Source organism: Curvibacter gracilis ATCC BAA-807 (assembly GCF_000518645.1).
Classification (GTDB): domain Bacteria; phylum Pseudomonadota; class Gammaproteobacteria; order Burkholderiales; family Burkholderiaceae_C; genus Curvibacter; species Curvibacter gracilis.
In genome coordinates this window covers 225,192-339,553 of record NZ_JADZ01000004.1, presented here as the reverse complement: position 1 = coordinate 339,553, position 114,362 = coordinate 225,192, and the positions used below count along the sequence as shown (strand labels likewise).

At 67.0% G+C, this 114,362-nt stretch carries 97 protein-coding genes and 1 pseudogene (2 of these 98 cut by a window edge); 56 read left to right on the top strand and 42 right to left on the bottom strand.

Annotation, left to right across the window (positions count from 1 at the left end):
- The 3 genes from L880_RS0101560 to L880_RS34115 form a co-directional block, all read left to right on the top strand.
- Nucleotides 1-1,305, top strand: the final stretch of a protein-coding gene (locus L880_RS0101560) for a multidrug efflux RND transporter permease subunit (RefSeq protein WP_027474162.1). It extends 1,851 nt beyond the left edge of the window; 1,305 of the gene's 3,156 nt are visible here — the last part of the coding sequence; its start codon lies beyond the left edge, outside the window; its stop codon occupies nt 1,303-1,305.
- A gap of 197 nt (nt 1,306-1,502) precedes the next feature.
- Nucleotides 1,503-2,327, top strand: a complete 825-nt coding sequence (locus L880_RS0101555) for an ABC transporter substrate-binding protein (protein WP_027474161.1) — start codon at nt 1,503-1,505, stop codon at nt 2,325-2,327.
- Between the two features lie 82 nt (nt 2,328-2,409).
- Nucleotides 2,410-5,436 (top strand): bifunctional diguanylate cyclase/phosphodiesterase, encoded by a 3,027-nt coding sequence (locus L880_RS34115; RefSeq protein WP_051442949.1) that lies wholly within the window; start codon nt 2,410-2,412, stop codon nt 5,434-5,436.
- Between the two features lie 166 nt (nt 5,437-5,602).
- On the opposite strand, the gene pdxR is transcribed toward L880_RS34115, so the two are convergent.
- Entirely contained in the window at nt 5,603-7,120 is a 1,518-nt protein-coding gene (gene pdxR / locus L880_RS31260) for a MocR-like pyridoxine biosynthesis transcription factor PdxR (RefSeq protein ID WP_043328069.1), read from the bottom strand.
- A 117-nt stretch (nt 7,121-7,237) separates the two neighbouring features.
- On the opposite strand from pdxR, the gene L880_RS0101540 reads away from it, so the two are divergent.
- Nucleotides 7,238-7,879, top strand: coding sequence for an FMN-binding negative transcriptional regulator (locus L880_RS0101540; RefSeq protein ID WP_027474160.1), 642 nt, complete (start codon nt 7,238-7,240; stop codon nt 7,877-7,879).
- Between the two features lie 129 nt (nt 7,880-8,008).
- Here L880_RS0101540 and L880_RS31255 read toward each other — a convergent pair whose 3' ends face one another.
- Nucleotides 8,009-9,262 (bottom strand): D-alanyl-D-alanine carboxypeptidase family protein, encoded by a 1,254-nt coding sequence (locus L880_RS31255; RefSeq protein ID WP_157462531.1) that lies wholly within the window; start codon nt 9,260-9,262, stop codon nt 8,009-8,011.
- 392 nt (nt 9,263-9,654) lie between these two features.
- On the opposite strand from L880_RS31255, the gene L880_RS0101530 reads away from it, so the two are divergent.
- The 4 genes from L880_RS0101530 (at nt 9,655) to L880_RS0101515 (ending at nt 11,996) form a co-directional block, all read left to right on the top strand.
- Entirely contained in the window at nt 9,655-10,206 is a 552-nt protein-coding gene (locus tag L880_RS0101530) for a Crp/Fnr family transcriptional regulator (RefSeq protein ID WP_043328067.1), read from the top strand.
- 71 nt (nt 10,207-10,277) lie between these two features.
- The gene (locus L880_RS0101525; protein WP_027474158.1) at nt 10,278-10,856 is read left to right on the top strand and encodes an NAD(P)H-dependent oxidoreductase; all 579 of its coding nucleotides are present in this window, start codon (nt 10,278-10,280) and stop codon (nt 10,854-10,856) included.
- 99 nt (nt 10,857-10,955) lie between these two features.
- A complete protein-coding gene (locus L880_RS0101520) occupies nt 10,956-11,150 on the top strand; it encodes a hypothetical protein (RefSeq protein ID WP_157462530.1) in 195 nt (64 codons plus the stop codon).
- Between the two features lie 144 nt (nt 11,151-11,294).
- Complete coding sequence (locus L880_RS0101515) at nt 11,295-11,996, top strand: enoyl-CoA hydratase/isomerase family protein (protein WP_027474156.1); 702 nt, start codon at nt 11,295-11,297, stop codon at nt 11,994-11,996.
- A gap of 70 nt (nt 11,997-12,066) precedes the next feature.
- On the opposite strand, the gene L880_RS0101510 is transcribed toward L880_RS0101515, so the two are convergent.
- Complete coding sequence (locus tag L880_RS0101510) at nt 12,067-12,819, bottom strand: IclR family transcriptional regulator (protein ID WP_027474155.1); 753 nt, start codon at nt 12,817-12,819, stop codon at nt 12,067-12,069.
- A gap of 145 nt (nt 12,820-12,964) precedes the next feature.
- Between L880_RS0101510 and L880_RS31250 the strand changes: the two genes are divergently transcribed.
- The 4 genes from L880_RS31250 (at nt 12,965) to L880_RS34110 (ending at nt 15,719) form a co-directional block, all read left to right on the top strand.
- The gene (locus L880_RS31250; RefSeq protein WP_051442948.1) at nt 12,965-13,939 is read left to right on the top strand and encodes an N-formylglutamate amidohydrolase; all 975 of its coding nucleotides are present in this window, start codon (nt 12,965-12,967) and stop codon (nt 13,937-13,939) included.
- A 95-nt stretch (nt 13,940-14,034) separates the two neighbouring features.
- A complete protein-coding gene (locus tag L880_RS0101500; protein WP_027474154.1) occupies nt 14,035-14,805 on the top strand; it encodes a flagellar filament capping protein FliD in 771 nt (256 codons plus the stop codon).
- Nucleotides 14,806-14,958: 153 nt separating this feature from the next.
- On the top strand, nt 14,959-15,219 hold the full coding sequence (locus L880_RS0101495) for a hypothetical protein (protein ID WP_157462529.1): 261 nt from the start codon (nt 14,959-14,961) through the stop codon (nt 15,217-15,219).
- A 59-nt stretch (nt 15,220-15,278) separates the two neighbouring features.
- Nucleotides 15,279-15,719: an antirestriction protein gene (locus tag L880_RS34110; protein ID WP_051442947.1), complete on the top strand. Its 441-nt coding sequence runs from the start codon at nt 15,279-15,281 to the stop codon at nt 15,717-15,719.
- 16 nt (nt 15,720-15,735) lie between these two features.
- On the opposite strand, the gene L880_RS31240 is transcribed toward L880_RS34110, so the two are convergent.
- A complete protein-coding gene (locus L880_RS31240; protein ID WP_051442946.1) occupies nt 15,736-16,530 on the bottom strand; it encodes an IclR family transcriptional regulator in 795 nt (264 codons plus the stop codon).
- A 155-nt stretch (nt 16,531-16,685) separates the two neighbouring features.
- Here L880_RS31240 and L880_RS0101480 point away from each other — a divergent pair, with 155 nt between their 5' ends.
- The 8 genes from L880_RS0101480 (at nt 16,686) to L880_RS0101445 (ending at nt 25,132) form a co-directional block, all read left to right on the top strand.
- The gene (locus tag L880_RS0101480) at nt 16,686-17,798 is read left to right on the top strand and encodes a porin (protein ID WP_051442945.1); all 1,113 of its coding nucleotides are present in this window, start codon (nt 16,686-16,688) and stop codon (nt 17,796-17,798) included.
- 14 nt (nt 17,799-17,812) lie between these two features.
- On the top strand, nt 17,813-18,730 hold the full coding sequence (locus L880_RS31235; protein WP_245614863.1) for an N-formylglutamate amidohydrolase: 918 nt from the start codon (nt 17,813-17,815) through the stop codon (nt 18,728-18,730).
- The gene (locus L880_RS0101470) at nt 18,727-19,707 is read left to right on the top strand and encodes a Bug family tripartite tricarboxylate transporter substrate binding protein (protein WP_043328066.1); all 981 of its coding nucleotides are present in this window, start codon (nt 18,727-18,729) and stop codon (nt 19,705-19,707) included. Before L880_RS31235 ends, L880_RS0101470 begins: the two co-directional genes overlap by 4 nt.
- A gap of 126 nt (nt 19,708-19,833) precedes the next feature.
- Nucleotides 19,834-21,147 carry an adenosylmethionine--8-amino-7-oxononanoate transaminase gene (gene bioA / locus L880_RS0101465; protein WP_027474150.1) on the top strand — a complete coding sequence of 438 codons (1,314 nt, stop codon included), beginning with the start codon at nt 19,834-19,836 and terminating at the stop codon, nt 21,145-21,147.
- The gene (locus tag L880_RS0101460; protein WP_027474149.1) at nt 21,137-22,360 is read left to right on the top strand and encodes an aminotransferase class I/II-fold pyridoxal phosphate-dependent enzyme; all 1,224 of its coding nucleotides are present in this window, start codon (nt 21,137-21,139) and stop codon (nt 22,358-22,360) included. Before bioA ends, L880_RS0101460 begins: the two co-directional genes overlap by 11 nt.
- Nucleotides 22,357-23,049: a dethiobiotin synthase gene (bioD, locus tag L880_RS0101455; protein WP_027474148.1), complete on the top strand. Its 693-nt coding sequence runs from the start codon at nt 22,357-22,359 to the stop codon at nt 23,047-23,049. The genes L880_RS0101460 and bioD overlap by 4 nt, the downstream gene beginning before the upstream one ends.
- Entirely contained in the window at nt 23,046-24,077 is a 1,032-nt protein-coding gene (gene bioB / locus L880_RS31230) for a biotin synthase BioB (protein ID WP_051442944.1), read from the top strand. Before bioD ends, bioB begins: the two co-directional genes overlap by 4 nt.
- Nucleotides 24,078-24,124: 47 nt before the next feature.
- The gene (locus L880_RS0101445) at nt 24,125-25,132 is read left to right on the top strand and encodes a LacI family DNA-binding transcriptional regulator (protein WP_027474147.1); all 1,008 of its coding nucleotides are present in this window, start codon (nt 24,125-24,127) and stop codon (nt 25,130-25,132) included.
- Nucleotides 25,133-25,148: 16 nt separating this feature from the next.
- On the opposite strand, the gene L880_RS0101440 is transcribed toward L880_RS0101445, so the two are convergent.
- Nucleotides 25,149-26,246, bottom strand: a complete 1,098-nt coding sequence (locus L880_RS0101440; RefSeq protein WP_027474146.1) for an NAD(P)-dependent alcohol dehydrogenase — start codon at nt 26,244-26,246, stop codon at nt 25,149-25,151.
- Nucleotides 26,247-26,536: 290 nt separating this feature from the next.
- Here L880_RS0101440 and L880_RS0101435 point away from each other — a divergent pair, with 290 nt between their 5' ends.
- The 5 genes from L880_RS0101435 to L880_RS0101415 all read left to right on the top strand — a co-directional run bounded on the left by L880_RS0101435 (nt 26,537) and on the right by L880_RS0101415 (nt 32,496).
- Nucleotides 26,537-26,752, top strand: a complete 216-nt coding sequence (locus tag L880_RS0101435; RefSeq protein WP_027474145.1) for a hypothetical protein — start codon at nt 26,537-26,539, stop codon at nt 26,750-26,752.
- Nucleotides 26,753-26,762: 10 nt separating this feature from the next.
- Nucleotides 26,763-27,746, top strand: a complete 984-nt coding sequence (locus tag L880_RS0101430) for a DUF6976 family protein (RefSeq protein ID WP_027474144.1) — start codon at nt 26,763-26,765, stop codon at nt 27,744-27,746.
- Nucleotides 27,747-27,871: 125 nt separating this feature from the next.
- Nucleotides 27,872-29,485: an acyl-CoA synthetase gene (locus tag L880_RS0101425; protein WP_245614861.1), complete on the top strand. Its 1,614-nt coding sequence runs from the start codon at nt 27,872-27,874 to the stop codon at nt 29,483-29,485.
- A gap of 40 nt (nt 29,486-29,525) precedes the next feature.
- Nucleotides 29,526-30,671, top strand: a complete 1,146-nt coding sequence (locus L880_RS0101420; protein WP_211245262.1) for a S1C family serine protease — start codon at nt 29,526-29,528, stop codon at nt 30,669-30,671.
- 286 nt (nt 30,672-30,957) lie between these two features.
- Nucleotides 30,958-32,496: a Fic family protein gene (locus L880_RS0101415; RefSeq protein ID WP_027474141.1), complete on the top strand. Its 1,539-nt coding sequence runs from the start codon at nt 30,958-30,960 to the stop codon at nt 32,494-32,496.
- Here L880_RS0101415 and L880_RS0101410 read toward each other — a convergent pair.
- The 4 genes from L880_RS0101410 to L880_RS0101395 form a co-directional block, all read right to left on the bottom strand.
- Nucleotides 32,472-33,215: a response regulator gene (locus L880_RS0101410; protein ID WP_157462528.1), complete on the bottom strand. Its 744-nt coding sequence runs from the start codon at nt 33,213-33,215 to the stop codon at nt 32,472-32,474. The genes L880_RS0101415 and L880_RS0101410 overlap by 25 nt on opposite strands.
- A gap of 15 nt (nt 33,216-33,230) precedes the next feature.
- Entirely contained in the window at nt 33,231-35,069 is a 1,839-nt protein-coding gene (locus tag L880_RS34105) for an ATP-binding protein (protein ID WP_051442943.1), read from the bottom strand.
- Nucleotides 35,070-35,115: 46 nt separating this feature from the next.
- Nucleotides 35,116-36,390 (bottom strand): cytochrome-c peroxidase, encoded by a 1,275-nt coding sequence (locus L880_RS31220; RefSeq protein ID WP_084460889.1) that lies wholly within the window; start codon nt 36,388-36,390, stop codon nt 35,116-35,118.
- Nucleotides 36,391-36,545: 155 nt separating this feature from the next.
- Entirely contained in the window at nt 36,546-37,259 is a 714-nt protein-coding gene (locus L880_RS0101395) for a GntR family transcriptional regulator (RefSeq protein ID WP_051442941.1), read from the bottom strand.
- An 84-nt stretch (nt 37,260-37,343) separates the two neighbouring features.
- Between L880_RS0101395 and L880_RS0101390 the strand changes: the two genes are divergently transcribed.
- Both L880_RS0101390 and L880_RS31215 read left to right on the top strand, forming a co-directional pair.
- Nucleotides 37,344-38,402, top strand: coding sequence for an aromatic ring-hydroxylating oxygenase subunit alpha (locus L880_RS0101390; protein WP_027474138.1), 1,059 nt, complete (start codon nt 37,344-37,346; stop codon nt 38,400-38,402).
- Nucleotides 38,399-39,379, top strand: a pseudogene (locus tag L880_RS31215) (PDR/VanB family oxidoreductase). Before L880_RS0101390 ends, L880_RS31215 begins: the two are co-directional and overlap by 4 nt.
- Before the next feature lie 61 nt (nt 39,380-39,440).
- On the opposite strand, the gene L880_RS0101380 reads toward L880_RS31215, so the two are convergent.
- Entirely contained in the window at nt 39,441-41,306 is a 1,866-nt protein-coding gene (locus L880_RS0101380) for a sigma-54-dependent Fis family transcriptional regulator (protein WP_027474137.1), read from the bottom strand.
- Between the two features lie 295 nt (nt 41,307-41,601).
- Between L880_RS0101380 and L880_RS0101375 the strand changes: the two genes are divergently transcribed.
- The 8 genes from L880_RS0101375 (at nt 41,602) to L880_RS31210 (ending at nt 52,363) form a co-directional block, all read left to right on the top strand.
- The gene (locus L880_RS0101375) at nt 41,602-43,056 is read left to right on the top strand and encodes a benzaldehyde dehydrogenase (RefSeq protein ID WP_027474136.1); all 1,455 of its coding nucleotides are present in this window, start codon (nt 41,602-41,604) and stop codon (nt 43,054-43,056) included.
- Nucleotides 43,057-43,132: 76 nt separating this feature from the next.
- The gene (locus L880_RS0101370) at nt 43,133-43,900 is read left to right on the top strand and encodes a coniferyl-alcohol dehydrogenase (protein ID WP_027474135.1); all 768 of its coding nucleotides are present in this window, start codon (nt 43,133-43,135) and stop codon (nt 43,898-43,900) included.
- Between the two features lie 89 nt (nt 43,901-43,989).
- Complete coding sequence (locus tag L880_RS0101365) at nt 43,990-45,642, top strand: DUF1302 domain-containing protein (RefSeq protein ID WP_027474134.1); 1,653 nt, start codon at nt 43,990-43,992, stop codon at nt 45,640-45,642.
- Between the two features lie 23 nt (nt 45,643-45,665).
- Nucleotides 45,666-47,063: a DUF1329 domain-containing protein gene (locus tag L880_RS0101360; RefSeq protein ID WP_084460887.1), complete on the top strand. Its 1,398-nt coding sequence runs from the start codon at nt 45,666-45,668 to the stop codon at nt 47,061-47,063.
- Nucleotides 47,064-47,074: 11 nt separating this feature from the next.
- Nucleotides 47,075-48,178: a YCF48-related protein gene (locus tag L880_RS0101355; RefSeq protein ID WP_245614859.1), complete on the top strand. Its 1,104-nt coding sequence runs from the start codon at nt 47,075-47,077 to the stop codon at nt 48,176-48,178.
- A 54-nt stretch (nt 48,179-48,232) separates the two neighbouring features.
- A complete protein-coding gene (locus L880_RS0101350) occupies nt 48,233-50,707 on the top strand; it encodes an efflux RND transporter permease subunit (protein WP_027474131.1) in 2,475 nt (824 codons plus the stop codon).
- 21 nt (nt 50,708-50,728) lie between these two features.
- The gene (locus L880_RS0101345; RefSeq protein WP_027474130.1) at nt 50,729-51,742 is read left to right on the top strand and encodes an alpha/beta hydrolase; all 1,014 of its coding nucleotides are present in this window, start codon (nt 50,729-50,731) and stop codon (nt 51,740-51,742) included.
- 222 nt (nt 51,743-51,964) lie between these two features.
- Nucleotides 51,965-52,363, top strand: a complete 399-nt coding sequence (locus L880_RS31210) for a hypothetical protein (protein WP_051442940.1) — start codon at nt 51,965-51,967, stop codon at nt 52,361-52,363.
- A gap of 31 nt (nt 52,364-52,394) precedes the next feature.
- On the opposite strand, the gene L880_RS0101335 is transcribed toward L880_RS31210, so the two are convergent.
- The 11 genes from L880_RS0101335 to L880_RS0101285 all read right to left on the bottom strand — a co-directional run bounded on the left by L880_RS0101335 (nt 52,395) and on the right by L880_RS0101285 (nt 65,583).
- Nucleotides 52,395-53,027 carry a flavin reductase family protein gene (locus tag L880_RS0101335; protein ID WP_027474129.1) on the bottom strand — a complete coding sequence of 211 codons (633 nt, stop codon included), beginning with the start codon at nt 53,025-53,027 and terminating at the stop codon, nt 52,395-52,397.
- Between the two features lie 154 nt (nt 53,028-53,181).
- Entirely contained in the window at nt 53,182-53,652 is a 471-nt protein-coding gene (locus tag L880_RS0101330; protein WP_425389155.1) for a MarR family winged helix-turn-helix transcriptional regulator, read from the bottom strand.
- Nucleotides 53,653-53,742: 90 nt separating this feature from the next.
- Nucleotides 53,743-54,501, bottom strand: a complete 759-nt coding sequence (locus tag L880_RS0101325) for a maleate cis-trans isomerase family protein (protein ID WP_027474127.1) — start codon at nt 54,499-54,501, stop codon at nt 53,743-53,745.
- Nucleotides 54,498-55,526 (bottom strand): carbon-nitrogen hydrolase family protein, encoded by a 1,029-nt coding sequence (locus L880_RS0101320; protein WP_027474126.1) that lies wholly within the window; start codon nt 55,524-55,526, stop codon nt 54,498-54,500. The genes L880_RS0101325 and L880_RS0101320 overlap by 4 nt, the downstream gene beginning before the upstream one ends.
- A gap of 26 nt (nt 55,527-55,552) precedes the next feature.
- Entirely contained in the window at nt 55,553-56,491 is a 939-nt protein-coding gene (locus L880_RS0101315; protein WP_027474125.1) for a fumarylacetoacetate hydrolase family protein, read from the bottom strand.
- A 52-nt stretch (nt 56,492-56,543) separates the two neighbouring features.
- Nucleotides 56,544-57,677 (bottom strand): cupin domain-containing protein, encoded by a 1,134-nt coding sequence (locus L880_RS0101310; RefSeq protein ID WP_027474124.1) that lies wholly within the window; start codon nt 57,675-57,677, stop codon nt 56,544-56,546.
- A 17-nt stretch (nt 57,678-57,694) separates the two neighbouring features.
- Nucleotides 57,695-60,022 carry a bifunctional salicylyl-CoA 5-hydroxylase/oxidoreductase gene (locus L880_RS0101305; RefSeq protein ID WP_027474123.1) on the bottom strand — a complete coding sequence of 776 codons (2,328 nt, stop codon included), beginning with the start codon at nt 60,020-60,022 and terminating at the stop codon, nt 57,695-57,697.
- A 14-nt stretch (nt 60,023-60,036) separates the two neighbouring features.
- Entirely contained in the window at nt 60,037-60,462 is a 426-nt protein-coding gene (locus L880_RS0101300) for an acyl-CoA thioesterase (RefSeq protein WP_027474122.1), read from the bottom strand.
- Nucleotides 60,459-61,976 carry an indolepyruvate oxidoreductase subunit beta family protein gene (locus L880_RS0101295; RefSeq protein ID WP_027474121.1) on the bottom strand — a complete coding sequence of 506 codons (1,518 nt, stop codon included), beginning with the start codon at nt 61,974-61,976 and terminating at the stop codon, nt 60,459-60,461. The genes L880_RS0101300 and L880_RS0101295 overlap by 4 nt, the downstream gene beginning before the upstream one ends.
- Nucleotides 61,977-62,016: 40 nt before the next feature.
- The gene (locus tag L880_RS0101290) at nt 62,017-63,327 is read right to left on the bottom strand and encodes an MFS transporter (RefSeq protein WP_051442939.1); all 1,311 of its coding nucleotides are present in this window, start codon (nt 63,325-63,327) and stop codon (nt 62,017-62,019) included.
- 45 nt (nt 63,328-63,372) lie between these two features.
- Complete coding sequence (locus L880_RS0101285; RefSeq protein WP_027474119.1) at nt 63,373-65,583, bottom strand: thiamine pyrophosphate-dependent enzyme; 2,211 nt, start codon at nt 65,581-65,583, stop codon at nt 63,373-63,375.
- Between the two features lie 507 nt (nt 65,584-66,090).
- Between L880_RS0101285 and L880_RS0101280 the strand changes: the two genes are divergently transcribed.
- Nucleotides 66,091-67,140 (top strand): AraC family transcriptional regulator, encoded by a 1,050-nt coding sequence (locus L880_RS0101280; protein WP_157462527.1) that lies wholly within the window; start codon nt 66,091-66,093, stop codon nt 67,138-67,140.
- A 75-nt stretch (nt 67,141-67,215) separates the two neighbouring features.
- Here the strand turns inward: L880_RS0101280 and L880_RS0101275 are convergent, their stop codons facing one another.
- The 11 genes from L880_RS0101275 to L880_RS31205 form a co-directional block, all read right to left on the bottom strand.
- On the bottom strand, nt 67,216-68,109 hold the full coding sequence (locus tag L880_RS0101275) for a SphA family protein (RefSeq protein ID WP_027474117.1): 894 nt from the start codon (nt 68,107-68,109) through the stop codon (nt 67,216-67,218).
- A 95-nt stretch (nt 68,110-68,204) separates the two neighbouring features.
- Complete coding sequence (locus tag L880_RS0101270; protein ID WP_027474116.1) at nt 68,205-69,809, bottom strand: phytoene desaturase family protein; 1,605 nt, start codon at nt 69,807-69,809, stop codon at nt 68,205-68,207.
- Nucleotides 69,810-69,823: 14 nt separating this feature from the next.
- The gene (locus L880_RS0101265) at nt 69,824-70,606 is read right to left on the bottom strand and encodes a cyclase family protein (RefSeq protein WP_027474115.1); all 783 of its coding nucleotides are present in this window, start codon (nt 70,604-70,606) and stop codon (nt 69,824-69,826) included.
- Nucleotides 70,607-70,663: 57 nt separating this feature from the next.
- Nucleotides 70,664-71,227, bottom strand: a complete 564-nt coding sequence (locus L880_RS0101260) for a flavin reductase family protein (RefSeq protein WP_027474114.1) — start codon at nt 71,225-71,227, stop codon at nt 70,664-70,666.
- Between the two features lie 10 nt (nt 71,228-71,237).
- Nucleotides 71,238-72,482, bottom strand: coding sequence for a styrene monooxygenase/indole monooxygenase family protein (locus L880_RS0101255; RefSeq protein WP_027474113.1), 1,245 nt, complete (start codon nt 72,480-72,482; stop codon nt 71,238-71,240).
- A gap of 38 nt (nt 72,483-72,520) precedes the next feature.
- Entirely contained in the window at nt 72,521-73,312 is a 792-nt protein-coding gene (locus L880_RS0101250) for an SDR family oxidoreductase (protein WP_043328062.1), read from the bottom strand.
- Nucleotides 73,313-73,978: 666 nt separating this feature from the next.
- On the bottom strand, nt 73,979-74,284 hold the full coding sequence (locus L880_RS0101240; protein WP_027474110.1) for an NIPSNAP family protein: 306 nt from the start codon (nt 74,282-74,284) through the stop codon (nt 73,979-73,981).
- Between the two features lie 87 nt (nt 74,285-74,371).
- Nucleotides 74,372-75,748: a 3-oxo-isoapionate kinase OiaK gene (gene oiaK / locus L880_RS0101235; protein WP_084460885.1), complete on the bottom strand. Its 1,377-nt coding sequence runs from the start codon at nt 75,746-75,748 to the stop codon at nt 74,372-74,374.
- Nucleotides 75,745-76,992 carry a ribulose-bisphosphate carboxylase large subunit family protein gene (locus tag L880_RS0101230; protein WP_027474108.1) on the bottom strand — a complete coding sequence of 416 codons (1,248 nt, stop codon included), beginning with the start codon at nt 76,990-76,992 and terminating at the stop codon, nt 75,745-75,747. Before L880_RS0101230 ends, oiaK begins: the two co-directional genes overlap by 4 nt.
- A gap of 14 nt (nt 76,993-77,006) precedes the next feature.
- Nucleotides 77,007-77,837: a phosphogluconate dehydrogenase C-terminal domain-containing protein gene (locus L880_RS0101225; protein WP_027474107.1), complete on the bottom strand. Its 831-nt coding sequence runs from the start codon at nt 77,835-77,837 to the stop codon at nt 77,007-77,009.
- Between the two features lie 80 nt (nt 77,838-77,917).
- Nucleotides 77,918-79,237: an MFS transporter gene (locus tag L880_RS31205; protein ID WP_043328059.1), complete on the bottom strand. Its 1,320-nt coding sequence runs from the start codon at nt 79,235-79,237 to the stop codon at nt 77,918-77,920.
- 238 nt (nt 79,238-79,475) lie between these two features.
- Here L880_RS31205 and L880_RS0101215 point away from each other — a divergent pair, with 238 nt between their 5' ends.
- From L880_RS0101215 to L880_RS0101205, 3 genes are all read left to right on the top strand, one after another.
- Nucleotides 79,476-80,189 (top strand): transcriptional regulator NanR, encoded by a 714-nt coding sequence (locus L880_RS0101215; RefSeq protein WP_027474106.1) that lies wholly within the window; start codon nt 79,476-79,478, stop codon nt 80,187-80,189.
- 435 nt (nt 80,190-80,624) lie between these two features.
- Complete coding sequence (locus tag L880_RS0101210; RefSeq protein WP_027474105.1) at nt 80,625-81,065, top strand: (2Fe-2S)-binding protein; 441 nt, start codon at nt 80,625-80,627, stop codon at nt 81,063-81,065.
- A 13-nt stretch (nt 81,066-81,078) separates the two neighbouring features.
- On the top strand, nt 81,079-83,325 hold the full coding sequence (locus L880_RS0101205; RefSeq protein WP_027474104.1) for a xanthine dehydrogenase family protein molybdopterin-binding subunit: 2,247 nt from the start codon (nt 81,079-81,081) through the stop codon (nt 83,323-83,325).
- A gap of 23 nt (nt 83,326-83,348) precedes the next feature.
- Here L880_RS0101205 and L880_RS0101200 read toward each other — a convergent pair whose 3' ends face one another.
- A complete protein-coding gene (locus L880_RS0101200) occupies nt 83,349-84,314 on the bottom strand; it encodes a LysR family transcriptional regulator (protein ID WP_027474103.1) in 966 nt (321 codons plus the stop codon).
- 199 nt (nt 84,315-84,513) lie between these two features.
- On the opposite strand from L880_RS0101200, the gene L880_RS0101195 reads away from it, so the two are divergent.
- From L880_RS0101195 to L880_RS0101180, 4 genes are all read left to right on the top strand, one after another.
- The gene (locus L880_RS0101195) at nt 84,514-85,506 is read left to right on the top strand and encodes an MBL fold metallo-hydrolase (protein ID WP_027474102.1); all 993 of its coding nucleotides are present in this window, start codon (nt 84,514-84,516) and stop codon (nt 85,504-85,506) included.
- A 136-nt stretch (nt 85,507-85,642) separates the two neighbouring features.
- Nucleotides 85,643-86,248 carry a TetR/AcrR family transcriptional regulator gene (locus L880_RS0101190; RefSeq protein WP_027474101.1) on the top strand — a complete coding sequence of 202 codons (606 nt, stop codon included), beginning with the start codon at nt 85,643-85,645 and terminating at the stop codon, nt 86,246-86,248.
- Nucleotides 86,249-86,328: 80 nt separating this feature from the next.
- On the top strand, nt 86,329-87,465 hold the full coding sequence (locus L880_RS0101185) for a thiolase family protein (protein WP_027474100.1): 1,137 nt from the start codon (nt 86,329-86,331) through the stop codon (nt 87,463-87,465).
- 106 nt (nt 87,466-87,571) lie between these two features.
- On the top strand, nt 87,572-87,862 hold the full coding sequence (locus tag L880_RS0101180; RefSeq protein ID WP_027474099.1) for a DUF1330 domain-containing protein: 291 nt from the start codon (nt 87,572-87,574) through the stop codon (nt 87,860-87,862).
- A gap of 226 nt (nt 87,863-88,088) precedes the next feature.
- Here the strand turns inward: L880_RS0101180 and L880_RS0101175 are convergent, their stop codons facing one another.
- Nucleotides 88,089-88,697, bottom strand: coding sequence for a class I SAM-dependent methyltransferase (locus L880_RS0101175; RefSeq protein ID WP_027474098.1), 609 nt, complete (start codon nt 88,695-88,697; stop codon nt 88,089-88,091).
- A 170-nt stretch (nt 88,698-88,867) separates the two neighbouring features.
- Between L880_RS0101175 and L880_RS0101170 the strand changes: the two genes are divergently transcribed.
- The gene (locus L880_RS0101170; RefSeq protein WP_051442938.1) at nt 88,868-91,003 is read left to right on the top strand and encodes a TonB-dependent siderophore receptor; all 2,136 of its coding nucleotides are present in this window, start codon (nt 88,868-88,870) and stop codon (nt 91,001-91,003) included.
- A 33-nt stretch (nt 91,004-91,036) separates the two neighbouring features.
- On the opposite strand, the gene arsC is transcribed toward L880_RS0101170, so the two are convergent.
- The 5 genes from arsC to L880_RS0101145 are packed head-to-tail and all read right to left on the bottom strand — an operon-like array spanning nt 91,037 to nt 93,970.
- The gene (arsC, locus tag L880_RS0101165) at nt 91,037-91,459 is read right to left on the bottom strand and encodes an arsenate reductase (glutaredoxin) (RefSeq protein WP_027474096.1); all 423 of its coding nucleotides are present in this window, start codon (nt 91,457-91,459) and stop codon (nt 91,037-91,039) included.
- 59 nt (nt 91,460-91,518) lie between these two features.
- Nucleotides 91,519-92,574, bottom strand: coding sequence for an ACR3 family arsenite efflux transporter (gene arsB, locus L880_RS0101160; RefSeq protein ID WP_211245261.1), 1,056 nt, complete (start codon nt 92,572-92,574; stop codon nt 91,519-91,521).
- Complete coding sequence (locus L880_RS0101155) at nt 92,571-93,122, bottom strand: arsenate reductase ArsC (protein ID WP_051442991.1); 552 nt, start codon at nt 93,120-93,122, stop codon at nt 92,571-92,573. The genes arsB and L880_RS0101155 overlap by 4 nt, the downstream gene beginning before the upstream one ends.
- 11 nt (nt 93,123-93,133) lie before the next feature.
- Nucleotides 93,134-93,628, bottom strand: coding sequence for an ArsI/CadI family heavy metal resistance metalloenzyme (locus tag L880_RS0101150; protein ID WP_027474093.1), 495 nt, complete (start codon nt 93,626-93,628; stop codon nt 93,134-93,136).
- A 15-nt stretch (nt 93,629-93,643) separates the two neighbouring features.
- A complete protein-coding gene (locus L880_RS0101145) occupies nt 93,644-93,970 on the bottom strand; it encodes an ArsR/SmtB family transcription factor (protein WP_027474092.1) in 327 nt (108 codons plus the stop codon).
- A gap of 87 nt (nt 93,971-94,057) precedes the next feature.
- Here L880_RS0101145 and L880_RS0101140 point away from each other — a divergent pair, with 87 nt between their 5' ends.
- From L880_RS0101140 to L880_RS0101120, 5 genes are all read left to right on the top strand, one after another.
- The gene (locus L880_RS0101140; protein ID WP_019572265.1) at nt 94,058-94,978 is read left to right on the top strand and encodes a LysR family transcriptional regulator; all 921 of its coding nucleotides are present in this window, start codon (nt 94,058-94,060) and stop codon (nt 94,976-94,978) included.
- Between the two features lie 221 nt (nt 94,979-95,199).
- Nucleotides 95,200-96,087 carry a putative hydro-lyase gene (locus tag L880_RS0101135; RefSeq protein ID WP_027474091.1) on the top strand — a complete coding sequence of 296 codons (888 nt, stop codon included), beginning with the start codon at nt 95,200-95,202 and terminating at the stop codon, nt 96,085-96,087.
- 128 nt (nt 96,088-96,215) lie between these two features.
- A complete protein-coding gene (locus L880_RS0101130; protein ID WP_027474090.1) occupies nt 96,216-97,463 on the top strand; it encodes an MFS transporter in 1,248 nt (415 codons plus the stop codon).
- A gap of 32 nt (nt 97,464-97,495) precedes the next feature.
- Nucleotides 97,496-101,236: a hydantoinase B/oxoprolinase family protein gene (locus tag L880_RS0101125; protein WP_027474089.1), complete on the top strand. Its 3,741-nt coding sequence runs from the start codon at nt 97,496-97,498 to the stop codon at nt 101,234-101,236.
- Between the two features lie 89 nt (nt 101,237-101,325).
- Entirely contained in the window at nt 101,326-102,909 is a 1,584-nt protein-coding gene (locus L880_RS0101120) for a methyl-accepting chemotaxis protein (RefSeq protein ID WP_027474088.1), read from the top strand.
- Between the two features lie 34 nt (nt 102,910-102,943).
- Here the strand turns inward: L880_RS0101120 and L880_RS0101115 are convergent, their stop codons facing one another.
- Entirely contained in the window at nt 102,944-103,669 is a 726-nt protein-coding gene (locus tag L880_RS0101115; protein ID WP_027474087.1) for a GntR family transcriptional regulator, read from the bottom strand.
- A gap of 139 nt (nt 103,670-103,808) precedes the next feature.
- Between L880_RS0101115 and pcaB the strand changes: the two genes are divergently transcribed.
- From pcaB to L880_RS0101100, 3 genes are read left to right on the top strand one after another with little or no spacing between them, the layout of a single operon-like run.
- A complete protein-coding gene (gene pcaB, locus L880_RS0101110; protein WP_043328057.1) occupies nt 103,809-105,206 on the top strand; it encodes a 3-carboxy-cis,cis-muconate cycloisomerase in 1,398 nt (465 codons plus the stop codon).
- Nucleotides 105,207-105,260: 54 nt separating this feature from the next.
- Nucleotides 105,261-106,241, top strand: a complete 981-nt coding sequence (locus L880_RS0101105) for a tripartite tricarboxylate transporter substrate-binding protein (protein WP_027474085.1) — start codon at nt 105,261-105,263, stop codon at nt 106,239-106,241.
- A 19-nt stretch (nt 106,242-106,260) separates the two neighbouring features.
- Complete coding sequence (locus tag L880_RS0101100) at nt 106,261-107,760, top strand: fumarate hydratase (RefSeq protein WP_027474084.1); 1,500 nt, start codon at nt 106,261-106,263, stop codon at nt 107,758-107,760.
- A 113-nt stretch (nt 107,761-107,873) separates the two neighbouring features.
- Here L880_RS0101100 and L880_RS0101095 read toward each other — a convergent pair whose 3' ends face one another.
- Entirely contained in the window at nt 107,874-108,770 is an 897-nt protein-coding gene (locus tag L880_RS0101095) for an MBL fold metallo-hydrolase (RefSeq protein ID WP_027474083.1), read from the bottom strand.
- Nucleotides 108,767-109,840, bottom strand: coding sequence for a Bug family tripartite tricarboxylate transporter substrate binding protein (locus L880_RS0101090; RefSeq protein ID WP_051442937.1), 1,074 nt, complete (start codon nt 109,838-109,840; stop codon nt 108,767-108,769). The genes L880_RS0101095 and L880_RS0101090 overlap by 4 nt, the downstream gene beginning before the upstream one ends.
- A 121-nt stretch (nt 109,841-109,961) precedes the next feature.
- Between L880_RS0101090 and L880_RS0101085 the strand changes: the two genes are divergently transcribed.
- The 4 genes from L880_RS0101085 to L880_RS0101060 all read left to right on the top strand — a co-directional run.
- Complete coding sequence (locus tag L880_RS0101085; protein ID WP_027474081.1) at nt 109,962-110,858, top strand: LysR family transcriptional regulator; 897 nt, start codon at nt 109,962-109,964, stop codon at nt 110,856-110,858.
- Between the two features lie 138 nt (nt 110,859-110,996).
- On the top strand, nt 110,997-112,046 hold the full coding sequence (locus tag L880_RS0101080; RefSeq protein WP_027474080.1) for a succinylglutamate desuccinylase/aspartoacylase family protein: 1,050 nt from the start codon (nt 110,997-110,999) through the stop codon (nt 112,044-112,046).
- Between the two features lie 438 nt (nt 112,047-112,484).
- A complete protein-coding gene (locus tag L880_RS0101065) occupies nt 112,485-114,239 on the top strand; it encodes a methyl-accepting chemotaxis protein (protein WP_027474079.1) in 1,755 nt (584 codons plus the stop codon).
- Between the two features lie 119 nt (nt 114,240-114,358).
- Nucleotides 114,359-114,362, top strand: partial view of a DUF2267 domain-containing protein gene (locus L880_RS0101060; protein ID WP_027474078.1) — the 5' portion only. Its footprint extends 428 nt past the window's final position; 4 of the gene's 432 nt are visible here — the first part of the coding sequence; it begins with the start codon at nt 114,359-114,361; the stop codon falls past the right edge of the window.

Here is a 114,362-nt window from a genome sequence, read left to right as displayed (position 1 = left end):
ATGGGGCAGAACGCGGCCTTGGGCTTCCCCAGCCTCAAGGACTGGTCGCAACGCAGCAAAGGCCAGACCGTCGAGAGCGAGGTGACGGCCTTCAATCAACGCTTTGGACAGCTGCCCGACGGAACCGCCATGGCGGTGATGCCGCCACCGATCGACGGGCTGGGCAATGCCGGCGGATTTGCCTTGCGCCTGCAAGATCGGGGCGGGCTGGGTCGTGCCGCGCTGACCCAGGCCCGCGACACCTTGCTGCAGCAAGCCAGTGCCTCCCCGGTGCTGGCCTACGCCATGATGGAAGGCCTGCAGGACGCGCCCCAGCTGCGCCTGGACGTCGACCGCGCCAAGGCGGAGGCCCTGGGCGTCGGCTTCGAGAGCATTGCCACCACCCTCTCCACCGCGTTCGGCTCGGCGCTGGTGAATGACTTTGCCAACGCCGGGCGCCTGCAGCGCGTGGTGGTGCAAGCCGACGCCCAGGAGCGCATGACCCCTGAGAGCCTCCTGGCCTTGCATGTGCCAGGCCGGGCCGGCGCACAGGTGCCGCTGAGCGCCTTTGTGAGGGCAGAGTGGGAAACCGGGCCCGTGCAGATCTCGCGCTACAACGGCTACCCGGCCTACCGCATCATGGGCGACGCCGCCCCAGGGCACAGCACCGGCGAGGCCATGGCCGCCATCGAGCGCATCCTGTCGACCCTGCCCAAGGGCATCGGCTATGAGTGGACAGGGCTGTCCTACCAAGAGCGCTTTGCGGGGCAGCAAGCGCCATTTCTGTTTGCGCTGGCCATCGTGGTGGTCTTCCTGTTGCTGGTCGCCTTGTATGAGAGCTGGGCCTTGCCTGCCTCGGTGATGCTGATCGTGCCGCTGGGTGCCTTGGGATCGGTGTTGGCGGTGTCCGCTTTGGGCCTGGCCAACGATGTCTACTTCAAGGTGGGCCTGATCACCATCATCGGACTGGCCGCCAAGAACGCCATCCTGATCGTCGAGTTTGCCAAGGCCTTGCACGAGCAAGGGCACACGCTGGTGGACGCTGCCAGGCTGGCCGCCCGGCTGCGCTTTCGGCCCATTGTCATGACGTCGCTGGCCTTCATTCTGGGCGTGTTGCCGCTGGCATTGGCCCACGGCGCGGGCGCCGCCAGCCAGCGCTCGCTCGGTACCGGGGTGGTCGGAGGCATGCTCAGCGCCACCTTGCTGGGCGTGGTGTTTGCACCGATCTTCTTTGTCTGGGTGCAGACGCTGTTCAAGCGCAACGCCCCAGCCGACAGCAAGGAGCCCGTCATGACAGCCCCTCAAGACCACGGAAAGTCCTCATGAACACCCGAGCATGACGATCCACAGCCCGCGCAGGGGGCAGGTTCAGCGGCTCTTTTGATGCGAGTCAATGCGGCCAGCAGCAGCTGTGGCTAAGCTCAAGACTGCTGGATGGGTCGGCATTGGGGCGGCATGCTGCGACCCGAACAAGGCATGAACCCGCAGGGGAATCTGGCGTATTTTCTTTGCCAGGGTCTCTCATGAAATTTCGCAACATTGCCCGCTTGGCCAGGGTTCTCGCCTGGGTACTCGCCTCGGCGGGCGCGGCACTGCCACTGGGCCAGTCGGCCGGTGCCAACCCACCTGATCGGCTGCAACGCATCGCCAGCAGCCACACACTGCGCGTGTGCATCTGGCCCGATTACTACGGCATCTCGTTTCGCAACCCCAAGACCCAGCAGCTCACGGGCATCGACATCGACAATGCGCGCGAGGTGGCCGTGGCCCTGGGGGCCACGGCCCAGTTTGTCGACAGCTCGTTTGCGACGCTGATCGACGATCTGCACAACGACCGCTGTGACATCGCCATGTTTGCCATCGGCATCACACCTCAGCGCCAGGCCAAGCTGCGCTTCACCCAGCCGCACCTGGCCAGCGACATCTACGCCATCACCACCAAGAGCAACCGCCGCATTCAACGCTGGGACGACATCGACCGTCCTGGCTCGGTGGTGGTCGTGGCCAAAGGCACCCTGCATGAAAGCGTGATGAAGGAACGCCTCAAGGCGGCCGAACTGCGCGTGGTGGACACGCCGGCCGCGCGCGAGCAAGAGGTGCAATCGGGCCGGGCCGATGTCTTCATGACCGATTTTCCGTTCAGCCGCCGCATGCTCGACTTCAACGACTGGGCCCGCCTGATCTCACCCCCTGAGACCTACCACATCACCCCCTACGCCTGGGCCATGGCCCCCGGCGAGACCGCCCTGCAGGCCCGGGTCGATCAGATCCTGGCGGCCATGAAACGCGACGGTCGCCTGATGGCCCATGCACACCGTTATGGGCTGGCCCCCATCGTGGCACGCTAGGTCGGCCACCGTGGCAAACACGCACAGGGCGTCGCCCACCTCACCAGCCCAGCCAGTCTCCACGGCCGTTCGCAAGGGATCCTTGCTGGCGGCCCTGTTGCTGGTGCTGCTGTTCGGCTGGCTGGCCGCGCTCGGAGGCTTTCTCTGGAAGTCGCGCGACGACGCGCTCGGCAACGCCCGACAGACCGCCGAAATCCACGCCCGCAACTTCGAAGAGCACCTGACGCAAACCCTGCAGATCGTGGATTTCAGTGCCCATGGCCTGAACATGCCCAAGGCGGGCGAACCGATCACACCGCGCCTGCTCGACCTGCTGCGCCCTTCGCCCTCGCTGCGTTCGCTGTCCGTGCTCGATGATCAAGGCCGGGTCGTGGCGAGTACCGATGCGGCCAATCTGGGCATCCTGGTCGACCTCGCAAGCTACTTTCCCTCGGCAACGATCGAGGCGGATGTGCTGCGCATCGGCATGCCCCAGACCGGGCGCGACCTGCACTCGGCGGAGCGCCTGGTGGCGCCGCAGGGCATCGCGCCCGATGCGCCGAGTTTTGTGCCCGCTCTCAAGCGCCTGGTCGGCGACCCGCAGCGCCGCTGGCTGCTGGCCAGCCTGAACCCCGACTACTTTCTGGACCACGCCACCCACCTCTTGCCCGAGCACCTGGGCCATGTGCAGTGGCTGCGCTACGACGATGTGCTGCTGATGTCGTCCAGCCTGCAAGAGCGCGCCGGCACCCACGAGGCGGCCGGCCGGGTGGCCAGCCTGCTCAACAGCCGCGAGCAAGGCACCCTGCAGCAGACACTGCCCGAAGGGCAAGCCGTGCTGACCTCCTACCGGGCCTCCAGCCGTTACCCGGTGGTGCTGGCGGTGCACTTGCACGAGCAGGCGATGCTGGCCCCCTGGGCCCGGCAGACCCGCCAGGTCCTGAGCGTGGCCTTGCCCGCCCTGCTGGCCCTGCTGGGTGCCGGTGGCGCCCTGGTGTGGCGCCAACGCCGCCTGGACCACAAGACGGCCGAGCTGGCCGAGCAGCGGCGCCTGGCCGCCAGCGTGTTCGAGAGCAGCCTGGACGCCATCATCGTCACCGACGCCCAGGCGCAGGTGCTGTCGGTCAACTCATCCTTTGAGCGCGTCACGGGCTACAGCGCGGCCGACATCCTCGGTCAAACGCCGCGGCTGATGGCGTCGGGTCTGCACGACACCGCCTTCTATGCCGCACTGTGGCACGAGGTGATCACGGTGGGCCGCTGGCAGGGCGAGATCATCAACCGCCACAAGTCCGGTCACCTCTACACCGCCCTGCTGCGCATCCATGCCGTGCTGGACGACACCGGGCAGTTGTGCCACTACGCCGGCCTGATCACCGACATCAGCGAGCGCAAGGCCGCAGAAGAGCGGCTGCAACTGGCCGCGAGCGTGTTCACCCATGCCAACGAAGCCATCATGATCACCACGCCCGAGGCCGATCTGGTGGAGGTCAACGAAGCCTTTGAGCGCATCACCGGCTACCGTCGCGCCGAAGTGCTGGGCCGCAATGCCAGCCTGCTCAACTCGGGGCATCAGGGCCCGGCCTTCTACACCCGGCTGTGGGAGTCGCTGCACGAGGAAGGCCGCTGGACGGGCGAGATCTGGAACCGACGCAAATCGGGCGAAGTGTTTGCCGAGATGCTGACCATCAATGCCGTGCGGGGCGCCGAGGGCCAGGTGCTGCGCTATGTGGCCCTGTTCTCCGACATCTCGACCCAGAAGCAGCACGAAATGCGGCTGGAGCACATCGCCCACTACGACGCCCTCACCGGTTTGCCCAACCGCGTGCTGCTGTCGGAGCGGCTCAATGCCGCCTTGCCCGAGGCCCGGCTGCAGGCCCAGCCCCTGGCCCTGGTATTCCTCGATCTCGATGGCTTCAAGGCCGTGAATGACCGCCATGGGCACGACAAAGGCGACAAGCTGCTGCAGACCCTGGCCGAGCGCCTGCAGAGCGCGCTGCGCGAGGGCGACACGCTGGCCCGCCTGGGGGGTGATGAATTCGTGGCCGTGCTGGCCGGCCTGCACCGCGAGGAAGACGCGTTGCCGGTGCTGGAGCGTCTGCGCGCCAGCGCCTCGCAAGCCATCCGTATCGACGGCATCGATCTGGAAGTGTCGGCCAGCCTGGGGGTGACTTTCTACCCCCAACCCAGCGAAGTCGATGCAGACCAGTTGTTGCGCCAGGCCGATCAGGCCATGTACCAGGCCAAGCTGGCCGGGCGCAACCGCTACCAGATCTTCGACGCCGAACACGACAGCCTGATGCAAGACCAGCACAAGGCGCTGGCCGCCATCCATGAAGGCCTGCAAAGCGATGCCTTCGAGCTGTTCTACCAGCCCAAGGTCAACCTGCGCACGGGGGCCCTGGGTGGGCTGGAGGCCTTGCTGCGCTGGCGCCACCCCCAACAGGGCCTGTTGCTGCCGGGCGCCTTCCTGCAACCGCTGCAGGGCAACCCCCTGCTGGCCAGCGTGGGCGAGTGGGTGCTGGACAAGGCCTTGGCGCAACGCGAGCGCTGGAAGGCCCAGGGCCTGGACATCCCGATCAGCGTCAACATCGATGCGACCCACCTGCAGCAGCCCGACTTCATGGCCCGCCTGCGCAGCACCCTGGCCCGCCACAGCCCGCTGCAAGCCGGCGACCTGGAGCTGGAGATCCTAGAGACCAGCGCCCTTGAGGACATCGGCACGGTCTCACGCCTGATGCGCGAGTGCCGCGACATCGGCATCGGCTTCGCCCTCGACGACTTCGGCACCGGCTACGCTTCGCTGACCTACCTGCGCCGCCTGCCGGCCAGCCTGATCAAGATCGACCAGAGCTTTGTGCGCAACATGCTGGAAGACCCCGAAGACCTGGCCATCCTGAAAGGCGTGCTGGACCTGGCGACCGCCTTCCGCCGCAAGGTGGTGGCCGAGGGCGTCGAATCCCTGGCCCACGGTCTGGCCCTGCTGGAGTTGGGCTGCGAGTGGGGCCAGGGCTTTGCCATCGCACCGCCCATGCCCGCTGAGCAGGTGGCCGGCTGGGTGGCGACCTGGCGGCCGGACGCGCGTTGGACGGAGGCCCGACAGGAGCTGGAAGAGGTCCTCGAGGCCTGAGCGCCGAGCAGGCCATGGCGGCGCCTGCATCGCAGACACAGGGCGTCCGACACAGGGCGTCTGACGCAGGCGGTGCCGGCAGGCATGGGACGCACCTGAACGCAATGGATCGCTCGGTTGAGCCTGATCCCTGGCCCATGCCCCGAGCCTCACGCCCCGGCCTTCGTCAAGAGCCCGGTGCTTGCCCGGGCGCCAGCCCGGCCTGGACTTGGCGCAGCGCCACGCTCAGGCGTTGCACGCCTTCGCGGATCTGCACTTCGTCCAGCAGCGCATACCCCATGACGAGCCCCGCAGGCCGTGGCCGACCAGGCCCCCCTGAACCCGGATGGAACAAGGGGCCGATCGGATGGACGCGGACACCCAGATCACGCGCAGCCTCGGCCAGAGCCCCCTCTGCAGTCGATGGCAGTGACCGGCACCACACCACCACATGCAGGCCGCTGGCGGCGCCCTGGATGTCCACACCATCGCCCAGGTACAGCGTCAGTGCTTGGGTCAGGGCGCGTTGACGCGCCAGTTGCAGGCGTCGGATGCGGCGCACATGCCGGGCATAACTGCCGTCCTCCAACAGCACGGCCAGGGCGCGCTGCACCCCGGATGCCGAATGGCGATCACTGAGTCGTTTGGCCGTGGCAAAGGCATCCACCAGGCCGGGCGGCAGCACCATGTAACCCAGACGCAGTCGGGGCGACAAGGTCTTCGAAAAAGTGCCCACGTGAATCACGCGCTCGCTGCGATCCAATGACTGCAGCGTCTCCTCCGGGCCCACCGAGAAGCGGTACTCGCTGTCGTAATCGTCCTCGACGACCCAGGCCCCTGTTTCGTTGGCCCAGGCCAGCAATGCCCTTCTGCGGGCCAGGGACAGGAAGGAGCCCAGCGGAAACTGATGGGTGGGCGTGACGAACGCCATCTGGGCCGGGCCCAGCGCTGCCAGTTGATCGGTCTTCAAGCCGTGCTCGTCGACATCGATACAAGCCAGGCTCGCCCCATAGGCGGCGAAGGCCTGATGGGCCGCCAGGTAGCCCGGGTTTTCCACAACCACGCGATCGCCCGGGTCCAGCAGCAGACGGGCGCACAAGTCCAGGGCTTGCTGCGATCCGTTGACGATGAGGATCTGCTCCAGCGAGCACACCAGGCCACGTGTCTGGCTCAGGTGGGCATGCAGTGCCCTTCTCAGCAAGAGGTTGCCGCGCGGGTCGTCGTATTCAAGGCGCTGAACCCGCTGACGCTCTGCCTGGCGCATGGCCTTGCTCCAGACCAAGATCGGAAAGTCGGCGCCGGACAACGGTCCGTAGATGAAATCGATCTCGCCCGGCACGGTGGGGCGCACATCGCGCGGACCGAAAGCGGCCACCCGCCGTCCGATGGCAGAAAGCCGCCCTGCGGGCTGGCTGACCACGGCGCCCTGGTCAGGGGAGGACCGTGGGCTGGCAGCCGGGCCGGCCGCCATGGCGCCCGAAGCCACACGGCTGCTGGCACCGGATCGTGTTTCGATGAAGCCATCTGCGGCCAGTTGCTCATAGACCAGCGTGACCGTGGCCCGGGACAGGCTGCGCTCCGCCGCCAGCGCACGGGTGGAGGGCAAGGCCATGCCTGGGGCAAAGGTGCCGTCGCCGATGCGGGCACGGATCTCTTCATACAGCGCGCGGCTGCGGCTGGTGCGGGCATTCGGCGGGGTTCTCACAGCATGACTGGTCTGGTTATTTTCAATAAAACTGGCTATTTTCTCCAGGCCAATGATGCCCCAAAGTGGCGTTGCTCGCCGGGCTGTTCCGGCGCTCGTCACGAAAAGGCTTGTCCCATGTATCTGCCACCGCAATTTGCCGAACCCCGCATCGAAGAACTTCACCGCATCGTCCGCGAGAACGCCCTGGGCATGGTGGTGACCCTCACGGCCACAGGCCTGGAAGCCCATCACCTGCCGCTGCTGCTGGAGGCGGATCAGGGCCCCCACGGGGCACTTGTGGGCCACGTGGCGCGGGCGAATCCGTTGTGGCAGGAGATCCGGGAGGGCGACCCGGTGCTGGTGGTGTTTCGCGGCGCGCAGGGCTATATCTCGCCCAATTGGTACCCGGGCAAGCAGGAAACCCATCGGCGCGTGCCCACCTGGAACTACGAAGTGGTCCACGCGCACGGCACCGTGCATGTGCACGACGACGAACGCTTTGTGCGGGGCCTGCTGGCCAGACTGACCCGTGCGCACGAAGCCGATCAGCCGACCCCCTGGAAGATGGGGGATGCGCCGGCCGACTACCTGGCCGAGCAGTTGCGCCACATCGTGGGGCTTGAAATCCGCATCAGCCGCCTGGAGGGCAAGCGCAAGCTCAACCAGCACCATACGGCGCAGGATCGGGAAGGCGCCATTCGCGGCCTGCAGGCCCAAGGCAACACCGCCCTGGCTCAGGCCATGGCTCAGACCATGGCGCCGGCAACGCCAGCCTGATGGCCTCTGGCGCGGCAGGTCGCGATGCGGTGGATCGGGTTTGCCACAGCAGTTCATCTGACCCGGCGCGCGCAGCAGCAGCGCCTGCGGCAGAGGGCCAGCGGCTGGGCCACAGGGGCCCACCCCAGCTTACTTGCCGAACAACTTGGCCAGGTGCTGCCACGCGCGCAGCATCAGGCCGGCACGCTCCACCTCGGCCTGGGCCACCAGCGGGGCCTCGCCCACCGGCTTGCCGTTCGAGGTGGCGACCACCTTGCCGATGACGGCGCCCTTGGCCACCGGGGCCTCCAGGTCGGGCTTGATTTCCACCGCCGTCTGCACCTGCTGGCCACGCGGCACGGTCAAGGTCCAGGGCGCGGCCAGGCCTGCCGCCACCGTGTCGGCCTTGCCAAAGGCAACCTTGGCTGTGCCGACCACCGCGTCGGGCTGGATCGGGGTGGCCTTTTCGAAGGTGCTGAAGCCCCAGCCCAGCATGGCGCGGGTCTGGTCGGCACGCGCCTGGGGGCTGCTGGTGTTGAGGATGACCGTGATCAGGCGCATGCCGTTGCGCTTGGACGAGGTGACCAGGCAATAGCCGGCTTCTTCGGTGTGGCCCGTCTTCAGGCCGTCCACGGTGGGGTCGGTGTACAGCAGGGCATTGCGGTTGCCTTGCTTGATGCCGTGGTACTTGAACTCGCGCTCGGCGTAGATCGGGTAGTAGTCGGCGCTGTCGCGGATGATGGCGCGCGCCAGGATGGCCAGGTCTCGCGCGGACGACTTGTGGTCCGGGTCGGGCAGGCCCGTGGGGTTCATGAAATGGGTGTGCGTCATGCCCAGGCGCTGGGCTTCGGCGTTCATCAGCTTGGCAAAGCCCTCTTCGGAGCCGGCCATGTGCTCGGCAATCGCCTTGGAGGCGTCGTTGCCCGACTGGATGATGATGCCGCGCAGGATGTCGATCACCGTGGCCTGGCTGTTCAGCGGCAGGTACATGCACGACTCGGTGCTGGAGCCCCGGCACCAGGCGTTCTGGCTGACCGAGACCAGATCGGTCTGCTTGAGCTTGCCGGAGCGCAGCGCCTGCTCGACCAGGTAGCTGGTCATCATCTTGGTGAGCGATGCGGGCGGCAGGGGCTCATCGGCATTGGCCGAGGCCAGCACCTCGCCGGAGTCAAAGTCCATCAGCAACCAGGCCTTGGCGGGCAGGGCCGGCGGGCTGCCCGCCAGGGTGGTCTGGGCGGCCAGGGGCGGCAAAGCGTTCGCAGCGGCAGCAGCAGCCACCGCCTTCTTGGGCGACGCGGCTTTGCTGGCATGGTGTCCCGCCGCAAAAGACGCCGTGCTGGGCACCAGTGCGCCCGCAGCGATGGCGAAGATGACAGGGAGGAGGGAGAAGGTCTTGGTTTGCATGGCGTTTTCAATCGGTTCGCCGATTGTCGCGAATCGGCAGAGGTGATTGTCCCCCCATCGACCTTGTCGATCGGGCTGGAAGGGGCCCAGACGGGCAGAAAAGTCTCAGCCCAAGCCCGATTCACGGCGGCTGCAGGCCCTGCGCCGAGGCAGATCGGGCCCCCAAGGCCTGCCCCATGGGGGCTTGACGCCAAGGCCGATGAATCGCCCCGCCACGGGAAGGGGCAACGCAGGATTTACACACTGAAACATCTGAGCCAAACCGCCCCGCATCGTGAGATGGCTGGGGGCACCCGGCCACGCCAGAGGACGGATGGCGGGTGCCCATGGCATCGGGCACACTTTTCATCCTCATCAGCCCCTGCCACCTTTCCTCCGCCTTTCCCCACCCTATGAACGCACTCCGATCCTGCTTTGAACAACTGGGGACCCACTGTCGGGTCGAAGCCCGACATACCTTGCTGCGGACGGGCGAGGTCGCGCAGCGCCTGTTCTGGATCGAGCAGGGTTGCGCCCGGCTGTGCGTGATCGACGCCGAGGGGCGTGAGACCAGCACACAATTCTTCTTCGAAGGTGACCTGGTGGGTTCATTGGAAAGCCTGCTCACCGGACGCCCCAGCGTGCAGCAACTGGTCACCATCGAACCCTGCCAGATGCGGGTGATGGATGCCGGCGCGCTTTTGCGCCGTGCCGAGACCCATGAGGCATTGCAAGCCGACCTGCAGGCACTGACCCAGCGGCGGCTGGTGCATTACGTCAACCTCTACACCAGTGCCATTGCCGACACCCCCACGCAGCGCTACCTGAACCTGATGGTGGCCCACCCACGGCAGTTGGAGCGGATTCCCCTGAACATCCTGGCGGCCTACCTGGGCGTGAGTGCCGTGCACCTGAGCCGGATCCGCCGCAAGCTGAAAAATGCAGCGCCAGCGCCCGGCCTCTGAACCTATGTAAATGACGCCAACCCAGCCGCACCGGATCATGGCCCCATTGCAAACCCGATGGAGCGAAATTCATGCATACCCTGGTCCTGTTGGCCCACCCCTACGCCAAAAGCTATTGCCATGCCCTGTACGAGCGCGTGGTCCAGACCCTGGAGGCCTCAGGCCACACGGTGGACCGGCTGCACCTCGATGCAGATGGCTTTGACCCCGTCATGCGCGGCCCAGACCTGGCCGTCTACGCCAAGGGCCAAAGCGCCGACCCGGCCGTGGCCGCCTACCAGGCCCGCATCGATGCCGCGCAGCAACTGGTGCTCATCTTCCCGATCTGGTGGGAACTGATGCCGGCGCTGCTCAAGGGCTTCCTCGACAAGGTCCTGACCAAGGGTTGGGCCTATGAGCCCAGCCGATGGGGGGTCAAGGGCCATCTGGACCACATTCAGCGTGCGGTGGTCGTGACCACCATGAACACCCCGAAATGGGCCTACCGCTGGTTGTACGGGAATGCCGTGCACCGCTCTCTGGTGCGCGGTACCCTGCGCAAATGTGGCGTGCGCCAGGTCCAATGGGTCGCGCTGTCGCCGGTCAGCCATGCCTCACAGAAGAAGCGCCAGGCCTGGTTGGATCAGGTGGCAGGGTTGTTCACGCGCTAGCAGCCGTGTTGCACGCAAGCACCGCTCAGCCCTGCGAGTCAGGCCTTGGTCAGCTTCAGCCGATTAGTGTGACGACACTATCTGGCCCAGATGAACCCCATGCGACTGCCCGCAGAACCCTATTTCAGCGACTCCGAGATCGAGCTAGAAACCCGGCCCTGGGTCGCGCGGCCTGAAGACCTGCCTCGGGCGGGCGTGGCCCTGGGTCGCCGCTTGATCAGAGTGATGGGCACCGCCTTGGCCTTGGGCATCACGCTGGCCGTGCTGGCCTACTGGTTGGACCAAGGAGCTTGAAGCCCCAGGCGTTGACACGCCCGCCCCAGCGGGCCGCCGGCCTGGATCCAGCTGCCTGCGCCGCCGCATCAGACTTTCTCCGCGCCTCGGCCCCTCCCACAGACACCTCTGGCACCATGGCGAACCTTTGATTGCCCCGCTGCCATGACTGCCTCCCCCAAACTGCTGACGCACACCGAGCAAGGCGTGCTGAGCCTGACGCTGAACCGCCCGGACAAGCTCAACGCCATCGACAACGAACTGGCCGAGGCCTTGCTGCAGGCACTGGAGGCAGCGCGTGACGACCCGGCGGTGCGGGCCATTCGCCTGCGCGGCGAGGGCCGTGCCTTCTGCGCCGGCCGCGACGTGTCGGCAGCCCCCACTGAACAAGACCTGGTGCTGGTGCAATCGGTGTCGCAGGCCTTGGTGGGCCACCCCCGGCCGGTGCTGGCCGAGGTGCATGGGTGGACGGTGGGGGCCGGCTTCGAGTGGATGCTCAATGCCGATGTCGTGGTGGCCGCCGAGGGCACACGCTTCAAGCTGCCAGAGGCCTCGCTGGGCGTGTTCGTGACAGGCGGCCTGAGCGCCACCCTGCCGGCCATGGCCGGGCTGGCACGGGCCAAGGCCCTGACCCTACTGGGAGATGAATTCAGCGCCAGCGAGGCCCGCGACTGGGGCCTGATCTGGCGCGTGGTGCCCGCCACAGCGCTGCAAGCCAGCGGCATGCAGACGGCCCAGCGCCTGGCCGCGCTGCAGCCCGAGGTGGCCACCCAGTTCAAGCGGGTGCTCAACCAGATCGGCCTGGCCGGCTTTGATCAGGCCGTGGCCGAAGAGAACCGCGCCCAGCGCCTGCTGCAAGCAGGCTGACCGCCAGGGACGAAGCTCGAGCGTGGCGGCACCGGTGAAGACCCAGGCACTTTAACTCCAGATCTTTGACTCAGGCGCTCTGAATGGCCACGGTGATGGTGGCCGCTGCGATGCGCAGCGCCGCGATCAGCTCTGGCTGGCGTCTCTGCAGGCGGTGCGTCGGGCCGCTGATGCTCAGCGCTGCCAGCACCTGCTGATGACGATCCAGAATGGGGAACGCAAAGGCCGAAACCCCGTGGGTCATTTCTCCGCAGGACGAGCTCACTCCTTCCTGCCGAATGCGCTTGAGCTCCAGGGCCAGTCGACTGGGCTGGTGGATGGTGCTGTCGGTGTAACGCGGCAAATCACCGGCCAGCAAGGTCTGACGCACCTCATCGGGCGCATACGCCAACAGCAATTTGCAGGAGGCGCCCGCGTGCAGCCTGCGCCGGCTGCCAGCCCGGCTGACGATGCGTTCATGGTGCACGCATTGCCAACGGTCCACGCAGACCGACTCCAAACCGTCGCGCACACGGATCTGCACGTTCTCATTGCAGACAGCCGCCAGGTCCAACAGGTAGGGGCGGGCCAGTCGCACCAGATCCACCTGTTCCTGTGCGGCAACGCCGAGGTGAAGCGCCTGGACACCGAGGCCGTAGGTGGCCGTTCGCCCACGCCGCTGAACCAGCCTTCGCTGCTCCAGGGTGTAGAGCAGCCGGAAGGTTCGCGCCTTGGTATTGCCAGAGCGCATGGCCAATTCGCTCACCCCCAAGCCGGGGGATTGAGCGACCAGAACCAGCAGGGCCAAGGCCTGGTCAACAGCAGCAACGGTGTAGTCGGTCATGATTGAAGCTTATTATATTTATCACTAACATCAAATCACCCAATGAAACAAGGCCTCATTTTTTGGAAAAACTGATGTTATATGTATTGAGAATCAATATCAACCTCTCTAGCATCCGGCTTTATCGAAATCATCGATTTGCCGAATGCCTGCCCAACCCCCCCCCTACCCTCTGACAGAGGCCCGTGCGCCCAGCCGCCTGGATCAGGGCCGCCCGGTGGCGCAAGAACACCCGGCCTACCAGATCCTGCCGGCCAGTGCACCGACCGGCCTTGCGCTGGTCGTCGATGTTCCGCACAGCCATGGCCACTGGAGCCATGAAGGGCTCAACCCGGCTGCGGCACAGGCGCTCAACGCCCTCAGCGATGCCTATGTGGACCAGTTCTGGTTCAACGCCTGCCAGGCGCGCGTGCCACTGCTGCTGGCCAGGTTCCATCGCGCCCTGATCGATGTCAACCGTGCGCCCACCGACATCGACCCCCAGCTGCTGTGCTCGCCGTGGCCCGGCGCCCTGCGTCCATCGTTTCATTCGGACCGGGGCGTCGGCCTGATCCGGCGCTGGGCGCTGCCGGGCGTTCCCGTCCATGACCGCCTGTTGACGGTGGCCGAGGTCCAGGCGCGCATCAACGACTTCTACGAGCCCTATCACCAGGCGCTGGACGCGCTGATCCAACAGGTGCAGAGCCGACACGGCCATTGCCTGCACATCAACGCTCAGGGCATGAAGCCCGTGGGCGATGCCTTGAACCACGATCCCGGCCTGCCCCGCCCCGACTTTGTGGTGAGCAACCTCAACGGCCTGGCCTGCGCGCCGGCCCTGACCTGCTGGGTGGTCGATCTGCTGCGCAGCCAAGGGTTCGAGGTGTGGGTCAACAGCCATTACATGGGCGCGGAACTGATTCGCCGCCACGCCCACCCCCTGCTGGGTCGCCATGGCCTGCAGATCGAGATCAACCAGGCCCTGTACCTGGACGAGCCCACCGGGCAACCTGGCCCCTGCTTCAACCACGTCGCCCTCGTCTTGCAATGCATGATCGATGGGCTGGCCGCCGATCCCCAACGCCTGGCCACCCTTTGTCTGCCCGAGGGTTCGTCGGGCACCGCAGAGAGCGCGCTGTGAACCCAATCCCAAGCCCCCCTGTACCGGGCACGCCAACAGCGCAGCTCCGGCCACACGCGCCTGGCCTCGCCCCGGCAAACCCCGCGGGCCCGGCCATGAGTCTGCTGGTGCAGGCCGAGGCCTTGCTGAAGGCCGACCAGGCACGCACCGAGGCCAGTGCAGAGGCCTTGCAAGCCTTGCAATCGGCATTGATCCAATTCGAGCAGGCCTTGACAGAGATGAGCCCCCCACCTCGGCGCGGCGCCCCGTGGAAGCTCCACACCACGCCGAGGTCCGCTGAGCGAGACCTGATGACCCTGGACAGCCTGCTGCAGGCCTGCAACACCCTGGACCAGCGTCTGAAAGAGCTGATCCTGGGCAGCCCGCAGACCGTCGGCCCCCGCGTGCTTGGATCGGACAGCGGGGTGGTGGCCTTGCGCAGCCGGATCAGAAGCACCTTGCTGCTGAATGTGGACGGCCACAGCCTGATCCACTATGGCTTGCAGTTGGGCGATCAAGGCATCTACGAATTCAACACCGAAGACTGCCGGGCCACGGTGGCCCGGTCCCCCACCGGCCTGGCCAACGTGCTGGGCAGCACCGGACAAGCGCACCCCTGCGGGGTGCTGGGAGCCTTCGTCGGCATGGTCAGAGGCTGGACCGATCGCCACACGGGCCTGATCCGCCAACGCCTGCACACCCTGGAGGCACGCCAGCGCAACACGGCGCAGCGCCGGGCCTGGCTGTGCGCCCGCTGTGAACAGGCGCTGGCGCCGCGACTGGCCCAGTTGGGCCTGCTGCAAAGACTGGGCGCCGAGCTCCAGGCCACCCACCAAGGCCTGCAAGACCTGGAGCGACACGACCCCGGCAGGCAAATGCCGCCGTGATGCCCCCGTGATGCATCCCTTGATGCCCCACCCGAACCCCGGCACGCCATCCCATTTTTCATTCTCACGCCCATGCCCCTGCAACACGAACTGCTCCCGCTGACCAGCCGCCTTCGCCAGGCCACAGAACGCCTGGATTGGGGCGCACTGGCCATGACCAACCAGCATCTGGCCAGGCTGCTGCTGAAGACCCGCGGGCTGCCGAGCACCGACCGGCCCGCTTGGCGCAAGCTGTGCGAGGCCCACGCCCAGGCGTGCCAGGCCAGCCAGCAGGCCGAACGCAGCTTGCAAGCCGAAGTCCGGACCTTGCAGGACATTCTCACGCCAGAGCCGGCCAGACCCCCTGTTGAAACCACGCTCGGTCTTCATGAGCCGCTCATGGCCGCAATTGACCCGACCTTGAACCCGCATTGAAAGCCCGCCCCAGTCCCCTCGACGACCGGGGCCCAACCCCGAGCCTCACCCACAGATCCATGTCTCACGCCCCCCAACCCGCCCCCGGCACCCTCTTCAGCCAACCCGTGCCCGCCCAGTACCGCAGCGCATTCCTGTCCCAGCTGTTCGGTTTTCCCGATGCGACCCATTTCGAGAGCCTGGTCTCCAACTGGGGCCAGACCTTCATCGTCGAAGGCAACGTGGATGGCTGGGAGTTCATGCGGCTCAGCAACCAGGGCTTGTACCTGTATCCCGGGCGCGACCCGGCCCGCCTGGTGCGCCTGAAGATCGATGGCAGCGGATTTGACGAGCGCATACCCAGCCATGCCGCGGGCATCGTGGTCACCTGCGTGGCGCTGTCCTACCTGCACCAGATGGGTTCGGATCAGGCCCACCGCCATACTCAAAGGCTCAGTGACTACTTTGTGCGCCTGCCCTGCGCCGGCCAGATCTCGCGCGCTCTACAAGGCTTGTTCTGAGCCCGCACATGGGCCATCAGGTTTCGATGCTGGTGTCGGCAGCCGCCGCCGTGTCGACTTCACCCGCCAGGGCCAGCGACATGCGCCGCGCAGCGCTGCACAGCAGCTCCACCAGTGGCGCCTGGCCCGCCTGCAGGCGCTGTGCAGGCCCCGTGATGCTGAGGGCGGCCAGCACCTGGCCGCTCTTGCCTCGCACGGGGGCCGCAAAGGCCCCGAAGCCGGGCGTTATTTCACCTATCGAAACACTGTAACCCTCGGCATGGATGCGGCTGATTTCCTGGGTCAAGCGGCTGCGGTGAGTCAGGGTCTGCGGCGTGTAGCGCGGCAACTCGCTGGAGAACAGGGCCTGCCGCACCTCCTCCGGCGCATAGGCCAGCAGCAGCTTGCACGAGGCCCCGGCGTGCAGGCGGCGCCGGCTGCCGGCCTGGCTGCGGATAGGCTGGTCGCGCGCGCTTTGCCAGCGATCGACGCACACCGAATCCAGCCCGTCGCGCACGCGCAATTGCACGTTCTCGCCGCACTCTCCCCCCAGCGCCAGCAGGTGCGGCCGGGTCAGGCCCACCAGGTCGATCTGCTCCTGGGCGGCCACCCCCAGGTACAGCGCCTGCACATCCAGGTGGTAGGTGGGGCTTTTGCCCAGGCGGGTGACCAGGCGCCGCTGCTCCAGCGTGAACAGCAGACGGAAGGTGCGGGCCTTGGTGTTGCCCGAGCGCTGGGCCAGTTCGCTCACGCCCAAACCAGGGTTCTGTGCCACCAGCAGCATCAAGGCCACGGCTTCGTCAACAGCAGATACGGTGTAGTCGGTGGTCATGGGAACAGGTGCAAATGCATAAATCTTGTTTCACTGATTGAAAAACTTCGGCTCAATCCAATACCAAGGGTCTTCAGCTCTTTATGTATCGTGAGTCAAATCATAGGATATCCATCGCCGGCAAGTTATTTCAACCATCGAAACGAAAGAATCCCATGAAGAACAGCCCCACAAGCCTGCTGACCCTGGCCGGCGCCGCCGCATGGCTGGTCCTTGCCCTGCCGGCCTGCGCCGCCGACGACACCGAAGAGCCCGAAAGCCCCCGCACCGGCAGCACCAGCAGCAGCCTGAGCCTGTACGGCCGCATGGACCTGAGCGTGGAGACCGTGCACGCCGGCGCGAAGTCGAATGTGGGCTACGGCACTGCCGGCGCCAGCCGCACCCAGATGGCCGACAACACCTCGCGCCTGGGCTTTCGGGGGGTCGAAGACCTGGGCGCAGGGCAGCAAGCGGTGTTCGGCATCGAGTTCGGCATCAACGCGCCCAACGGCAGCCTGGTGTCGCCACCGATGCGAAATGCCTATGTCGGCCTGCGTGGCTCCTGGGGCACCTTGAACATGGGGCGCCTGGACTCCGACACGCCCACGGGTTCACCGCTGTACTCACAGGCCGCCCGCAATCTGCGCTGGATCGTGCATGACGCCGGGGTGGTCGCCATCGGCACCCGGGTGCTGAACGGCAACAACCGGGTGTCCAACGCCATCAGCTACAAGACGCCCGACCTCAGTGGGTTCAATGCCGTGGCGCGGGTCAACCTGGCCGGGCCCGACGCCACCAACCCCACGACCAATCCGGCGCTGAAATCGCCCGATGATTTCAAGCAATACCAGGTGGCGCTGAACTACAGGAATGGCCCTTGGGGCCTGGGCACGGGCTATGGCTGGGACGAGAAAAAGGGCGGCTTCCTGGCCAACGATTTCAAGAACAAGACCCAGGCCGTGGCCAGCTACGAGGCCACTGGCTTCAAGACCTACGCCCTGCTGAGCCAGGAACGGTTCAATGCTGCAGCGGGTGCCCGATCGGCCGTCAAGGTGTGGCTGATCGGCGCCACCGTGCCCTGGGGTATGCACCGCGTCACGGCCAACCTGATGCAGCGCGACGTGCAGACCGACCCGGCCGGCAAGCTGAAGAAGTTCCAGGCCGACTACAGCCACAGCCTGAGTGCGCGCAGCACCCTGTATGTGTTTGTCGACCGCGACGTGAGCAACAGCCACCTGCCCAACAGCCAGGCCACCGGTGTCGGCGTGGGCATGCTGCATCGTTTTTGAAGCAGGAGCCCTGTGTGACCCCCCTGCCCCTGAAGTCCGGCCCCTCGCCGGCCTACGATCTGCTGCCGGCCCGATCCGACGTTGCACTGTTGCCGCTGGTGATCGACTCACCCCACAGCTGGCCCCACTGGCCTGAGGAGGTGCCCACCCTGGCCCCCTGGGCCGCCATCCAGAGCTCCTGGGACGCCCATGTGGACGCGCTCTGGGCCCAGGCTGCAGGCGGGCGCGCGCCCGTGCTGTCGGCCCGGTTCCACCGCTCGCTGATCGATGTGAACCGCGCCCGTGACGACATCGACCCCACGATGCTCGACGCCCCCTGGCCCGGCCCGCTGGCGCCCAGCGACAAATCCGAGCGCGGCTTCGGCCTGATCCGGCGCCTGGCCTTGCCGGGCGTGCCGATGTACCAACAGGCCCTGTCCGTGAGCGAGGTCGAACAGCGGCTCGCCGTCTACTACGACCCCTACCACGCTGCCCTGTCCACACTGATCGAGAACTGCCACCAGCAATTCGGTCACTGCCTGCATCTGGACTGCCATTCGATGAAGTCGGTGGGCAATGCCATGAACCTGGACCAGGGCCTGGCCCGCCCGGATGTGGTGGTGAGCGATCTCTACGGGCAAAGCGCCGCCCCCGAGGTGACCCAGCTCGTTGCAGATCTGCTGCGTGCACAAGGCTTGTGTGTGGCCATCAACACCCCCTACCAGGGGGCCGAGTTGATCCGCCGCCACGGCCAACCCACCCACCACTGCCACAGCCTGCAGATCGAACTGAACCGGGCGCTCTACATGGACGAGGCCCTGTTCACACTCACGCCTGGCCATGGTTTGCTGGTGCAGGCCCTGCGCCGCATGCTGGACGCCTTGGCCGGCGAGATCCACACCCTGCTGCGGGCCCCGACCCAGCCCTCGCCCGCCCCCTCGGAAACACCATGAAAACGACCTTCCTGCCCCTCTTGAACCGCCTGCAGGCCCTGGCCTGTGGCCTGGCCCTGGTCTTGACCGCCACCAGTGCGCTGGCCGCCTACCCCGACCGGCCGGTGCACATCGTGCTGCCTTTTCCGGCCGGGGCTGCCGCCGACACCGCGATGCGCGTGATCGCCACGCGCCTGGCCGAGCAACTGAAGCAGCCCGTCATCATCGACAACAAGCCCGGCGCACCGGGCTTCCAGTCGGTGGCGTCGGCTCCGGCCGATGGCTACACCCTGATCCTGGGGGCGGGCTCGCACATCGTGACCGAGCCCATGATCAAGACCCGCCTGGCCTACCAGCCCGAACGCGACCTGACCCCTGTGGGCATGGTGCTGACCAACACCCCGGTGTTCACGGCCACGCCTTCATTGGGCGTGAAATCCCTGCCCGATCTGCTGAGCCTGTTGAAGCGCAAGCCCGACGAGCTGAACTACAGCTCGGGCGGCGTGGGCAGCCCCAACCACCTGGCCATGGAGGCCTTCCAGCAGGCCACCGGCACCCGGCTGGTCAACATTCCCTACAAGGGCGGTGCGCCCTCGGTGAACGACCTGGTGGCCGGCCATGTGCAGGTGGGCATCAACGCCATCCCCAGCGTGATCCAGTACATCCAGGTCGGCAAGCTGCAGCCCCTGGCCGTGGCAGCCCCCCGCCGCCACGCCAGCCTGCCCCAGGTGCCCACTTTCAGCGAACTGGGGGTCAGCGGGCTCGACTACGAGATCTGGTATGGGCTCTTCGCGCCGGCCAAAACGCCCAAGGCCCTGGTCCAGCAGATCAACCAGGCCCTGCAGGCCTGCCTGGGCGACCCGGGCGTGGTGCGCCAGTTGAAGGCCCAGGGGGCCGAACCCAGCCCGGGCAGCGCCGAGGCCCTGGCCGCCTACATCCGGCGCGACACCGAGAAATGGCGCCAGGTGATCCGCAACAGCGGCATCCGCCCGGAATAGCAGCACCCCCACCCACCCGGGCGCTGCTGCGCAGCCTGCCCCAGTTTGCAAAAAATCAGGGCACGGTCTCGGCAGGTGAATCCACTTGCCGAAAGGGCACCCGAACTGCTCCTAGAATCCGCGCCCATGACGCATGAAGCACAAGCCGATTGGCAACGCCGCTCCCTGGCTGCCGTATGGCACCCCTGCACCCAGATGGCTCGGGCAGAACAAGTTCCGCCCCTGCCCATGGTCCGTGGCCAGGGCCCCTGGCTGCACGACAGCGCGGGTCGGCGCTACTTCGATGCCAACAGCGCCTGGTGGGTGAATCTGTTCGGCCACTCCGATGCCGGGCTGAACACCGCCATCAAGGCTCAGCTCGACACCCTGCCCCATGTGATGCTGGCGGGCTGCACGCATGAACCTGCGGTGCGCCTGGGCGAGCGCCTGGGCCAGCGCACCGGTGGTGCCCTGGGCCATGTCTTCTTTGCCTCCGACGGTGCCAGCGCCGTCGAGATTGCGCTCAAGCAGAGCTTTCACAGCAGGCGCAATCTGGGGCAGGCCGAGCGGCGCGAGTTTGTGTGCCTGCGCAAGGGCTACCACGGCGAAACCCTGGGCGCCCTGGCCGTGACCGACGTGGCGGTGTTCCGCGATGCCTACGACCCCTTGCTGATGCGGGCCCACATCGTCGAATCACCCGACAGCCGCCTGGGCAACGAAGCCGCCGCCCTGCAGGCCCTGAGCGATCTCCTGCAGGAGCGCGGCCCGCAGATCGCAGCGGTGATCGTCGAGCCCCTGGTGCAATGCGCGGCCGGCATGGTGATGCACTCGCCCGACTACCTGCGCGCCGTGCGGACCCTGACACGTGAGGCCGGTGTGCATCTGATTGCCGACGAGATCGCCGTGGGTTGCGGCCGCACCGGTACCTTTTTTGCCTGGGAGCAGGTCGACACCGCGCACTGGCCCGACTTCATCACCCTGTCCAAGGGCATCACGGGGGGCACCCTGCCGCTGTCGCTGGTGTTGACGACCGATGCGGTGTACCAGGCCTTCTGGAGCCAGGACGTGGCACGGGGCTTTCTGCACTCGCACTCCTACAGCGGCAACGCCCTGGCCTGCGCGGCCGCCAATGCGGTGCTGGACCGCTTCGATGCAGGCCAGATCGAAACCAACCGGGTTCAGGCCGCCGCCCTGGCCCAAGCCTTTGCTCCGCTGGCCGATCACCCCCGGGTGCGCCACCTGCGCCAGCGCGGCATGATCCTGGCGTTCGACGTGAGCGATGCGGGCGAGCGCTTCAGTGAGCGCTTTCACCTGGCGGCCCGCCAGCGCGAACTGCTGATACGCCCCATCGGGGCCACCGTGTACCTGATGCCGCCCTACCTGATCGACGACGAGGCGGCCCGATTCCTGGCCAGCGCCGTCACCCACACCCTGGACGAGGTGCTGCACCATGCTGCTTGAACACTTGCAAACCCAGCTCGACGCGATTGCCGCGCGTGGCCAGACCCGCGTGCAGCGGGTGGCCCACACGCCCACGGCACCCCGCCAGACACTGAGCGGCCCGGACGGCCAAGCCCGCGAGCAACTGATGTTCTGCTCCAATGACTACCTGGGCCTGGCCAGCCACCCCAGCATCGCCACCGCACTGGCCGAGGGCGCACAGCGCTGGGCCGGTGGAGCCGGTGCTTCGCACCTGGTCAGCGGCCACACCGAGGCCCATGAGGCCCTGGAGCACACGCTGGCCAGGTGGTTCGAGCCCCATGTGCCCGAGGCGCGCTGCCTGGGCTTCAGCACCGGCTACATGGCCAACCTGGCTGTCACCGCCACCCTGGGCGACGCCGAGGCCGAGATGTTCTCGGACGCCCTCAACCACGCCTCGCTGATCGATGGCATGCGCCTGGCCAAGGCCCCGGTGCAGCGCTATGCCCACGCCGACATGGCAGCGCTGCGCGCCCAGTTGATGGCCAGCCGGGCCAAGGTGAAGTTGATCGTCAGCGACACCGTGTTCAGCATGGATGGCGACATCGCCCCCGTGCCGGCGCTGCTGGCGCTGGCCGAAGAGTTCGATGCCTGGCTGATCCTGGACGACGCGCACGGCTTTGGCGTGCTGGGCCAACGGGGCCGGGGCACGCTGGAGCACTTCGGGCTGCGCAACCAGCGCATCATCCTGCTCGGCACCCTGGGCAAGGCCGCGGGGCTGAGCGGGGCCTTTGTGGTGGCCCACGAGCGCATCATTGCCTACCTGTTGCAGGCCGCCCGCCCCTACATCTTCACCACCGCCTCGCTGCCTGCGGTGAACCACGCACTGCTGACCAGCCTGGCCTTGATCGAGGGCGAACTGGGCCAGCATCGCCGGGCCCGCCTGCAGGCCTTGCAGCAGCAATTCAGCGCCGGCGTGACCGAGCTGCTGCAGGCTTTCCCCCACCTGCCCTGGCGCCTGATGCCGTCGCCCACCCCGATCCAGCCCCTGGTGGTGGGCCGCAACGACACCGTCATGGCCCTGGCCGCCGCATTGGACCAGGCCGGCCTGCGCGTGCCCGGCATCCGTCCCCCCACGGTGGCGCCGGGCGAGGCCCGCCTTCGCATCACGCTGTGCGCCACCCACTCGGCCGCCGATGTGGCCCGATTGCTGCAGGCGCTGCACACGCTGGCCAACCAGCTGGAGACCCCATGAAGGCCTTCTTCGTCACTGGCACCGACACCGAGATCGGCAAGACGGCCGTCACCGCCGGGCTGACCCGCCTGGGCGTGCAGATGGGCCTGCGCAGCGTGGCCGTGAAGCCCGTGGCCGCAGGCCAGGCGCTGGTGGACGGGCAATGGATCAATGACGACGTGCAGCGTCTGCTGGCCGCCACCAACCTGCCCCTGAGCGCACAGCAGGTCGGCCCCTTGCAGTTGCGCGAGGCCTGCGCCCCCCACATTGCGGCCCAACTGGAAGGGGTGCGTGTCGATCGGGCCGCCTTGCTGCGCGCAGTGCAGCAGACTCTGGGCTTGGCCGAACTGGGCTTTGTCGAAGGTGTCGGTGGTTTTCGGGTGCCGCTCACAGCCGACTGGGACACTGCCGACCTGGCCTGCGACCTGGGCCTTCCTGTGGTGCTGGTGGTGGGCCTGCGCCTGGGCTGCATCAACCACGCCTTGCTGAGCGCAGAGGCCATCCAGGCCCGCGGATTGACCCTGGCCGGTTGGGTGGCAAACACCGTGGATCCCAACCTGTCACACGCCGATCCCAACCTGCAGACATTGAAGGCAGAATTGCAGGCTCCCTGCTGGGGCCATGTGCCGCGACTGGCAAACCCTTCCCCGGCAGCCGTGGCCGCCCACTTGAACATGAACGCATTGCGTCAGGCATTGGAAAACCCATGAACCCGAACCAGATCCAAACCCGCACCCCCACCACCGACGCCGACCGCCTCAACGCCCAGCCCTGGAGCGTGGCCCAGGTGCTGGCCCTGCTGGAGCTGCCCTTCAACGACCTGATGTACCGCGCCCAGCAGGTGCACCGCGAACATTTCGACCCCAATGCCATCCAGCTGTCCACCCTGCTGTCGATCAAGACCGGGGGCTGCGAGGAGGACTGCAAGTACTGCCCTCAATCGGCCCATTTCGACACCGGCCTGAAGGCCGACAAGCTGCTGCCCCTGGCCGAGGTGCTGGAGGCGGCCCGCGCCGCCAAGGCCAACGGGGCCACGCGCTTTTGCATGGGTGCGGCCTGGCGCGCGCCCAAGCCGCGCCATGTCGAGGCCATCGGCGAGATGATCAGCGAGGTCAAGGCCCTGGGCCTGGAGACCTGCCTGACCGCCGGCATGCTGGCCGACGGCCAGGCCGAGCAGCTGCGTGAGGCCGGGCTGGACTACTACAACCACAACCTGGACACCTCGCCCGAGTTCTATGGCCAGATCATCACCACCCGCACCTACCAGGATCGGCTCGACACCCTGGAGCGGGTGCGCGATGTGGGCCTGAAGGTCTGCTCGGGCGGCATCGTGGGCATGGGCGAGTCGCGCCGCGAGCGCGCTGGCCTGATTGTGCAACTGGCCAATCTGCAGCCCTACCCCGAATCGGTGCCCATCAACAACCTGGTGCAGGTCGAGGGCACGCCCCTGGCCGGCACGCAGACGCTGGACCCGCTGGAGTTCGTGCGCATGATCGCGGTGGCGCGCATCTGCATGCCGCGTGCCATGGTGCGCCTGTCGGCCGGGCGCGAAGAGATGCCCGAAGCCCTGCAGACGCTGTGCTTTCTGGCCGGCGCCAATAGCATGTTCTATGGCGACAAGCTGCTCACCACGAGCAATCCGCAGGCCGAGAAAGACCGGCAGTTGCTGCAACGCCTGGGCATGCATTGCGCCAGCGAAGAACAGACCAAGGTCAAGCTGGACGCCACCGTCAACTGAGGGGCTCAGGTCTGGTACGCTGGCCGGTAATCTGCAGCAAGCACCCGATGAAGACCACAGCACCCAAGAAAGCGGCCACCCTGCACGACGTTGCCCGTGAGGCCGGCGTGTCCCTGATCACGGCCTCGCGCGCCCTGAGCAAGCCTGAGCTGGTGTCCGACAAGACCTTGGAGCGCGTGAAGCTGGCCGTGGCCGCCACCGGCTACCTGCCCAACCTGCTGGCGGGGGGCCTGAAATCGCGTAAAAGCCAGATGATCGCGGGCATTCTGCCCGCGGTGTCGGTGGCGCAGTTTCTGCCCACGCTGCAGGCCTTGACCGACACGCTGGCCCAGGCGGGCTACCAGCTCATCGTGGGGCAGAGCGGCTACAACCAGGCCCGTGAAGACGCCCTGATCAACACCATGATCAGCCGCCGCCCCGACGGCCTGTTCATGGCCGGTTTGGTGGGCTCGGCCTCGGCGCGCGAGCGCCTGGTGCAGGCCGGCATTCCAGTGGTCGAATCCTGGGATTACAGCGACCGGCCGGTCGACATGCTGGTGGGTTTCTCGCACCTCAAGGTGGGTGGCGCCATCGCCGGCTACTTTCTGAGCAAGGGCTGGAAGCGGGTGGGCATTGCCAGCGCCGACGACCACCGGGCCCGCCAACGCTGCGAGGGCTTTGTGGCCACCTGGGGGCGTGAGGTGCCCACCGCCTTCGTGCCGGCCCCCAGCGGCCTGGCCCTGGGGCGCCAGGCCCTGAGCCAGTTGCTGGCGCAGGCGCCCGACCTGCAGGCCATCTACTGCAGCTCCGACCAGATGGCGCAAGGCGTGATGATCGAGGCCCAGGCCCGCGGCCTGCGCGTGCCGCAGGACCTGGCCCTGTGCGGCTTTGGCAATGCCGAGTTTTCGGCCCATGTCGAGCCGGCCCTGACCACGGTGAGCGTGGACGGACGTCTGATCGGCGAACTCTCGGCCCGGCTGATCCTGGAGCGCTGTGCCGGCCACACGCCCCAGCAGCCCATCGTGGACATCGGCTTCCAGATCCTGGAGCGCGCCTCGACGGCCCAGAACCCCTGAAGCCAGGGCCCGAGGCTCAAGGCTTGATCGCCACCTTGAGCACGCCGTCGCGCTGGTGCGAGAACAGATCGTAGGCGGCCACGATCTGCTCCAAGGGATAGTGGTGGGTCACCAGCACCCCCAGGTCCAGCCGGCCTGAGGCCAGCACGTTCATCAGGCGGCGCATGCGCTCCTTGCCGCCCGGGCACAGGGCGGTGTTGATGCGGTGGTCGCCCAGCCCGGCGGCAAAGGCCGACAGCGGGATCGTCAGATCGCTGGAGTACACGCCCAGGCTCGACAAGGTGCCCCCGGGTTTGATCACGCGCAGACCCGCTTCAAAGGTGGCCTGGGTGCCCAGGGCCTCGATGGCCGAATCGGCCCCGCGCCCGCCGGTGAGCTTCAGCACCTCGGCCACCACATCGCAGTCATGGATGTTCAGGGTCACATCGGCCCCCAGCTGCTTCGAGATGCCCAGTCGGTGCGCATTGCCGTCCACCGCAATGATGGTGGTCGCGCCCAGCAGGCGCGCGCCGGCCGTGGCGCACAGGCCGATCGGGCCCTGGGCAAACACCACCACGGTGTCGCCGATGCGGATGTTGGCGTTCTCGGCGCCCTTGAAACCGGTGGACATGATGTCGGGGCACATCAGCACCTGCTCATCGGTCAGGCCATCCGGGATCGGAGCCAGATTGGCCTGGGCATCGGGCACCAGCACGTACTCGGCCTGGGTGCCATCGATCAGGTTGCCGAAGCGCCAGCCCGCCGTGGCCTTGAAACCGTGGCAGCCACACAGGCCCTGGGGCACCAGGTAGCTGCCGTCCTGCGAGGCGGCGCCGTCCTGCGCGGCATACGAGTTGAAGTTGGGGCAGATGGCCCCCGCAATCACGCGCTGCCCCTCTTGATAGCCCTGCACGGCGCTGCCCAATTTCTCGATCACACCCACCGGCTCATGGCCCACGGTCAGGCCCCGGGCCACCGGGTACTCGCCCTTGAGGATGTGCACGTCGGTGCCACAGATGGTCGTGGTGGTGATGCGCAGCAGGGCATCGTTGGGCCCGACATCGGGGATGCGCTTGTCGACCAGTTCAATGCGGCCGGGTTCAACAAAGACGGCGGCTTTCATCAAGGTACTCATGGGCTGGCTCCTGAAGGGGTGTGCGCGAGATCTTGCGCACCCTGACTCTAGAACGGCCCCGCTGCGAAACCATGACTCAGCGCAAGCAGACCTGCCAAGACGCGTCACGAACAGCGTCTGCGGCATCCAATCTTTGAGCCTGATCAAGATGGCCCAGTACAAATTGAGCATTAATCTGAACCTCGCAATGTTTCATTTTTTGACATTTAAATGAAACTGGCGATACAATTGACACAGCATCAGCAAATCAACTGATATTTTTGATTCTCACAACAACTCTGGAGCACAAAATGGCAATTCCGGCTCTCAACCACCCCTGCTGGCAAAGGCTGGCGTCCGGCGGGCTCAGCAAACTGCGCACCCAGCACCTGGGCACCCAACTGCTGGCCAAGCGCATCGAACGCAGCACCGACCCCCTGCCCGCGCGGGCTGCCGAGTTGCACGCCTTCTTCACGAAGTGGGAACGCATTCTCCCGACCGAAGTCGCCCAACTGACCACCCTCTGAGGACCGAACCATGAACCAACTGATCTCTGTGCAAGCCGCGGCCGAACTGATCCGCAAAGGCACTCCGCTGAGCCTGGCCGGCCCCGAATCCGCTCTGGACCAATTGCCTGCAGGCAACTGGATCGGCGGCACCATCCCCTATTTCATGGTGCCCACCGGCGGCGTGGTGGTGCAAGAAGGCCAGGTGTTTGCCACCGACCTGTCCCCCGTGGGTGAAGTGAGCTTTGCCAGCTATGGTCCCGAGGCCCTGGGCGACATCAGCCGCAACGGTCCCGAAAACGGCTTTGCCGTGACCATCATCCCGGCCGGCAGCAGCTCGCATCAAAAATTTGCTGCCGGCGCCGCCAACTTCGAAGACGCCTTCATCAAGCCCACCGTGGGCTGGATTGCCGGCGTGCACCTGTCGCAGCTCGGCAGCGCAACGCCCAAGGTCTACGACGGCCGCACCGCCACCAAGTACGAAGACCGCGTCGTGGTCGCCTACGTCAAGCTGCCCGATGACAAGCTGGCTTCGATCGAAATCGTCAACCTGTTCGAGCCCGGCACGGGCGATCTGCTGCAGTTCGAGCAGACCAGCTTCGAAGTGGGCCAGTGCCTGGTCAATGGCCAGCCCACCAACTTCGCGGCCTATGTGCGCGAACACGGCCTCGAAAATGGCCAGCTGCCTCTGGTGGGCGACTTCGCCGGCGCCCACGTGAACGCTTCGCTGCAAAGCGTGGGTGAAGCGGGCGGCAAGGTGGTGCTGTACGCACCGGTCTTCCCCGGGGTGGACTACCGCTTTGCCAAGCCCGTGGGCGACTATGCTGGCGCCTTCCGCGCCAAGCTGGCCGACCAGAGCGCCGACGGCCTGGCCCTGTCGTGCAACTGCATCCTGAACTTCGTGTTCGGCGAACTCGAAGGCAAGGCCATCGGCGGCATGGCCGGCCCGATCACCTTCGGCGAAATCGCCTACCAACTGCTGAACCAGACCATGGTGAGCGTGCGCGTGCATTGAACGCCCGGGTATTCGGCCCGACACTCACAGCCCCCGACCCGATAACGCGCATCGGCCGGGGGCTTTTTTGCGTGCTCGCCACTCCAGGCTTTCACCGATTGCCAGAGGCGGCTGGGGAGGTTCAGATGCCCTCTGATCTGACCAACCGGGCCGCCGCCATGAACCCCTCTCTCAGCCGTCGCCAGACCTTGGGCGACATCCTGCGCCGCACCGCACAACGCCTGCCCCACAAGACCGCCATCGTGTGCGGCAACACGCGCTGGAGCTACGCCGAATTCGACGCCCTGGTCAGCCGACTGGCCGCCGGCCTGGCATTGCAGGGCATCGCCCCGGGCGACAACGTGGCCCTGCTGGCGCGCAACTCGCACGCCTTCGCGGCCATGCGCTTTGCCCTGGCCCGCCTGGGCGCCGTGCTGGTGCCCATCAACTTCATGCTCAAGGCCGACGAAGTGGCCTTCATCCTGCGCCATGCCGGCGCCCGCACCCTGGCCACCGACGCCGAGTTCGCGCCCGTGGCACGCCAGGCGGCCACCTTGCAGACCCAGGTGCGCCAGTTCATCTGGCTGCCCAGCGAGGAGTCCACCGAGCCCGCGCAGGGCATGCTCGACTTCAACACCTTGGCCCGCTGCGATGCGCCGCTGCCAGGCCCGGGCCCCGACAGCACCGACCTGGCCCAGATCGTCTACACCAGTGGCACCGAATCCAGCCCCAAGGGCGCCATGCTGACCCACGACGCCGTGCTGTGGCAGTACGTGAGCTGCGTGATGGATGCGGCCATCGCCCGCGACGACCTGATGCTGCACGCCCTGCCGCTGTACCACTGTGCCCAGCTCGACGTGTTCTTCGGCCCCGCCATCTATGTGGGGGCCACCAACATCATCACCGGCCGCCCGGTGGCCGAGCGCCTGCTGGACCTGATCGAAACCCACCGCATCACCAGTTTCTTCGCCCCGCCCACCGTCTGGATTGCCCTGCTGCGCTCGCCCCAGTTCAGCGAGGCGCGGCTGGCCAGCCTGGCCAAGGGCTATTACGGCGCCTCGATCATGCCGGTCGAGGTGCTCAAGGAACTGGCCCAGCGCCTGCCCCGTGTGCAACTGTGGAACCTGTACGGCCAGACCGAGATCGCGCCGCTGGCCACGATGCTGGGCCCTGAAGACCAGCTGCGCAAACCAGGCTCCTGCGGGCGCGCCGTCACCAACGTCGAAACCCGCGTGGTCGACGACCAGATGCGCGATGTGGCCCCTGGCGAGGTAGGCGAGATCGTGCACCGATCGCCGCACCTGATGCTGGGCTACTTCCATGACGAGGAGCGCACCCGCGCTGCCTTCGAAGGCGGCTGGTTCCACAGCGGTGACCTGGCCACGGTGGACGCCGAGGGCTACATCACGGTGGTCGACCGCAAGAAGGACATGATCAAGACCGGCGGCGAGAACGTGGCCAGCCGCGAGGTCGAAGAGAGCATCTACCGCCTGCCCCAGGTCAGCGAGGTGGCGGTGGTGGGCCTGCCCGATGCCCGCTGGGTCGAGGCCGTGACCGCCGTGGTGGTGGTGAAAGCCGGCCACACCTTGAACGAAGCCGAGGTGCTGGCCCATTGCAGCACCCACCTGGCCGGCTTCAAGTGCCCCAAGCGCGTGGTGTTTGTCGATGCCCTGCCCAAGAACCCCAGCGGCAAACTGCTGAAGCGGCAGTTGCGCCTCGAGTTGAACGAAGCAGGCGCCAGCAGCGCCACGCACAACTGACTATGATGCGCGGCATCCCAGACCGCTGCAGCATGTCGGCATGAGTTCACCAAAACTTTCGCACCAGCTCTCGCACCTGTTTTCGCAAAAGCGCCTGTTTGCTTTCCTGCCCCCCCATTGGCTTGTGCTGGTCACCAGCCTGCTGCTGGCGGCCCCCCCTGCGCTGCAAGCCCGCACGCCGGCCACGCCCCGGGCAGTGAGCCCGCGCGGCCCGCTGGGGGCCGAGGAGCTCAACCACATCAATGTGTTCAAGACCAGCTCACCGTCGGTGGTGAACATCACCGCGCTGGGGCTGGAGCGGGATGTGTTCTCACTGAATGTGCAACAGGTGCCCCAGGGCACGGGCACCGGCTTTGTGTGGGACACCCAGGGCCACATCGTGACCAATTTCCATGTGATCCAGGGCGCTGCCGCCGCCCGGGTCACGCTGGCCGACCAGAGCAGCTATCGGGCCGAACTGGTGGGCGCCTTTGCCGACCGCGATCTGGCGGTGCTGCGCATCAACGCCCCCGCCAGCAAGCTGCGCCCGCTGCCGCTGGGCAGCAGCCGCGAGTTGCAGGTGGGGCAGCAGGTGTACGCCATCGGCAACCCCTTCGGGCTGGACCAGACCCTGACCCTGGGCATCGTGAGCGCGCTCAACCGCGAGATCGAATCCGTCACACGCCGCACCATCAAAGGGGCGATCCAGACCGACGCCGCCATCAACCCGGGCAACTCGGGCGGGCCGCTGCTAGATTCGGCGGGCCGACTGATCGGCGTCAACACCTCGATCTACAGCCCCTCGGGGGCCAGCGCGGGCATCGGCTTTGCGATCCCGGTGGACGAGGTCAACCGCATCGTGCCCAGCCTGATCCGCGACGGCCGCCTGGTGCGCCCGGCCCTGGGCCTGAGCGGCGCCGGGCCGGACCTGAACCGGGCCCTGGGCCTGCCCAAGGGCGTGGCCATCGTTCGCCTGCAGCGCAACGGCCCGGCCGCCAAGGCCGGCCTGCGCGCCTTCACCCGCAGCGAGAACGGCATCGTGGCCGGCGATGTGATCACCGCCGTGGAAGGCGAGCCCGTCGAGACCATGGACGACCTGCTCACCGCACTGGAGCGATTGCAGCCGGGCCAGACCTGCACCCTCACGCTGTGGCGCGCCGGCAGCACCCGGCGCCAGGCCGTGACGCTGGCCGAGTCGGAGGATTGACCGGCAGGCCGAATCCATCAACGGACCAAAGGCGGCCACACCCTACCCGATCCCTGTTGGCAACGACAAAAGCCAACACCCCAACGCCGAGGGGGGGGACAGCCCCCTGCGACACGCAACGATGGATCACCGCGGTCAAGTGAGTGCAGGGACCGATGGCTACAAACTGCAAAAGACTCGAAACGAGGAAAGATCGCTTCTCCGCTGATGCATGTTGAACTGATCATTCACCCTTGATATGACCGCATTTCAAGCGGTTCAGCGAATGACATGACACAGGCTTGGCATGAGCAAACTCCCCATCAATCTCAACGATCTGCTTCGCCAAAGAACGGTCGAAAGCGAGCGGATCGAGTACAAGACAGGCTGGAATCCAGACGCGATCACCCGAACCGTGTGCGCGTTTGCCAACGACTTCGAGAACCTCGGTGGGGGCTACGTGGTGATTGGGCAGGACTGTGACGGCAACGGCCAGCCTGTCTTTCCACCCATTGGGTTGGTCAGCAGTCAACTCGACAAGATTCAAAGGGAATTGCTGGCGGCCTGCCAGTTGATTCAGCCACCCTATTTCCCGGTGCTGAGTGTTGAACAGGTAGAAGGGCGCACACTGATCGTGCTGTGGGCCCCTGGCGGCCAGACCCGCCCCTACAAGGCGCCGGAAGCCGTCACCGCCAACAAAAAGACGTGGCGCTATTACATCCGTCGCTACAGCAGCACAGTCGAAGCCAAAGGTGATACGGAGCGGGAACTCATGAACCTGGCGGCCAAAGTCCCCTTCGATGACCGCTATAACCAAGACGCACGGCTGGACGACTTGCCCAAGCCGGGAATACAGGCGTTTTTGCAAGAAATCGAAAGTGAATTGGCAGCGGATGCCCCATTGCTTTCGATCGAGGCCTTGGCGCGACAGATGAATCTGGCGGGCGGACCGACCGAGTCGCCCTGGCCGAAGAATGTCGGCCTGTTGTTCTTCAATGAACACCCGGACCGGTTCTTTCCGGGTTTGCAGATTGATGTCGTCTGGTTTCCAGAAGGCGCAAGTGGCGACCGCTTTGAAGAAAAGACGTTCAAGGGGCCTCTGGCGCGCATGACGCGCGAGGCACTCAACTACATTCAGCGCAATTTCCTGATCGAGACAGTGGTCAAACACGCTGATCGTGCGGAGGTGACACGGATTTGGAATTTCCCGTACGCAGCCATTGAGGAAGCCCTGGTCAATGCGGTCTATCACCGTTCTTACGAAGAGCGCGAGCCCATTGAAGTGCGCATCAGCCACGATGAACTGGTCATCATCAGCTACCCCGGCCCGGATCGGTCCATCCGCTTGGAGGAGCTGCGGACCGGTCGTGCAGTGAGTCGGCGATACCGCAATCGTCGAATCGGTGAATTCTTGAAGGAGCTGGATCTGACTGAAGGCCGCTCGACAGGTATTCCCAAAATCCTCAAGGTGATGGCCGCAAACGGGTCGTCTGCGCCGGTGTTCGAGACGGACGATGAAAGATTGTCCTTTGTGGTGCGGTTACCAAGTCATCCCGCACTCAGAGCAGACCTCGCTACGACCGAGCAAGTGACCGAGCAAGTGACCGAGCAAGTCCACCGGCTGCTGACAACCATGAGGGGAGACATGTCGCGCCAGGATTTGCTTGATGCATTGGGAATGACGCACCGAGAACACTTTCGCAGTGCCTACCTCAAGCCGGCCCTGGATGCAGGCTGGGTAGAAATGACATTGCCCGACAAGCCAAACAGCAGCAAACAACGATACCGTTTGACCTCAATCGGTCAGCGCTGGTTGAAGGCTCACCCCGGCAACTCCATCCGGTAGCCCACCCCGTACACCGACACGATGCCCGAGCCCTCGGGGCGCAGGCGTTCGATCTTCTTGCGCAGGTTCTTGATGTGGCTGTCGATCACGCGGTCGCTCACGTCGCGCAGATCGCCTTCGTGCACCTCGTCGAGCAGGCGGCTGCGCTCCAGCACCTGGCCGGGGCGGGCCAACAACAGGCGCAGCAGGCGAAACTCCACCGCGGTCAAGCCCAGTGGCTGGCGCTGCCAGCGCACCTGCAGCGCGGGCTCGTCCACCACAAAGCCCTGTTCGGGCGGCCAGGCGGCCTGGGCCAGCCGGCCCTCGGCCCGGCGCAACAGGGCGTTCAGGCGGGCCACCACCTCGCGCGGGCTGAAGGGCTTGCACACGTAGTCGTCGGCGCCGGTCTCCAGGCCCTCCAGGCGGTCGATCTCATCGACACGGGCCGTGACCATCATCACCGGCACATCCGAGAAGGCACGCAGTTCGCGGCACACCAGCAAGCCGTCCTGGTCGGGCAGTGTCAGGTCCAGCAGCACCGCCGAGGGCTGCAACTCGCGCACGCAGGGGCACACCTGGCGGCCCTCCGACAGCCAGACCGCGCGAAAGCCCTGCGCCCCCAGGTAGTTGCTCAGCATGTCGGCGATCTTGAAGTCGTCTTCCACCACCAGCACGGTGCGTGGCGGGGCCGGTGGCTGGGGGGCCAGGGCGGGGGCTGATGGGGCAAGAGGCTGTGACATGGCGGGCTTGAGAACTCAGGCGGGTTGACGGGGCAGTTCGATGTCCATGCGCAGGCCGCCCAGCGGGCTCAGGCTGGCGGCGATGCGGCCCTGGTGGGCCTTGACGATGGCCTGGGCTATGGCCAGGCCCAGACCGCTGCCGGCCGAGCCCGGCCGCTGGCGCAGGCGGGCGCCTTCGGTGCGGAACAGAGGCTCGAACAGGCGGGGCAGCTGTTCAGGCGCCACGCCGGGGGCGCTGTCTTCCACGATGAAGCGCACCCCCAGGGCGCTGGCCTCGCAATGCAGGCGCACCTGGCCGGGCGCATCGGTGTAACTCAGGCTGTTGTCGATCAGGTTGGCCAGCATCTGCTCGATGCGGCCCAGGTCCCAGCGCACGGCGATGGGCTCGCCCAGCACCCGCAGCTCCAACCGCAAGCCTTGGCGCGCGGCCTGGTTCTCGAAGCGGCGCAGGCAGCGCTGCGCCAGCTCGGCCGCATCGCCATCGCGCCACACACAGTGCAGCTCGCCCATGTCCGACAGGGCCAGCGTGTGCAGGTCGTTGACCAGGCGGCCCAGCTTGAGCACCTCTTCGCGCAGGCTGGCCAGCACCTCGGGGGTGGCTTGCCGGGCCCCGTCTTCGATGGATTCCAGCTCGCCTTGCAGCACCGACAGTGGCGTGCGCAATTCGTGCGAGACCTGGGCGATCCAGGTGCGGCGTGCGTTCTCCTGGCTGGCCAGGGTCTGGCCCATCACGTTCATGTCGGCCATCAGGGCGGCGATCTCGGTGGCGCCCCGGGGTTGGAGCTGGGCCGTGAAATCCCCACGCGCCATGCGCCGGGCGGCGGCCTGCACCGCGCGCAGCGGGGCACTCCAGCCCCGCGCAATCAGCACCGCCGCCGCCAGGGCCAACAGCACGGTGACCGCCAGGGCCCAGCCCAGGCGGCCGTACTGCTGGCGCAAAAAGGCCGAGTCGGCCGAACCCTCGGCCGGGCGCAGATTGAGGCTGGCATAGCCGATCACCTGGCCCTGCCACTGGATGGCGTGCGTCAGCACCTCGTCACCGGGCGGCGGGGCGGCACCCGCCAGACGCCGGTGGTTCTTGTCGAAGATCTGCACCCGACCGGCCATGCTGCCCGGGGGATGCGGCAAGGGGCGTGGCGCTGGCCAGACCTCGGTGGCCGCCTGGGCGCTGCCGGGCTGGACCAGCAGATCCACCCAGCCGGCCAGGCCGGCGGGCAAGGCCGACACCGGCCCAGGCCCCCCGCCGGGCTCGGGTCGGGGCGGAGGGGGCGGACGGCCCCAGCCCGGGCCCTGACCCGGGTGCGGTGGCGGCGGGTGCCAACCTGGCCCGGGTGGCTCGGGCCGGTGCCATGAGCCGCCCTGAGGCTGAGGCTGAGGCTGAGGCTGAGGCTGAGGCTGAGGCTGAGGCTGAGGCTGAGGCTGAGGTTGCGGTTGCGGTTGCGGTTGCGGTTGCGGTTGCGGTTGCGGTTGCGGTTGCGGTTGCGGTTGCGGTTGCGGCCAGGAGGGTACCGTGACCGGCGGAGCGCCGGCCGATGGATCGGCTGCAGGCCGGGGCGCTGCGGGCTCGGGTCGCGGCGGGCGGGGCCGGTCGCCTTGCAACAAAAGCTCGTGCTCGTCCACCAACTGGCGCATGGCCTCGGGGGCATGGTCCAGCCATTGCAGGCTGGGGTCTTGCGCGGCGTGGCGTTCCACCACGCCGATGAAGCGGTCCAGCTCCTGCTCCTCACGGGCACGCAGGTAGTCATTGAAGCCATTGCGCAGGCTGATCGCCATCACCGTGCCCAGGCTCAAGGTCGAGGCCAGCACGGCGGCCAGCAGCAGCAAAGCCAGTTGCTGGGCCAGGCCTAGGCGCATGGCAGGGTCCGACAGAAGCGCCAGGGCTGGCGACGGGCGGGGTGTGTCATGGCGCAGTGTAGCCGTCGCTCAGGGTGCCCAGAAAGGCCACCAGGTCGTTGATCTCGCCCTGGGTCAGCACGGGGCCCTGAGCCGGGCGCCGGTTGAAGGGCGGGCGTTGGGTTTCCAGGTTGGCCTGGTAGGCGGCGGGCAGGTCGTTGGGCACCCCGCTGGGGCCATACCAGTGCTGCGGGTTGCTGACACGCGTCGAGTAGAAGGCCACCACATCGTGCAGGTCGCTGAAGAAACCGTTGTGCATGTAGCGCTGGCGCAGCGCCACGTTGCGCAGCGAGGGCATGCGGAACTTGCCGCAGAGGCTGGCGACGTCCAGGCCAGCCGGTGGCGTCGGGGCGGTGCGCTTCGGACCGCACAGACCCAGGTCGTAGAAGGCCGGATTGGCATTGGCGGGGATGGCTGGATTACGCGGCACCCCAGTGGCCATGTAGCTGAAATCGGTGAAAGGTGAATCCAATGGATTGCCGGTGGCGGGGTTGGCGTGGTGGCAGCCGGCACAGTTGCCGCGCTGGCGGTCCAGGAAAAGGTTCAGGCCCCGCTGTTCGGTCGGTGTGAAGCTGGCCTGCTGACGCAGCACCGCGTCGTACTTGGAGGTGAAGGGTTGCAGCAACTGTGACTGCTCGAAAGCCTGCAAGGCCTGCCCGATGGCGCCAAAGGCCTGGGCCGGCGTGCTGAACACCGAGTTGCCGAACTGCGCCATGAAGGCCGGTGCATAGGCGGCCTGGGCCACGACCTGCACCACCGCAGCGGCGCTGGGGTTGTTCATCTCGGAAGGTTCAAGAAACGGCCCCAAGGCCTGCTGGGCCAGGGTGTCGGCCCGCCCGTCCCAGAACAGCCCGCCGCGGGCGATCACGCCTTGGCCATTGCCGGCTGGCACAAAGGCAAAGGCCGGTGTGCGGGCGCTGTAGGCATTGGAAAGCGAGTTGCGCAGCCCGATCGAGCTGGGCTGGCTGCCCACGGCCACGCCCAGGTTGCCCCCATGGTTGTCGGCAAAGCCCTTGCCCGGCGTGTGGCACGAGGCGCAGGAGGTGCCTCGGGGCACCGACAGGTTGGTGTCGTTGAAGATCTGCTGCCCGAGCTGGGCCAAAGGGGTGAGAGGCACGGTGGCCGTGGCCACCACGGCCACCTTGGCGTCCAGGGCCGCCAGGTCCACGGAGGTGCTGGTGGCCGACACCGTGTTGCCCGGGTCAGCGCCACCACAAGCCGTCAACAGGGCTGCCCACCCGAACAGGCCCAGGGACCGAGACAAGACAGATACAGGACGCATGGCTGACTCCTTGAAGGATTTGTATCAGCAATGTATCGATCGAATCTGGATGAATTGTGGAGCGATCCCCGGGGAATCCCGCAGGCAGGCGGGCTGGATCCCGTTGGGGTTCGTCGCACGAACCCAGGTGCTCAAAGCGATAGGCCAGCCGACCCTCAGGGCCGCAGACCGCCCAGCCCCGTCGCCCCCAGCAAGGGCCCGTAGCGCAGGCCGATGTAGGCGTGTTCGCGCATCAGCATCTCCACCCGGGCCGACTCGCCGCGCTGCAGGGCGTCGAACACCAACTGGTGCTGCAGCTGGGCCACACGCAGCTTCTGGTATTCACGGTCGAGCGCCAGCTTGTCGATCTGGATCGAGCCTGCCGAGGCAAAAGGCAGGTGGTTGTTGCGTGTGATGGCGTCGCCGATCACCTGGCTGCCGGCCGCCCCCACGATGGCGTTGTGAAAGCTGTCGTTGAGCGCGCTCCAGGCCGCCACGCTCTCCAGTTGCAGGGCGCCGGGCGCCAGCACGCGCTCGCCCTCGTCCAGGCAGGCCTGCAGTCGCTCGCGCAGGGCCGTGTCCAGCCCGCGCTCGGCCAGGCGGCGGGCGGCCAGGCCTTCGAGCACGCCACGCACCTCCAGGGCACACAGCACATCGGCCTCTGAAAAATCACGCACCACCAGGCCACGCTTGCCGGTTTTTTCGAGCAGGCCCTCTTGCTCCAGCGTGCGGAAAGCCAGCCGGATGGGGGTGCGCGACACGCCCAATGCCTCGGCCACGGCCTCTTCGGCCAGGCGGGCGCCGGGCGGGAAATGCCCGTCCATGATGAGCTGGCGCAAACTGGCCACCACGCTGAGCGAATCGGCGGCCGCCGGCTTTATTGGATCCATTTTCAAGATTTCTTTTGTATTTTCAGCCATTATTTTCTAGAATTGGATCCAATAAATCCAACCCACCTGAGAAAGAGACAAGCGATGTTCCCTCAAGATACCTGGTATGTGGCCTGCACGCCCGACGAGATCAGCGACAAACCCCTGGGCCGCATGATCTGCGGACACCGCATGGTGTTTTACCGCGGCCCCGAACAACGCGCGGTGGCGCTGGAGGATTTTTGCCCGCACCGGGGTGCCCCGCTGTCGCTGGGCAAGGTGTGCGAGGGCAAGCTGGTGTGCGGCTACCACGGCCTGGAGATGGGCTGCGATGGCAAGACGGTGGCCATGCCCGGCCAGCGTGTGCACGCCTTCCCGGGGGTGCGCCCCTTCCCGGTGGTGGAACGCTATGGCTTCATCTGGGTCTGGCCCGGCGATGCCGCCAAGGCCGACCCGGCCCTGATCCCGCACCTGGAGTGGGCCGTCAGCCCCGAATGGGCCTATGGCGGCGGCCTGTACCACATCGGCTGCGACTACCGCCTGATGATCGACAACCTGATGGACCTGACGCACGAGACCTATGTGCACAGCACCAGCATCGGCCAGAAGGAGATCGACGAAACCCCCTGCCGCACCCGGGTGGAGGGCGAAGAGGTGATCACCAGCCGCTTCATGGAAGGCATTCAGCCGCCGCCCTTCTGGCAGATGGCGCTGCGCATGAACGGCCTGCCCGACGACCAGCCGGTGGACCGCTGGCAGATCTGCCACTTCACTCCGCCGAGCCACGTGCTGATCGAGGTGGGGGTGGCCCTGGCCGGCCACGGCGGCTACGACGCCCCCGACGCAGTCAAGGCCTCCAGCATCGTGGTGGACTTCATCACGCCCGAGACCGAGACCTCGATCTGGTACTTCTGGGGCATGGCGCGCCACTTCAAGCCGCAGGACGCCGAACTCACCGCCCAGATCCGCCAAGGCCAGGGCGGCATCTTTGCCGAAGACCAGGAGATGCTGGAGCGCCAGCAGCAGAACCTGCTGCAATGGCCCGACCGCAAGCTGCTGATGCTCAACATCGATGCCGGCGGCGTGCAGGCGCGCAAGATCCTGGACCGCATCATGGCGGCCGAACAGGCCGGTACCAGCAGCACCAGCGGTGCCGGCGCATGAGCGAGCCCCTGCTGACCCTGCGCGTGGCGCGCAAGCAGGCGGCCACCGAGCGCATCTGCACCCTGGAGCTGGAGGCCCTGCCGGGCCAGACCCTGCCGCCCTTCAGCCCCGGGGCCCACCTGGAGCTGCACCTGGCCGAGGGCCTGGTGCGCCAATACTCGCTGGTCAATGCACCGGCCGAAAGCCAGCTGTACCGCCTGGGCGTTCTGCTCGATCCACAGTCGCGCGGCGGATCGCGGGCCGTGCATGAGGCCGTGCAGCCGGGGCAGACCCTGTAGGTGCGCGGCCCGCGCAACCACTTCGAGTTGGCCCCGGCAGCGCGCCACCACCTGCTGCTGGCCGGGGGCATCGGCATCACGCCGCTGCTGAGCATGGCCCAGCACCTGGCCAGCCCGGCACAGCAGGGCAGCGGCGCCAGTTTCAGCCTGCACTACGCCGCCCGCTCACGCGCCCAGGCCGCCTACCTGGAACGCCTGGCCGAGCCCGACCTGGCCGTCCAGGTGCATCACCACTTTGACGACGGCCCCCCCGAGCAACGGCTGGACCTGAGCGCACTGCTGTCGCACCCCGAGCCCGGCACCCATGTGTACGTGTGCGGCCCGCAGGGCTTCATCGAGGCCACCCTGGCCGTGGCGCGCGGCGCGGGCTGGCCCGAGGAGCAGCTGCACTACGAGTACTTCGGTGCCAGCGTGCAGGCCCAGGCGGGCGACACCGGCTTCGAGATCGAACTGGCGCGCAGCGGCAAGACCGTGTGGGTGGCCCCCGACTGCAGCGCCGCCGACGCCCTCACCGAGGCCGGCGTGCCGCTGATGACGGCCTGCCTGCAAGGCGTGTGCGGCACCTGCCTGACGCCCGTGCTGGCCGGCCAGCCCGACCACCGCGACGCCTACCTGAGCGCAGAGGAGAAGGCCGCCAACCAGCAGTTCCTGCCCTGCTGTTCGCGCTCGCTGTCGGCGCGCCTGGTGCTGGACCTGTGAGGCGGCGGCCCTGCCAGCGGCATGGCCTGACGTGGAGCGGCTCAGAGCCGGTCAAAGCTGGTCAAAGCTGGTGTTTGCGGGCCCGGTACGCCAGCTTGGCCCGGCTGATCTTGAGCAGGCGGGCCGCCGCCGAGTAGTTGCCGCCGCAGCGCGCCAGCGCGTCTTTCAGCAGCTCGCGCTCGGCCTGGTCCAGCGCCAGGTGGATGGCCCGGCCACCGCCGGCCAGCGACGGCGCCGGGGTCGAATTCGGGGTCATATTCGGGATGGTGGGTGACAAGGGCTGCGCTGGCGAAGACGGCGGCGATCCCGCCCCCCCCTGCGCCATCAGCCGCCCGGGCGCGCCATGCACGTCGAGCGTCAGAAAGCCCTGCTTCTGCACCTCGCCGCCCATGAACAGGTGGTGGGTGTCGATCAGGTCGGTGTCCTCGGCCAGGATCACCGCGCGCTCCACCAGGTTCTGCAGCTCGCGGATGTTGCCCGGAAAGTCGTAGCCCAGCAGGGCCCGCACGGCGGCCTGGGTGAAGCCCTTGGCCTGCCCCTGGTGCTTGTGCCGGTAGTGCTGCAGAAAGTGGTTCATCAGCAGCGGGATGTCATCGCGCCGGTCGCGCAGCGGCGGCAGGTGGATGGGGAACACATTCAGGCGAAAGAACAGGTCTTCGCGAAAACGCCCGGCGCGCACCGCCTCGCGCAGGTCCTCATTGGTGGCGGCCACCACGCGCACATCCACCTTCACGGCACGGCTGCCGCCCACGCGCTCCACCTCGCCCTCCTGCAGGGCCCGCAGCAGCTTGCCCTGGGCCACAAAGCTCAGCGTGCCGATCTCGTCGAGGAACAGCGTGCCGCCACTGGCGCGCTCGAAGCGGCCCGGCCGCGACTGGCTGGCCCCGGTGTAGGCGCCGCGCTCCACGCCGAACAGCTCGGTCTCGATCAGGGTCTCGGGAATGGCCGCGCAATTGACCGCCACAAAGGGCGCGCTCTTGCGCGGGCTGATGCGGTGCAGCATCTGGGCGAACTTCTCCTTGCCCACGCCCGACTCGCCGGTGAACAGCACCGTGGCGGTGGTGCGCGCCACGCGGCTCAGGTGGTGGCAGGCGGCATTGAAGGCCGACGAAGCCCCCACCATGGCGTCGCTGGGGTGCGGCTCGGGCGAGGCCGGGCGTGCGGCCTGGGGCGGCGCGCGGTCGTAGGCCGCGGTGTCGACGAAATCGCGCGCGTTGAGGTAGCGCATGTCTTCCTCCACGTCGTCCCACAGGTCGGCGCTCTTGCCGATCACACGGCAGTGCGCGGCCCCCATGGAACGGCATTCGACCTCGCGGAACACGATCAGGCGCCCGAACAGCGTGCTCACATAGCCCGTGGCATAGCCCACCTGCATCCAGCAGGCCGGTGAGCCGCCGATGCCATAGGCCGCGATGTGCTCGTCGTCCTCGCTGGAGTGGTGCCACAGGAATTCGCCCTCGTAGCTGCCACGCTCGGGGTCGAAGGCCGCATCGACCACCTCGACCTTGACCATGCCCTCCAGCGCGTGCAGCCGGGTGCCGGCCACGGCGGCGGCGGGCGGTTCGGCGTCGGGCCACTGGCGCCGCACCAGGCTGGCATCGCGCGCCCCGCTCACATAGCCGGCCCGCGTGAACAGGCCGCGCACGCGCTCCAGCCCCAGGCTGTCCACCATTTCGCGCCGCAGCGATCCCAGGGCCTCGGTGTGCAGCAGCACCATGCGCTGGTCCTGCAGCCAGATGCGGCCGTCGCCGGGCGAAAAGAACAGGCATTCGCTGATGTCGTTGACGGTGGGCGAGGCGTCGCTGCTGATGCGCGCCGTGGCAAAACCGCCCAGGGCCTGCTGCACCGCCCCGGGGTCGAAGCGGCCCAGGCCGGCCCCCGAGCTGCGGGCCAGGTCGGCCAGTGAAATGCGTTCGCCCGTCTTCATGTCTTGTCTCCTGCCTGTGCTCGGCGGTTTGATCTTTTGATCAAAAAATTGATTTCTTTTTGTAACCATTTGGACAAAAAAAGTCGAGACATTTCGACTGCTGCACAGCAGCAATCGGCACTAGGGATTGTCCGGAGTCTGCGAGCGAAAAACCGCCTGTGTGCGGCGCAGCAATCGCGCCTTTCGGGCCGGGCTGGTCTGGCGTTTGCGATGAACAGGCACACCACCGCCGCGGTGGCGAGTTTCATCCAACCCATTTCAACCCGTTTCAAACGCTTCCAGAGGACATCCGCCCATGAGCGCCGTCAGAACCGCCGAGCCCTACAACTTCAACCCTGCCACGCCCGCCGCACTGGGCGGCGGCACACGCCAGGTGATCGAGCCCGCCACCGGCGAGACCCTGTGGAGCGTGAACCTGGCCACCCCTGCCGACGTGGCCGCCGCCGCACAGACCGCCGAGCAGGCCCAGGCCCGATGGGCGCAGGTGAGCCCGCGTGAAAAGGCCGAGATCCTGCGCCGCGCGGGCAACTTGTTCAGCCAGCGCCACAACGAGCTGGCCCTGCATGTGGCCCGCGAGACCGGGGGCATCCTGCCCAAGGGCCAGCACGAGATCCGCGAGGCGGCTGTGCTGTGCCACCTGGCGGCCAGCATGCCGCTGCAGTCGCAAGGCCAGGTGCTGCCCAGCACGCCGGGCCGCATGAGCCTGGCGCGCCGCATGCCCCGCGGCGTGGTGGGCGTGATCTCGCCCTTCAACTTTCCGGTGATCCTGACGCTGCGTGCCGTGGCCCCCGCGCTGGCCACCGGCAACGCGGTGATCGTGAAGCCCGACACCCGCACCCCCGTGTCGGGCGGGCTGATGATCGCCCGGGTGCTCGAAGAGGCCGGCCTGCCGCCGGGCCTGCTGCAGGTGCTGCCCGGCGACGCGGATGTGGGCGAGGCCCTGGTCACCGACCCGCGCGTGCCCATGATCGCCTTCACCGGCTCGCCCGCGGTGGGCCGGCGCATCGGCGAGTTGGCCGGCCGCCACCTGAAGAAGGTGACGCTGGAGCTGGGCGGCAGCAATTCGCTGCTGATCCTCGACGATGCCGACCTGGACGTGGCGGCCAGCAACGCCGCCTGGGGTGCGTACTTCCACCAGGGGCAGATCTGCATGGCAGCCAACCGCATCCTGGTGCACGAGAGCATGGCGGCCGAGTTCACCAAGCGCCTGGTGCTCAAGGCGCGCCACCTGCCCGTGGGCAATGGCGCCAGTGGCCAGGTGGCCCTGGGCCCGCTGATCGATGCGCGCCAGCGCGACCGCGTGCACGCCCTGGTGCAGGCCAGCGTGGCGGCCGGCGCCCAACTGGAGGCCGGGGGCAGCTTTGACGGCCTGTTCTACCAGCCCACGGTGCTCAGCGGCGTGCGCCCGGGCCAGCCGGTGTTCGACGAGGAGACCTTCGGCCCGGTGGCCAACATCGTGACCTATCGCAGCGACGAAGAGGCCGTGGCCCTGGCCAACCAGCACCAGGGCAGCCTGGCCTCGGCGGTGATCTCGCGCTCGGTGGGGCGCGCCCTGGCCGTGGGCCGGCAGCTCAAGTCCGGCATGGTCCACATCAACGACCAGACCGTGAACGACGACTGCGTCAACCCCTTCGGTGGCCCCGGGATCGCGGGCAATGGCAGCAGCGTGTGCGGGCCGGCCGACTGGGAGGAATACACCCAGTGGCAATGGCTGACGGTGCAGGACACCGCGCCCACCTACCCGTTCTGAGCCCCCTGCGGCCCCTGCCGGGGGCCGCCCCCCTCCACCGTTTCTGTTGACCCGTTTCTTCTCTCCAAGGAAAACCATGAGCCTGCAAGGAAAAACCATTGTCGTGACCGGCACCGCCTCCGGCATCGGCGCCGAAGTGGCGCGTCTGGCCCGATTTCAGGGCGCCCGCGTGATCGGTGTGGACCGCAACGAACCCAGCCTGACGCTGGACGGCTTTGTGAAGGCCGATCTGAGCAGCCCGGCCACCATCGACGAGGCCGTGGCCCGCCTGCCGCAGCACATCGACGCCTTGTGCAACATCGCCGGCGTGCCGGGCACGGCCCCGCCCGATGCAGTGGCCCGGGTCAATTACCTGGGCCTGCGCCACCTGAGCACGCAGCTGCTGGAGCGCCTGCCCGCCGGGGGGGCCATCGTCAATGTGGCGTCCATCCTGGGGGCCGAATGGCCGCAGCGCCTGGCGGCCCACAAGGCCCTGGCCGCCACGGCCGGCTTTGAAGCCGGCGCGCAATGGCTGGCCGAGCACCCGGTGCCCGCCGACACCTGCTACCAGTACTTCAAGGAGGCCCTGATCGTGTGGAACGCCGTGCAGTCGCAGCCCTGGTTTCTGCAGCGTGGCGTGCGCATGAACTGCGTGGCTCCGGGCCCCGTGTTCACGCCCATCCTGGGCGACTTCGTGGCCATGCTGGGCGAGGAACGCGTGCAGCGCGACGCTCACCGCATGGCCCGCCCGGCTTATGCCGACGAGGTGGCCAGCGTCATCACCTGGCTGTGCAGCGACGCGGCCCGCTGGGTCAGCGGCGTGAACCTGCCGGTGGATGGAGGGCTGGCCTCGACCTACCTGTGACAGCCCGGCGCCTGGTCGCAGGCGCCCCCCAGCGGTGACGTGCCGCTCGAACGGCACGCCCTTGATTCCAACCCACGAGGAGACAAACCATGACCCGACAAGCCCACCTGCCGAGGCCGCGCGCCCTGGCCCTGGCCAGCGCCCTGTGTTGCGCCCTGTCCGCGCAGGCCATCGAACTGAAGTCAGACGACCCCGACACCCGCATCCGCCTTGACTTCACGCCCAAATACAGCACGGCCTACCGCCTGCAGAACCCCTCGGCCGTGCTCACCTCGCCCGCCGCCCGCGGTGACGGCGGCGTGGTCAATGAGAACGCCGGCGACCTGAACTTCAAGAAGGGCTTCGTGAGCAGCCGCTTCGACCTGCTGACCGAGTTCGACTACAGCCGCGGCAACTGGGGCCTGCGCGTGAGCGATGCGGCCTGGAACGACTCGCGCTTTCTGGGCAACACCGGCACCAACACCGCCGCCGGCGTGAACCCGGCCGTGAGCAGCAGCGTGGGCAAGAACAACCAGCTGCTGGATGCCTTTGTCTACCTCAAGGGCTCGCTGGGTGAGCGCCCGGCCACGCTGCGTGTGGGCAAGCACTCGGTGCAGTACGGCGAGACCCTGTTCTTCGGGCAGAACGGCATCGCCGGTGCCCAGGGCCCGATCGACATCGGCAAGATCCTGTCGGTGCCCAACTGGCAGTTCAAGGAGGTGCTGCTGCCGGTCGAGCAGGTGTCGGGCACCGTGAGCCTGAGCGACCAGCTGACCCTGGGCGCCTACTACCAATGGAAATGGCGGCCCAGCCTGATCCCGGGCGTGGGCAGCTACTTCTCCAACCAGAACTACATCGGCGGCGGGCCGGTGTACTTTGGCGCGCCGCTGCCGCCGGTGCTCAACACCGACAACAGCAAGAACCAGACGCCCGGCAACAGCGGCCAGTTCGGGGCCCAGCTGCGCTGGTCACCCGAGGGCAGCGCCTTCGAATATGGCTTTTATGCCGCGCGCTACCACGACAAGACCCCGGCGGTACCGGTGTTCGACCTGATCAATGGCAATGTGCACAACACCTATGCCAAGGGCATCGAGACCCTGGGGGCCAGCGTCACCTCGTCCATCGGGCAGCTCAACTGGGCGCTGGAGGGCTCGTGGCGCCACAACGCCCCGCTGGCCAGCGACCCGGCCGTGCTGGGGGGCGCGCCCTTCATGCCATCCAGCCAATGCAGCGGCGACGCCGGCAACCCTTGCTATGCCATCGGCAACACCGCCCACCTGAACCTGTCGGGCATCTATGTGCTGAGCAAGTCGGCCTGGTGGGACGGCGGCGCCCTGCTGGGCGAGGTGGCCTGGAACCGCACCCTGAGCGTGCTCAACAACCCCAGCGCCCGCGGCTTTGGCGGCCTGGACCCCAACACCACGCGCGACGCGGCGGCCCTGCGCATGATCTTCGAGCCCCAGTACTACCAGGTGCGCCCGGGCCTGGACCTGTCGTTCCCGGTGGGCCTGGGCTACAACTTGGCCGGCCGCTCCTCGGCGGTGGTCAATTTTGCCGGCGGCGGCAGCAAGGTGGGCGACCTGAGCATCGGGGTGAAAGGCAAGTTCCAGGACGGCTGGAACCTGTCGCTGAACCTGATGACCTATTTCGGCTCGGCCAACACCTTGACCGTGCCCGACCCCCTGGGCACCCGGATGCTGTCCTTCGGCCAGACGCTGCGCGACCGCAGCTACCTCGCCTTCAGCGCCTCGCGCACGTTCTGAACACCCCCACGGAGACACACCCCATGAACAAGCCACAACGCCCCCTGGGCGCCAACACCATCGCATTGGCCACCACGCTTGCCACCACCTTGGCCCTCAGCCTGCTGCTGGCCAGCCCCGCAGCCCAGGCCGCCGTCAGCGCCGAAGAAGCCGCCCAGCTCAAAGGCCGTCTCACCCCGCTGGGCGCCGAGAAGGCCGGCAACAAGGACAACACCATCCCGGCCTGGAGCGGCGGCCTGACCCAGGCACCGGCGGGCTACAAGAACGGCAGCCCCCGGCCCGACCCCTTTGCCGGTGAAAAGCCCACCCTCACCATCAACGCCAAGAACATGGCGGCCCATGCCGAGCGCCTGAGCGACGGCGTGCAGGCCCTGATGAAGAAGTACCCCGACTTCAGCATCGAGGTCTACCCCAGCCACCGCACCGCCGCCGCCCCGCAATGGGTGTACGACAACACCTTGCGCAACGCCACGCGGGCCAAGACCATCGAGGGCGGCTACGGCGTTGAGGGGGCCTACGGCGGCATCCCCTTCCCGATCCCGAAAGACGGCTACGAGGCCATCTGGAACCAGCGCCTGGCCTGGCGCGGCGGCAACTTCAGCATGCCGATGCGGGTCTGGGTGGTGACGGGCGACGGCCAGCGCAGCATGGCCTCGGGCGGCGTGCAGACGCTGCGCCAGGCCTATTACGACCCGGCGGGCAGCCTGGAGAAGTTCGATGGCTACTACCAGTACGGCAAGCTGGTGGTGGACGCCCCGGGCTCCAAGGCGGGCGAGGCCATCCTGGCGCTGGACGGCGTGTCGGACGCGGCGCCGCGCGGCCTGTGGCAATACCTGGTGGGGCAACGGCGGGTGCGCAAGGCCCCTTCGGTGGCCTACGACACGCCCGACTCGGTCACCTCGGGCATCGGGCTGTTCGATGAGGCCTTCACGCTGTTCGGCCCGATCGACAAGCACGAGCTCAAGCTGGTGGGCAAGAAGGAGCTGTACATCCCCTACAACAACAACCGCGCCGCCAGCGCCAAGATCGACGAGCTGGTCACCCCGCACACGCTGAACCCGGCCCAGGTGCGCTGGGAGCTGCACCGCGTGTGGGAGGTGGAGGCCACGCTGGCCAGCGGCAAGCGTCACGTGATCCCCAAGCGCCGCTACTACCTGGACGAGGACAGCTGGCAGATCGTGCTGTTCGACGGCTGGGACGCCAAGGGCCAGCTGTGGCACACCAACTACTCGCTGATGCTGACGGCGCCCGACATCCCCGCCGTGACCAACGTGGTGATGTGGGGCGGCTATGACCTGCAGACCGGCGCCTACTACCTGAACATGGCGTCCAACGAGCTGCCGCGCCAGTACGAGGTGAAGCCCACCATCCCGCGCTCGTTCTTCAGCCCCGAAGCCTTGTCCAACGAGGGGTCGCGATGACACGGCAGGGCATGCAGGATCAACCCCCTGTGTGGCGCCGGCGCAGCGCCCTGCTCGGTCTGGCAGGCCTGGCCGGCCTGGGCGGATGGGCGGGCCGCAGCAGCTGGGCCGCCCAGACAACGCCGGCCCCCAGCCTGCCGGCCGTGCTGGGCCAGCCGGCCCTGATCAGCCCCAAGGCCCAGGGCGCGGCCATGCTGGCCGTGACCCGTGCGGGCCCCCGGCTGGTGGCGGTGGGCGAGCGCGGCATCGTGCTGCTGTCGGACGACCATGGCCAGCAATGGCGCCAGGCCCAGGTGCCGGTGCAATGCACCCTCACCTGCGTGTGCTTTGCCAACGCCAGCCTGGGCTGGGCCGCCGGCCACGCCGGGGTGATCCTGCACACCGCAGACGGTGGCGAACACTGGCAGCGCCAGTTCGACGGCCAGGCCGCAGCCCAATCCCAGCTGGCTGCGGCCATGGCCGCGGGCCAGGAGGGGGCCGTGAACGACGCGCGCCAGGCGGTGGCTGAAGGGGCCGACAAGCCCTTCTTCGACCTGGAGTTTCTGGACGAGCAGCACGGCTTTGCCGTGGGGGCCTACAACATGCTGTTCAGCACCGACGACGGGGGCCACCATTGGCACAGCCAGGGCCTGCGCCTGCCCAACCCGGGCAAGCTGCACCTTTACGGGCTGCGCGCTTTGGGCACCACGCTGGTGGTGGTGGGCGAGCAAGGCCTGGTGCTGCGCGGCGAGGCCTTCGGCGCCCAGGCTTTCGAGGCGGTGCCGGCGCCGTACAAGGGCAGCTTCTTCGGCCTGCTGCGCAACGCAGGCCACAGCGTGGTGGCCTACGGCCTGCGCGGCTCGGCCTACCAGTCGATCGACGGGGGGCGGCATTGGCAGCGCCTGAACAGCGGCCTGAACACCAGCCTGGGGGCCGGCGTGGCGCTGGGCGGTGAGCGCTTCATGGTGGGCAGCCAGGCCGGCGAGTTGCGCCTGGGCCAGGGCCCCGAGCCCGAGCTGCGCGCCGCACCCGGCGAGCCCCTGCCGCTCACCGGCCTGGCCCTGGCGGCGGACGGCTCGCTGGTCGCCTCCAGCCTGCGCGGCATGCGCCGCCTGGGCCCACCGCGCCTCAGTTGAACTGCCGCCCTCCTTCACAGACCTCCCTGCACCGCCGTGGCGGTGCCTTCACCCATGCACACCGACACCTCTTCAGACCCCCATCCCGTGGCCGCACGGCTGGAAGACTTCGACACCCGCTCAGGCTCCTGGCTGGAGCGCAGCGTCTTCAACCACCGGCCCTGGGTGCTGGGGCTGTGCCTGCTGCTGACCCTGTTGCTGGGCTGGCAGGCGCTGCGCCTGCCCCTGAACGCCAGCTTCGAAAAGACCATCCCGACCTCGCACCCCTACATTGCCAACTACTTGGCGCACCGGGCCGACCTGGCCGGCCAGGGCAACACCTTGCGCCTGGTGCTGGAAGCACGCCAGGGCACGATCTTTGACAAGGCCTACCTGGACGCCCTGCAGAAGATCAACGACGAGGTGTTCCTGATCCCCGGCGTGGACCGGCCCTTCATGAAGTCGCTGTGGACCTCCAACACCCGCTGGGTGGCCGTGACCGAAGACGGCCTGGACGGCGGACCGGTGATCCCGGACAGCTACGACGGCAGCGCCGCCAGCCTGGCCGAACTGCGCGCCAACGTGGAGCGCTCAGGCGAGATCGGGCAGCTGGTGGCGGCGGATTTCCGCTCCAGCAGCGTGCTGATCCCCCTGCTGGAGCGCCACCCCGAGACCGGCGCACCGCTGGACTACGGCGCCCTGTCGCGCGAGCTGGAGGCCCTGCGCGATCGCCACAGCAACGAACACCTGCAAGTGCGCATCACCGGCTTTGCCAAGGTGGTGGGCGACCTGATCGAGGGCCTGGTCCAGGTGCTGGCCTTCTTTGTGCTGGCCTTGCTGATCTGCAGCGGCATTCTGCTGGCCTACACCCGCTGCCTGCGCAGCACGGCGCTGGTGGTGGCCTGCTCGGTGGTGGCGGTGGTGTGGCAGTTCGGGCTGCTGACGCTGCTGGGCTACGCGCTCGACCCCTACTCGGTGCTGGTGCCCTTTCTGGTGTTTGCCATCGGCATGAGCCACGGCGCGCAGAAGATGAACGGCATCATGCAGGACATCGGGCGCGGCACCCACCGCGAGGTGGCGGCACGCTATACCTTCAGGCGCCTGTTCATGGCCGGCATGACCGCGCTGCTGTGCGACGCCGTGGGCTTTGCCGTGCTGATGATCATCCGCATCGAGGTGATCCAGGATCTGGCGGTGATCGCCAGCCTGGGTGTGGCCGTGCTGATCTTCACCAACCTGGTGTTGCTGCCGGTGCTGCTGTCCTACACCGGCGTGGCCCCGGCGGCCGCGGCCCGCAGCCTGCGCCAGGACAGCGGCCAGGGCGATGGCAAGAGCCGCGGCGCCGGCCTGTGGGCCTTGCTGGCCCGCTTCACCGAGCCCCGCTGGGCCCTGGGCACGCTGGCGGTGGCGGCTGTGCTGGCCGGCGCGGGCGCCCTGGTGAGCCGAGAGCTGAAGATAGGCGACCTGGACCCCGGCGCCTCGGAGCTGCGCCCCGAATCACGCTACAACCAGGACAACGCCTACCTGATCAGCCACTACGGCGCCAGCACCGACATCCTGACCGTGATGGCCATCACCCCACCCGACCGCTGCACCCGCTACGCAGCCCTGGCCCCGATGGATGCGCTGGCCTGGCAACTGGAGCAGCTGCCCGGCGTGGAAGCCACCCAGTCGATGGCGGGCCTGTCGCGCATGGCCATGGTGGGCTACAACGAGGGCAACTTCAAATGGCTGGACCTGCTGGCCAACGACGGCGCCCTGGGCGGCGTACAGACGCGCGCGCCGCGCGAGCTGTTCAACCAGAGCTGCTCCTTCCTGGCCCTGTACGTGTACCTCAAGGACCACAAGGCCGACACCCTGGCCCGGGTGGTGAAGGCGGTCGAAGCCTATGCAGCCACCCACAACAACGAGGCCATCCGCTTCGAGCTGGCCGCGGGCAGCGCCGGCATTGCAGCCGCCACCAACATCGTGGTGGAGCAGGCCAACCGCGAGATGCTGCTGTGGGTGTATGCCGCGGTGATTGCCCTGTGCTGGGTCACCTTCCGCTCGTGGCGTGCGGTGGTGGTGGCGGTGCTGCCACTGGTGCTGACCTCGGTGCTGTGCGAGGCCCTGATGGTGGGGCTGGGCATCGGCGTGAAGGTGGCCACCCTGCCCGTGATCGCGCTGGGCGTGGGCATCGGGGTGGACTATGCGCTGTACGTGCTCAGCATCATCCTGGCGCGCCAACGCCAGGGCGACAGCCTGGCCACGGCCTACCGGCACGCCCTGCAGTTCACCGGGCGGGTGGTGATGCTGACCGGCATCACCCTGGCCCTGGCCGTGGGCACCTGGGTGTTCTCGCCCATCAAGTTCCAGGCCGACATGGGGCTGCTGCTGGCCTTCATGTTCCTGTGGAACATGGTCGGTGCCCTGACCCTGCTGCCCGCACTGAGCCATTTCCTGCTGCGCACGGCCGCCAAGGCCACCGACGTGGCCCCCACAGCATCAGCCTCGCCGCCGGCCCAACCGGCCTCAGCCACCACCCCAAGCACCTTCGCCCTGAGCGAATGACCCCCAACCCGGAGACTTCACATGAACACCGACCTTCAGGCCCAAAACACAGCGCAGGCAACCCTTGCAAAAGCCCCGCTGGAGCCCGGCTTTGCCGCCTTCCTGCAGCAGGCCGCTGCCGCCGGCGCCCCGCCCATCGAGCGCTTGACGCCCGCCCAGGCGCGCCAGATGTACCGACAGATCAGTGCCGAGCTGAGCCAGGACCCACCGGCCGTGGCCTCGGTGCGCGAGCTGCCCATCGCCGGCCCCGCCAGCACGCTGACCCTGCGCGTGTACACCCCACCGAGCCAGGGCCCCTGGCCCACGCTGCTGTACGTGCACGGCGGGGGCTTTCTGATGGGCGATCTGGACACCCACGACGCCGTGTGCCGCACCCTGTGCCAGATGGCCGACACCCTGGTGGTGGCGGTGGACTACCGGCTGGCGCCGGAGCACCCCTTCCCGGCCGCACCCGACGATGTGGAGGCCACCGTGCGCTGGCTGCAGGCGAATGCCGAATCGCTGGGCGGCCAGCCCGGCCCGCTCGCCCTGGCCGGCGACAGCGCCGGGGCCCAGCTTAGCCTGGTGGCCGCCCGCCGCCTGCAAGGCCAGGGCATCCGGGCCCTGGGCCTGATCTACCCGGTGGCCGCCCACCCCGACACCCAGAGCGCCTCGCAGCGCGAACACGGGCAAGGCAAGTTCCTCACCCGATCCGCCATGGACTGGTTCAACCAGGCCTACCTGGGCAGTGACCCGGCGCACCGCGGCCACCCCGAGGTGGACCTGCTCGGCTCCACCGGCTTCGAAGGCCTGCCCGCCACCTGGTTGGCCACCCTGGGCCACGACCCTCTGTGCGACGAGGGCGTGGCCCTGGGCAGCCGCCTGCGCCAGGCCGGCGTGCCGGTGCGCCACCAGCACTACCCCGGCGCCATCCACGCCTGCCTGCACTTCACACGCCTGTCACCGACCGGCTGGCAGCTGATGGCCGACCTGGCGCAGTGGCTGCGGGAGCAGGATGGGCGAACGGCAAAGGGGGCAAAGGGGGCAAAGGGCTGAGCGCGATGGAGGGGGGCCGAATCCACCGAACCGGCCCGCCAAGCTCAGCCGCCGCAGACAGGCGACCTCAAGGAGAGTTCGCCCTGTGGGCATGCCAGAGCCTGCCCAACGCGCTGCCTATCCTTCAAATGCACAACTTCGAATCGCGGGGGTTTCAGCGCCGTCCTTTGGCGAACAATTCTTGCGTCAGATCAAGACTGACGACTCTTCAAAGGACACAACATGTGGAATATTTCCAGGCAAAGTTTTGGCTTCGTGCTGACCTTCAAGGGCAGCATCGAATTGGAAGAAATGAGCCAATGGGTCGCCGCGGCCCAGCGCGAGTTGTCGAGCCCCCTGCCCGCAGGATGGGGCGTGATCGTCGACATGCGTGAGTTGCTGCCCCTCCGACAGGACGCGCAGGCCAAGTTGATTGAAGGTCAGAAATTGTTCAAACAACAGGGCATGACCCGATCCTCGGTGGCGCTGAACGATGCCGTCACGACGATGCAGTTCCGGCGCCTGGCGCGCACCAGCGGCATCGATGCCTGGGAGCGCTACATCGATACGAGCGCCATCGCTCAATGGCAGACCGCGGCAAAACAATGGGTGGTTGCGGCCATCGAGCCAGGTGACCGCTGAAGGCGGTCCGTGGAATGCAAGACCCATCACGTCAGCGGGGTCGCGACATCTGAAAGCGAGCCTGGGGCGTGATTTCAAAATAGTCTGAGGGGCCGCCCCCTCGCAGAATCGGCCGGGCCGTGCTGGTGTCATAGATGCCGTCTTTCAGAAGAACGGAATCGATGTGAACGTGCACCACCTCAGCGGTCACCATCCAGGTATTCAGGATCGTCCCCTTCAGGTCGGTCAGTTGCCGCACATCCAGCACACGGCACTCCAGCGCCACCGGACTTTCTGCAACGCGGGGAGCCATGACTTCCCTGCTCGCAGACGGGGTCAGACCCGTCAGTTCGAATTCGTCCAGGGTCCGTTCTTGTTCGCTGCTGCTGGCATTCACCTGCAGGGCCAGCTCCCGCGTCGCCAGATTGCAGACGAACTCACCGGTGTCAACCACATTCCGGACCGTGTCTTTGTAGCCCACGCTGGAAAAGGCAAGGATCGGTGGACGGTAATTGAAGACGTTGAAAAAGCTGTAAGGCGCGAGGTTGACGCGCCCCTGCTGGCTGCGGGTCGAGATCCAGGCAATCGGCCGGGGGCCCAGAATGGCTGGCAGCGGATCATGTGCCAGACCATGCCCTTCACTGGGTCGGTAGCTGTGTTGGGGCCGGTCGGAAAGGAATGTCATGGGAGGAGCTGGATCGATAGGGACAGGCCTTTCAGTCTGGCATCGACGACCTCGGTATCCGCGCCAAGGCGCTGCATTTCTGCACAGTGCGGACAGCACGGCACCCTATTTGGACAGGCTTGAACAAGCGCGCAAGCGCCGGCCTCCTGCCCAGCTACTCGGCAGGGCCGTAGCGGTCAATGAGTTCACGCAAGGCCGACTTGAGCGCCTCGGACTTGCGAGGCCCCAATGAAGCCAGCACCATCTTCTCGTGGATTTCGGCCTGGGTCAGCAGACCCGAGACCAGCTGTCGCCCACTGGGGGTGACCCGCACCAGCGTGACGCGTCCGTCCGTGGAATCGGGGATCCTCTCCACGTGCCCCTGCGCTTCCATGCGATCCAGCAAGCGGGTGACTGTCGGCTGCTTGCTGAGGGTCTTCTGGGCCAGGCGCCCTGTGCCGATGGGCCCGCTGCCGACCAAGGTCGAAAGAACCCGCCACTCGAGAACCGAAAGGCCCTGCGCCTGGACGACGGCATGGAACTCGGAAGAGACCATGTGCCAGGCCTGGCCCAGCAAAGCGGGCAGATAGTGATCAACAAAAGCTTCCGACTCGGGCATGGACGGCGGGTCAAACACGGTGGCCATCGGAACGATGGCCACACCATGAAGGGAACAAGCTTCAGATTCTAGAGGCAAGAAGATCCCCTTCAGGGTTGGTCGCCCGACTTGGACCGGTCAATACCGGCCACTGAGCAGGGATCCGTGGCCCGGCACGTCGGTGCTCAGGCCCAGGCGCTTGAGCATCAGGTAGGTCGTCGCGACGGAGGAGGACAAAACCGGCACGCCAAGGCGGTCTTCGATCGGCTGGATCGAGGCCAGCGAGGGCATCTGCACGCAAGCGGAGGCGACCACGGCGTCGACGCCGCGGGTATTGAGCTTGCGGGTGATCTCGATCGGCGCCCGCGGGTCCTGGCGCCCCACCTCCAGATTGTCCGAGATCTCCAGCGAGAGGCTGTCGACCACCTCAATGCCTTCGTTCTCGATGTAGTCGACCACCAGTCGGGTCAGCGGCTTCATGTAGGGCGTGAGGATGGACACCTTGCGGGCGCCGAGGGCTTTCAACCCATCGACCAGGGCGCCGGCGCTCGTGACCACGGGGGCGGCCCCCCCGTTGTCCACGGTGCGCTGGTGCAGGCGCGCCTCGGACACCCGGTGGTAGCCCAGCCCCATGCTCATGATGGCCACCAGGCAGGCATAGCCGAGCACGTCGACGCGGGCATCCGAAAGCTCCAGGGCACAGCGGTCGCTGTCGCTGTCCATGGCGGCCAGCTCTTCTTTGGTGACATGCTTCATGCGCATGCGGCTGGCGTGAAAGGTGAAGCGCTCCGGGTGCAAGGCCTCGCGAGCCCGCAGGATGGCCGGAATCTCGGTCTCCATGGTGGTGTTCGAGCTGGGCACGATCTGCCCGATGCGGAATGGACGGGGGGTACTCATTGAAAGGCTTCCGTTTGAGAATCGTTGGCGGGGTCGTCCTCCAGGTGGACGGGGGGCACGCCTGCATCGTCAAACCGCGCTGCCTGCAAGGGACGGCGATTCACGCGCAGATCAAACACATCGAATCGGTTGTAGTGCCCTGTGATGTCGTGCATCTGGCGGGGCTGGATGCAGCGGCCCAGATCGATCTCGGCGTAAGCAATGCCCTCCACATCGATCAAGGGCTCGCCGATCACGCGCCCGTCGGGCCCCAGGAAGCCCGAGAAGGCGCTGTTGCTGCGGGTGAGCAGTTCGCGGGCCTGGGGGTTGAGGGGCTCCATGGCCTGGATGATCTCCTCGGACACGGTGGAGCACGAGACCACGGTGAACAGCTTGCCTTCAAAGCAATGGGCCGCGGCCCGCACCTTGATCGCTTCGGCCATGTCGTAGTCACGTGGGGCCACCGGCAGCGAGATGTAGCTGGCCACGTGCACCAACTCCCCTTGGGCCAGCAGCGCAAAGCGGGCCAGGGTGTTGGTGTTCTCGCCACAGGCCAAGGACCCCAGGGGCCCGATCGCGGTGGGGTGTACCCGCAGCGCCGAGGCGTCGCCCGGGGCCCAGGTCAGCTTCTCGGCCCAGGTGGGCACCAATTTGCGATGGCGCCCCAGGATGCGACCGTCCTCACCCAGGGTGACCAGGGTGTTGTAGATCGTGCCCACGCTGTGGCTGGCACGTTCATTCACACCGATCACCACATGGATGCGATGGCGCGCCGCCGCGTTGGCGATCTTGCGGATCTCGGGCCCCGGAATCTCGATGGCCGAGCGGGCCAGCTTTTCAAACCAGGGGCTGCCGTCGATGGGGTTGGCGATCCAGCTCCAATAGGGATAGCCGGCCACGAAGACCTCGGGAAATGCCACCAGACGGGCACCGTGGCCTGCGGCTTCGGCAATCAGAGCGCAGACCTTGTCCACGGTGGCATCGGTGTCCAGAAAGACAGGCGAGGCCTGTACCGTCGCCGCCTTGAAGCGGGGTAGTTCAAGCATGGGAACTCCTTGAGGTATCGGCTTGTTCAAGCGCGGCCGGCACGGGGATCGTTGCCGACGGCCACCACGGGATGACGGAGCGCACCAATCTTCTCGACCTGGGCCTCGATCACATCGCCGGGCCACACCCACTCCTGAGGGCTGCGTCCGGCCCCGACCCCTTCGGGTGTGCCGGTGGCGATGATGTCGCCCGGCTCCAGCGTGATGCCGGCGCTGATGTCGGCGATCAGGGTGTCCACCGCAAACAGCATGTGGCGGGTGTTCGAACTCTGCTTGGTCACGCCGTTGACCTGCAGGCTGAGATCCAGCACCTGCGGATCGGGAATTTCATCGGCGGTGACGATCACGGGTCCGAAGGGCGCGTAGGTGTCCTGCCCCTTCGAGTAGATCCATTGGCCCGCACGCCGGTTGTCGCGGGCGCTCATGTCGATCATGAGGCTGTAGCCGAACACGTAGCGCAAGGCCTCTTCCTTGCGAACCCCTTTGGCGCGCGTGCCGATGATGGCGGCCAGTTCCACTTCCCAGTCCAGCTGGCGCGTGATGGCGGCGTTGTGCTCGATCGCATCGCCAGGCCCGATCACCGTGGTCGGGGGTTTGGAGAAGATCACGGGCTGCTTGGGCAGTTCCTTGGCCGTGTCCAGCGTGCGGCTGGATTCCGCCACGTGCTCGACATAGTTGAGGCCGATGCCGAAGATGTTTTTGCGCGGGCGGGGAATGGGCGCCAGCAGCTTCACGTTGGGCAGCGGCAGCGCCACCCCGAGCGGCCAGCGGCCCTTGAACTCGTCCAGCAAGGCCGAGGCGGTGGTCACGGCGCTCGGGCCAAGATCGATGAAATCCAGCATGTCGGAGGGCAGAGCGTGACCGGCATGGACGCCCAGCTTCTGAAGATCGATGACCAGATCATCAACGAGGGCGCCCAGACGGGCAGCAGCCAGGACATCGGCGCGGTAGGTGACAAGTTTCATGACAAGGGTTCTCCGTAAAGGGGGTTTTCGAGGGGGGGCGATCCGATCGGGTTCAGGTCGGGTGGATGACGGGCTGGCGTCCGCCGGGTTCGCCGAAGGCTTCTTCGCGATAGAGTCCGAGCTTCTCCATCACAGGCAGGTCGCTGAAGCAGAACAGGCAGGCGTCTTCGCTGCTGCTGGCATTGACGTGCTCATGCCAAGCCCAGGACGGCACGCAGAAGATGTCGCGCTCCTGCCAGTCGAAGCGCTGGCCATTGATGATCGAGTGGCCCTGGCCTTTGGCCACCTGGTAGAGAAAGCTGCCGGTGTGGCGGTGCGCCTGGCCCACGAAGCCGGGCTCCAGCCGCTGCATGCTGGCGCCGATGGTGGCCATCACATGGCCCCCCGAGACCGGGTTGGTGTAGTGCATCAGGTGCCCGTCGAACGGACTGCCGGCAGCCGACCGGGCAAAGCGGCACAGGGCCTCGTAGGTGGGCTCCCACTGGTACTTGAAAAGCGGTGAATACGGCTTGTTCCAGCCCGTGTTCTGAGGGCGCAGCGCCGGGGCACCCCAGATGCCCACCGAGTCGTCGACCGGATGGCCGACCGCCTGACGCAGGTCCGGGTGCACCGCATAGAAGCCGGCTTCCAGGGCATTGACCAGAGGAATGTCCAGCCCGTCCTGCCAGATGCAGGTCGCACCACCCTGCTCGACCCCATGTTCGTGCCAGGTCCCATTGGGGGTGAGCACAAAGTCGTTCGCGCCCAGGGTCATCTTGTGACCATCGACGATGGTGTAGGCGCCCCGCCCTTCCATGATGAAGCGCAGCGCCGACGAGGAGTGGGCGTGGGCCGAGGCCGCCTCACCCGCATGCATGACCTGCAAGCCGGAGTAGAGCCAGCCCACCGCGGCCGACACATCCGTGCGCCCCGGGTTGTTGAGGTAGATCACTCGCCGCCCGGCCTTCTCGGGGGTCACCAGATCAACTGAGCGCAGGACATGCTCACGCAGGTCGCGGTAGCGCCAGAGCACGGGCACCGAGGCGGATTGAGGCTGCCAAGGCTCGATCTTGTTGGCCACGGTCCAGAGGGCGCCGGTCTGAAGCCGCTCCAGGTCCTGGTAGTAACGCACGAGTTCGGGTGTGTCCTCCACATCCGCGCGGCCCGCGATGCTTTCGCGGAATTGGTCATAGCTGGCATTGGCCATGGGGGTCTCCTGCTGGTTCAAACACGGTTGCGAGGGGCTGAGGCGCGCTCGAGCTGATCACGGCCCCACTGGTAGGCGCGCGGCCAGTCCACATCCGGCCAGCCCTGGCGAGCGCATTCGTGCTGCAGCCAGGCGGCGTCGGCCAGATGAGGGCGCGACAGGGCGCAGAGGTCGGCCCGCCCCGAGGCCACGATGCTGTTGATCTGGTCGGCCTCGGTGATGGCCCCGACGGCCATGGTGGGCACCCGGGCCTCGTTGCGGACGCGATCGGCAAACGGGGTCTGGAACATGCGGCCGTAGACCGGCTTCTGATCGGCAGACACCTCGCCGGAGGACACGTCCACCAGGTCGGCCCCAGCCTCCCGGAGGCGACGGGCGATTTCGACCGCCTCATCCACCGTGGTGCCGCCCTGCACCCAATCGGTGGCCGAGATGCGCACGGACAAGGGCAGGTGCTGGGGCCAGACTTCGCGCACCGCCGCCAACACCTGCAGCGGGAACTTGAGCCGCCCCTCCAGCGATCCGCCATAGGCATCGGTGCGCCGGTTGGTCAAAGGTGAAATGAAGGACGACAACAAAAAGCCATGACCGGCCTGCAGCTCCAGCCAATCGAAACCAGCCTCGGCGGCACGCCGCGTCGCCGCCACGAAGGCCTGGCAAAGCGCCTGAAGCTGAGCTTCAGAAAGCGCTTGGGGCACTTGCGAAACGCCCTCCAGATAAGGCACGGCACTGGCCGATACCAGGGGCCAATTGCCTGCGGGCAAGGGGTGATCCGCCTGCTCCCAGCCCAGCTGGGTCGAGCCGCGACGCCCGGCATGGCTGAGCTGCAGGCCGATCCTGGCCGTGCTTTGGGCATGCACAAAGTCCGTGATCTGCTTCCAGGCCGCGGTCTGCTCGTCGTTCCAGAGCCCGGTGTCACCCGGGGTCATGCGGCCTTCCGGCAGCACCGCCGTGGCTTCAGCCATGACCAGGCCCGCCCCGCCCAGTGCGCGGCTGCCCAGGTGCACGAGATGGAAGGGGCCGGGCAGGCCGTCCTGCGCCGAATACAGGAGCGTGGGCGACACCACCACCCGATTGGGCAGCGTGAGCCCCCGCAAGGAGAACGGGGTGAGCAGGGGCGGCCGCGGCGCTGCCGCCTCCGGTGCGGGCACGCCAGAGCGCTCTGCCAGCCAACGTTCATAGGCATCGAGCCATTGCGGATCGCGCAGGCGCAGGTTCTCGTGCGAGATGCGTTGCGAACGGGTCAGCAGTGAGTAGGTGAACTGCTCGGGCGCCATGTCGGCGTAGCGGGCCACGTTCTCGAACCACTCCGTCGAATTGCGGGCCGCGTTCTGGATCTTCAGCACCTCGACACCGCGCACCGCTTCATAGTGGTTCAGGCGTTCGCGCAGCTCGCCCCCCTGACGCAAGGTGTCGGCCAGCTCGATGGCGTCCTCCAGTGCCAGCTTGGTGCCTGATCCGATCGAGAAATGGGCCGTGTGCGCCGCGTCCCCCATCAGGACCACAGGCACCTGCCGCCCTTGCAGACCCTCGGGCTCAGTCCACTTCACCCAGTGCTTGCAGATCACGCGGGGGAACCGGATCCAGATCGCCGAGCCGCGCAGATGTGATGCATTGGCCATCAGGGCTTGGCCATCCAGCCAGGGGGCAAACAGCTTCTCGCAGTAGGCGATGCCGTCTTCTTGCGACATCTGATCGATGCCCGCAGCCTTCCAGGTGGCTTGGGTGGTCTCCACGATGAAGGTGGACAGGCCGTCTTCGAAGCGATAGGCGTGGGCCTGAAACCAGCCATGCTCGGTGGGCACGAAAATGAAGGTGAAGGCATCAAACACCTTGCGCGTGCCGAGCCAGACGAAGCGGCAGTTGCGCTCGTCGATGTCCGGCTTGAAGGTGTCGGCATACCGTGTGCGAACCGCGCTGTTGATCCCGTCGGAGGCAATCACCAGATCGGCACCGTGTTGCCGGGCCAGCGCCTGGTCGTCCTGAACCTGGGTCTCGAACACCAGTTGCACACCCACGGCCTCACAGCGGGCCTGCAGGATGTTCAGCAGCTTCTTGCGGCCGATGCCGATGAAGCCATGGCCACCGCTGCGGATGCAGCGCTCCTTGAAATGGACGTCCACGTCATCCCAGCGGCTGAACTCGACCGCGATCTGCTCCGCAGACACGGGGTCGGCCCGGCGCAGGTTGTCCAAGGTCGCATCCGAGAAGACGACGCCCCAGCCGAAGGTGTCATAGGGGCGATTGCGCTCGATCACGAGCACCTCGTGGGTGGGGTCCTGCAGTTTCATCAGCAGCCCGAAATAGAGGCCCGCGGGCCCGCCGCCGATACAGACGATTTTCATGGTGTCTTCCTTGCTCAGTTGGTGTTCTCAGAGGTCAGTGCCCGGCGCAACATGTCCGGGATCGGGATGGCCTGGTGCGTGACCAGCGAAGTCGTGACCAGCACCTGACGCACCTGCATGCGCAAGTCGCCCTCGGTGCCCGTGCACGCCAAAGCCAGGGTGAGCGACTTGTCGCCCAGGCGCTCCAGATCGAGGCTGAGCGTGACGGCGTCGCCCATTCGGCTGATGGCTCGGAAGTCGGCCTCCAGGCGAACGGTGGGCAGGCCTTGGCGCAGGGTCCCGATGTAGCCGGCAAAGCCCAGCTCGGGCAGCAGCTGATCCACCCAGGCCTCCAGAAGGTCGTTGAACATCACGAAGTACTGGGGGTAGAAAACGATGCCGGCCGGGTCGCACTCCGAAAAGCGGATGCGATGCGAACGACTGAAATGACGGGGGTTCATGCAAAAGCTCCTTCCAGGTTGAGGTCATGGCGGGCCAGTCGTTCGCGCAACTGCCGGCCGTGCTCGTCGGCCAGGGCCGCCTCGCGCAGTTCACGCAGGATCGATGGCGCCAGCGACGGGCCATGGCGGTCCACCACCGCCATGAGGGTTTCGTAGTTGCGCAGGCCCCGCGCATGGGTGTCGCTGTAGCCCTTGACCAGGCGCTGGCAGCGGGCGGCCTCCAGGGCCAGTGCGGGGTCGATGGCGACCAGCCCGCGGATGCGCTGCAGCCAGGCCTCGATGCGCTGGTTCTCCAGCTGGAAGCGCAGCGTCGTGCGCCGGCCGCTGCGCCAGCGCGCCAGCAGGTACAGGGTCAGGAAGCCGCCCAGCGAGCTGGTCCGCACGATGCGGCCCTCCCGCGTGAAGCGCGCCACCAGACGGTGCACGGCGTGGGGTCGGGCCAGCCACCGACCGAGTGCGGCGGGCAGGGTTTCGCAGATCTCCTCCAGGCGCGGGTGCATGAACTCCTGGATTTCCAGGACCTGATCGGCCTTGGCATGCACTTCGTCACTGACCCGCTCGAAACGGCTGCCACGGGTCTTGAGATCGGCCACGCGGATCACATCCTCATAGGACATCCACAAGGCCAGGTGCTTTGCCGTCTCGGCCAGCAGCAGCTCATCGACCCCGTGCACCTTCGCCAACGCCTCCAGGCGATCGAGATAGAGTGCTCCATAGGCCACGTCCTGGTAATCGATGAGGCGCCTCAGGCCTTCGAGCGCAGTGTTGGCCACGGTGGCCGGGTAGCGCTGAACGCGCGCCACCAAAGGCTTCAGCTCAGCCTGTTGGACCTGCACACCCTGGGCCGGCCTGAGTTGGGGCCTGTCGTCGGCAAGCTGCTCCGGAGCCGATGCCCGGGCCCGCTCCCAGCCCGCGGCAAACGCCTTCAGACTGGGCTTGACGCCGACACCGCCACGCTCGATGGTCTTCTCGAACTGCTGTCGGTTGAAGGGCAATGCTTCAGAGCCACACAAGGCGCCGAACAACACGGCGCTGATCACACTGCCCGTGCGCTCGGCCACGGCCGCCATGTCGAAGGCAACGAAGGCGCGCGCAGCCTTGCGCGATTGCGCCAACAGCGCATCCCCGTCCACGCGTCCATCGCCCATGGCCATCTTTTCGGCCATGGAATAGACCCGATGGGTCGAGGTGATCAGCGTGCTGCGATCGGGCGTCACAAAGCCCCGCTGCACGGCACGCCCCGCCTCCATGAGCTCCGAAGCCATCACGATGTCCACATCGCCGGGCATGGGCGCCTGCGCCAGCACCGGCAACCGGGCCGCCGGGGCGTCGGCGCCCGGGAACAATTCAACGTAGTAAATGGTCGCGCCGGTGCGCTGGGCCACGCCGGCCACCGAGGTGGTCTGGGCGAAATAGCCGTTGGCTTCGCCAAGGTCGACGATCCAGTCGGCCAGCACGCCGCCACCCTCGCCGCCCATGGCAAGAATGGCGATCTTGATCGGTTCAAGAGACATCAGAGGACTCCAATAGACAAGAGAGAAAAAGGCCCGCCGCTCAAGCGGCCTGCTGCTTCGGCAGCAGAAGCACGGCCAGGGCAGCCAGGACGCCGACCAGTGCGAAGGTGACGAAGTTGGCGCTCGGACTCCAGCCGGCACCGGCCACGAAGCCACCCAACAGGGGGCCACTCACGGCACCCAGCCGCGAGAAGGACAAGCCCCATCCCGTGGCCGCGGCCCGGACCGTGGCGGGGTAATAGCTGGCCAGGTGGCCCGTCAGGATCAGGGAGGCCGAGATGCTGCCCAGCCCGGCCAAGGCGACCAGGGCATAGTTCACCCACAGGGAGTGCGGCGACATCAGGGCCGCGATGGACGCGGCGCCCAGCAGGTAGAAAAAGCTGACCGTTCCCCGCACGCCCAGGCGATCGGCCAGGCGGCCGATGAACAAGCCCCCGATGGCCGAGGCCAGACTGAAGACGATCAGGAACAGCAGACTGGACCCGATGTCGTACCCGCTTTTGTGCATGATCGAGGGCAGCCAGGTATTGAGCCCATAGATCAGCAAAAGACCGCAGAACAGGGCGGACCAGAAGCAGATCGTGGCCCGCAGATGTCGACGGGCAAACACCTCGCCGAGCAGTTCGCGCCAGGCGCCTCGGCCGCAGTCCTGCGTGGGCTGAAGCCGCGGCAGTCCGACACCGCCCAGGCGGGCGGCCAGGGCCTGGGCCTCGGCGAGTCGGCCCTTGCTGACCAGGTACTCCAGCGATTCAGGCAAGGCCTTGGCCATGGGCCACAGCAGCAGCAAGGGCAAGGCCCCGGCCGCGATCACGCCACGCCAGCCGAGCTGCTGCAGCAACTGCATGCTCAAAAAGGCGGCAGTCAAGATGCCGAAGGAATAGCCCGAGTACATCAGCCCGTAGTTGAAGCTGCGCCGCTCCACGGGCGAGTACTCGATGGTCAGGGCGGCCGCGACCGGAATCACGCCCCCCAGCCCCAGCCCACCGACCCCACGGAACAGGGCAAACAAACACGGTGTGGGCGCCCAGGCGGCCCCGGCCATCGACAAGGAGAACAGCCCCACACAGGCCAGGAGCATGCGGCGGCGCCCCAGGCGCTCGCTCAGCGTGCCGACGACCAGGGCGCCCAGCAACATGCCGACCAGGGCATAGCTGCTGAGGGCCCCCAGCTGCAGGGCACTCAGGTTCCACTGGCGGTCGTCGGCCATCGCGGGCAGCACGGCGCCCATGACCCCGACGTCGTACCCCTCGAACAGGATGGCCAGCCAACACACAGCCAGAACGCGCAGCGTGACCGCGCGCCGAGGGGCAGCCCCCTGGACGTGGGTTGGGGCGGATTTCAGAACAGCCATCTCATGCGCTCCAGGTTTGAAACAAGGGGATCCAACAGGCGGGGTTCAGAAGGCATACCGCTCCCGGCGACGCGCCTCCAGGCGCTGCAAGCCGCCGATGACCAGGCCGCGCAGGCGCTGGCGCAGGCGATCCCAGCGGGTCGGGTTGCTGACGATCTGGGCCCTGTAGAAAGAGGGGCACAGCACGGCGGCATGGGCGACCTCGCCGCAGTTGCCGCAGCCCACGCAGCTGTCGATCACCATGGCAACGGGATCGGATCGGAGCGGATCGGGGTTGGTGCGCATCGAAAGCGATGGGCAGCCCGACAATCGAATGCAGGAGTGGTCGCCTGTGCAGGTGTCCGGATCGACGCCGAAGCGCTCGCGCACCACGCGTTGGCCGTCCGCCAACGCCTTGCGCACCTGCTTTTTCTCGCGCCGCTGCTTGTTGAGCATGCATTCGCTCTGGGCGATCAGCACCTTGGGCCCTGGCGTCTGGGTGGTGAGGGCCTCCCGCAGGGCGCCCATCATGGCTTTGAGGTCATAGGTGCGCCGGACCGTCTGCACCCAATCGACACCCACCCCTCTGACCGCCTGCTCGATCTCGTGCCCCGTGCTGCGTGAGGCGTTCACCGCCCTGGAGGAGGGGATGTCCTGCCCCCCGGTGGCCGAGCTGTAGTTGTTGTCGATGATCAGCGTGAGGTTGTCGCTGCGGTTGAAGACCGAGTTGACAATGCCGCTGCTCAGGCCGTTGTGCCAGAAGCCCCCGTCGCCCATCACGGCAATGGCCCGCTTGCCTGCAGGCGCGCTGCCGGGCACCGCATTGAGTGCGGCAGCCCCGGCAGCACCCAGGCCATAGCCCATCGTGGTGTTGCCCAGGTTGAAGGGCGGCAGGATGGAAAACAGATGGCAGCCGATGTCTGCGCTGAAATGATGCGGGCCCAACTCGCGCTCGATCAACTTGATCGCCGTGAAGATCGGCCGCTCGGGGCAGCCCGTGCACAAGCCGGGTGGGCGCGAGTGGACGATGTCCTCCAGCGGCGCCAGATCGGCAGAACCTTCTGCGACCACCACCGAGGCGCCAGGCGAAGCCTCCGCGACCAGTGGGATCACCCGACGCTGAGGCTGCTTGGCGGGCTCCGGCGCGATCACGCCGTATTGCGTCAGGAAGGCACGCACACCGGCCAGCACCGTCGCACTGTTGTAGTCCCCGGCCAGGGGCAGGACATCCTTGCCGTGCAAAGCAGTCTGCAGGCCCCGCTGGCGCAGGATCGCAGCCACGTTCTGCTCCACGAAGTTGGGCTGCCCCTCCTCGACCACCAGCAGCGCGCGCTTGCCTTGGCAGAAGCGTTCGAATTCTTCGTCCACCAGGGGGTAGGTGACGTTCATCACATACAAAGGCACCTGGGTGTCGCCATAGGCATTGGCCAGGCCCAGCTTCTGCAGCACACGTATGACGGTGTTGTAGTTGCCCCCTTGCAAGGCGATCCCGACGTCGCTGGCGTCCTCAGCGAAAAACTCGTTCAGCGCCCGTTCCTGGATGAACTTCAGGGCCGCAGGCCAGCGCTTCTGGATCTTCTCGCGCTCATGCAGAAAGCTGGCTGGCGGCAAGACGATGCGGTCCAGGTCACGCACCGGGTTCTCAAGGGCATCCTTCACCGTGAAAGCCGGGGCGCGGTTGTCCGAGGCCACGAAGCGGCCGTGCAGGTGACAGGATCGGATGCGCATCTGCAACATCACCGGCGTGTTGCTGGCTTCCGACAGGTCGAAGCCATCTTTGACCGCCTTCACGATGCAGGGCAGGTTGGGACGCGGATCGAGCAGCCACATCTGCGACTTCATGGCAAAGGCATGGCTGCGCTCCTGCATGATGGAAGAGCCTTCGCCGTAGTCCTCGCCCACGATGATCAGGGCGCCCCCCGTGACGCCGCCCGAGGCCAGGTTGGCCAGCGCATCGGACGCCACATTGGTGCCCACCGTGGCTTTGAAGGTGATGGCACCGCGCAGGGGGTAATTGACGGACGCCGCCAGCATGGCGGCCGCCGTGGCCTCGCTGGCGCTGTTTTCGAACCGGATGTGGTGCTCGGCCAGGATGTCCTGGGCATCCGACAGCACGTCCATGAGGTGCGAAATGGGTGACCCCTGGTAACCCCCGACATAGGCCACGCCCGATTCCAGCAAGGCCTTGGTGACGGCCAGAATGCCTTCGCCGCTGAACACCTCGCCAGCGCCCATGCGCAGTTTCTTTACTTCGTCGACAAATGATCTTTCCGCCATGGTGATTTCCGCTTGTTGATTCCCGGCTGATGCCCGGATGAACGTACTTTCGTTGCCCCAACAGGCGGCGTCAATCCATGATTAATCATGCAATTGAGCTTTGTGCGATCTTTGGATAAGAGAGCTCTTTAAACGGATACACCGGCCCCACCCAGCCACGCATTGCACGGCGCATGGGCGGCGCATGAGCTTGGCGGCGCTGGGGCCAGGCCCACTGCCCCTGGCGGAAAATGCTTCTTCACGACTGCCTGTTCCGCTTTATTCCATCAGGCTTTGCGCAATACGGACAAGTTACGCAGGATCTGGACAGGCACGCCTTTGGTGCGTTGCAGTCCGCACCTCATGGCGCTCCCCAATAGAAGTGCGCAGCCGGTGAAAGCTGATTCGAATTGGTGAATACCCGGGTTGGAATGCACCGAAATCGGATGTTCAATTCATCCAATTTCATGTTTTGACGGGCATCAAATTTGCATCTGAAGTTTTCGGAGGCCAGGCGTTCGGAACCCCATGGCCATCCGAATCAGAGTTGAGCCCAGTGCGAGGAGCACCGCGATGTTGCACACACACCACCCCCTTCATTCGTCATCGAATCCGATCCTGCTCGACACCCCGAAGCGGCAGCTCTTCGCCTCAGTGGATCTCGATGAAACCAGAGCCCTGGTGAGCCATGTCATGAAGCCCCATGAACTCGGGGTGTTGGGTAACAGCCAGCGTCTGGATGCGCGCATGTACCACGCCGGCCTGGGCGACGTGACGATCAGTCGCCTGCGCTATGGCGCCAGCGTGCGGATCGAGCCCGGCCAGCTCGAGGATTTCTTTCTGATTCAGATGCCCTTGGCCGGCTGTGCCCAGATCGATTGCGGCGCGCAGCATGTCGACTCAACGCCGGAGATCGCGTCGGTGCTGAGCCCGCAGGAAGACACCCGCATGCACTGGGCCGCGGATTGCGACCAGGTGCTGATCCGCATCGCCCGCCCCCTGGCCGAACGCACGCTTGCCGCCCAGCTGGGGCATGAACTGGAGGAGCCTCTGGTGTTTCAGGCCGATTTCCGCTGGCGCGAAAGCACGGCCTGGCGGGCGCTGATCAGCTACCTGTGCGAATGCGTGACGCTGGAGGCCGGATTCGAACAGCACAAGCTCATCGTGCACCAGATGGAACAGCTGGTGACCGGGACCTTGCTGACCACCCACCGCCACAACTACAGCGATGCAGCCCCCGCCCGGGTCACGACCGTGCTTCCCCGCCATGTCCGCAGGGTTCAGGACTACCTGCGGGCCCACGCCCATGAGACCATCGCGGCCGATCAGCTGGCCCGGATCGCCGGGGTCAGCCTGAGAAGCCTGTACGCGGGCTTCAAGGACTTCACGGGCACCAGCCCCATGCAGTACCTGAAGGACATCCGGCTCGACCGGGCCCGGGAAGAACTGCTGGCCGGGCACACCAGCAATGTGGCGGGCGTGGCGCTGCGCTGGGGCTTTGCCCACATGGGCCGCTTCAGTGTGGAGTACAAGGCCCGCTTCGGTGAAAGCCCGAGCCAGAGCCTGCGGCGTCACTGACGCTGGTGCGCCGAGCAAAAAAAGGGGGCCGATCAGGCCCCCTCAAAACTCGCAAGACAAACCCGTGCCGGTCAATCAGAACGGCAGCGTGGCCTTCACATACAGCTGAGACCCCTCAGGGCGGTTGCGCACATGGCTCTCTGACTGCCACTTGAGGGTGAACAGCCAGCCCTTGTCGTTGGCGTAGCGCACCGAGGGCCCGAAGCCGATCGCCCGGGCCTTGCCAGTGCCGCTGGCAGGGCCGCTGTCTTCACTGATCTGCTGGAAGACATGACCCCCAACCCCCAGCACCCAGCCATTGCCCAACCCCCAGCCCGCGCTGTAGTCGGCATGAAGTGCACGGCCAGATCGGGTGCGCGTGTCATCGTTGCGCCCGTTCAGATCCAGCATGAGCTTGAGGTCTGCGTTCAAGCCGCTGGGCTGGACCTGGGTCAGGGCCAACAGCGGTTGCACCACCCAGTAGTTCTTGCCCAGGCTGGAGGGGTCATTGGCGCTGTACTGGCCGGTCGGCGCGGTGACATCGACCCCGAACAAATAGTGCAGTGAAGGCGAGGCGTGGTAGCCGACAGCGGTGCCCACCGTGATGTCCCCCAGACCCCGACTGCTGGCACGCATGGCACCGGCCCGGAAGTCCACATCCAGCAGCGGAGCGATGGCATGAAAGGCCAATTGCCCACCGAGCACTTGCTGCTGGGTGACCCAGACAGCCCGCGGTGCCAGGACGTTCACCCGGATGTTGAGGTCCGGCACCAGTGATTGACCGCTGGAACCTCGCACCGTGTCGTACCGAGCCGTTCCCGCATAGGTCAGAAAATGCACACCGGGAGGCGGCAAGGCTCCCACCAGGTAGTTCTCGAGTCCATCGGGATAGGCACCCAGGCCATTGCCTTCGGTGGCCTGGGCCGCGAGGGCCGCCGATGCCAGAGCGAAGGCGGCGACGAGGCGGCAGCGGATGTGGGGGCGTTTCATGTGATTCTCCTTTTCACGATGTGTGGGCTAAAAAATGACCGGCCACCAACTTGGCGGAGTGTCCGGAAGGGGCTCGCCGCCGCGAAGTCTTGTGCTCAACGGCGCGCCAGAGCCTGTGCGACCAGCCAACCCGAGCCAGCGCCCAGGCCTGGGCCGGGGTGCGTGCTGGCGCCGATGTGGAACACATTGCGCACGGGGGTGCGATGGCCGCGGGCGCCCTCGGCACCCGCGAACGGACGCAGCCAGAAGAACTGGTCAGGGGAGCAGCTGCCGCTGTAGATGTCACCACCGACCAGATTGGGGTTGAGGTGTTCAAGATCGGCCGGCGAATAGGCTCGCCTGCCGATCAGGCGCTTTCCAAGCCCTGGCATGACAGCCTCCAGGCGTGCCTGAACGCGGTCGGCCATGGCCTCGCGCACCGCGGCATTCCACTCACCGTCGGCAGGGATGGCGATCTGCCCGGCGGCATCGCCCTTGAGTCGGCGCGGCAACTCTTGCATCTGCACCCAGAGAATCCAGCCCCCCGCAGGCGCCCGTGAGGGATCGACCGCCACAGGCTGCCCCACCGCCAGCGTGGGGCGGGCGGGAAGCCATCCGTTGTTCGCTTCAGTCACGCTGGCGCAGACCTGCTCCAGGCTCTCCGTCAGGTGCACCAGAGGAACCTGCGCCAACTCGGGTTCACACCAGTCTGGTGGTGCGTTCAAGGCGAAGTGGATCTGCATGCCCCCTCGCCCGTAACGGTAGGCAGCAGCCCGTTCACGCACCACGGCCGAGACGCCGGGCAACAGCCCCGTGTAGAGTTGCTGGGGGGTGACGTTGCACACCACGGTCTCGCGTGCCAGAAAGGTCCGCCCGCCGGCGATCACGCCGGTGGCACGGGTCTGCCGGCCCGCGCCTTCGGTGACGACCCGCTCGACGGCGACGTTGGCCAGCAGGCGTCCGCCATGGTGTTCAATCACGCGCTGCAGCGCCTGGACCAGTTGGGTGCCCCCACCGCGAACCACCGGCATGCCCCCCGCCACCACGGCAGCGAAGGTCAGCTTGCCGATCAAGGCCGATGTGGCGTCGTCCGGCCCCAGGCCGCTGTGCAGCACCCACGGGGCCATCATGGCCCGCATGTCGTCGCTTTCAAGGCTGCGCTCGGCCCAGCGCCGGAACGGCTCCAGGGCCCCACGCGCGAAGTCGAGCAAGCCATCCAGGCCACGCTGGCGCCACTCGCTGAACAAGAGCTTGAGAATGCCGAGGCCATAGGGGTTCTGCCCCAGCAGGCCAAAGGTCAGCGCGGCGTCGGCCCCGAAAATCTGTTGGGCCATGGCCTGCAAGGCTGCCGCATCCGAGGGGGAGACCTCCGCGATGCGACGGTGGGCCTCATCGAGCCCCTGCTTGAGCGCGATGCCTGTCCCATCCGGTCGAACCAGCCCGGTGGCATAGTCGTTCTGAAGAAACTGCAGGCCTTGCTTTTCCAGCAGGGGACGCAGTTCCGCATAGGCCGGACTGCCCACGAAGAGCGGATACCAGGATGAAAGCACCTCATGCTGATAGCCAGGGAAAAGCTCCTCGGTTCGGATGCAACCGCCAAAGCGGTCGTTGCGTTCAAGCACCAGCACCGACTTGCCCCGCGTGGCCAGCAAGGCTGCACAGACCAGGGAGTTGATGCCGCTGCCGACAATGATGACCTGGGGAGTGTCGTCTCGGGACATGACAGGCTTTCCGATCAGGCCACCAGGGCCAGCACCCGCAGGGGGCTGCCAGAGCCACCCTCGATCTTCAAGGGGGCCGAGATGATGAGCGCGCCCTGCGCCGGCAACTGATCCAGGTTCTTCAGGCACTGCAGGCCGAACCGGTTGGCGCCATGCATCAAGGTATGGCACGGATAGGCCAGTGGCCAGGCATAGGCCTGCCCGGCATCGGTGTTGATGGTCTCGACACCAAAGCCATGCACCTGGCGCTCATGGATCAGCCACTCCACCGCCTCCTGCGTGGGCCCGGGCGTGTGGGCACCGTCTTCTCGCAGGCTGAGAAACGCTGCGGGGTCGGAGGCCTTGAGAGACCAGTTGGTTCGCAACAACAACCAGGCGCCGGCAGGAATGCGACCGTGCTTCTGCTCCCATGCCTGCAGGAAGTCCACGGTCAGCAACCAATCGGGATCGCGGGCCACCTCGGCACTGGCGTCCACCACCGCGGCAGGTGCAATGAAGCGGCTGGGGTCGATCGTGTCCACCGTGTTGGCAGGGTGGTCACGGCCTGTGATCCAGTGGACCGGTGCATCGAAATGCGTGCCCGTGTGCTCGCCGCAGGAGAAGTTGTTCCAGTACCAGCCTGGTCCGGCTTCGTCGTAATGCGAGATCCGCTCTTTGCGAAAGCCCTGCACCTGCCCGAACTGGGGGGGCAGTTGCAAGGCCGGGAACGATTCAGACAAGGTCTGGGTCAGGTCGACGACGCGCACCTGGCCGCTGGACAACAGAGTGGACAAGGCCGACAGGGAGAAATTGCTCATGGGGGTTCCTCGTTTCGATTCGTGGGTCAGGTGAAGGCCCGGAACACCGGGCCCGATTCAGGCCGCCACCGGGGCGTGCAAGGCGGCAAAGCGGCCCGCGTGGAACACCAGCGGGTCGGCCGGTGCGCCATCGGTGCGCAGCACCCGCCCCACCAACAGCAGGTGGTCCCCCGCCATCTGCTGCTGATCACTCAGGCAGACCAGCGTGGCCACCGCGCCCTGGATGGCAGACACCCCCTCCGGGGCCTCGCGCACGGCCACGCCCTCGAACTTGTCCACGATGGTGGGGTTGGCAAACCGCCGGGCCAGGGCCTCCTGGTCGCTGCCCAGGACATTGATCGTGAAATGACGGCAGTCGCGGAACACCTCCAGATTGGGCGAATGCCGCACCAGGCTCCACAGCACCAGCGGTGGATCGAGCGAAAGCGAGGCAAACGAATTGATGGTCAAGCCGACGTTGCGCCCATCGGGTGTGCGCGTGACCACGATGGCCACCCCGGTGGGGTAGCTGCCCAGGACCTGACGCAATTCCTTGGACTCGAAATCGACGCGGCCCCAGTGCGGTGCCGCGTCGGCAACGCCTCGGCCACTCTGGGCCGCGGTGGTGATGGCGGAGTTCATCGGCGCTCCTTCAAGCGGCCACGGGCTGGGCCAGGTGCTCGTTGACCAGCGCATCGCAGGCCTGCGCGTCGGCCCACCATGGGAAATAGCGCGGCGGATGGTTGAAGCCATTGGCAATGGTGCTGGCCAGCGAGGGCGACTGCCCGGCAGCCCCCAGCAGGCCGAGGATGTGGGGCGGCGGCGGGGTCAGCAGCGAGTTGGTCCACTGCACCACCCAGCGCGCGTAGTCCCAGAACTGCTCGAACGTGGCTTCCATCCACTCGCGGGTATAGGGCTGGCTGCCGTGGGCCACGATGGCGTCAAGATAGACCTTGGCCGCTTTGGTGGCGTTGTTGGAGCCTTGCCCCGTGATGGGGTCGTTGGTGGCCACGGCGTCGCCAAGCCCGAACACCAGACGGCCCGAGGGCAGCGTCAGCACAGGCTTGCGCACCGTGGGTGCGAACGCACCCGCCAGGATGCCTTTGTCGTCCGTGAGTTCGGCCTGGGCCGCCCGGTCCGCCTCCCAGGGCAGGTACTGCGTCAGGAACCGTTTGCTCGCCGCCAGGTGTTCCTGCGGCGTCTTGACGTCACGCCAGAAATCCAGCGCGCCGCCGGGCACGCCCTCAAACACCATGATGTCGCAAGGCCCGCTCAGGGTCAGGGCCGGAAACACAAAGTACTCGCCCACGCCGGGAATCAGGTTGAACGACACCTGCGAATGCTCGGCGGTCGGCTTCAGACCGTGCACATAGGTCAGTGCCAGGGAGCGCTGGGGCTTGTCGAACGGCGAGCGGGCCGCATCACGCTCGAAGAGCTTGACGACTTCGCCCTTGCCGGCCGCCAGGATGACCAGGTCGTGGCTGTCCGCCAATGCTTCCAACTCGGCAATGCCGGCATCCTGGATCAGCAACTTGCCACCGCGCGCCTCAACCTGCTCCAGCCATGCAGGCATCTTCAAACGCTGGTCGACAGCCTGCGCAGGACGCTCCAGGCGTGCGCGCCAATCGATGACCTTGGCGCCCGGCTCTGCCGGATGGGGCACGGTGAAGCCAATCCCTTCGACAGGGGGGCACTCGGCCTCCCAGTTGTTGATGCCCAGATCACGCTCGACCTGCAAAGAATTGTCGAACATGCATTGGCTGGACATCACCTTGCCTTGGCGAATGTCCTCCGGGGTCCGGTTGGTCACCACCGTGACCTCGTAACCCTGATCAAGCAGTCCAAATGCGAGCGGCAGGCCAGCCTGGCCCCCACCGACGATAGCGATGCGTTGCATGGAAATCTCCTGTTGAATGAAAAGAGCGGCGGCGCGAATCAGGCGGCCAGACGGGGAATGGCGGGCACGGCCTGTTCGGGGCCCATGGCGGAGTAGCCGCCATCGACCGCATAGTCGGCACCCGTGACAAAGCTGGCGCGAGAGGACAAGAGAAAAGCCACCACCTGGGCCACCTCCTGCGGATCGCCAGCCCGGCCGAGCAAGTGGTAATCAGCGGCCACCTGGTCGGTTTTGGCGCGATCACCGCCTGTCATCTCATCCATCACACGCGACCAGGTCCAGCCCGGCGACACGGAATTGACGCGGATGCCATCTGCCGCAAAGTCCATGGCCATGCTGCGCGTGACCTGCACCAACGCGGCCTTCGAGACGGGATACAACCACCGACCCGTCTGAGCCACCTTGGAGGAAATGCTGGTGAAATTGACGATGGCACCGCCGCCGGCCGCCAGGAGGTGAGGACGCACGGCCCGGGCCGCCATCACCGCACTGACCAGATTGATGTCCAGCGCCTTGAGCCAATCAGCACGACCCGATTGAGCACCGTCATCAAGGTAGGTCGCCGCCAGATTGACCAGACAGTCAATGCGCCCGAAATGGGCAGCCACATCAAGCACACCCTTCTCGAGTTGCGCATCCTGGCTGATATCCACCGGCCAGAATCGTGTGCTCTCAGGCGACGCGGCGGCCACCTGATTCCCACGCTCCTCATCAATGTCAAATACGGCAACCCGTGCACCAGCGGCACGCAAAGCCTCAACCACGGCGGCTCCGATGAGGGTTGCCCCACCCGTGACAATCGCCACCTTCGAATTCAGTTCTGTCGTCATCACTACCCCAAGATCAGCCTTGGCTCCCACAGGATGGCGGGCTTACCAATGTGCAAGCACGATTGCGCTTGTCGTGCTTTGATCGTCGTGTACTGGGGTCTTCCGGACTAGCCGAGGTTGGCTGCGGGTGTCCAGAAAATGCGGCTAGTCGACAGGGCGCAGGGCACGTTTCTGGGATCGGTCCCTGGAGGATGGCGGACAAGACCGCCAATGCTTGAATTGGGGCAGATGCTCAGCGCGTCAATAGCGGTGGAGCTGGGCCAGGAGACAGCCCAGGATTTGGCGTCCCTGCGAGGCAAGGCCACCTCTCTGGGAGGCATGCGACCGACATGCAGCCTCTTGGATGAGCAAGGGCATCTGGCCCTGGGGAAGTTCCCCGGTGTGAGCGACGAGCGCAACGTGACCCGCGCGGAAGTGCTGGCACTGACGCTGGCCCGACGGGCCGGCATTGATGCCGCCCACGCAATGGCAGTTGTCGCCCACCTTCGACATCCACCCCAGGCCGGACAAGGAGCGCGGGTACAAGACCTGGTTGAGTGAAGACACTGGGCCTATCACCCGCCTTGCTCAACTGATGGGGCAAGCCTCGCAGTTCGCGCTGAACCGAGAGCAGGCCAACGCAAGGACTTGGGTGCGTGGGTGAGCACGGCCTCACACCGAAGCGATCTACTCAAACACCGGCCGGAAAAAGCTGCGCTCATAGCTGAGGATGCAGCGCGTGTCTTCGGCCAGCTTGAAGGCGGCCTGGCATTCAGGGTCGGTCTGGGAGCGGATGCGGTAGGCCTCGTAGGCGGCCAGCGAGGGGAAGGAGAACGAGGCCAGGGCGATGTTGTTGGCGCCTTCTGAGGGCAGCAGGTAGCCGTGGTGAATGCCGCCCAGGCGGTTCACCAGGGCGATCCAGAGCTTGCCGTAGTGCTCGAAGGTCTTGAGTTGGGTGGGGTCGATGACGTAGCGCAGGTGGCAGGTGATCATGGGGTTGAGCGAGGGGGGTGGTCTGTCTTGGAGCGGCCAATATACCCGGCCTTTTGGCCACCACGGACACCCTGCGCCCCTCTCGCTTCAGCCGCCCTGCAAGGCCTGGCCGTAAAAGGCCTCGCCGCCCATCTGGCCGCCCTTGAGGATAAGTTCCAGCCCGTCGCGGCGGGGGTTTGCGGACCAAGCCCGGCACAGCGGGGCACCGGGCGTGACGCGGGCCAGCACGATGAGGGCTTCGATGCCCAGCACGCTGGCCACCTCGCCTGAGCTGTCACCACCGGCCACCACCACGCGCTGCAGGGGGTGCTGGTCGAGCAGGCGCCGCATGACCTCGGCCAGGCAGGCGCCCACGGCGCGGGCCGCCTCGGCACGGCTCAGGCCGGCCCGGGCGGCATGCTGGTCAAAGGCCAGCACCTCGGGGTCGTCCGGGCCTTCGGCGCTGAAGACCACGGCGCTGCGCCCGGCCGACAGGGCCGCACCGGCCAGCGCCAGCACGCGTTGCAGTTCGGCCTCGCGCCGGTCGGGCAGCAGGCAGGCTGCGATGTCCAGCCGCTCGGTGGCAAAACCATGGGCCCGCGCCCAGCGGATCTGGCTGGCCGAGACGGGCGAGCAACTGCCGCACACGGCCGCAATCATGGGCACGGGGGCGGCCTCGGGCAGGCCCGTGCTGGCGGGCAGCCAACCCTGGCTGCGCCAATAGGCGGTGAGGGCATAGCTCAGGCCTGAAGACGAGGCGCTGAACAGCCCATGGCCGCGTTGCGTCCAGACCAGGCGACCGGCCTCCAGCAGGGTCTCGTCATCCATCACATCGATGAACACGATCGGGGCCCCCGCCTCGGCCTGGCGGCAGACCGTGAGCTGGGCATGGGCATCGCCGGCCTTCAGTTGCACCATGTCGACCAGGCCCGTGCGGCGCGGGGTCTGGGCGGCCAGGTGGCGGCGTAGATCGGATTCGCCCATGGGGGTGACCGGGTGGCGCGACATGGTGGGGTGGCGGTCCAGCCGGTAGCCCACGCCGTCCACGGCGGCGAACAGGTGGCCGAACACCTGGTAGCGGCGCAGCCGGGGCGCGCCCACCACGGTGGGGCTCCAGTCGCCGCCCATGTGCTGCAGCCCGATGTCGATGGCGCAGCCGATGGAGCCGATGGCGGGCGATGAGTCAAAGGTGGAGCACACCTTGTAATGCAGGATGGGCGCGCCCAGCGCCTTCAGGCTGGCAAAGGCCTGGGGCAGGTGGGCGGCCATCCACTCGGGGCTGCGGCCGCGCGACGAGCCCGCCAGCCCCACGCAGCGCACGCCCGGGAAGCGCTGCAGGGCCTCGGGCGTGGGGGGCTGCAGAAAGAGCACGGTGGGCACGCCGGCCGCGGTCATGGCCTCCATGGCATCGGTGGAGCCTGTGAAGTCGTCGCCGTAATAAGCCAGCAGCAGGCCGTCGGCCAGGGTGTCTTCAGACGCGCTCATCGCCAGAACCCCAGGGCCTGGGCCAGGGCCGGAGAATCCAGCGCGGCCCGCTCCAGTTCAATGCCCTCTTGCGCCGCCTGCCAGGCATCGCGAAACGATTGCACCCCTGCGGCCACGCCACCGGGGTGGCCGAAGATGCCGCCGCCAGCGGTGTGGATCAGGTCGGCACTGCCCAGGCCGGCAAAGGTGTCGTGGGCCTGCAGGCCGGTCTGGCCCGAGCTGAACACCGGCATGGCCGTCATGGCGGCGCTGTCCATCACCGGGGCCAGCACAGCGCGGGCCGCGGCCATCACGCTGTCGTCGGCTTCGCTGAACTTGTTGCGCAGGCCGTTCACGTGCAGGTGGTCGGCCCCGGCCAAGCGCCACAGCTTCTGCCAGGGCGCGTAGTCAAACCCCAGTTGCGGCGAGCGGCTCAGGTAGCCCCAGCCGGCGCGGTGGGCATGGATGGGCAGCTGGGCGTGGCGGCGCAGTTCGGTCATGCCGACCAGGCCGATCGAGTTCAGGCAGGCCATCACACAGCTGCCGCCCTCGGCCAGCACCAGGTCGTGGCGGCGCTTCATCTGGTCCAGATTGCCGGTCAGGTTGAAGGCCACCATGGGCATGCGGCCCAGGCGGTCGGCTGCGGCCCGCACCACGCGCATGACGGCCTTCACGCGCTCGTCGAAGGGGCAGGCCGGGCCGTCGGCCTGCAGCTCGTCGTCCTTGATGAAGTCGATGCCGCCGTCCACCAGCAGTTGCACCTGCTCGGCCGTCTGCTGCACGCTCAGGCCCACGCTGGGCTTGATGATGGTGCCGATCAAGGGCCCGCTGTGCACGCCACTGAGCCGGCGTGTGCCGGCCACGCCAAAGGCCGGGCCGGGGTAGGCCTGGGCAAAGGCCGGGGGCAGTTGCAGATCGATCAGGCGCAGGCCGGTGACGCAGCGCAGCTCGTACAGGTTGCCGGCGATGGTGGCCATCAGGGTGGGCAGGCAGGGGCCCAGGTTGGCCAGCGGCCACGACAGCTCCAGCAGCGCCCGCGTGTAGCGCCCGTTGGCCGCGGGGGCCGGCGTGGGCAGGCTGGGCACGGTGCTGTGGTCGAGGATCTGCAGGCGCTCGACCCGGGCCCCGGCCCGGGCCTTGAGTTCGGGCGTTTCGGTGGCCAGGGCGACAAAGGTGCCGCTGGATTGTTCACCGGCAATCACCTCGGCGGCTCGGGCCGGGTCGTCGCCCGTCTCCAGCCAATAGGTGGCGTGTATGCGTTCCATGGGGGTGGCCTTGCTCAGGTGATGCGGCGGATGCTTTCGGCGATTTCTTCGCGCTCGAAGACCTTGATCCAGTCGTCGCGCATCAGGCGGGGCTTGCCGAAGGTGATGGCCTTGTTGCAGGCGTCCGAGAAGGCGCCTGGGATTTCCTTGAAGATCACCGCGGCCAGGATGTTCATGTGGCCCAGCAGAAAGTCGCGCGCGCACTCGGCCGGCACACCGCGGCGCACGGTTTCGTCCATGGCTTCGCGCATCACATCCAGCAGGGTGGCGCAGACGGTTTCCGACAGGCCAGGCTCCAGCAGGGCCATCTGGTCCACCGTCAGGCGGTACGAGTTGAGGATGGGGGCGTAGATGGTCTTGGCCAGTTCTTCGCCCAGGTCAAAGGCCGACTCGGGGCCCTGCATCAGCGCGCTGGTGATCGACTGCTTGGCAAAGCCGCCGCCAAAGTAATCCTTGCGCGCGGCTTCGCTGGTCTCGTTGTTGTAGATGGGCGGGTGGCAGGGGTGGGCCACGAAGTAGGTCAGGTCGGCCCGTTGCGGCAGGTGGCCGGCAAAGGGGGCGGCGGCGTCGAGCACCATCACCATGGTGCCGGGCTTGAGCTGGGGCTCGATCTGGTGCGAGATCTTGCCGATCAGGGTGTCGGGCACGGCCAGGATGACCACGTCCACGTCCTGCAGCGCTTCTTCGGTGCTGACCACCGACAGGCCCAGTTCATCGCGCAGGCGTTGCTGGCCGGCCGCACCGGGCTCGACGTGGGCCACGCGAAAACGTGAGTTGAGCAGGTTCATGGACAGGCGCACGCCCATCTTGCCGCCGGCGCCAAACAAGGCAATTTTGGGGTTCATGTGGAGTTCTCCTTGAGGTGGGTGGGCCCGGCTTCGGGCCCTTGCAGAAATGAAAGGCTGCGCTGCGCGCAGCAGAGGGGTCAGGCCAGCGCCGCGGCGCGGGGCATGGGGGCGTGGGCCACCTTGATCACCAGCACACCGGCCAGCGCCATCAGCGCGCCCACCACGAACATGGGCAGTTGGTAGCCGCCGCTGCTGTCTTTCAGCGCGCCGGTGATGAAGGGGGCTGCAAAGCCGGCCAGGTTGCCCACGGTGTTGATCAAGGCCAGGCCGGTGGCAGCCCCGGCACCGCTGAGGAAGCGCGCCGGCAGCGACCAGAAATTGGGCAGCGCGGCAAAGATGGCGCAGGCCGTGACGGTGATCACCGCCACGGTGGTCACCGGCGACTGCATGTACAAGGCGCAGGGGATGCTGGCCGCCCCGATGAAGGCGGGCAGCCCGACATGCCAGCGCGACACCCCGTGGCGGGTGGCATGTTGCGTCGCCAGGTACAGGGCCACGGCCGCTGGCAGGTAGGGGATGGCCGTGATCAGGCCCTTCTGGAACACGTTGAACTTGCTGCCGAACTGGGCTTCGAAACCGCCGATCACCGTGGGCAGGAAGAAAGCCAGGGCATACAGGCCGTAGATGAAGCCGAAGTACACCAGGCTGAACAGCCACACCCGGCTGTCGCGCAAGGCCAGGCCCGGATGGGCGCCAGGTGTCTTGGCCTTCTGGCGGGCCTCCTGGGCCAGCTCGTCGGTCAGCCAGCGCTGCTCTTCGGCGCTGAGCCAGCGGGCGTCGCTGGGCTTGTCGGCCAGGTAGAACCAGGCGATGAAGCCGACCACGATGGCCGGCACGGCCACGCCAAAGAACATGATGCGCCAGCCGGCCAGGCCGAACAGGCCATGGGCCTCGATCAGCAGCGCCGCCAGCGGGGCACCGATCACCGTGGTGAGGGGCTGGGCCAGGTAGAACAGGCCCAGGATGTGGCTGCGGTAGCGCGCCGGCACCCACTGGCTGAGGAACAGGATGGCCCCCGGAAAAAAGCCCGCCTCGGCCACGCCCAGCAGAAAGCGCAGCGTGTACAGGCCCTCGACGTTGCTCACCCAGGTGAACAGCAGGGCCACCACGCCCCAGCTCACCATGATGCGCGACAGCCAGCGCCGGGCGCCGTACTTGTGCAGCGCCAGGTTGCTGGGGATCTCCAACACGATGTAGCCCACAAAAAAGATGCCTGCAGCCATGCCGAACTGCGCCGCCGACAGCGCCAGGTCCTTGCTCATGCCATTCGGGCCGGCGAATGAGATCGCGGTGCGATCCAGGAAGTTGATGAAAAACATCAAGGCCACAAAGGGCACGAGCCGCCACGACACCTTGCGGATGGCGCTTTGCTCCACGGTTTGGACAGAACTGTTCACGAAGTCTCCTCGTTGTTTGGGGGCCGCCCCAGGCTCGGGTGCAGGCGTTTTTCAGCTGGTCTGATGAACTGGTGTGATGAGTAGACCATTGAATGAAAAAGTCCCGCACTGGGGTTTTCACGGAGGGCGCCAAGCAGGCCAGAAATGGGCTGCGCCGGGGCTGCAGGGCGAGGCGCCGGCCGGGCCATAATCGAAAATCGCCCATTTCGCCCAGCCCCTGACAACGAGCCCGCCCTCCATGACCGAACCGATCCAGCGCCGCAAACTGTTCCAGGAGGTTTTGGATCGCCTGATGGCGCGCATCCGCTCAGGCGACATCCCGCCGGGCGGTCAGTTGCCGTCCGAACGCGAGCTGATGGAGGAGTACGGTGTCGGCCGCCCTGCGGTGCGCGAGGCCCTGCAGGCCCTGGAGCGCTCAGGCATCGTGGAGATTGCGCACGGCGAACGCGCCCGTGTGGTGGTGCCGACGGCAGACAGGCTGATCGGGCAGATCGCGGGCGGCGCCATGCACCTGCTGCGCAGCCAGCCCGATTCGCTGGAGCACCTGAAGGATGCCCGGCTGTTTCTGGAGACCGGCATGGCCCGTCTGGCCGCCGAACGCGCCACCGAGGAAGACATCGCCCGGCTGCGCCTGGCCGTGGCGCGCCACCGCGCCTCGCTGAACGACCTGGAGAAGTTCATCGAGCTGGACATGGCCTTCCACCGCGAACTGGCCACCGTCAGCGGCAACCCGATCTTTCCGTCCATCGTCGAGGCCCTGTTCCGCTGGGCCGGCGAGTACTACCAGGCCATGGTGCGCGCCCCAGGGGTGGAAGACCTGACGCTGGCCGAACACGACCGCATCGTGGACGCCATCGCCCAGCACCAACCTGAGGCCGCCGCCGAAGCCATGCGCGCCCACCTGACGCGCGCCAACAAGCTCTACCTGAAGCCGCAGGGGCAGGGCAACTGAGCGCTGCGAGGCGACCACCGGACAGGCTGGCAGCACCTGCCTGCCAGACGGCGTCTTTCACACGTGAATACCCGAGAGCAGCAGAAGGCACCGGCACATCACAGTGAACCAATTGGTATCCATCAATCACATGAATGACTTATTTGTGATCGCATGTAACTTGATGTGAGTCAAATGAGCGAGGAGGCCGAGCGGTGCCGACCCGTTTCACCCGCCCTGTATCCACTTTGTAAACCGATGCTTCATGAAGCGTGAAGCAAATCGAGGCCAAGGCAGCACGGCGTCAACTCGTTTACATACCGATACTTTTTGGCCACCGGGTAAGCCACCCCCTCCCTAGCATCCGCTCCACCTGATGCGCCTTTTGTCGGATTCATCTTGCACGGTGCAGCTCAGGCAACCCCTCCAATCCAAACGCTTTTGAGGAGACCCCGCATGCCGACCTACACGCTGAATGTGAACGGAAAGTCTTACAGCGCCACCGTGGCGCGATCCGACATGCCCCTGCTGTGGGTGCTGCGCGACGTGCTGAACCTGACCGGCACCAAATACGGCTGCGGCATCGAGGTGTGTGGCGCCTGCACCGTGATGGTCAACGGCCAGCCCGAGAAATCCTGCGACATGGATGTGAGCTCGGCCGTGGGCAAGCAGATCACCACCATCGAAGGCCTGTCGGCCAACCGCAGCCACCCGGCCCAACAAGCCTGGATTGCCCACCAGGTGCCGCAGTGCGGCTACTGCCAGTCAGGCATGCTGATGTCGGTGGCCTGCGCCATGAAGGCGGGCCACCACGGCAGCTCCATCCTCGATGAGGTGCAGAACGTCTGCGTGTGCGGCACCTACCAGCGCATCAAGACTGCGGTCAGCACCCTTTGATCGGAGAAGCACCATGGACACCGCAGTCAACAAGATGAACCGCCGCCAGTTCATTGGCAGCACGGGCCTGTCGATCGGCGTGGCGCTGCAATTCGGCAGCCGTGCCACCGACGCCCAGGGCGCCAGCGTCACGACCCAGACCGTCAACAGCTGGCTCAACATCGGCAGTGACAACAGCATCTCGCTGTCGATTGGCGTGACCGAAATGGGCCAGGGCACCTTCAGCACGCTGGGCCAGGTGATGGCCGAAGACCTGATGGTGGACTACAGCCGCATCCAGCTGCGCCAGGGCGGGCCGGTCTACAACGTGTCACCGGCGCCCATCGGCTCGGCCATCGTGACCGCCGGCTCCAGCTCCACCCGCAACAACTACTGGAAGCTGCGCGACGCCGCGGCCATCGCGCGCGAAACCCTGGTGCAGGCGGCCATGAATGTGCAGGGCGATACCGCCCGCGCCAACTACACGGTCAGCAATGGCGTGATCACGCACACCAGCGGCAAACAGTTCAGCTATGGCGACGTGGCCGGCGCTGCTGCACTGCTGCCCCCGCCCACCAGCGCCCCGCTGGTGCCCGACACCCAGCTCAAGGTGATCGGCCAGAGCCTGCCGCGGCAGGACATCCCGAGCAAGGTGGACGGCAGCGCGCAGTACGGCATTGACGTGCGACTGCCCAAGATGGTCTATGCGGTGATCCGCCACTGCCCCACTTTTGGCGGTACGCTGTTGTCGCTGCCTGCCACCCCATCGGGCGCACTCGCCGTGGTGCCGGTGCGGGTGAGCACGGGCACCGGGCGCGGCTTGGATGTGGCGGGCAATGTGAATGCCGTGGCCGTGGTGGGCCCCACCACCTGGGATGCCATGCAGTCAGCCCGCAGCCTGAACCTGAAGTGGACCCTGCCGAGCAACGCTGCGGCCATGAACACCACCCAGTTCTTTGCCGACGCCCGTGCGCTGGCCCAGTCGGCGCCCGCCTATGTGGCCGGTGCCAGCAACCCGCCGGGCACGCTGTACACCGTGGAAAGCGCAGGCGACGCCGACACCGCGCTCACCCAGGCCACCCCCGGCAGCCAGCTGCTGGATGTGAGCTACCAACTGCCCTATGTGCCCCACGGCTGCATGGAGGTGCTGAACTGCACGGTGGACTACGTGGCGGGCGTCAGCTGCACGGTCTATGCGCCCACCCAGGTGGCCAATTCGGCCCTGGCACTGGTGGTGCAGCTGACCGGGTTGACGGCCGACAAGATCACCTTCCACACCACCCTGCTGGGCGGTGGCCTGGGCCGCAAGGCCGAGATCGATTTCATCGCCCAGGCCGTGCAGGTGGCCATGGTGGTGCAGCGCCCGGTGATGCTGGTGTGGCCGCGCGAGGAAGACTTCAGCCACGACCAGTACCGCCCCATGGGCCTGGTGCGGGCCCGCGCCCGGGCGGATGCCACGGGCCAGATCGTGGGCTGGACCTACCGCAATGTGTCGCCGTCGATCAGCGGCCAACGCGGTCGCACCCTGCCCGCCACCGGCGACAGCCAGGGCTACGAGGGCTCGAACGCCCTGCCCTACGTGATGGGTGCGCGGCGCGTGGAATGGGTCAGCCACACCGCCCCCATCCCGGTGGGCTACTGGCGCTCGGTGGGGGCCTCGATCAACACCTTTGCCGTCGAATCGATGATCGACGAGCTGGCCTGGGCCTGCAAGCTGGACCCCTACCAGTTCCGCCGCAACCGCATCACCGATGCGCGCTGGCTGGCGGTGCTGGATGCCGCGGCCACCCTGGGCAACTGGAGCGCCGCCACAGCGGCCGGCACCGCCCGGGGCATCGCCATCGGCACGGCCTTCAACAGCATCGTGGCCATGGTGGTCGAAGTCAGCGGCAGCAGCACAGCCTCGTTCAGCATCCGGCGCGTGAGCGTGGTGATCGACTGCTATCTGCCGGTCAACCCCGGCAACATCGAGGCCCAGATCACCGGCGGCGTGGTGCATGGCCTGAACGCCACCTTGTATGGCCAACAGACCTTTGTGAACGGCGCTGCCCAACGCCGAAACTTCAACACCAACCCGGTGATCCGCCCCAAGCAGATGCCCCGCGTGGATGTGCAGATCATCCCGCGCCCGGCCAGCACCGACCGCAGCAAGGCCATGGGGGGCGTGGGCGAACTCGGCGTGCCCACCTTGGCCCCGGCGCTGGCCAACGCGCTGTACGCGCTGACCCGCCAGCGCGTGCGCAGCCTGCCGCTGTTCCCTGCAGCGACCATGGGCGACTGAGGGGGCTTGAGCGACCTGGCTGCTCAGGCGGGGACGGCAAGCCCCTGCCCAGCCTCATCGGCCACCTGCGCCGGCACCTGATCCCACCAGGCTGGCTCACCGATGGCAGCCCGCAGGTGGGCCATGAACAGACGCGCCCGCTGCGAACGGCCCCGGCCAGGGGCGCGCACGGCGTGGATGCCGGGCAGGCCGTCGGCCGGGGGCGCCGTCAGCTCGTGTGGGAACAGCGCCACCAGGCTGCCGTCGCGCAGGTGGTCGCTGACGACCCAGGTGGCGATGTGCAGCACGCCCAGGCCGCCCAGGGCGGCTTGCAGCATCCCGTCCTTGTCGTCGGTGCGAAAGCGCCCGCGCACCGCCAGCGGCTGGTTGCGGTTGACGCCCGCGTAGCGCCAGATGAAGGACGGCGCAGGCGGCGTGGCCACGCTGATGCATTCGTGCTGCAGCAGGTCCATGGGCGATGCCGGCCGCCCGGCCCGCGCCAGGTAGGCCGGGCTGGCGCAGGTGACCAGGCGCACCGGCGCCAGCAGCGTGGCCTGCAGATCGCTGTCGGGCAACACGCCGATGCGGATGGCCACATCCACACCCTGCTCTGCCAGGTCGATCACCTGGTCGCTGAGGTGCAGATCCACCTCCACGCCGGGGTACTGGTGCATGAAGCTGGCCACCGCCGGCACCACGTGTCGGCGCCCGAACACGGTGGGGGCCGCCACTGTCAGCGGCCCGCGGGGCAGGTCGTCCTGCTGGTGCAGCGCGTCGCGGGCGGCGGCGATCTCGCTGAGGATGGTGCGGGCGCGCGGCACAAACTGCTCACCCGCGTCTGTCAGGTGGATGCGGCGCGAGCTGCGATGGAACAGCGGCGTGCCCAGCTCGGCCTCCAGGGCATCCACCTTGCGGGTGACCGAGGACACCGCCACGTCCTGCTGGCGCGCCACCTCCGAGAAGTTGCCACTGGCGGCCACGGCGAGAAAGGTCTTGAGGGAATCGATCATGGAGCGGATGGGCACAAGCCCGGGTCAGGTGGCGAAACGCAAGGCCGCATGCGGGAATGCACGCAGTGACTTTGCAAACATCGCAAAGATACTTTGCATATCTTCATATTGTTCTGTTTTTTGCAAAAACCAACAATAGCATTTGTCAGCGATCCCTCCCTGCAACCCCGGCGGCCCAGAGCCGCGACAAGGACCTTTCATGAAGACAAAACGCAGCTCCGTTGTTCACACCCAGGCCACCCGCCTTGGCCTGGCCTTGGCACTCGCCCTGGGCAGCCTGGCCGGCACGGCCGGCGTGGCCCAGGCCGCAGCCCCCATGCAGAAGACCCAGGCCCCGGGCTGGTACCGGCTGATGGTGGGCGGCTTTGAAGTGACCGCGCTCAGCGACGGCACGGTGAACCTGCCGGTGGACCAGCTGCTGCATGCCCCCAAGGGCCGCGTGGCCGAAGGCCTGAAAAAGCACTACCTGCAGGCCCCGCTGGAGACCTCGGTCAACGGCTTCCTGATCAACACCGGCAGCCGCCTGGTGCTGGTCGATGCGGGCGCGGGCGCGCTGTTCGGCCCCACGCTGGGGCGCCTGTCGGCCCAGATCAAGGCCGCGGGCTACCAGCCCGAGCAGGTGGACGACATCGTCATCACCCACATGCACCCCGACCACGTGGGCGGGCTGGTGGCAGAGGGCCAGGTGGTGTTCCCCAACGCCACCGTGCACGCCGACCAGGCCGACAAGGACTTCTGGCTCTCGCCCGCCAGCCTGGCCGCCGCACCCGATGCGCAAAAAGGCTTCTTCCAGGGTGCCATGGCCTCGCTCAACCCCTACGCCGAAGCCGGCAAGCTCAAGACCTTCCAGGCCGACGGCGAGATCGTGCCCGGTCTGCGCAGCCAGGCCGCCCACGGCCACACCCCCGGCCACAACGTGTATGTGCTGCAGAGCGAGGGCCAGCAACTGGTGCTGCTGGGCGACCTGATCCACGTGGCCTCGGTGCAGCTCGAATCACCCGAGGTGACCATCGGCTTCGACAGCGACGAGCCCCAGGCCCGTGCCGCACGCGCCCGCCTGTTCAAGAGCCTGGCCCAGAGCGGCAGCCTGGTGGCGGTGGCGCACTTCCCCTTCCCCGGCGTGGGCCGCCTGCGCGCCATGGGCAAGGGCTTTGTGTGGGAGCCGGTGAACTACAGCAGCCAGGTGAAGTGAGGCCTGGGCGGCGCCTGCATGGGCAGGGGTTCGCCCTGCGGGCGCCGCGGCGGGCCCCGGCACTTGCCTTGCGGGGGCCCGTGAAACGAACCCCCATGCTTACCATGGTTATCAACCTACCTTATAGTAGGCAGCCATGCAGACCACCATCTCCAGACATACCCAAACCGACACACGCAAACTGATCTTGCGCGTGGCACGCGAGTTGCTGATGACGCGCTCGTACCTGGGCCTGAGCTTTCAGGACCTGGCGGATCGCGTGGGTATCCGCAAGCCCAGTCTGTACCATCACTTCGACTCCAAAGAGGCCTTGGGCCTGGCACTGGTGAACACCAGCCAGGCACACTTTGCCAAATGGGTTGAAGGAGTGACCCAATTGAGCCCAGTTGAACAGGTGCTGTCCTACATCCGGATGTTCCGTGACCTGATCGGTGCGGGTGACAAGGTTTGCGTGGTGGGTGCTTTCGGGGGTGAATGGGATTGCATCGAGCCCGATTTGCAAGCAGCAGTGCGCGGCTTCCACAAGGCGCAGACGGACTGGCTGACCCAGGTCTTCACCAGGCTGTCGACACAGCCCCAGCTCGCCTCCACCGCCTTGGCCACTTTGTCTGCCACGCAATGGGCGGCCCAGGTGAACACGATCTGCCAGGGGGCCTTGATCAATGCACGGATCCACGGCGATGTGAATGTTTTCGACCTGGCACTGGCCCCCCTTCGAGCCCAACTGCAATCGTTTCGCTGATGGAGAGGCCATGTCGGTCGGCATGGCCCTTTTTTTGCCCTTTTAGCCTACCGTTCGTTAGGTAGTTTACAGGAGAAGCCATGAAAGCCTTGATCGCCGCCTACGCCCGTACGCCGTTTCACTTTGCCAAGAAAGGCGCCCTGGCCAGCACGCGGCCTGAATCGCTGGCCGCCCAGGCCATGGTGGGCGTGCTGGCCAAAGCAGCCTTCGATCCGGATCTGCTGGAAGACGTCATCGTGGGCTGCGCCTACCCTGAAGGCGCGCAAGGCAACAACATCGCCCGCATCGCCAGCTTTCTCGCCGGGCTGCCACAAAAGGTGGGTGGCATGACGCTGAACCGGTTCTGTGGATCGTCCATGTCGGCGGTTCACATGGCCGCAGCGCAAATCGAGGCGGGCATCGGCGATGCCTACCTCTGCGTTGGTGTGGAGTCGATGACCCAGGTGCCGCAGGGTGGTCTGCATTTCGACCCGAACCCTGAACTGATGGCCCGCTATCCAGCGGCCTACATGTCCATGGGGCAAACCGCTGAGAACGTTGCCGCGCAATGGGGCATTTCGCGTGCTGAGCAGGACGGATTGGCGTTTCAGTCCCACCAGAAGGCCACTGCCGCGCAAAAGGCGGGCTTGTTGGCAGAGGAAATCATTCCCACCAAGACCCCCGAAGGCTTGCTTGTCGACAGCGATGGGTGCATTCGCCCGGGAACCAGCTTGCAAGCACTGGCAGCATTGAAGCCCGCTTTTCGACCCGATGGTGTTGTCACTGCCGGCACTTCGTCGCCCTTGACGGATGGAGCGGCTGCCGTGCTGGTGGTGCATGAAGACTTTGCAGCCCGCCACGGCTTGAACGCCCTGGCGCGAATCGAAACCTATGCCACTTACGGTGTGGACCCCAGCGTGATGGGAATCGGCCCGATTCCGGCCACCCAACGCGCCCTGAGCCGCGCTGGCCTGACGAGCCAAGACCTGAACGTCGTGGAGATCAACGAGGCCTTCAGCGCCCAGGCGCTGGCCTGCATCCGGGATCTGGGCCTGGATCCGGCCACCGTGAACATCGATGGCGGTGCACTGGCCCTGGGCCATCCACTGGGCGCCACAGGCGCACGCATCACCGGCAAGGCCGCAGCCCTGCTCAAGCGCGTTGGCGGCCGGTATGCACTGGCAACCCAGTGCATCGGCGGCGGGCAGGGCATTGCCACAGTCTTGAGCGCCCTATGACAGATCGTGACCCGGCAAACCATGCACTTCGCTGGTCTGTCAAGGCCATCGGCCAAGACAGGCCTGCATCGAGATCAACAACCAGGCCACCTTTGAGGAGAAACCCATGCCTGCCTATGTCCATGTCAACCTTCGCGTGAAAAACCCTGCCATGCAGGCCGAGCTGGCGCCACGCTTCCGTGCTGCGCTGGAAGAGGCCGGCGGCCGCATCCTTCACTTCGGCCCCGTCGCCAAGGTACTGGAGGGTGACGATTCACCGCTTCCACTCGCCGGAGTGTTCGAATTTCCGACGCTGAGCGCGGCCCTGGATTTCTATACCTCCGAGCGCTACGCACCCATCAAATTGGAACGCCAGCAGGCGCAGCAGGCACGAATGTTCGTGGTCGATGCCAGCTAGTCGCAAGTAGCGGTCCCGCCCGATCGACGCACCTACCACCCAGGTCGTCCGCAGCCTGGCGCTGCTTTGCGCGCCCCTTGGTTTTGGGGGCCTACTCAGCAGCAGTATCTGCCCTGCGGTGGCCCACCTCCACGCCCGCCGGGTGCGACAGCAGTGCACCGCGGGCAAAGCCCCTGGGTGGCGGCCACGGAAACTGACCGCCTGACGATGCTGGGGCGAACGGACTTCAGCGCCCCCCCAAGCACTCCAGCTCAAACAAAGGCAGATCGGCCTGGCGGCTCAGCCAGACGCCTCCGCCCAGTTCAACAAAGCCTTCTGACAGGCCACGCCGGTACAGCGCGGCACGGTGGCGGAACAAGCGGGAATCGGTCAGGTCTTCGTCGATGATGTCGCGCTCGTAGTCTTCGCGGGCCACGGCCTCGACATACAGCGCCCCCTTGCACAGGCGGGCCAGGTTGCGCAGGGCCAGGGCCAGGTCGCTGGGGCTCAGGTAGGGCAGCACGCCCTGACAGATCACCAGATCGAAGGGCTGGGCGCTGGCGTAATCCACCACCGAGCCCTTTTGCCAACCGTAACGCTCGCACAGGTAGTCGCTGTACTCCACGCCCTGGTAGCTGGCACCCGGAAAGTGGCGCGTGATGGCCTCGCGCCACAGGCCGATGCCGCAACCCACATCGAGCACCCGCTGCACCGGCACACGCAGGTACTGCAGGTAGTGGCAGACAAAGGCGCCCAGGCGCTCGGCATGCCCGGCATCCACCACGCGGGTCTTCTTGTCAAAGTAAAAGCGTTGGTAATACGCCTCGTCAAACCACTGCTCGCTTGCTGATTGCACACCTGTTCCTTGTCACCAAAACCCCCTCCCGCAGGGGGAGCCGGGAGTATGGCGCAGGCCCGCCCTGGTTCGAGCGGCTCTGCTTGCAGTTTTTGACGTCAGATTCAAATACGAATCATTCTCATACAATTCAGGCTTTGATATCACCATCGGCCCTGCCGGCCTGCCCCATGCCCATCCTGTTTCGCCCCCATCGCCACCCAGCCCTGTCCATTTTGCTGTTCACCGGCCTGGCCCTGCCGGTGGCCCAGGCGCAGACCACCGCCACCCCACGGGAAGGCACTGAAGAAGCGGCACTGAAGACCGTGACCGTCCAACAGGCCCGTGCCTCAGGGTTTGTGCCCGAGACGGTCGAGGCCGGCACCTTCCGCGGTGCCTCGGTGATGGAAGTGCCCTCCACCGTCAACGTGGTCACCCGCGAGGTGCTGGAACTGCAAGGCGCAAGCGGCCTGTACGACGCCCTGCGCAACACCGCCGGGGTGACACGCCAGCAAAACGGCGGCGAGACCTGGGACCAGTTGGTGATCCGCGGCATGCCGGTGGAGAACCGCACCAACTACCGCCTCAACGGCTCGATGCCGATCATGAACTTTGCCCAGATCCCCATGGAGGACAAGGAGCGCGTCGAGGTGCTCAAGGGTGCGTCGGCCCTGTATTACGGCTTCACCTCGCCGGCCGGCGTGGTCAACTTCGTCACCAAGCGTGCGGGCGCCCAGCCCGTGAACTCGGTCGGCATGACGCTGGACAACCAGGGCCAGGCCATCGCCAGCGCCGAGATGGCGCGCCGCTTCGGCAGCGAGCAGGAGTTCGGCCTGCGCCTGAACGCGGCCGGCGGCTCGCTGGGCTCCTACCTGGAAGGCACGGGCAAAGGGCAGCGCCGGTTTGCCTCGGCGGCCCTGGACTGGCGCGTCAACAGCCGCCTGAAACTGCAGGCCGACCTGTCCTACGACAAGCGTCAGACCAACGAACAGATCGGCATCAACCTGCCCACGGCCGTGAACGGCACGATCACCCTGCCGCACCCGGTGGACGCGCGCAAGCTGGTGGCCCCCGCCAACACCGCATTCGACACCGAGTCGAGCCTGGCCCAGGTGCGGGCCGACTACGCGCTCAGCGATCAATGGGCTCTGACGCTGGAGGCCGGCCACTCCCAAACCCTGCGCGACCGCAACCTGGCCATCTTCCGCTTCAACGACCAGGCCTCCATCGCCACCGGCGCCGGGCGCATCACCGGCAACAGCCAGCATCTGGCCGTGGGCTCGGACCTGCTGCGCGCCGAGCTGTTCGGCAGCGTGCAGGCCCTGGGCCTGCGCCATGAGTTGACCCTGGGCCTGAGCCGCACCGACAAGACCCAGGACCCGGTCTACCAACGCAGCTACAGCGTGGCCGCGCAAAACCTGTACAGCCCGGTACCGCTCACCAGCGTGGTCTGGGGCGCCCTGCCCACCAGCCCCACCACGGCCGGGCTCAAGACCAGTGACACCGGCCTGTATGCGGTCGACCGCATCGAGCTGCGCCCGGGCTGGCAGCTGATCGCGGGCCTGCGCCACACCCGCTACCGCAGCGAGCAAGGCACCGCCCTGTACGACGTGGCCAAGACCACCCCGATGGCCGCGCTGATCCACCAGCTCAGCCCCCAGGTATCGGCCTACGCCAGCTACGCACAAGGTCTGGAGGAAGGCGAGGCCGGCCCCACCGGCACGGTGAACCAGAACGTGCGCCTGGCGCCGGGCGTGAGCCGCCAACAGGAGCTGGGTGTGCGCTGGCAACGGCCGGCCGGCCTGCTGCTGTCGGCTGCGGTGTTCGACATCCGCCGCCCGGGTTACTACACCAACAGCAGCAACGTGTATGTGGCCGACGGCCAGCAGCGTTACCAAGGCCTGGAACTGGCCGCCCAGGGGCCGCTCACGCGCCAGTGGTCCTGGCAGGGCTCGGCCCAGTGGCTTGACCCGCGCTTTCGCCACGTGAGCAGTGCCTACGAGGGCAAGCTGCCCGAGAACGCCTCGCGCCAGACCCTGAGCAACTTCGTGTCGTATGAAGTGCCCGCCCTGCCCGGCCTGTCGGTCAACGCGGGCGCCTACACCACCGGGCGGCGGCCGGTGAACGACCTGAACCAGGCCTGGCTGCCCGGCGTGACCCTGTTCAGCCTGGGCGCCCGCTACGTGGACCGCAGCCTGGGCCAGCGCAGCACCTGGCAGATCAACATCGACAACGCGGCCGACAAGCAGTACTGGGCCGCTGGCGGTACCCGCCTTGCCGCCGGTGCACCGCGCACGCTGAAGGCCTCGTTGAAGGTGGATTTCTGATCTACGGCCACAGGCCCAAAGGCATCACCAGCCTCAGACCCTGCGGCCCTGCGCGTCGACCACGGCCTGGCCGTCTTCCTTGGTGAAGGCGGCCTGCTGCGGCTGGGGCAGCAGGTCCAGCACCTGCTCGGAGGGGCGGCACAGGCGCGTGCCCAAGGGGCTGACCACGATGGGGCGGTTGATCAGGATGGGGTGGGCCAGCATGGCGTCCACCAACTGGGCGTCGCTGGTGCCAGGGGCATCCAGGCCCAACTCCTTGAACACGGCCTCCTTGGTGCGCACCAGCTCGATCACCGGCTGGCCGGTGGCGGCGATCAGGGCCAGCAGCTGCGCGCGATCGGGCGGGGTCTTGAGGTACAGGATGACCTCGGGCTCGACGCCGCTGTTGCGGATCATGGCCAGGGTGTTGCGCGAGGTGCCGCACGAAGGGTTGTGGTAGATGGTGATGTTGCTCATGGTTTGCATTGTTCCAAAGTCTGGTGGCCAAAATCGAGTGGCAAAGGGCAGAAGGCCTGTCAGCAGCGCTCATACCAGGGCTTGCTGCGCTTGACCAGGTGAACCACCAGCAGCATCACGGGCACCTCGATCAGCACGCCCACCACGGTGGCCAGCGCGGCACCCGATTGAAAGCCGAACAGGCTGATGGCGGCCGCCACTGCCAGCTCGAAGAAGTTGCTGGCACCGATCAGGGCCGAGGGGCAGGCCACGTTGTGCTTTTCGCCCAGCACGCGGTTGAGCCAGTAGGCCAGCGCCGAGTTGAAGAACACCTGGATCAGGATGGGCACCGCCAGCAGGGCGATCACCAGCGGCTGCTTCAGCAGGGCCTCGCCCTGAAAGGCGAACAGCAGCACCAGCGTGGCCAGCAAGGCGGCCATCGACCACGGGCCGATGCGCGCCAGCGCGGCCTCCAGGGCCTGGGGCCCCCGCGCCAGCAGGGATTTGCGCAGCCATTGCGACAGGATGACCGGGATCACGATGTACAGCAGCACCGAGGCCAGCAGGGTGGCCCAGGGCACGGTGATGGCCGAGATGCCCAGCAAGAAGCCCACCAGGGGTGCGAACGCCACCACCATGATGCTGTCGTTGAGCGCCACCTGCGACAGCGTGAACAGCGGGTCGCCATGGGTGAGGCGGCTCCAGACGAACACCATGGCGGTGCAGGGCGCGGCCGCCAGCAGGATCAGGCCGGCGATGTAGCTGTCGAGCTGATCGGCCGGCAACAGCGGGGCAAACCAGTGGCGGATGAACAGCCAGCCCAGAAACGCCATCGAGAACGGCTTGACCAGCCAGTTCACGAACAGGGTCACGCCGATGCCGCGCACGTGCTGGCGCACTTCACCCAGCGCCGAGAAGTCGACCTTCACCAGCATGGGGATCACCATGACCCAGATCAGCAGCCCCACCGGCAGGTTGACCTGGGCCACCTCCATGCGGCCGATGGCCTGGAACAGACCGGGGAACACCTGGCCCAGCGCGATGCCGGCCACGATGCACAGAAAGACCCACAGCGTGAGGTAGCGCTCAAACACGCTCATGGGCGCTGGGGTCGGGGTGTCAGAAAGTGCAGTCATGCAGCGGCTCCACATCCAGCCTGGGCCAGTTGCCGGGCGCTGCCCTGCAGCACGGCGTGGGCGAGTTTCTCGGGGGGCAGGTTGCACAGCAACTGCAGGCGCTGCTGCAGCAGGTGCAGGGTCTGGCGGAAGGCCTCCAGCTTGTGGGTCTCGTCACCGTCACCGGCCGAAGGGTCGGCATAGCCCCAGTGGGCCGTGGCCGGGTGGCCTGGCCAGACCGGGCAGACCTCGCCCGCAGCGTCATCGCACACCGTGATGATCAGGTCCATGTGCGGCGCATCGGGGCCGGCGAACTCGTCCCAGCTTTTGCTGCGCAGGCCCTCGGTCGAGAGGCCGGCGCGGCTCAGCACCTGCAAACCCAGCGGGTTGGGCATCTGCCCGGGGCGCGGGCTGCTGCCGGCCGAGTAGGCCTTGAAGCGACCGGCGCCCATGTCATTGAGCAGGGCCTCGGCCAGGATGCTGCGGGCCGAGTTGTGGGTGCAGAGGAACAGAACGTTCAGCGCTGCCGTGGGCGCAGCAAGCGGATGGGAGGGGCTGGCAAGGGTCATGGCGTCAGGCATCAGCAGCAGGATTTCGGGGATGGGGTGGGTGCACCGCCGGGCGTGGCCCGCGGCGCACAGCAGGCGCTCGCCGCCGGCGCCGGCGCACAACAGGCCGCCGTCTGGGCCGGGGCTGGGGCCTCATTGAACACGGGGATGTTTTCCAGCGTGTGAAAGTGCTCCCAGGCAATGCCCTGCGGATCGGTCACCCAGTGCTTTTCGCTGCGCGCATAGCAGCAGGTGGTCTTGCCCTCATCGAGCAGGGCCATGTCGGCCCCGGTGGCACGCTGCTTGAGCGCATCAAGCTCCTCCGCGCTGTCGGTCTGGAAGCCGAAATGGTCCAGGCCGGGCTGACTGCCGCGGGTGGAGATCGCAAAGTTGAGCGGCGGATCCGTCAGCATCCACTTGGCGTAGTCGCTTTCCACACGGGCCGGCTCGGCCGCGAAAAGCTGCTGATAGAAGCGGACACTGGCCTGCAGGTCATCGACATGCAGATGGACATGGAAGCGTTTCATGGCGGACTCTCTCTTTCAGCAAGGGCAAGCGGTTGAGGTAGGCGAGGCGGCACAGGGCTGGCCCTGGCAGCAGTTGTCGGTCAGGTAGGCCAGCACGGCGTTCATGCGCTCGAAGCGGGCACGGTAGATCAGGTTGCGCCCGGCGCGCTCCTGGCTGACCAGCTCGGCATGCACCAGCTCCTTGAGGTGGAACGACAGCGTGTTGGGCGCCAGGCCCAGGGCCTCGGCCACCGCGCCCGGGGTGAGGCCGGCCTCGCCCGCCACCACCAGGGCCCGGAAGATCTCCAGGCGTGAGGCCTGCGCGAGCGCGGCCAGCGCTTTGACGACGGAGCTTGATTCCATATTTCTACTTTCGTTGAATTATTGAATTCTAAACAGATTCGAGGACGAACCGTCAAGTGCCGACCTCGGCGTGGACAATCAGCGCCCATGAACCTGCGATTCGTCGAGGCCTTTCACTGGGCCGCCTCGCTCAAGAGCATCACGCGCGCGGCCGAGAAGCTGCACATCACGCAATCGGCCATGTCCAACCGCATCGCCTCGCTCGAAGAAGAGCTGGGCGTGGTGCTGCTGGACCGGCGCGAGAAGCAGTTCCGCCTCACCGTGGCCGGCCAGCGTTTTCAGCTGCATGCCCAACGCCTGCTGGAGCTGCAGCGCCAGGTCAAGCAGGAGCTGGGCTCGGGCAGTGGCGGGCCGATGGCGCTGCGCATCGGGGCCATCGAATCGGTGGTGCACAGCTGGCTGCCCGGCTGGTTGCAGGAGATGCGGCAGCAGCACCCCGACTTCGAGCTGGAGCTGACGGTGGAGACCTCGCCCGTGCTGGTGGACCAGATCCGGCGCGGCGCGCAAGACCTGGTGTTCACCTCGATCGCGGGCAGCGACAGCGAGGTGCACACCCGGCTGATGCCGGCCATGGAGATGGTCTTTGTGGGGCACAAGGCGCTGCACGCCCAGGCCCGCTACGCCCTGGCCGACCTGGCCCAGCACGACCTGATCACCTTTCAGCGCGGCTCGCAGCCACACCAGAGCCTGCTGCAACGCTTTCAGGAAGCCGGGCTGCCGGCGCCACGCATCCATGCCATCTCATCGATTTCGGCGATGGTGCAGCTGGTGGAAGGGGGTTTTGGCATTGCCACCCTGCCCCGCGCGGCCACGAGGCACCTGTCCAGCCGCCTGTTGCTGCGCATCCTGCGCTCGGACGTGACGCTGGCACCCCTGCCCATCCACGCGAGCTACCGCGCCGACCCGGGCTCGGGGGTGGCCGAATCGGTGCTCGAATCGGCCCAGGCCTACGTGGGGCGCACCAAGCCGGTTCGTCGAAGCCGCACCAGCCCCGCAGCCAGTGCCTGACCGCCCCCGTCTTGCACCCCGCTGGTGCCACCACACCCTCGGGTAAGTCCTGATGGCCTTGGCACGGATTTCGCAATATAGAGAATTCTCGCGGCTTCATCGATTTTTTCGATGACAAACACAGCAAATTTCGCGTTGGATTCAAGGCGCGGCGGCTTCCACAATCCGCCCCATCGCCAACGATCACGCCCGATGCGTGATGGCTCTTGAAGACACGCACCATGAACCGCCCGAGCACCGCCACCCCATCCAGCACCCCATCCAGCACCCCATCCAGCACCCCCGCCAGCGCCCCCTCCACTGCGTCGCCCCAAGGCCTGCCCGGCCCTGACGCCAGTGCTCTCGAAGTGCGGCTGGCCGCCCGCTCGGGCCGGCTGCAAGGGCACACCAGCGGCCTGGCCCGCGAACACGTGCAGGTCAACCTGGCCATCCTGCCGCAGGATCTGGCCGAAGACTTCAAGCGCTTTTGCGAGCTCAACCCCACGCCCTGCCCGCTGCTGGCCGTGTCCGAGCCCGGCTCGCCCGCCCTGCCGGGCCTGGGGCTGGACCTGGATGTGCGCACCGATGTGCCGCGCTACCACGTGTGGCGCCACGGCGAACGCGTGGCCGAGACCACCGACCTGCGCGACTGGTGGCGCGACGACCTGGTGACCTTTGCCCTCGGCTGCTCCTTCTCCTTCGAGCACGCCCTGCTCGAAGCCGGCATCGCGCTGCGCCATGTCGAGCAGGGCCTGAACGTGGCCATGTACCGCAGCAACATCCCCACCCAATCGGCCGGCGTGTTCCGTGGCCCCACCGTGGTGTCGATGCGCCCGCTGAAGGCGGCCGACGCGATCCGCGCCGTGCAGATCACCGCCCGCACACCGCAGGTTCACGGTGCCCCGATCCACATCGGTGACCCCGCCCTGATCGGCATCGCCGACCTGAGCCGCCCCGACTACGGCGACGCCGTGGCCGTGCACGACAACGAGCTGCCCGTGTTCTGGGCCTGTGGCGTGACGCCTCAGGCCGCCATCGCAGCCGCCCGCCCCGCGTTCTGCATCACGCATGCGCCGGGCCACATGCTGGTCACCGACCGGCTCAACCGCGAGCTGCGGCAAGCGCACTGAGCGCCGCGGGCCTGCTGCCCGCCCCCTTTCCAAAACCTTCAGGCCCCAACGCCCCGTGCGTGGGGGCCGGGATCAGCACAAGCCGGTTTTTCTTCGCCCCTTCCTCAACCCTCAACCAGAACCTCCCCATGTGGCTACAACAAACAACCCCTTCTGAGCGCCGCACGCTCACCGCCACCTTCGCCGGCTATGGCGTGGACGGCTTTGACTACATGATCTACACCTTCCTGATCCCCACCCTGCTGGCGGCCTGGAACATGAGCAAGGCCGAGGCCGGCTACATCGCCACCGGCGCGCTGCTGACCTCGGCAGTCGGCGGCTGGGCGGCCGGCGTGCTGGCCGACCGCTATGGCCGGGTGCGCGTGCTGCAGTGGACGGTGCTGTGGTTTGCGCTCTTCACCTTCCTGAGCGGCTTCACCAACTCCTTCGGCCAGCTGTTCTTCACCCGCGCCATGCAAGGCTTCGGCATGGGTGGCGAGTGGGCCGTGGGCTCGGTGCTGATCGCCGAGACCATCTCGGCGCGCCACCGTGGCAAGGCCGCCGGCCTGGTGCAAAGCAGCTGGGCCGTGGGCTGGGCCGCCTCGGCCCTCGCCTTCTGGGGCATGTACGCGGTGCTGCCGCCCGAGCAGGCCTGGAAGGTGCTGTTCTGGATCGGCATCGCGCCGGCCGTGCTGATCCTGTACATCCGCCGCAACCTGGGCGAGCCCGAGGTGTACCTGGCCGAGCAGGCCCGACTTCGTGCCAGCGGCCAGCGCAGCAACTTCCTGCGCATCTTCCACCCCAGCCTGCTGCGCACCACGGTGCTGGCCAGCCTGCTGGCCACCGGCATGCAGGGCGCCTACTACTCGGTGACCACCTGGCTGCCCACCTTCCTGAAGACCGAGCGTCAGCTCTCGGTGCTGGGCACCAGCACCTACCTGCTGGTCTTGATTGCCGGCTCGTTTGTGGGCTACCTGACCAGCGCCTGGCTGTCGGACGCCATCGGCCGGCGCCGCTGCTTCATCCTGTTTGCCGCCATGGGGGCCGCCCTGGTGCTGAGCTACACCCAGATCCCCATCACCGACAGCCTGATGCTGGTGCTGGGCTTCCCGCTGGGCTTCTTCCTGTCGGGCATCTTCTCGGGCATGGGCGCCTTCCTGTCGGAGCTGTTCCCTGGTGACGTGCGCGGTTCGGGCCAGGGCTTCAGCTACAACTTCGGCCGCGCCATCGGCGCCATCTGCCCGGCCCTGATCGGCCAACTCAGCGCCACCCTGCCCCTGGGCCAGACCATCGGCTGGATTTCGGCCATCTGCTACGGCCTCGTGATCGTCGCCGCCCTGGCCCTGCCCGAAACCCAGGGCCGTGAACTGAGCCCCAGCGCCGCACCGGCTCGCTGACCCTTCCCTGCCATTTTTGATCGAGCAAGAGCATGTCTTCCTCCACGACCCTCCCCCTTGAAAACACAACCCCCAACAACGCCAGTGACAACGCCTTGTGGGAGTTCTGGATCGACCGCGGCGGCACCTTCACCGACCTGGTGGGCCGCGACCCGGCCGGTGAATTCCACACCCTGAAGATGCTGTCGGAAAACCCTGAGCAATACCGCGATGCGGCTGTCGAAGGCATCCGCCGCCTGCTGGGCCTGCAGCCCGGCGAGGCCATCACGCCGCAGCGCGTGGCCTGCGTCAAGATGGGCACCACCGTGGCCACCAACGCCTTGCTCGAGCGCAAGGGCGACCGCACCCTGCTGGTCACCACCCAGGGCTTTCGCGATGCCTTGCGCATCGCCACCCAGGCCCGCCCCCAGCTGTTCGCCCGCCACATCGAACTGCCCGAGCTGCTGTACGAGCGCGTGGTCGAGGCCCAGGAGCGCGTGGACGCCGACGGCGGCCTGGTGCTGCCGCTGGACACAGCCGCCCTGCGCCCGGCCCTGCAGGCCGCCTTTGACGAGGGCCTGCGCGCCTGCGCCATCGTCTTCATGCACGGCTACCGCTACCCGCAGCACGAGCTGCAGGCCGAGGCCCTGGCCCGCGAGATCGGCTTCAGCCAGATCTCGGTGTCGCACCGCGTCAGCCCGCTGATCAAGTTCGTGCCGCGCGGCGACACCACCGTGGTCGATGCCTACCTGTCGCCCATCCTGCGCCGCTATGTCGAGCAGGTGGCGCAGCAGATGCCGGGCGTGCCCCTGTACTTCATGCAAAGCTCGGGTGGCCTCACCGAGGCCCAGCGCTTCCAGGGCAAGGACGCCATCCTGTCGGGCCCGGCAGGCGGCATCGTGGGCATGGTGCGCACCGCCGTGGCCGCCGGCCACGACAAGGTGATCGGCTTTGACATGGGCGGCACCTCGACCGATGTGAGCCACTACGCCGGCGAGTTCGAACGCACCTTCGACACCGAGGTGGCCGGCGTGCGCATGCGCGCGCCCATGATGAGCATCCACACCGTGGCCGCAGGCGGCGGCTCCATCATCAGCTTTGACGGTGCCCGCCTGCGCGTGGGCCCCGAGTCGGCCGGCGCCAACCCCGGCCCGGCCAGCTACCGCCGCGGTGGCCCGCTGGCCACCACCGATGCCAATGTGATGCTGGGCCGCATCCAGCCGCAGTGGTTCCCGCAGGTGTTCGGACCGGCGGCCGACCAGCCGCTGGACCGGGGCGTGGTGCAGCAGCGCTTTGAAGCCATGGCCGTGGCCATGGCGGCCGCCAGCGGCCGCCCCACCCGCGCCGAAGAGGTGGCGGCCGGCGCGCTGCAGATCGCCGTGGGCAGCATGGCCAACGCGGTCAAGCGCATCTCGGTGGCCCGGGGCTATGACGTCACCCACTACACGCTGCAGTGCTTTGGCGGCGCCGGCGGCCAGCACGCCTGCCTGGTGGCCGATGCGCTGGGCATGACCCGGGTGCTGGCCCACCCCTTCGCGGGGGTGCTGTCGGCCTATGGCATGGGCCTGGCCGATCAGATCGCCCTGCGCGAGACCTCGATCGAGTTGCCGCTGGACGCCGCCGGCCTGGCCACCGCCGCGCAGCAGGGGGCGGCGCTGCAGGCCCAGGCCGAGGGCGAGCTGAGCAGCCAGGGCCTGGGCGCCAGCGCCCTGCAGACCCGCTTTCAACTGCAGCTGCGCTACGCCGGCACCGACACCGCCCTGCCCTGCCCCTACGAGCCGGCGGCACCGGCCCCCGAGGCCCTGGCCGCGCTGCGCGACCATTTCGAGACGGCCTACCGCCAGCGCTTTGCCTTTCTGATGCCCGATCGCGAGCTGGTGATCGAGGCCGTGAACGTGGAATGCACCCTGCCCGGGGTGAGCACCAGCCGTCACGCCCAGGCCCAGCCCGCCGTCGCGCACGCGGCCAGCGCCGTCTCCAGCGTGCGCATGTACTGCCTGCAAGACGATGCCCCGGCCGGCTGGCGTGACGCCGCCCTGTACCAGCGCGAGGCCCTGGCCGCCGGCGCCACCCTGAACGGCCCGGCGGTGATCGCCGAGCGCAACTCGACCACCGTGGTCGAGCCCGGCTGGCAGGCGCAGATGGGAGCCGATGGCTGCCTGCTGCTGCAGCGCGTGCAGGCCCGCAGCACCGTGCACGCCGTCGGCACCCAGGTCGACCCGGTGATGCTCGAGGTGTTCAACAACCTGTTCATGAACATCGCCGAGCAGATGGGCCTGCGCCTGCAGAACACCGCCTACTCGGTCAACATCAAGGAGCGGCTCGACTTCAGCTGCGCGGTGTTCGATGCGGCCGGTCAGCTGATCGCCAACGCGCCCCACATGCCGGTGCACCTGGGCTCGATGAGCGAGTCGATCCGCAGCGTGGTGGAGCGCAACCCCGCCATGCAGCCCGGCAATGTGTACGTGCTCAACGATCCCTACCACGGCGGCACCCACCTGCCCGACATCACCGTGGTCACCCCGGTGTACCTGGACGAGGGCGACGCCAAACCGAGCTTCTTCGTGGCCTCGCGCGGGCACCATGCCGACGTGGGCGGCACCACCCCCGGCTCGATGCCGCCCTTCTCGAGTCGCATCGAAGAAGAAGGCGTGCTGATCGACAACTTCCTGCTGGTCGATCGCGGCGTGCTGCGCGAGGCCGAGATGCTGGCCCTGCTGCAAAGTGGCCCCTACCCCAGCAGGAACCCGGCCCAGAACCTGGCCGATCTGCGCGCCCAGATCGCCGCCAATGAAAAGGGCACGCAAGAACTCAAGGCCATGGTGGCCCGCTACGGCCGCGCCACCGTGGCCGCCTACATGCAGCACGTGCAGGACAACGCCGAAGAATCGGTGCGCCGCGTGATCACCGCCCTGAAAGACGGCCACTACACCTTGCCGCTGGACAACGGCGCGCAGATCCAGGTGGCGGTACGGGTGGACCCGGTCCGCCGCGCCGCGGTGGTCGACTTCAGCGGCACCAGCCGCCAACTGCGCAACAACTTCAACGCCCCCAAGGCCATCACCATGGCCGCGGTGCTGTATGTGTTCCGCACCCTGGTGGACGACGCGATTCCACTGAATGCGGGCTGCCTCAAGCCCATCGAGGTGATCGTGCCCGAGGGCTGCATGCTGAACCCGCGCGCGCCTGCCGCCGTGGTGGCCGGCAACGTCGAGACCTCCAGCTGCGTGACCAATGCGCTGTATGGCGCGCTGGGCGTGATGGCCGCGGCCCAGTGCACCATGAACAACTTCACCTTTGGTGATGCCGAGCACCAGTACTACGAAACCATCTCGGGCGGCTCGGGGGCCGGCCCCGGCTTTGCCGGGACCAGCGTGGTGCAGACCCACATGACCAACTCGCGCCTGACCGACCCCGAGATCCTGGAGCTGCGCTACCCCGTGCGCCTGGAGACCTACGCCATCCGGGCCGGCTCGGGCGGCAAGGGGCAATGGCAGGGCGGCGATGGCGGCAGCCGGCGGGTGCGCTTTCTGCGCCCCATGACGGCCTCGATCCTGAGCAACAACCGCCTGCAGGGTGCCTTCGGTGCCGCCGGGGGCCAGGCCGGCGCACCGGGCTGCAACCGCGTGCTGCGTGCCGACGGCCGCACCGAGACCCTGGAGCACATCGGCCAGGTCGAGATGGGGGTGGGCGATGTGTTTGTCATCGACACCCCGGGCGGCGGCGGCTACGGCGCGCCCACGGCCGAGCCCAGCGCGGCCCGCCAGACCCAAGCGCTGGCCCCTGTGGCCTGATGGGCTGATCCCCCGCATGCGGCCCCAGGGGGCGCTTGCGGGGGCCTGCCTCCTCTCCCCCCAACCCACCCCGTCTGGAGCCGATCACCATGCCCACCTTGTCCCTGCGTCAAAAACTCTGGCTGCCGCTGGTGCTGGCCTGGCTCAGCCTGCTGGCCCTCAGCGTGTTCCATGCCTGGCAATCGCGCGAGCTGCAGTTCGAAGCCCGGCGCGCCGCGCTGGCCGACATCACCGACATGTCGCTCAGCCTGGTGCGCGACCTGGCCCGCCAGGCCAACGAAGGCAAGCTCACCGAGGCCGAAGCGCGCCAGCAGGCCCTGGCCCGCCTGGCCGCCCAGCGCTACGGCAAAGATGGCTATGTGACCGTGGTGGGCGCCGACTCGGTGATCGCCATGCACCCCATCAAGCCCGAGCTGCAGGGGCGCAACATGATTGCCTTCAAGGACGCCAAGGGCACGCCGCTGTATGTGAACATCGCTGCCGCGGGGGCCTCGGCCGAAGGCCATGGCTATGTGGACTACTGGTGGCCGCGCCCGCAAAGCGAGGCGCCCAGCCCCAAGATCGCCTGGGTGGTGCGCTTCAAGCCCTGGGGCTGGGACCTGGTGGCGGGCGACTATGTGGATGACATCGAGCAAGGTTTTCACCGCGCTTTGCTGCAGTCGGGCGCCGCCCTGCTGGTGCTGGGCCTGCTGATGTCGGCCCTGAGTGCCGTGCTGGCACGCAGCATCGAGCGCGCGGTGGGCGGTGAGCCCGCCCAGGTGGCGCGCCAGGCCCTGAGCATGGCCGAAGGTGACCTGGCCAGCGAACTCGCCCCCCGCGGCGCAGACCCCCACAGCCTGGCCCATGCCGTGAACCACCTGCGACTGCAGATGGGCCACAGCCTGGCCCAGGTGCGCGAGGCCACCACCACCATCGATCACGCGGCCCGCGAGATCGCCCAAGGCAACCTCGACCTGTCGCAGCGCACCGAGGCCCAGGCCAGCGCCCTGCAGCAAACGGCGGCCACCATGGATCAGTTCAGCACCACCGTGCAGCACAACGCCGACAACGCCCACCAGGCCAAACAACTGGCCCAGAACGCCTCCGAGGTGGCCAGCCGGGGCGGCAGCGTGGTGGCCCAGGTGGTGCACACCATGAAAGACATCAACGACAGCTCACGCCGCATCGGCGACATCATCGGCGTGATCGACAGCATCGCCTTCCAGACCAACATCCTGGCGCTGAACGCAGCGGTGGAGGCGGCCCGCGCGGGCGAGCAAGGCCGCGGCTTTGCCGTGGTGGCCAGCGAGGTGCGCCAACTGGCTGGCCGCAGCGCCGAGGCGGCGCGCCAGATCAAGACCCTGATCCACACCAGCGTGGGCCAGGTGGCCCAGGGCAGCACCCTGGTCGATCAGGCCGGCCAGACCATGGACGAGGTGGTGAGCGCCATCCGCCAGGTCAGCGACATCGTGAGCCAGATCAGCGCCGCCAGCGCCGAACAAAGCGCCGGCGTGGGCCAGATCGGCCGGGCCATCAACCAGCTCGACGAAACCACCCAGCAAAACGCCGCCCTGGTCGAAGAAGCCAGCGCCGCCACGCATTCGCTGGCGGCGCAGGTGACCGTGCTGCGCGAGCAACTGGCCTTGTTCAGGCTGGGGCCGGTGCCGGCGGGGCGGACGCTGGCACTGACCTGAACTGAAGGCCGCCGCCCAGGGCGGCAGCCGGTCTTCACTTGCGCTCCATCTCCATGGTGAACGTGAAGCGGTCGGAGGGGTGGACGGTGACCGAGATCTCGAAGGTCTTGTCGCTGGCGTCGATGTAGTGGCGGATCAACTGCAGCGCCGGCATACCGGGTTCAGCCTGCAGCAACTCGGCCGTCTTCTCGGGCAGGTGGATGGCGCGCACATCCTGGCGCACACGGGCAATGCGGTGGCCGAAGCGCTGCTCGATCAAGGTGCTGATGAGCACATCGGGCGACTGCTCCACCCACTCTGCGACACCGGCGCAGGCGGGGTCCACATAGACATCGGTCCAGCAAATGGGTTTGTGGCGCGAGCCTTGGTCCATCCGCAGGCTGGAGATCCGCAACCAGCGGCTGCCCCCCGGGCAGCCCAGCAGGGCCGCCAGCGGCAGATCGGCCACGATCTCTTCCACGCCGTGCAGCTGCCGGACATGGGTGGCGCCGAACTGGGCCAGTTCATCCACGGTGGCAATCGATTGGGTGAAACCGGCGGCAGGCTGGGTGGCCTCCACACGGGTGCCCACGTTCTTGCGGCGCGAAATCAAGCCCAGATCCTGCAGAGCCTGCAAGGCTTGCCGTACGGCATAGCGGCTGGCGCCATAGCGCTCGCACAACTCGAATTCCGTGGGCAGCAAGCTGCCCACGGGGTAGCGCCCACTGGAAATTCCCTGCGACAGGTCGAGCATCAAGTCGGTGTGTATGCCTTGGGCCATGGGGCTTTCCTTTTCTGATGGGTTGTTCTGGAAGCAAGGGAAAACCCTTGCCTCTTTTATGTTCGAACATATTAGACTTAATTTGTTCGAACATACAGATATGTTCGATTTTTGTCAACATATTGAAAGAGCAACGTCCATGAATGCCGCGTCCATGCCCTCGTTTCAGGGTTCCAGCACTGTCGTCGACTCCCTTCTTTTTCGGGATGCCTTTGGCACGCCCGCGATGCGCGCGGTGTTTTCCGACCGTGCGCTGGTTGCGCGCTACATCGAAGTCGAGGTGGCCTTGGCCAAGGCCGAGGCCCGTTGTGGCGTGATCCCGGCCGATGCGGCCGAGGTGATTGCCCGTGAATCGCGCCTGGAGCGCATCGATTTCGACCACATGCGCGAAGAGACGGACATCGTCGGCTACCCCATCCTGCCGCTGGTGCACCAGTTGGTGGCCATGTCGGGTGAGGCCGGGCGTTACGTCCACTGGGGGGCCACCACGCAAGACATCATGGACACGGCCAACGTGCTGCAGATCCGCGCCGCACTGGATCTGGTGGAAGCCGACATTCTGGCGTTGCGCGGCATCCTGGCCGATCTGGCCCGGAAACACCGCGACACGCCCATGGCCGGCCGCACCCACCTGCAGCAGGCCTTGCCGGTGACCTTTGGCTACAAGGTGGCCATCTGGCTGGCCATGTTCGACCGCCACCAGGACCGCCTGGCCCAGTTGCGCGAGCGGGTGCAGGTGGTGTCGTTTGCGGGTGCGGCCGGCACCCTGGCCTCGTTGGGCGACAAGGGTTTCGACGTACAGCAGGCCCTGGCCGAAGAGCTGGGGCTGGGGGTGCCCGCCACCACCTGGCATGTGGCCCGCGATGCGTTCGCCGAAACGGTCAATCTTCTGGCCCTGATCACGGGCTCGCTCGGCAAGATCGCCGTCGACGTGATGATCATGGCCTCCAACGAGTTCGGCGAACTGTACGAGCCCTTTGTCAAAGGCCGCGGTGCCAGCAGCACCATGCCGCAAAAGCGCAACCCGATCTCCAGTGAACTGATGCTGGCCGCCGCCAAGGCCGTGCGGCAACACGCAGGCCTGATGGTGGACGCCATGATCCAGGACTTCGAGCGCGCGACCGGGCCCTGGCATGCCGAGTGGATTGCGCTGCCCGAGAGCTTTGTCTTCATCGCCGGGGCCCTGCACCAGGCCCAATTTGCACTGGGGGGCCTGATCGTCGACACCGACAGGATGCGCCACAACCTGGGCATCAGCCGGGGCCTGATCGTGGCCGAGGCCGTGATGATGGGCCTGGCCCCGGCCATGGGGCGCCAGCAGGCGCACGACGTGGTCTATGACGCCTGCCGCACCGTCAACGAGCAAGGCGGCACGCTGGCCGAGGCCCTGATGGCCCTGCCAGAGGTGACACAGCACTTTGACCGCGCGGCCATCAAGCGGCTGACCGACCCCGCCAACTACCTCGGGCTGGCCCCGCAGATGGTGGACCGGGCCCTTGCACGGTCAGCCAAGGTCGCGCCCACCGGGTCGCATTGACACCTCTTTGACCGTGCCCCCACCGAGCCAGACCATTCCATTTCAGGAGACAACATGAACAACGCTTTTCGAAAACTCTTTGCCACCGCCGCCTTGCTGGTGGCAGCCTGCGCCGCCCAGGCACAAAGCTATCCAGCCCGGTCGATCACCTGGGTCGTGCCCTTCGCCGCAGGGGGACCCACCGATGCGCTCGCACGCGACATTGCCGACAAGGTGGCCCGGCCGCTGGGCCAGGCCATCATCATCGACAACCAGCCTGGTGCGGGCGGCACGCTGGGCAGCGGCAAGACGGCCCGCGCCAATGCCGATGGCTACACCTTTCTGGTCGGCCACATGGGCTACATGGGCGCAGCGCCTGCGCTCTACAAAAAGCTGAGCTATGACCCGGCGAAAGACTTCGAACCCGTGTTCCGCTTCCCCGACACCCCGCTGGTTTTGCTGGTACCCAAGAATTCGCCCCACAAAACAGCGGCAGACCTCATCGCCTATGCCAAACAGAACCCAGGCAAGCTGAACTTCGGCAACGCAGGCCCGGGCTCCACCTCGCACCTGATTGCCGCCCTTTTCGCCAGCAAGGCCGGCATCCAGATCACCCAGGTGCCCTACAAAGGCGCAGCCCCGGCCATGAACGACCTGATTGCCGGGCAGGTGGACGCCATGTTCGACCAGACCAACACCGCATTGCCACAGTTGGCCGGCGGCCGGATTGCACCTCTGGCCCTGACCTCCACACAACGCATGGCGCAGTTCCCCAACGTCCCCACCCTGTCGGAGACAGCCCTGCCCGGCTTTGAGGCGGCCACCTGGTATGGGCTGTATGCCCCCAAGGGCACCCCCAAGGACGTCGTCCAGAAGGTCTACCGCGCCTACGTGAGTGCAGCTGGCGACAAGGCCTGGATCCGCAAGATGAGCGAGCTCGGCATTCAGCCCCTGTCAGACAACGCGGTGACCCCTGAGGCCCTGAAGCGCCACACGCTCTCAGAGGTGGACAAGTGGCGTCAGGTGGCGACTGAAGCCAAGCTCACCCTGGATTGAACCCCACAAGGCCGACCCCATGCGCACGCTCGAACAGGAAGCCCTGCAGGACAGCATCGCCCATGCCCTGCAATTCATCAGCCACCACCATCCGTCGGATTTCGTGCGCGCCTTGCGCCGGGCCTGGGAGGCCGAAACCCACGCCCCCGCCCGCGCTGCGCTGGCGCAATTGCTGATCAACAGCCGACTGGCCAGCGAAGGCCGTCGCCCCCTCTGCCAGGACACTGGCGTCGTGCAGGTCTTTCTGCGCGTCGGGATGGGCCTGCACTTCAGCAGGCGCGATGGCCAGCCTTTGCAAGGGCTGCAGGCCCTGGTCAACCAGGCGGTGCATCAAGCCTATGGAGACCCCACCAATCCCTTGCGGGCCTCCATGGTGCAAGACCCCCTGGGCCTGCGCACCAACACGGGCGACAACACGCCGGCCGTGGTGTTCTGCGAGTTCACCGAAGGCGATGAACTGGAGGTGCTGGTGGTGGCCAAAGGGGGTGGCGGCGATGTGAAAGCCCGCTTTGCCACCTTGAACCCAAGCGACAGCGTGGCCGATTGGGTGCTGTCCCAGATCCCCGGCATGGGGGCGGGATGGTGCCCGCCGGGGGTCATCGGAGTAGGCATCGGTGGCAGCCCGGAACAGGCCATGCTGATGGCCAAGCAGGCCTTGTTCACCCCCATCGATATCGATGAGCTGAAGGCGCGTGGCGCCAGCCATGCCGTGGAGGCCTTGCGGCTGGATCTGCATGGGCGCATCAACCAGTTGGGTATCGGGGTTCAGGGCCTGGGGGGTCAGCACACCGTGCTGGACGTGAAGGTGGCGGCCGCCCCCTGCCATGCCGCCACCATCCCGGTCGCCCTGGTGCCCAATTGCGCGGCAACCCGCTATGTGCGCTTCAAGCTGGACAGCCCGCAGCCCAAGGTGTTTGAACCCGCGCCACGCGCGCTCTGGGCGGGCATCCCCGAGCACTTTGCAGCGCCAGAGGCCCTGCGCGTGGACCTGGACCAGCTGGATCCCGCGCAGGTCCGCCAGTGGCGCACGGGCCAGACCCTGCTCTTGTCGGGCCGGGTACTGACCGCGCGCGACGCCGCGCACAAGCGGCTGGTGGATCTGATCGCGGCAGGGCTGCCCTTGCCGGTGGACCTGCGGGGTCGGGCCATCTATTACGTGGGGCCGGTGGAGGCCGTTGGCGCCGAGGCTGTGGGGCCCGCCGGGCCGACCACGGCCACGCGGATGGACAAGTTCGTGGACACGCTGCTGGCCGCCACAGGCCTGCTGGTCATGATAGGCAAGGCCGAGCGAGGGGCCGCGGCCATTCAGGCGATCAAGCGGCACGGCGCGGCCTATCTGGCCGCCGTGGGCGGGGCGGCCTACCTGCTGTCCAAGGCGATCGTGAGCGCCCGGGTGGTCGCCTTCGATGACCTGGGCATGGAGGCCATCCATGAATTTCAGCTGCAGGACTTTCCCGTCACCGTGGCGGTGGATTCGCAGGGCCACACCATCCATTGGTTTGCGGCGCCTGCGGCTTGAGCCGGGCCGGCCCGATCTCAGACCACCTGCAGCCCCAACGCCGCCACCAGGGCCCCGGCCTGGCGCACCGAGATCGTGGCGCCCTTGCCAAGCGGCTCCCCCGCTGACCTCACTCAGGCCGGCACCCAGCGCCAGGCCTCGCCCACCGCCTGCACCCGGCCGACCGAGCTGCCCGGAAAGTGCGAGCTGAAGTACAGGGCCTGGCGCTCGCTCAGCTCGGCCAGCACGGCCCGGCGGGTGGCGCTGGCACGGGCCGGGTCGTCGCAGAAGACCGAGCTCAGCCCCGGCGCCAGCACCTGCAGCGGGTGGTGCATCACATCGCCGCTGAACAGGGCGTGCTGGCCCTCTGAACTCAGCCACAGGCTCATGTGGCCGGCGGTGTGGCCCGGGGTGGGCACCATGGTCAGGCCCGGGGTGATCACGGTGGGTTCGAAGGCGATGGGCTGGTGCAGACCGGCCTGCACCACGGGCTCGACGCTGTCGCGCCACACCGCGGCCAGGTGGCCGGTGTGCTGGCGGATGTGCGCCAACTCAGGGGCCGGGAATCGGTAACAGGCCCGGGTGAACAGGGGCTGCCAGCGGCCATCCAGCCAATGCGTGTTCCAGCCCACGTGGTCGGTGTGCAGGTGGGTGTTGATCACCAGGTCGACCTGGTCAGGCTGGACACCGCTGGCCAGCAGGCGGCTCAGGTAGGGCGTGGCCAGTTGGTGGAAGATGGCCTTGCCCGGGCGCTCGCGCCCGTTGCCGATGCCGGTGTCCAGGATCACGGTCTGGCCGGGGCGGTGAAGCACCCAGCTGTGGATGCTCAGGCGCAGGCAGCGGCCCTCATCGGCGGTGGTGCTGGCATCGGCCCAGGCGGTGCGCGGTGGCGCAGTGGCTTCATCCCAGGCCGGAAACAGGAACGCGGGCGCAAAGCTGTCGATGCAGCGCTCCTCCACCTTCCAGACAGACCACTCGCCGACACGGTAAATGGGCTGGCCTGGGGTCGGGGTGCCAATCAACTCGCTCATTGCAGGTTCTCCACGGTGATGTTCCTGGCGCGGATCAGGCGTTGCCAGAACACGGATTCGGCCTTCTGCCGGCTGGCCAGTTGCTCGGGCGTGCCGCCACCGGGCTCCACCCCGGCGGCCCGCAAGGCGGTCTGGGCCTCGGGGGTCTTGAGCCAGGCATTGACCTCGCGGCCCAGGCGCTCGCGCAGATCGGCGGGCACGCCCCGGGGCGCGAACAGGCCCACCCACTGCTCGACAGCGTAATCCTTGAAGCCCAGCTCGGCCAGCGTGGGCAGGCTCGGGTCCAAGGTGCTGCGCTGGGCCGAGGTGACGCCCAGGATCTGCACCTTGCCCTCGCGCTGGGCCGCCAGCGCCCAGGGCACCTGGGCCAGGGCGAACTCGATGTGCCCGCCCAGCAAGGCGGCATAGGCCGGGGTGGCGCCCTGGTAGGGCAGGTGGTTCAGATCCACACCGCTTTGCTGCTCCAACAGGGCGAAGGCCAGGTGGGCCGTGCTGCCGATGCCCCAGGTGCCGTAGCTGGCGCTGCCGGGCTTGTCGCGCGCCAGGCGCTGCAGGTCCTGGGCGTTGCGCACGTTCACCCCGGCGCGCTCGACCACCGCCATGGGCACACGGCCCAGCTCGATCACGGGGTCGAAGGCATTGGCGGCGTCGTAGCGCAGGGTTTTGGCAAACAGCAGGGGGTTGACCACCTGGGTGTCGACATTGCCCATGAAGAAGGTGTAGCCGTCGGCCGGGCTGGCCGCGGCATAGGCCGCGCCCACCATGCCGCTGGCGCCAGGCTTGTTCTCGACGATGACAGGCTGGCGCAGGCGCGCGCCCAGGCCGTTGGCCAGCGCGCGCGAGGTGCCATCCACCGCGCCGCCCGGCGCCCAGGGCACGATGAGGCGGATCGGCTTGTCGGGGTTCCAGCCTGGCGCGGCAGCCGGTGCGGCAGGGGCAGTCGCTGTGCTGGCCAGGCCCAGGCCCGGCTGGGCGAGCAAGGCCACAAGACACTGGATCACGGCCGTGCGGCGCGTAGCGGGGCGAATGGCGGGGCGGGTGGCGGGGCGGGGATGCGGGTGGGGCGTCATGAGGGGCACCTGTTGGGGTTGAGGGTGCCATCCACTATGCTGAGCGCCCATCGACACCACAATTCATTCTTTCTGCTTGCTTGATGCCCTGAAAGCATCACCCTGCTGAGGGCCTCATGCCATGGAACTGCGCCATCTCCGTTATTTCGCCATGGTGGCCGAGCACCAGAGTGTGCGCGCTGCCTCCGAGCACCTGTACGTGACCCAGCCCGCCGTGTCGCGCCAGATTCAAGACCTGGAGGCCGAACTGGGCGTGAGCCTGTTCGAGCGCAGCAGCCGCGGCCTGCGCCTGACCGAGGCCGGCCTGGCCTTCCAGGCCGATACCCAGCGCATCCTGGCTGCCGTGCAAGAGGCCAAGCGCTCGGTGCAGTTGCGCGCCGCCGGGTTGTTGGGCAGCCTGCGTCTGGGCCTGATCGAAAGCGCAGGCTGGGATGGCCTGGTGCCCGAGGCCATCGGCCGCCTGCAGCAGGAGGCCCCAGGCCTGCGCATCCAGCTGTTTCCGATGAGCACGCCGCAGCAACTGGCGGCCTTGCACGAGGGCGGCCTGGACGGCGGCTTCATCTACCCTTTTGAGCCCCTGGACGCGGCGCTGCAGTGCACGGCCCTGGCCCGGCACGACGTGATCCTGGCCGTGCCCGAGGGCTCGCGCCTGGCCCAACGCCCGCTGGTGCAGGCCAGCGAACTGGCCGACGAGCCCTTCGTGATGTTCGAGCGCCCGGTGTACCCGGCCTACCACGACCGCCTGATGGGGGCCTGCACCCAGGCCGGCCTGACGCCGCGCATCGTGCAGGAGGTGGGCAGCGAATCGGCCGTGCTGTCGCTGGTGTCGGCGGGCATCGGCATCGCCCTGGTCAATGCGGCCAACCGGGGCCGGCCGCCGGCCCGGGTGCGCTTTGTGCCCCTGGCCGATGTGTCGGTGCCCCTGAGCCTGTCGTTTGCCTGCCGGCGCCAAGGCGCCAGCCCCGGCCTGCAGCGGTTTCTGAGCGCGCTGCAACAGCCGGCACCGTCACCACAATGATGCCTTCAGAGCATCACCAACACCCATCAACAGCATTGGATATTTCCGGGCGTTGAATCGATAGTCCGGGTGCACCGGGCCGGCCGGCCCGCAGCGATGGGCGCTGCGGCGGCTGCCCGCTGAAACGATCCACCTCCCATGCCCCAAGTTGCCACGGCGCCAACGCCCCCGTCCTCCCGCCCCTCCCTGATCAGCACCGACATCGACTTTGACCGGCCCGGCCTGCAATCAGGTCACTTGCGCCTGCCCTACTCGCACGACCGCTCGGGCTATGGCCACATCCCGGTGCCCATCGCGGTGCTGAACCACGGCCCTGGCCCCACCCTGCTGCTGACCGGGGGCAACCATGGCGACGAGTTTGAAGGCCCCATCGCGCTGATGAAGCTGATGCGGCGCCTGCCACAACTGCAGATCCAGGGCCGCCTGATCGTCATCCCGGGGCTGAATTTCCCGGCCCTGATGCAGGGCACCCGCACCTCGCCCATCGACCAGGGCAACCTGAACCGCGCCTTTCCGGGCCAACGCAACGGCAGCCTGACCGAGATGCTGGCGCACTATGTGGACAGCGTGCTGTTCCCGCTGGCCGATGTGGCTTTCGATCTGCATGCCGGCGGCGCCTCCACCCACTACCTGCCCACGGTGCTGGCGGCCTGGCCTTCCGACCCCGCCCAGGCCGACACCTACAGCCGCCTGGTGCAGCACCTGGGCGCACCGCGCACCCTGGTGATGGACCTGCTGGGCGAAGACCGCACCTTCGGTGCTGCTGCCGACCGCAACGGCCTGCTGTTTTTCTGCGGCGAGTTTGGTGGCCAAGCCGTGTGCAATCCCCAGGGCCTGGCCCTGGCCGAGACCTGCATCGAGCGTCTGATGCAGGGCATGGGGCTGCTGCCCCCAAGGCTGGACGCCCTGCCACGCGAAGCCACCCATCTTTACCGTGTTGAGGGCGACGCCCACTATGTGTTCGCCCCGGTGCCCGGCCTGTTTGAGCCGGCCTTTCAGCTGGGCGACGAAGTGCAGGCCGGTCAGATCGCGGGTTGGATCCACGACCCCACCCAGCCCGGGGCCCCAGCCACTGAGATCCGCTTCAAAGGTGCTGGCCTGGCGCTTTGCATCCGTGCCCTGGCCCGGGTGGAGGCAGGGGATTGCCTGGGACACTTGGCCAGCCGTGTTCCGGCCGGTCAAGTCTGAGGCCCGCCAAAAGCCTGAATCGATCGCGTGGCTGGCCGCCCACGGGGGCATGGGCGGGGCCCAGGCGCTGTCACACCGCACGGGCGTGCCGCTGGTGTACTGGTTTCGGTGATCAACCGGCGCAAGGCAAGGCTGCGAAATCCGGTGCGATTATCAGAAATGCTGGGCTCGCAACCGCAGGCCGAACAAAGCCGCGTCCTCCCTTGCCAACAGCTGTTGCGCCACCCTGTTCATTGGGTGCGCCTTGATACATATCAATCGAGTGAGCGCCGCGGAGGGGAACATGCATGCGAGTCCTGGACCGCTGGACCGTTGGGCATGGGTCTGAGAACCCGGATTGTTTCGTGCGTTGAGCAAACGACAAACTGGGTTCGTCACTTTGACCGCTGCCTTGGCCCATCTGAAGGGATGCCCTGCGTCATATTTTTGGGAACATCCATGACACTCTTCAGCAAAACCAGTCTCAGCACCCGTCTGTATGTCGTTTCATTGGCCCTCATCGCCGCGCTGATCGCCGTCACCGCCAGCGCCTGGGTTCAGCTGCGTGAGGTGCGAGACCTGTCGCACCGCACCGGCAACATCAAAGTGCTTCAGCTCAGCCTGATCGCAAGCACGGAGTTGAAGGTGTCGCAAGCCCTGTCGGACATCCGACAGGCTTTGCTGTCCACCAAGCCAGAGACCGTCGACCAATCCGCCAAGGATGTGCAGCGCAAGCGCGAGCAGATCGCCAAGAACGATGCCGCCTTTCTGGCCGAGATCACGGATCAGGCGGGTCGGGATGCCTTCAAACGCGACTGGCTGGACCTTCAGGTCGCCTCGTGGCCCGTGGCCGAGAAGAACCTGGAGTTGATCCGCAGCGGGCAACACGAAGCCGCCCTGAACATGCTGGCCGACACCACCTTGCCCCAGTTTGCCAAGATCCAGACCTGGCTCAGCGAAGAGCGCGACCGCCAGGCCAAGGTGCTGGGCCAGGATGTGGCCGCCATCGGCAGCAACGTGGATGAGATCCGCCTGCAGCTCTCCGCTCTGGTGACTGCCGTGGCCTGTGGCCTGGTGGCCTTCTCCTGGTTCATGGCCCGTGCGCTGCGCGCCCGCGTGGCCCAGGCCCAGACCGTGGCAGATAGGGTGAAGGAGGGCGACTTTTCAGTGGCGGTGGTGGACAACAATGCCGACGAATTCAGCCCCTTGCTGAGTGCACTCGGATCCATGCAGGTGTCGCTCACCGAAGTGGTGGCGCAGGTGCGCCAGAACGCCGAGGGCGTGGCCACGGCCAGTGCAGAAATCGCCCAGGGCAACCAGGACCTGAGCCAGCGCACCGAAGAACAAGCCGCGGCGCTGGAACAGACCTCGGCCACCATGAGCGAACTCGGCAACACCGTGCGCAACAACACCGAAAGCGCTCGGCAGGCCAATCAACTGGCCCAAGGCGCGTCGGCAGTGGCCGTGCAAGGCGGCGATGTGGTCGGCAAGGTCGTCACCACCATGGAAGGCATCAGCACCAGCAGCCGCAAGATCGGGGACATCATCGGCGTCATCGACGGCATTGCCTTCCAGACCAACATCCTGGCACTGAACGCAGCCGTCGAGGCGGCTCGCGCTGGCGAACAAGGGCGCGGCTTTGCAGTCGTGGCATCGGAAGTGCGCAGCCTGGCCCAGCGCAGTGCCGAGGCCGCCAAGGAGATCAAATCGCTCATCAGCAGCAGCGTTGAACAGGTGGAACAGGGCACCTTGCTGGTGGACCAGGCGGGCAAGACCATGGGCGAAATCGTGGCCTCGATCCAGCGGGTCAGCCACATCGTGGCCGAAATCACCTCTGCCAGCGACGACCAAAGCTCTGGCATCGAGCAGGTCGCCGACGCGGTCGGGCAGATGGACCGGGTGACGCAGCAGAACGCGGCCCTGGTCGAGGAGAGCGCCGCGGCCGCCAAGAGCCTGAAGGGCCAGGCCGACCAACTGGTGCAGGCCGTGGCGGTGTTCAAACTGACCCAGGGTGGCGCACGAGGCTCAGCCCCCATGACCCACGGCACCGCAGTCAGGACACCCAGCCTGTCGCATCGTTCAGCCCCAACCCGGACAGCGGGCCATCAACGCCCCGCAATGCGCAGCGCATCGAAGACCTCGCCGGCATTGACCTCCAGCGCCAGCCAGCCCCAGACATCCAAGGGCGACAACGAGAGCTGGGAGTCGTTCTGAGCCGGACAGCGGTCTTGGGCTGAGTGCCGCAGCGCTCCAGGGAGCGGCGGAGGCGAGGCGGGCAACATGGTAAAACGCTCGCCACCCATCGCTGTCTATCGCCCCTGAGAGCCGCCCCCATGC

What these genes read in the sequence shown, in the direction of transcription:
- L880_RS0101325 (WP_027474127.1), bottom strand. Translation starts at nt 54,501, where the DNA reads ATGAGTACCCCCCGTCCATTCCGCATCGGGCAGATCGTGCCCAGCTCG.
- L880_RS0101330 (WP_425389155.1), bottom strand. Translation starts at nt 53,652, where the DNA reads ATGGCCACCGTGTTTGACCCGCCGTCCATGCCCGAGTCGGAAGCTTTT.
- L880_RS31210 (WP_051442940.1), top strand. Translation starts at nt 51,965, where the DNA reads ATGTGGAATATTTCCAGGCAAAGTTTTGGCTTCGTGCTGACCTTCAAG.
- L880_RS0101225 (WP_027474107.1), bottom strand. Translation starts at nt 77,837, where the DNA reads ATGAACCCCAAAATTGCCTTGTTTGGCGCCGGCGGCAAGATGGGCGTG.
- L880_RS0101120 (WP_027474088.1), top strand. Translation starts at nt 101,326, where the DNA reads ATGCCCACCTTGTCCCTGCGTCAAAAACTCTGGCTGCCGCTGGTGCTG.
- L880_RS0101370 (WP_027474135.1), top strand. Translation starts at nt 43,133, where the DNA reads ATGAGCCTGCAAGGAAAAACCATTGTCGTGACCGGCACCGCCTCCGGC.
- L880_RS0101140 (WP_019572265.1), top strand. Translation starts at nt 94,058, where the DNA reads ATGAACCTGCGATTCGTCGAGGCCTTTCACTGGGCCGCCTCGCTCAAG.
- L880_RS0101090 (WP_051442937.1), bottom strand. Translation starts at nt 109,840, where the DNA reads ATGACGCCCCACCCGCATCCCCGCCCCGCCACCCGCCCCGCCATTCGC.
- L880_RS0101260 (WP_027474114.1), bottom strand. Translation starts at nt 71,227, where the DNA reads ATGAACTCCGCCATCACCACCGCGGCCCAGAGTGGCCGAGGCGTTGCC.
- L880_RS0101390 (WP_027474138.1), top strand. Translation starts at nt 37,344, where the DNA reads ATGTTCCCTCAAGATACCTGGTATGTGGCCTGCACGCCCGACGAGATC.
- L880_RS0101540 (WP_027474160.1), top strand. Translation starts at nt 7,238, where the DNA reads ATGTATCTGCCACCGCAATTTGCCGAACCCCGCATCGAAGAACTTCAC.
- L880_RS0101195 (WP_027474102.1), top strand. Translation starts at nt 84,514, where the DNA reads ATGAAGACAAAACGCAGCTCCGTTGTTCACACCCAGGCCACCCGCCTT.
- L880_RS31250 (WP_051442948.1), top strand. Translation starts at nt 12,965, where the DNA reads ATGCCTGCCCAACCCCCCCCCTACCCTCTGACAGAGGCCCGTGCGCCC.
- L880_RS0101295 (WP_027474121.1), bottom strand. Translation starts at nt 61,976, where the DNA reads ATGTCTCTTGAACCGATCAAGATCGCCATTCTTGCCATGGGCGGCGAG.
- L880_RS0101150 (WP_027474093.1), bottom strand. Translation starts at nt 93,628, where the DNA reads ATGAAACGCTTCCATGTCCATCTGCATGTCGATGACCTGCAGGCCAGT.
- L880_RS0101300 (WP_027474122.1), bottom strand. Translation starts at nt 60,462, where the DNA reads ATGAACCCCCGTCATTTCAGTCGTTCGCATCGCATCCGCTTTTCGGAG.
- L880_RS0101380 (WP_027474137.1), bottom strand. Translation starts at nt 41,306, where the DNA reads ATGAAGACGGGCGAACGCATTTCACTGGCCGACCTGGCCCGCAGCTCG.
- L880_RS0101415 (WP_027474141.1), top strand. Translation starts at nt 30,958, where the DNA reads ATGAGCAAACTCCCCATCAATCTCAACGATCTGCTTCGCCAAAGAACG.
- L880_RS0101210 (WP_027474105.1), top strand. Translation starts at nt 80,625, where the DNA reads ATGCCGACCTACACGCTGAATGTGAACGGAAAGTCTTACAGCGCCACC.
- L880_RS31240 (WP_051442946.1), bottom strand. Translation starts at nt 16,530, where the DNA reads ATGACCACCGACTACACCGTATCTGCTGTTGACGAAGCCGTGGCCTTG.
- L880_RS0101435 (WP_027474145.1), top strand. Translation starts at nt 26,537, where the DNA reads ATGGCAATTCCGGCTCTCAACCACCCCTGCTGGCAAAGGCTGGCGTCC.
- L880_RS34105 (WP_051442943.1), bottom strand. Translation starts at nt 35,069, where the DNA reads ATGCGCCTAGGCCTGGCCCAGCAACTGGCTTTGCTGCTGCTGGCCGCC.
- L880_RS0101125 (WP_027474089.1), top strand. Translation starts at nt 97,496, where the DNA reads ATGTCTTCCTCCACGACCCTCCCCCTTGAAAACACAACCCCCAACAAC.
- L880_RS0101180 (WP_027474099.1), top strand. Translation starts at nt 87,572, where the DNA reads ATGCCTGCCTATGTCCATGTCAACCTTCGCGTGAAAAACCCTGCCATG.
- L880_RS0101280 (WP_157462527.1), top strand. Translation starts at nt 66,091, where the DNA reads ATGGCCATCCGAATCAGAGTTGAGCCCAGTGCGAGGAGCACCGCGATG.
- L880_RS0101315 (WP_027474125.1), bottom strand. Translation starts at nt 56,491, where the DNA reads ATGAAACTTGTCACCTACCGCGCCGATGTCCTGGCTGCTGCCCGTCTG.
- L880_RS0101200 (WP_027474103.1), bottom strand. Translation starts at nt 84,314, where the DNA reads ATGATCGATTCCCTCAAGACCTTTCTCGCCGTGGCCGCCAGTGGCAAC.
- L880_RS0101255 (WP_027474113.1), bottom strand. Translation starts at nt 72,482, where the DNA reads ATGCAACGCATCGCTATCGTCGGTGGGGGCCAGGCTGGCCTGCCGCTC.
- L880_RS0101275 (WP_027474117.1), bottom strand. Translation starts at nt 68,109, where the DNA reads ATGAAACGCCCCCACATCCGCTGCCGCCTCGTCGCCGCCTTCGCTCTG.
- L880_RS0101515 (WP_027474156.1), top strand. Translation starts at nt 11,295, where the DNA reads ATGACTGCCTCCCCCAAACTGCTGACGCACACCGAGCAAGGCGTGCTG.
- L880_RS0101335 (WP_027474129.1), bottom strand. Translation starts at nt 53,027, where the DNA reads ATGACATTCCTTTCCGACCGGCCCCAACACAGCTACCGACCCAGTGAA.
- L880_RS0101170 (WP_051442938.1), top strand. Translation starts at nt 88,868, where the DNA reads ATGCCCATCCTGTTTCGCCCCCATCGCCACCCAGCCCTGTCCATTTTG.
- L880_RS0101145 (WP_027474092.1), bottom strand. Translation starts at nt 93,970, where the DNA reads ATGGAATCAAGCTCCGTCGTCAAAGCGCTGGCCGCGCTCGCGCAGGCC.
- L880_RS0101555 (WP_027474161.1), top strand. Translation starts at nt 1,503, where the DNA reads ATGAAATTTCGCAACATTGCCCGCTTGGCCAGGGTTCTCGCCTGGGTA.
- L880_RS0101100 (WP_027474084.1), top strand. Translation starts at nt 106,261, where the DNA reads ATGCGCACGCTCGAACAGGAAGCCCTGCAGGACAGCATCGCCCATGCC.
- arsB (WP_211245261.1), bottom strand. Translation starts at nt 92,574, where the DNA reads ATGACTGCACTTTCTGACACCCCGACCCCAGCGCCCATGAGCGTGTTT.
- L880_RS0101345 (WP_027474130.1), top strand. Translation starts at nt 50,729, where the DNA reads ATGAACACCGACCTTCAGGCCCAAAACACAGCGCAGGCAACCCTTGCA.
- bioD (WP_027474148.1), top strand. Translation starts at nt 22,357, where the DNA reads ATGAAGGCCTTCTTCGTCACTGGCACCGACACCGAGATCGGCAAGACG.
- L880_RS0101500 (WP_027474154.1), top strand. Translation starts at nt 14,035, where the DNA reads ATGAGTCTGCTGGTGCAGGCCGAGGCCTTGCTGAAGGCCGACCAGGCA.
- L880_RS34110 (WP_051442947.1), top strand. Translation starts at nt 15,279, where the DNA reads ATGTCTCACGCCCCCCAACCCGCCCCCGGCACCCTCTTCAGCCAACCC.
- L880_RS0101520 (WP_157462530.1), top strand. Translation starts at nt 10,956, where the DNA reads ATGCGACTGCCCGCAGAACCCTATTTCAGCGACTCCGAGATCGAGCTA.
- L880_RS0101185 (WP_027474100.1), top strand. Translation starts at nt 86,329, where the DNA reads ATGAAAGCCTTGATCGCCGCCTACGCCCGTACGCCGTTTCACTTTGCC.
- L880_RS0101495 (WP_157462529.1), top strand. Translation starts at nt 14,959, where the DNA reads ATGACCAACCAGCATCTGGCCAGGCTGCTGCTGAAGACCCGCGGGCTG.
- L880_RS31255 (WP_157462531.1), bottom strand. Translation starts at nt 9,262, where the DNA reads ATGCAAACCAAGACCTTCTCCCTCCTCCCTGTCATCTTCGCCATCGCT.
- L880_RS0101355 (WP_245614859.1), top strand. Translation starts at nt 47,075, where the DNA reads ATGCAGGATCAACCCCCTGTGTGGCGCCGGCGCAGCGCCCTGCTCGGT.
- L880_RS0101320 (WP_027474126.1), bottom strand. Translation starts at nt 55,526, where the DNA reads ATGCTTGAACTACCCCGCTTCAAGGCGGCGACGGTACAGGCCTCGCCT.
- pcaB (WP_043328057.1), top strand. Translation starts at nt 103,809, where the DNA reads ATGAATGCCGCGTCCATGCCCTCGTTTCAGGGTTCCAGCACTGTCGTC.
- L880_RS0101135 (WP_027474091.1), top strand. Translation starts at nt 95,200, where the DNA reads ATGAACCGCCCGAGCACCGCCACCCCATCCAGCACCCCATCCAGCACC.
- bioB (WP_051442944.1), top strand. Translation starts at nt 23,046, where the DNA reads ATGAACCCGAACCAGATCCAAACCCGCACCCCCACCACCGACGCCGAC.
- L880_RS0101155 (WP_051442991.1), bottom strand. Translation starts at nt 93,122, where the DNA reads ATGACCCTTGCCAGCCCCTCCCATCCGCTTGCTGCGCCCACGGCAGCG.
- L880_RS31220 (WP_084460889.1), bottom strand. Translation starts at nt 36,390, where the DNA reads ATGCGTCCTGTATCTGTCTTGTCTCGGTCCCTGGGCCTGTTCGGGTGG.
- L880_RS0101375 (WP_027474136.1), top strand. Translation starts at nt 41,602, where the DNA reads ATGAGCGCCGTCAGAACCGCCGAGCCCTACAACTTCAACCCTGCCACG.
- L880_RS0101080 (WP_027474080.1), top strand. Translation starts at nt 110,997, where the DNA reads ATGCCCCAAGTTGCCACGGCGCCAACGCCCCCGTCCTCCCGCCCCTCC.
- arsC (WP_027474096.1), bottom strand. Translation starts at nt 91,459, where the DNA reads ATGAGCAACATCACCATCTACCACAACCCTTCGTGCGGCACCTCGCGC.
- L880_RS0101530 (WP_043328067.1), top strand. Translation starts at nt 9,655, where the DNA reads ATGAACGCACTCCGATCCTGCTTTGAACAACTGGGGACCCACTGTCGG.
- oiaK (WP_084460885.1), bottom strand. Translation starts at nt 75,748, where the DNA reads ATGAGCGCGTCTGAAGACACCCTGGCCGACGGCCTGCTGCTGGCTTAT.
- L880_RS0101065 (WP_027474079.1), top strand. Translation starts at nt 112,485, where the DNA reads ATGACACTCTTCAGCAAAACCAGTCTCAGCACCCGTCTGTATGTCGTT.
- L880_RS0101445 (WP_027474147.1), top strand. Translation starts at nt 24,125, where the DNA reads ATGAAGACCACAGCACCCAAGAAAGCGGCCACCCTGCACGACGTTGCC.
- L880_RS0101265 (WP_027474115.1), bottom strand. Translation starts at nt 70,606, where the DNA reads ATGAGCAATTTCTCCCTGTCGGCCTTGTCCACTCTGTTGTCCAGCGGC.
- L880_RS0101205 (WP_027474104.1), top strand. Translation starts at nt 81,079, where the DNA reads ATGGACACCGCAGTCAACAAGATGAACCGCCGCCAGTTCATTGGCAGC.
- L880_RS0101240 (WP_027474110.1), bottom strand. Translation starts at nt 74,284, where the DNA reads ATGATCACCTGCCACCTGCGCTACGTCATCGACCCCACCCAACTCAAG.
- L880_RS0101360 (WP_084460887.1), top strand. Translation starts at nt 45,666, where the DNA reads ATGAACAAGCCACAACGCCCCCTGGGCGCCAACACCATCGCATTGGCC.
- L880_RS0101440 (WP_027474146.1), bottom strand. Translation starts at nt 26,246, where the DNA reads ATGAGTACCTTGATGAAAGCCGCCGTCTTTGTTGAACCCGGCCGCATT.
- L880_RS0101215 (WP_027474106.1), top strand. Translation starts at nt 79,476, where the DNA reads ATGACCGAACCGATCCAGCGCCGCAAACTGTTCCAGGAGGTTTTGGAT.
- L880_RS0101095 (WP_027474083.1), bottom strand. Translation starts at nt 108,770, where the DNA reads ATGAGCGAGTTGATTGGCACCCCGACCCCAGGCCAGCCCATTTACCGT.
- L880_RS0101480 (WP_051442945.1), top strand. Translation starts at nt 16,686, where the DNA reads ATGAAGAACAGCCCCACAAGCCTGCTGACCCTGGCCGGCGCCGCCGCA.
- L880_RS0101270 (WP_027474116.1), bottom strand. Translation starts at nt 69,809, where the DNA reads ATGTCCCGAGACGACACTCCCCAGGTCATCATTGTCGGCAGCGGCATC.
- L880_RS0101525 (WP_027474158.1), top strand. Translation starts at nt 10,278, where the DNA reads ATGCATACCCTGGTCCTGTTGGCCCACCCCTACGCCAAAAGCTATTGC.
- L880_RS0101510 (WP_027474155.1), bottom strand. Translation starts at nt 12,819, where the DNA reads ATGACCGACTACACCGTTGCTGCTGTTGACCAGGCCTTGGCCCTGCTG.
- L880_RS0101310 (WP_027474124.1), bottom strand. Translation starts at nt 57,677, where the DNA reads ATGGCCAATGCCAGCTATGACCAATTCCGCGAAAGCATCGCGGGCCGC.
- L880_RS0101285 (WP_027474119.1), bottom strand. Translation starts at nt 65,583, where the DNA reads ATGGCGGAAAGATCATTTGTCGACGAAGTAAAGAAACTGCGCATGGGC.
- L880_RS0101365 (WP_027474134.1), top strand. Translation starts at nt 43,990, where the DNA reads ATGACCCGACAAGCCCACCTGCCGAGGCCGCGCGCCCTGGCCCTGGCC.
- L880_RS0101290 (WP_051442939.1), bottom strand. Translation starts at nt 63,327, where the DNA reads ATGGCTGTTCTGAAATCCGCCCCAACCCACGTCCAGGGGGCTGCCCCT.
- bioA (WP_027474150.1), top strand. Translation starts at nt 19,834, where the DNA reads ATGACGCATGAAGCACAAGCCGATTGGCAACGCCGCTCCCTGGCTGCC.
- L880_RS0101230 (WP_027474108.1), bottom strand. Translation starts at nt 76,992, where the DNA reads ATGGAACGCATACACGCCACCTATTGGCTGGAGACGGGCGACGACCCG.
- L880_RS0101130 (WP_027474090.1), top strand. Translation starts at nt 96,216, where the DNA reads ATGTGGCTACAACAAACAACCCCTTCTGAGCGCCGCACGCTCACCGCC.
- L880_RS0101460 (WP_027474149.1), top strand. Translation starts at nt 21,137, where the DNA reads ATGCTGCTTGAACACTTGCAAACCCAGCTCGACGCGATTGCCGCGCGT.
- L880_RS0101420 (WP_211245262.1), top strand. Translation starts at nt 29,526, where the DNA reads ATGAGTTCACCAAAACTTTCGCACCAGCTCTCGCACCTGTTTTCGCAA.
- L880_RS0101305 (WP_027474123.1), bottom strand. Translation starts at nt 60,022, where the DNA reads ATGAAAATCGTCTGTATCGGCGGCGGGCCCGCGGGCCTCTATTTCGGG.
- L880_RS0101085 (WP_027474081.1), top strand. Translation starts at nt 109,962, where the DNA reads ATGGAACTGCGCCATCTCCGTTATTTCGCCATGGTGGCCGAGCACCAG.
- L880_RS0101105 (WP_027474085.1), top strand. Translation starts at nt 105,261, where the DNA reads ATGAACAACGCTTTTCGAAAACTCTTTGCCACCGCCGCCTTGCTGGTG.
- L880_RS0101190 (WP_027474101.1), top strand. Translation starts at nt 85,643, where the DNA reads ATGCAGACCACCATCTCCAGACATACCCAAACCGACACACGCAAACTG.
- L880_RS0101425 (WP_245614861.1), top strand. Translation starts at nt 27,872, where the DNA reads ATGCCCTCTGATCTGACCAACCGGGCCGCCGCCATGAACCCCTCTCTC.
- L880_RS0101470 (WP_043328066.1), top strand. Translation starts at nt 18,727, where the DNA reads ATGAAAACGACCTTCCTGCCCCTCTTGAACCGCCTGCAGGCCCTGGCC.
- L880_RS0101395 (WP_051442941.1), bottom strand. Translation starts at nt 37,259, where the DNA reads ATGGATCCAATAAAGCCGGCGGCCGCCGATTCGCTCAGCGTGGTGGCC.
- L880_RS0101410 (WP_157462528.1), bottom strand. Translation starts at nt 33,215, where the DNA reads ATGTCACAGCCTCTTGCCCCATCAGCCCCCGCCCTGGCCCCCCAGCCA.
- L880_RS0101115 (WP_027474087.1), bottom strand. Translation starts at nt 103,669, where the DNA reads ATGGCCCAAGGCATACACACCGACTTGATGCTCGACCTGTCGCAGGGA.
- L880_RS0101250 (WP_043328062.1), bottom strand. Translation starts at nt 73,312, where the DNA reads ATGACGACAGAACTGAATTCGAAGGTGGCGATTGTCACGGGTGGGGCA.
- L880_RS0101430 (WP_027474144.1), top strand. Translation starts at nt 26,763, where the DNA reads ATGAACCAACTGATCTCTGTGCAAGCCGCGGCCGAACTGATCCGCAAA.
- L880_RS0101350 (WP_027474131.1), top strand. Translation starts at nt 48,233, where the DNA reads ATGCACACCGACACCTCTTCAGACCCCCATCCCGTGGCCGCACGGCTG.